Source organism: Microcystis sp. M015S2 (genome assembly GCF_020245945.1).
GTDB lineage: Bacteria > Cyanobacteriota > Cyanobacteriia > Cyanobacteriales > Microcystaceae > Microcystis.
Map to the genome: position 1 here is coordinate 1 of NZ_JADBTX010000050.1, position 115,343 is coordinate 115,343.

A 115,343-nucleotide genomic window follows, 5' to 3' on the forward strand; every position below is an offset into this window, starting at 1 on the left:
CTTTCAAGACTCGGTTAACAATTTGTAATATTCCTTGTTGACACCCTTACTGACAAAGAAAAAACTGAAATCAAGTCAGGATAAGGGTTGGAGTGCTTACTGCAAAAATTGTTAAGAAAGATCCCTATAAGGGATAGCCTTGATAAGGGGGGTGTCTGATAATTTTTAACGCCTACCTACTTAAATTAATCTTGAATATTTAATTAATCTCTGAAAGATTAATAAGGTACGGTTCTAAACTCCACGCAATTATTACTAGGATTATAGAGAGTGTAAACTGCTTTATTTAATTCTTTACCAACGCTACCAACCCCAACTAAACGCTTATCTTGAATCGTCAAAGTTTGACTTGGTTGCCGTTTATCTAAAGTAGTAACAGTGCTGGTTAAATTAGCGGACTGTAAAGAATAATCAAAAACTTTTCCCGCACGACCACAAAATAGATTATTAACTCCCACCCGTTGCAGTCGATCTAAAATTTGCCATGGGGGAGTATCGGGGGTTAATTCTTCACTAACACTGACACTACTGCCATGAATTAATAAACAATCCAACTCGACAAAACCAAAATCGAGATTTCGTAACCATTGCACCGTTTCTAAAGAAACTGCATCCCAGAGTTGTTTAGTGCTATCAATTCCATGTTTATCGATTAATTCCGTCGGTTCTCCTGTGGCTCCTAAACTGTGTAAAATTAAACATTGTTCTTCCCACCATCCCCGACAAACCTGCGGATATAAGTTATTTTTAGTGGGATAACGTATTTGTTCTACTAGCATTTCACTATCGGGATTAACACCGATAAAATCTCCTAAAATATATAAATTTTCTACAGTAACTGACCGTTGCTGAATATCTTCCAAGACCGCTTGATAGGCTGGTAAATTGCCTTGAATACCGCTTAAAATTGCCCACATAATTTCTTGATTTATCACAAATTAACGTTCGCAAACATGAGTCGGATCATCGGCTTTTTCCGCATATTCTAGACCCTTAGCCAATCGCCAAGCGAAAATAGGAGGTAAACCCGATGCTAAAATAGCCTGACAGGTTTCCTGATAGTTATAGGCCACTTCTCGCAGTTGTACCGCTGCCGTTTCTCGATCGTAAATCACATAGGTGGCATTTGGACGACCGTGACGCGGTTCTCCCACCGATCCCACGTTGATGATACGTTTAACCGGTGTGGTAAATTGCCGCGACTGTTCCCCATCGGGTTGATAAACTTTTATTTGCAAGCTTCCCGCGTCGAGAGTGCGAATGTAGGGGATGTGGGTATGTCCACAGAATAAAACCTCTGTATCTACCGATAAAACCCGTTCTAAAGCCGTAAAAGCGTCCATTTCGGCTAAAAGATACTCATGGTTACTTTGGGGACTACCATGGACAAAACAGAGGTGATCTAGCTTAAAAATTTCGGGCAGTTTTGACAAATAATTACGGTTTTCTGGGGTGATTATTTGATTTGTCCACTCATGAGCTAATCTACCCCGTTTTTCTGCTAAAAGCGACGGATAACTGCACTCACAGGCATTTAATCCCTCAACGATATCCTCATCCCAACACCCTTGTACTGTAGTAATCCCCAGTTGACGGATTTTTTCCACCACTTGGTTAGGATGGGGTCCATACCCAACTAAATCCCCTAAACAGTAGATTTCTTGACAACCCTGTTGGTCTAAATCTTGCAAAACAGCATTAAAAGCGGGCATATTGCCATGAATACAGGATAAAACGGCTATTTTCATCAGATTAACTCCATTTCTGGCTCTAAAGATTCTTGAAATTGTTGTTGATAATAAAAAAGTGCCTCATCGGACAGACAACAATCACTAAGGGTATCGGCAATTATCGGTTTATCGAGATTGCGACCGACGATTTCAATCCCACTAAAGCGATTCGGTCTCCCATCGAGATTTAAGGGGACATTTAAGCTTTGAAAGTCTTTTTCTGGCCATTCATCCATAAATTCCCCATAAATACACTGACCATCGATGATATCGAAGATACTTTTAACCCGCAGCACTTCCCCATAGGCACCTTGGGTTAATTCTGTCCAAAAGGTGGTTAAACTGGAAAAATCGAGGACTTCTCCCGTTAAAACGGCTCTATAAATCTGTATTTCTCGTTTTTTTAACCATTGATCGCCTTTTATTGTTGTTTTGACGGGACTGAAGACAATTTCATCGACGGGCACTTGTCCTTCGGGGATTTCTTCTTCTGGAGACGTAATCGCTACCCGATGACAATTGAGGGGTTTTAGAAAGCTTTCGAGGGATTGCGTGTCTAAATGCCATGGTACTTCCATGTAGATCGTGTTTTCCATGGATAAACTGCTCAAAAGGTCTTCTTCTTCCCTAGAAATAGAGGACAACTGGGGAAAGTCACTCTGTAAAGTGAGGTGATCAATGGGAAAAGTTTCCGTCTGGGGACTAAAATATAGACCTGGCTGCTTGCTTTGGGCGATTTGTTGGCGAATCCAATGGGTTTTTCCCGCAGCTATACCCCCCGTCACCACGATAATCATTTTGCTCCTTCTTTATTGTGGTAATGATAATCATTCTAGCATAAGTTAGATTGGGGCAAGTAATCTTCCTTAACCAATCCTCTCGACTTAGTAAGGTTATTTTGGGAAAAATTGGCGGTTTCTTGGGATATTAATCATGGTTATGGCTCTTTTCTCTAGGATACCATTGGCTTTGTCCATCGGGTAAATCAACTAAGGTAATTCCCCTCGTTTTTAATTGTGATCGCCGCTTCCGTAAAGTGCAAGGGTTTGCGATAATGAACTTGGAGAACAAAGAGACGTAAAACCATGGGATCGAGGGTTCGTTAAATTTTAAAGTTTTTATCCATAAATCATTAGAGTTCTTGCATAATTAATTTTTGAGAGTTCAAAAACGGCAAAAAATGGCATAAAATGTGTAAATAGACCATTTAATTGATTATTATTCATTCTTAATTCTCCTGACTACTGACTACTGACTCCTAACCCTAAAAACGATTTTTGATTTCTGCAAGAGGTCTATTCATAGTTTGTACTTTTGAATTTTTTGAGAACTAGCCAAGCATTCGTTTAGTTGTGTCAAGATTTCCTCTTTATTTAAATTTCTGCCGATAAAAACTAACTGATTCTGAGGAGATGTATCCCATTCTACCGCTTGCAGATCGTAACGAAGACCGCTCAATTGAAAAATATGTTTTAAATCGCTTTGTTGAAACCAGAGAATCCCTTTAGCTCGAAAAACATTTACTGGAATTTTTTCCGTGAGAAAAGGCTCAAATTTATCTAGATTAAATGGTTTATCGCTAACAAAGGAGACAAAATTAAAGTCTTCAGGAGATTGGTTATCACTGGAGCTTTGGCGATTTTTTTGAAAGTCTCTAAACTGGTCTTTATACAATTCTTCTTTAGTTAAACCCAGATCCAACAATAAACCCAAAGGAACCTTACCATAACTACTTTTTAGTAGTCTTATACCCTGTTTTTCTCGACGAATAAACTTTTCTAGATTATCTAATTTTTTGCCACTGACTCGATCTATTTTATTGAGAATTACCACGTCACCATAACGAATTTGACTAAGGGCAATATTACTATCAAAATGATCCGCAGTAAAGGTTTCAGAATCAACGAGGGTAATAATAGAATCTAAGCGAGTCAGATATTTTAATTCCGTGGCTAGGAAAGTGAGTATAATTGGCAAAGGATCGGCTAATCCTGTGGTTTCAATAATTAGATAGTCCACGGGTATTTCTTTTTCTAAGACCTGATAGACTGTCTCAATTAAACTATCATTAATCGTACAACAAATACAGCCATTACTTAATTCTACCATATCTTCATCGATGGAAACAAGCAATTGAGAATCAATATTAATATCCCCAAACTCATTGACTAATACGGCCACTTTTAACCCTTCTTTATTGTCGAGAATATGATTTAGCAGGGTGGTTTTTCCACTACCCAAAAAACCAGTAATAATCGTGATAGGCATTCCCGATTTAGGCAAGCAAGGGAGGGAATCGGAGAGAGGAATTATCAAAGAACTCATGGCAGCTAACCCACTTTTAAGTTAATTAATTGGCAGAAAATAGGCTTTTCTCAACCCTGTTAAATTCGCCGTGAAGGTATCGATCTCCACTAATTGATCATTAAAAATAAATACAGAGATTTGCTGGTTTACACAAAAGTTTCAGAGATTAGTTTTAGATAGGATCGCTGTTTGCATTTTTTCTAATAAATCTGCCAGCTTCATCGAACCTAAATCACCCCCTTGTCGAGTACGAATGCTTAGAGTTTCACTGCTAACTTCTCGTTTTCCAATCACAGCTAAGACAGGGATTTTTTCTAGTTCTCCTGTACGAATTTGTTTACCTAAACGCTCACCACTTTTATCGATTTCCACTCGATAACCAGCTTGTTTTAACCGCATTGCTACCTCTAAAGCATAATCCTGTTGTTCATCACTAACGGGTAATAAACGGACTTGAATAGGTGCTAACCAGAGAGGAAAATCCCCCGCATAATTCTCGATTAAAATACCAAAAAATCTTTCCAAAGAGCCAAAAATAGCTCGATGAATCATAATCGGTCTTTCGCGACTACCATCCCTAGCTACATATTGCATATCAAAGCGTTCTGGCAAGTTAAAATCGACCTGAATCGTGGAACATTGCCACATTCTACCGATCGCATCTTGAATTTTTATATCAATTTTGGGACCATAAAAAGCCCCACCTCCCTGATCCTCAATATAATCCCACTTTTTAGCATTTAAGGCCTCAATTAGAGCCGCCGTTGCCAATTCCCAAACACTATCACTACCCACGGATTTACTGGGACGAGTCGATAAATTTATCTGATAATTAGTAAAGCCAAAATCGGAGAGAATTTTCTCGGTTAAGTTCAAAACTCCTAGAATCTCTGCGGCAATTTGTTCGGGTAAACAGAAAATATGAGCATCATCTTGGGTAAAACCTCTTACCCGCATTAATCCATGTAAAACCCCCGATCGCTCGTAACGATAAACTGTTCCTAATTCCGCCCATCTTAGGGGAAATTCTCGATAGGAATGCAGGTCATTTTGATAGGTTAAAACATGAAAAGGACAATTCATCGGCTTAATTTGATAGCTTTGCTGTTCTAACTCGATCGCCTCAAACATATTGTCGCGATAAAAGTCCCAATGTCCAGAAGTTTTCCACAGATCTAAATTAGCCACATGGGGAGTATAAAGAAATTGATAACCCGCTTCTAAATGAGCTTGGCGCCAATAATCTTCGATTAAATAACGCATTGTTGCACCCCGGGGATGCCAAAAAACTAAGCCGCCACCGGCATCTTCTTGGATGCTAAATAATTTTAATTGTTGTCCCAATTTGCGATGATCTCGTCGCTGCGCTTCTTCTTTTTGTTGGAGATAATTTTGTAATTCTGCGGGGGTTTGCCAAGCTGTGCCGTAAATTCGCTGTAATTGCGGCTGTTTTTCATCTCCTTGCCAATAAGCACCCGCTACACTCTCCAAGACGAAAGCATCTGGGTTAATTTCCCCCGTCGAGTTGAGATGGGGTCCCGCGCACAGATCCCACCAAAATTCTTCTGGGGGAGAAACAACCCCATCAATTAACGAGGGTTCTCGATCGCTCCGTCCTGCGTCCGGACTACCGATAAAATAACGGGTAATGGTTTCTTCTGGGGGAATTCTCTCTAAAATTAACTTTTTGTAGGGTTGATTAAGGCGTTCAATTTCTGCCGTAATTTCGCTTCTTTCCACCACTTCTCGGATAATTGGCAGGTTTTTCCCGATAATTCGCCCCATTTCTGCCGCTATTTTCTCCAAATCTTCGGGGGTAAAGGGTGTTAGGCGATCGAAATCGTAGTAGAATCCCGTTTCTGTCCAGGGACCAATAGCGACTTTGGTTTCAGGAAAGAGAGTTTGTACGGCCATTGCTAAGATATGGGCGCAAGTATGGCGTATTTTTACGATTTTTTGCGAATCTTCTTCGATAACGGGGCTTTCTGTCAGAGGATGCCTAATTTGATTGACCATTGCTAGTTAAAATGATAATGATTATCATCTTAGCAGAGGAGGGCTGATGTCTGAGAGAAAAATGCACTCAAATCCTCTAGCGGCAAGCTCAACGCTGAGGTGTTTATCCCAGTCGTTCTATGGTAGAAAGCGATTTAAGCGCAGAACAATCCTTAGTGGCAGCTTTGCGACGACAGGCTGCCCAAGATGATTTTCTGACACGGCAATGGTATTACACTAGGCTACGGGATGCTTATCAGCAGTTACGAATTGCCTATGAACAAGCATCTAATCCTGATTAAGAGGGATATGCGAGTATTTTAACCAATTTAGACATCGGGTTAGTGCAAAGTTCATGAGGTAAAAAATTGATAACCGCCGCTTATTTAGATACCTGTATCTTTGATATATTTTTTAAACACAGGAGATAGATTAAACAAGATTTCTGATTCTTTAATCTCAGTCAATAAATATCTTTTTTGTAAAGATTGTAACCCTTTAATAAAGTCATCTCCCGATAAATCTAAACTTGATTTTAATTCATTTCTTGAACAATCTTTTTCTAGGTTACTTAAGGCTTGAATAATTTGTTTTTCAATTGGTGATAATCTCTTAATTATTGCAGTTAAAATTCCCTTTATTTTTGCTGTAATAAGAATATTTTCCTCTTGTAAAAATTCACTCACACAACCATGATAAACATCTTTAATTAAAACAGCAATATCTTTTAAATAGGATAAATTTCTTTCGTACATTTGAACTAGCTTTAAGCAACTTTCCTCATCTTCTAAACCTAAATTATTGAGGATTGCCCGATTATTTAAACCTTGTAATTCAAGTAAATCTAATTTTTCATCTGAATAATACATTTCTGAACATCGCTCTTGACTAATTAAAATTAAACTACTTTGATGTTCAATTTCGTTAGAAATTATTGAGAATAATTTTTGATAATCTCTATATTTAATTTGATATTGCCCTGCTAATTCACCCTCTCTAAATAACTCCTGTACGTTGTCAAAAATAATCAAACACTTTTTCTGTTGTAATAATTTTAAAAATAAAGTCAATTCATCGTGATTATTTAAGATAAAATCTCTATTAATTTTGGTAAAAATGTCAGTAATAATTGTGTCTAAACAATTGGCTATTTTTAGATTTTGCCAAATAATTACTTCAAATTTTTCTAAATTTAATTCCACAAAATGTCTAACTAAGGTAGTTTTCCCAATTCCACTTAATCCTAATACAGAAATTAAAGGCTTGTTTTCGGTTAATATTTTCTGTGCTAAGATTTCTAATTCTGAAAAGCGATCGCAGAAATTACGGTTTATCTTTGGAGCTAAACTTAAATCATGATAGAATGTTTCTGACGAAAATTTCTCTTTATTTTCAATCGGCTTAATGGTGTCAGGTTGAGGAGACGTTACACAATAATTAATATTTTTGTGTAACGTAAAAAAAAGTTGAGAATTAACTGCTTTTTCGATAGTCCAACGGAAATTAGATTTATTAAGCTCTTTTTCTTCTAATCCTAATTGCTTAGATAAAACCTTAAATATTTTGTTTCTACTCACATCGCCAATATGTTTCTCATCATAACCATAACTATCCGCAATTTCTTTATAGGTTTTGCCGTTTAATAACTCTTCAATAATGTGTCGCTGAATATCACTAAGACTTTGCCCATCTTCCTCTATCAATAAATCTTCGATAAAGCGCAACAAGTGTAAACTATCCTTCATGGTGTGAAAGTGAATAAATTGTTACCTATATTATAAGTCAGTTATCGTAAAACAAGATCAAGTCATTTCTGGTATTGTCTTAACATTTCTTTACAAAACATCAGGTGAAATCTGGTGGTGGTTGAAAAAAATCTTTGCGATGATGGCAGTTAACAATCTAAAAATCGAAAATACTAAATTATGAACTTTCAACCTAATTATCATGGACAGAACAAAGAAGTCCAAGATGTTTTAAATGAAACTAACGATCTCATAAGCGAGGCAAACACACTACTTAATTATCAACCAATTCCAACACAGACATCTTCAACTGATAGTGACAACCTTGTTAGCTCAGATTATACATTACAAAGAGAGATTAACAGGTTAAATCATAACATTGAAATAGAAAAAATAGAAGAATTAGCAGAGTTGGGTAGTCCTTATACTTACTATGAAAGTTCTTTTGATGACTATGATGATTACGGTGACTGCTAATAAAAAATAAAGCACAATTAATTAAGGAGGTTACAACTAATTATGAAAAATATCTTCAATTTGTCAAAAATTATTCCTTTTATCTGCATATCCCCATACATCATTACATCAATTATTGTTTCAATTCCACCAGCAAATTCTCAAAGTGCCGCTATAGGTCGCCAAGTATCAAAATCCTTAGCTCGCATCTGGGCAGAAAACTTCGCCGCTGGTGCTGGAAGACAGACGGGAATTATTGTTGTAGCAGCAACAGGGGCAGTACTATCAGGACAACAAGCCCAAAGATTTGTCAACTCAGGACAAACATATGTAAGGTACGGTACAGTCTACTATTATGGACGACCATACAGAGTTTGTCAACACTTTCAAGGAAATACTCCAGTATCTTATGTTTATTACTGTTAGCTTGTCGGTTGGGTTGCATACCGTAATCCAAATTCAACTTGATGATTATTCTCTATCTTGATTCGTTGGGTTTCATGTATTCAAACCAACCTACATTTTACGGCTCTCCTAGACTAAACAAACATATAAATTGATTCGAGGAAAAATGAAAAAGTTTTTATTAACAACGTCCGTAATTTTATCGGGAATATTTCCTGTATTTAATTCTAACACTCCTGTGTTAGCACAACCAGTAGATCCAGTATATATTAGTCCAACCACTGGTGGTGACTCAAAGTGTAACTATTATTTAGTGCGTGATAAATATGGAAATATTTGGGAGTGTAGAAGATGTAGCTATGGTGGGCCTTATTGCTTCAAGAAAGAGTAGTTTAAAAAATTAACAAATTTTGTTAGCAACTATGATTAAAAATGTCATCATTTTGATTCTATTGGCTTTGGGAGGTGTGTTTTACCATCTCATACGAAAAAATGCTGAAATAGCTAGTCCATTCTACTACTATAACAGTTCATGATTTTAAGGGATTGCTACTAACTAGGATAATTTGAAATAAATTTGGATAAAAAATATGACATGGTATTATTGCGTTGATGGCAAAAATATAATTGGTCCTATCCCTAAAGAGCAATTGATTGATCTTATAAACAGAGGTTTGCTAAATAGCCAAACTATTGTTTGGCAAGAAGGGATGCCTCAATGGCTATCTGCATCTACGGTTAACGAACTATTTCCAAAGGATTCTATTCCAGCTTTACCCAATAATTTTCCTCAAATTCCGCCTTTACCCAATAATAACAATCCGATTATTCCCAATATGCCGCATTTGCCTAACTATGATTATTCCCCATATAATAATCCATCTGGAACTAGAGCATCTGTACCCAAGGAAATTAAAGGTTGGAATTGGGGAGCTTTTTTGATATGTTTTTTTTGGTCTATTGGTAATAACGTTTGGATAGGATTACTATCTGCTACTCCTTTTGTAGGTTTATTTGTTGCAATTTATATGGGAATTAACGGTAATGAATTGGCATGGAAAAATAAAAGATGGGAAAGTGTTGAACATTTTAAATCAACTCAGAAAAATTGGACAATTGCTGGTGTTATCTTTACTATTATTTCATTTTTCTTAGGAATACTTATTGCTGCTGCTGGAGGCTAATAGGAGCGATCGCTTTTTGAATTAAGGAAAAATAATTACAGCAAAAACATATTAGTTATTCAAGCAAGTATATGCAATTAAAATTCTTAAAATACTTTTTTTGGGGACTAACTTTTCCTCTCGTTAGTCTTTTTTTCCTATTGATTAGGTCTCAAGCTGCTTATTCATTTAGTGGAGGACAAGTTAAGACATTTATAGAGGAGGTGTTAAAATTGTTCGGACCACAACTTCTTCAAGGCTTTTTCGAGCAAAATCCGATTATTCTGTTTATTTTGTTGGTATTATTTGTAATCCCTTTAATTGTATATTCTCTTATCCTCTTTTTTAAAAAATAGATATGGCGATCATTTTTTCATTAGGTGCGATCGCCCTTAACTTAGATTAAAGTTTGTTAGACATCTCCAAGAGCGATAACCTAGTTACAGCCCATCTTTTTATCTTGTACTAATTAAATAGTTCGACCCTAAAGTGTATGTCTTTCGTTGCTAATTCAATTTCATGGAAAAACTATGAGGCAATTAAAATGATTTTTATTTAGACGAATATCTTCACAATAAAAGCTTACAGGCTTTAAATTATATTAGGTCGATGTCTAATGGAAAACACTATGGGGTAGAAGTGAGGGGAAGAATATTTGATAATCTTTCTCCTAAAGGGATGACACGAGATGATTGGCTGAAAGATTTTCATTGTCAAAGTGAGGAATTTATGATTACTGAAAGGAGAGAATGGTAAACATGGAAGTTAAAGTCGGATTGTTTGATATTTTAGCCAAGATTAAAGCTAGACCCGGACTGTATATTGGTCGTCCTTCCCTGTCGGATTTGTTTATGTTTTTAGCAGGCTATAAAACTGCTAGGCGGGAGTTAGGAATTGAACCGACGGTAGAAGAGATGAGATTTTATCAAGAGTTTCATCAGTTTGTTGAAAAGAAATACAATCTTCATACATCTAATGCTTGGGCTAAAATTATCCTGCTCTATTGTCCAGATGAAAAGCAAGGATTTGAGCGTTTTTTTCAGTTACTAGGGGAGTTTCAACAACTGGGCAGTCAGGAAATTCCTGCCGATGGGATTGAGAATAAAGAGGTTATTATGAGTCGTGTTAGCTAGTGCGGCGATTCTTGGGTTTAGGCTCCTCTGTCTCCGCTTCTGGACGATCAGCTTTTTCCTCTTGCCGATGAGTTTCTAATTCGGCTGGATATTATCTTCGTCGAGATCGGCAAAAATATCTTCAATATCACGGGCACTATGAAGAACCCTGATAACTTCAATGCCTTCTTCGATGGGGCGGTAAAAAATGACATAAGAGCCTACAGGAAAACTTCTTAAGTTGAGCATCAATTCATCACGATTTCTGCCCATATAAGGCGTGTTAGCGAGGTTTTTGATTTTCTCGTCTAACTTGCGTAAAAACGCATCCGCACGCTGTCTATTATCATTGGCAATGTAAAACCAAATTCCTTTAAGGTCTAATTTGGCTTGAGGGCTTCTGAGAATGAGGCTCATAAAGTATCCCCGGCCTCAGCACGACATTCTCCTATAATTTCTTCCATATCAAGGGGGGTCACCTCACCACTTTCTACACCTTGGCGAATATCGTCACGGAGACGTTCTAACTTGACTTGCCGTAGGAGATCTCGTTCTTCGAGTAAGCGCAACCCTTCCCGAATGACCTCACTGACAGAGTGATACCGTCCGCTTTTAACTTTATTTTGAACCCATTGTTCCAGTTCAGGGGTAAGAGAGACATTCATCGTGGTTACTTTCTTATTATAATTGCCTTACTTTTTTAATATAACGTCAGTTCGGCTTAAGGGGATTTCGTCAGGACTCGGACGAGAGATTGACACTCCCATCGCTAAAAGCGAGGGATTCTTGGTTCATAGAGTTTCCTTAATCTGGCAGGACGTATCCAACCAAACCAGAGGGAATCTCTCCCCAAGCGTGAGTTCCGGTATGCCCTACCGTACTTAGTCCCTTTTGCAAAATGTTAATAGCGGCGTTAATATCTCTATCTTCTACATAGCCACAATGGGGACAAACATGGGTTCTAGTAGATAGAGATTTAGCTACTTTTTGACCACAATTAGAACAATTTTGACTCGTGTTATGGGGGGCTACTGCTACCGTAGCCTTACCATATTTAAACCCAAAATATTCTAACCATTGTCGAAAAGTTGACCAAGCAACATCATTGATAGATTTAGCTAGTCTAGAGTTTTTTACCATGCCTTGAATATTTAAGTTTTCGTAAGCGATGAAATCGTTAGATTTAATGACGCGCAATGCCTCTTTTTCGACAAAGCCTTTACGTTGCCTACTTACTCTTAAATGCTTTTTAGCATATCTCTTTCTAGCTTTTTGGTAGTTGTTTGATTGGGGTTGACCTTTTCTAAACTTTTTAGATTTCTTCCGATTTAGACGATTTAATCTTTTTTCTGCCTTACGATAGTATTGCGGTATCTCTACCGTTTCCCCATCACTGTTAGCGTAGAAAACTTTTAAACCTACATCCAATCCCACACATCTTTTTGTTGGTTCTAGGGGTTTAGCATATTCCCAAATATCAACGCTAAGACAGAATTGGACATAATAACCATCCGCTCGTTTAACAATCCTAACTCGTTTAATTTGGTCTAGAGGGTAAAAGTTTAGGTCTCTGGTTCCTTTCAGTTTAACCGTGCCAATGTTTTTTTTATCTGTGAAAGTTATTTTCTTTCTATCCTCCGATAGTTTCCAACCACAGTTTTTATATTCCACAGAACGATTATTTCTCTGAAACTTAGGATAACCTTTTTTACCTTTTATTTTTTTCTTACAATTGTCATAGAAACGAGCAATAGACGACCAAGCTCGTTCGGCCGATGCTTGTCTAGCAGTAGAATTTAGAGTATCGACAAACTTGAACTGAATGGCCGCGAACTGCACAATATTTATTGAGAGAATATTTATCGATTTTGTCTTCTCTCTTGGCGTCCATCCAAAGTCGTAAAGCCTTATTACGGATGAATTGTACTGTACGAATAGCTTCATCAATGGCAGAACACTGACTTGGTTTGACCACGGCTTTCATTTCTAAGACAATCATTGTTTATCGACCTCAAACAACTTATTTTATCTTAACCTGTAGAGCATCGGATTGTCAAGATTTTGTAAACACCGAAGCTCTTACATTGAGCCTTTACATTGAGCCTGTCGAAATGTGTCGAAATGTCGTGCTTCGTGTCACTGAGCTTGTCGAAGTGCTGTTTTATACTGGTCGGGGTTTCATCCCGTCGCGCTCAAGCGAGGGTCTTCACCCCGACATTCAAGATAAAATACCCGCCGGTGCAACTCGCCTCCCTGTCGGTTGTGGTAAGCTGTACTGAATTTAAACTGCGTCAGAGTCTCTGAGCGCCCATTTATAGGGATTGCCGTCTCTGGAGGTTCCTTTCTCTCCCCTCCCCAGTTCTGAAAAGATACTTAATAGAGCCGTAGATTAATAACATTGTCGTTAAAGTTATGGCCATAATTAGGGGGAGGATTTTGGCTAACCAGAAAGCCACGAAGATTATGCCGATTCCGTCAGCGAGTAAGATGGGTAAACGTGGCCCTATGCCATGGTCAATAATTTTTTCTGTGGTTGGCTGCAGTTGAATTTTGGCTAAACATTGAAACCAAATTTGACTGACTAAAACTATTAAAGCTCCCCATCCTATCCAGAGGGCAGCCACATAAAAGCCCGACAATTCTAAAACAATTGTACTAATTGTAACCATAAAAAAGCGATCAAGGCGAGTATCGCTGGTTTTTTGCTGAAATTGGGCAATTTCTGCCAAGTCCACCGCTGCCATGCGTGCCTGTTCTATACACATCACCAGGGTACCTAGGGCAAGAATAGCAGCGGATAGGTTTTCCGGTGAGAATATTTGGGAGATTATGCCTAAACTAGCTGGAAAAAACAGTAAAAAAAAGATCGTTCGTCTCATCTATTCGGGGTGGGGTCAGATTAAGATAAGAAATGCTCTTGACTTGATCATTTCTGTAATGTCTTGTTTGCCTCCTTTTCAAAATGCTCTCCTTCTCACCCAAGCTTTAACCCATCGTTCCTATGTTAATGAACAGTCCCAATTGACGGAAAATAACGAGCGCCTAGAATTTTTGGGCGATGCGATTTTGGCTTTTTTGGTGGGCGAACTTTTGTATCAAAAATATCCCGCCATGAACGAGGCAGAATTAACCCGTTTGCGGTCAAATTTGGTCAAAGAAGAACAATTAGCGCAATTAGGCATCGAAATCGGACTGGGGGAGTTAATGCGTTTGGGTAAGGGGGCAATTAAAGATCGGGGGCGATCGAATCCTACCCTATTAGCGGACACTTTTGAAGCGATAATTGGGGCTTATTATCTAGATTCGGGGTTAAATGCGGTTAAAAACTATCTGCACGGGCTTTTTATCCCTGTAGCCTCTCATTTAGTCTCTCAACAATCGGAATCGCCATCTTTTATCGATGTCAAAAATCTCTTTCAACAGTGGGCGCTGGCCAATTTCGCCTCTAATCCAGAATATGCGATCATCGATGTGACAGGACCCCCCCACGCTAGGGAATTTACTGCCGAAGTGCGGGTTAATAACCTTCTCTATGGTACAGGTAAAGGCAAACGGAAACAGGATGCCACCAAAGCGGCTGCGGAAGATGCCTTAAAGCGCTGTCAATGGCAATAATAAATAAGGCCAAACCTACTTATCTTAGGGGCCACCAATTAACTTTATCTCTGGTGGCACTGTAAACTTCTTTTAAACCCTCGGCATCCAGTACCCGAATTAAATCCCCCGTCGATTCTGAGGCAATTAATCCCACGTTTTGCAATCCTTTTAATACCTGTTCGACGGTGCGTTGATTGAGTTGACAAGCGCGAGCAATCACATCGACGGATAGATCAAAAGTATAGATATTTTCGGCATCTGGTTGACTGCCTAATTCTCTTTCTTGATAGATTAAGGCTCTCAGTAAAGTGGCTACAGCTTGGGGTGGATAGCTACTGCAATTAAGCAAATGATACTCGAATTTTTGCTGTAATTCAAATAAAAAACAGTACCGTTGACGAAAACTTTCGTTATCGTTGTAAATCTTTTCTAGCGCCGATAAGGGAATTTTCAGGACGTGGGTAGTTTTATAGGATTCCACCAAACAGGGAAAGGCGCGACTGGCTAAACCATAACTAAAGGGTAAACTCCTCATGCCAAAACAGCCACCGGGGTAGGTAATGGCAATAATCCGGTCGAGGGGGGTGCTGCGGACGACGATTACACCCTCATTCAAAATCACATACAAAACATCTAGAAATTCATCGGGGAGAAAAGCCGTATAGACGGGACGATTGGAAAATAGCGTCTCTAGCTTGAGATTGTCGGCATCGAGATACTGACTTAACCAAGCCTCCTCTAGTCCGCGAAAGAGAAAACTCTGGTTAATCAGTTGTTGTAGGAGGGTTGTTTTTTTGGCTTTGACGCTCTTGCCCATAGTCTCAAACCTAGATGTAGCACTGATTCCATCTTCTCACAGTTTCCCTTGTTATCACCTTATTTCCAATTTGTTTTATAAATGTATTGAAATTTTGTTTCCCATGCTGTAGGATTAAACTACACCTGAAAACAGATACAACCTCAGAGTAAAGCTTAGGAGCGCCGCCGATGCAGTCATCCCAGTCTTGTTTATCCCTACTCATGGCAACTGTCCTGACGGGAGGAATGCTGGCATCTTGTACCCCATCCCCCACCAATAGCGGCAATGACAGCCAAAAACCCGTGACTGTGACACTTGTTTCCTATGCTGTCACCCAAAGTGCCTACGAAAAAATCATTCCCAAATTTGTCGAGGAATGGCAACAAAAAACGGGGCAAAAAGTCACTTTTGAACAGAGTTATGGCGGTTCCGGTTCCCAAACTCGTGCCGTTATCGATGGTTTAGAAGCGGATGTGGTAGCGTTGGCTTTAGCTTTGGATACCAAGAAAATTGAGCAAGCGGGATTAATTCAACCCGGTTGGGAAAAAGAAGCACCCAATGACTCTATTGTTCATAAATCTGTAGTGGCTTTTGTCCCTCGCGATGCCAATATTAAAATTAATAAATGGTCAGATTTAGCCAAGGATAATATTAAAGTTATTACCGCTAATCCCAAGACTTCCGGCGGAGCGCGCTGGAATTTTCTCGCTCTTTGGGGTTCGGTGACACAAGCGGGAGGCAGTGAGCAAGCGGCGCAAACTTTTGTCGAAAAAGTGTTTAAAAATGCGCCAGTTTTACCTAGAGATGCTCGCGAATCTAGTGATGTATTTTTTAAACAAGGCCAGGGAAATGTGCTGATTAATTACGAAAATGAGATGATTCTCGCTAACCAAAAAGGCGAGAATTTAGCTTATACTGTTCCCACCGATTACAATATTTCTATTGATAATCCCGTGGCGGTTGTTGATGCCAATGTGGATAAAAAAGGTACGAGAAAAGTGGCCGAGGCCTTTGTGCAGTTTTTATTTACTCCCGCAGCCCAAAGAGAATTTGCTCAGGTGGGGTTTCGTCCCGTTGAACCGACGATAGTTAAAGAGTTTGAGAGTAAATTTCCTCAGATAAAAAATCTCTTTACCGTGCAGGATTTAGGCGGTTGGGATAAGGTACAAAAACAATTCTTTGAAGATGGAGCCTTGTTCGATAAAATTCTGACTAAAGCTGGTAAATCTTAAGGAGAAAAACCATGGATAATCAACCTCAATGGCAGACTATTAATCATCCCCAAAGTGACTTACATCTCGATCAATCTGGACTTGATCGCCCCACTTCCCGACGGATAAAAATTCGGGTTCCCAAACAATATATTAACGAGCCAATTATAGCACGTTTAGGGTCTTTTCCAGGTCTAAAAGTGAATATATTTTCCGCTTTGTTAGCTGCCAATAATAATCAAGATGGCTGGTTTGATCTACAACTACAAGGCAACTCTCAAGGTATAGAAAATGCCCTTTCCTATCTGGCAGATTTAGATGTAGAAGTTTGGTATGATTCAGCACAAGTTCTTGAAGAAGCGGACAATTGGTAATCTCTAGCAATAATAAACAATGGCTAACCCACAATTATCTTTATCTCCCAGTCAACCCCTGAAAAAAGTTTCTATTCCTTGGGTAATTACCATTAGTTATCTAGTGGTTTTGTTGGTTTTACCAGCAGCGGCACTATTTGCTAAATCCCTAACCCTTGGTTTTGCTGAATTTTGGCGTGTTGCCACTTTACCGATTTCTTTATCCGCTTACCAAGTCACTTTTTTGACTTCCTTAATTGCTGGATTAATTGACGGAGTTTTCGGCACTATTATCGCTTGGGTATTAGTGCGTTATCGATTCCCAGGTAAAAAAATTGTCGATGCTTGTGTAGATTTGCCCTTTGCTTTACCCACTTCTGTTGCTGGTTTAGTCCTCGCCACAGTTTACAGTGATAACGGTTGGCTCGGTCAATTTTTTGCCCCCTTTGGCATTAAGATATCCTTTACCATTTTAGGGGTTTTTGTGGCGATGTTATTTATCGCTTTACCCTTCATTGTCCGCACCTTACAGCCGGTTTTACAGGAAATGGAAAAAGAGGTAGAAGAAGCGGCTTTATCCCTCGGTGCTTCCTCTTGGCAAATCTTTTGGCGAGTGATTTTTCCCACAATACTACCCGCTATTTTAACAGGAGTTGCCCTCGGTTTTGCCAGAGCGATCGGTGAATATGGTTCTGTAGTTATTATCTCCTCTAATATCCCCTTTAAGGATTTAATTGCCCCAGTTTTAATCTTTCAAAGACTAGAGGAATATGATTACACGGGGGCGACAGTAATCGGCATGGTTTTATTGCTGGTTTCTCTGTTCATGTTAGTAGTAATTAATTTCCTGCAGCAATGGGGGCAAAAATACAGAGTTAAGTAAAGGGTAAAAAACATTAGAGTATAACCGGAGACAGATCAAAATGCTGAGTCTAAAAAAATCAACTAAACCGAAAGAGCGGGATTACAAACCCCTACTAATTATCATCGCTCTTGTCTATCTGGCACTATTATTATTTATTCCCGCAGCGGCAGTATTTTACTATGCTTTTCGCAATGGATTCCAAGCTTTTTTAGAAGCGGCGGGAACTTCTGACTTTATCGAAGCGGTAAGATTAACAGTAATTATTGCCCTAATTACTGTACCTTTAAACACAATTTTTGGACTTTGTGCCGCTTGGGTAATTGCTCGCAATCAATTTCGTGGTAAAACTTTATTAATTAGTTTAATTGACTTACCTTTTGCCGTTTCTCCCGTGGTAGCGGGTTTAATGATTGTACTGCTCTATGGGCGCAATGGTTGGTTAGGTTCTTTTCTAGAACTTTTCAGTATAAAAATACTTTTTGCTTTACCCGGAATGGTATTAGCAACTATATTTGTTACTATGCCTTTTGTGGCTAGAGAAGTTATCCCAGTCTTAGAAGAAATTGGCTTAGAACAAGAGGAAGCGGGGCGCACTTTAGGCGCAAATGATTGGCAGATTTTCTGGCGCGTCACTTTACCCAATATTCGTTGGGGATTGATGTACGGAGTGCTGTTAACTAATGCCCGGGCGATGGGAGAATTTGGGGCGGTTTCTGTGGTTTCTGGCAGTATTTTAGGGAGAACTGCTACCCTGCCAATTTTCGTAGAACAGGCTTATAAAAATTATCTCACTCCTGCCGCTTTTAGTGCGGCGGCTATTCTAGCTTTACTAGCGGGAGTTACTTTAATTATCAAAGAAATTCTCGAACGTAAAACCGCCCACAAAATTCACACTACTTAACTACAATTAACCTAAATGAGTATTACTATCCAGCAAGTTTCTAAACGTTTCGGCAATTTTCAAGCCTTAGATAATATCAGTTTAACCATTCCTGAAGGTAAATTAGTCGCCCTCCTCGGACCATCGGGATCGGGAAAATCCACCTTATTACGTTCAATTGCGGGATTAGAAAGTCCCGACAGTGGCGCAATTATCATTAACGGGCAAGATACCACCCATCTGGATCCTAGACGGAGAAATATCGGCTTTGTTTTCCAACATTATGCCCTATTTAAACATTTAACTGTTCGTCAAAATATTGCTTTTGGTCTAGAAATTCGCCAGCAAAAATCGCCAGTAATTAAGAAAAAAGTTGAGGAATTATTAGAATTAATTCAATTACAAGGATTAGGCGATCGCTATCCCGCCCAATTATCGGGAGGACAACGGCAGCGAGTAGCTTTAGCCCGCGCTTTAGCCATTCAACCGAATGTATTATTATTAGATGAACCCTTTGGAGCTTTAGATGCAAAAGTTAGAAAAGAATTAAGGGTATGGCTGAGAAATTTACACGAAGAAGTTCACGTTACCAGTGTTTTTGTTACCCACGATCAAGAGGAAGCAATGGAAGTGGCCGATACGATTGTTGTGATGAATCATGGTAAAATTGAACAGGTGGGTTCTCCCGCCGAAATTTATGATCATCCCGCCACACCTTTTGTGATGCAGTTTATTGGGGAAGTGAATATCTTACCTAATCTAGCAGGATTAGGAAATGGGCATCATCAGGGGCATAATTCCACCGTTTTTATCCGTCCCCACGACCTGGAAATTATGCCCAATCAAGATGGGTTGAATAGTTGGGCAGTGGTAAAAAGAGTTATTCATTTAGGCTGGGAAATACAAGTAGAATTAATGTTAGCCGATGGGGAAATGGTGGTGGCTTACCTCAATCGTGAGGAATACAAGCAATTACAGTTACAACCAGAACAAACGGTACATTTAAAACCGAGAAAAGCGACCTTACTCACTGATTTTGACAATAAAAGTGAGAAAGTTATCGATTATTCAATTTAAAAACTTTAGTTGTGTTACAGCTTTTCTCATCAAGATAAAGTTTAACCAGAGGTTCATCGACTAGGGAAGACAATCTCTCGGCTGGCTGTAATTCTGGCGAAAGCGATTGTCAAGGATTGAGATGGCCCTGTGTTTGTTGTGGGAAAAGGGTTTTATCAGTTATGCAGGGCTGATTTGTAAGTAGCTGGTTGCGGGTTCAAATCCCATTTAACAACTTTTGAGTCAAGGGCTAATTTAGTAGTGTGATTGCTCTAAAATAAGGTCATCGCCTGATCAGTATATAGCAATGACCTTAATCGCTGTCATCGATTATGACATGGGAAATCTGCACTCTGCCTGTAAAGGACTGGAAACCGTGGGTGCAGTGCCGAAAATTACCGATTCTCCCCTAGATCTGGAAAAAGCTGACGCTATTGTGTTACCCGGAGTCGGTTCTTTTGATCCTGCTGTCCGGCAAATTCGCGCTCGTCATCTCGAAAAACCGATCAAAGCGGCGATCGCTAATGGTAAACCCTTTCTCGGTATCTGTCTCGGTTTACAAATTCTCTTTGACTCATCGGAGGAAGGACAAGAGGCGGGTTTAGGGATTATTCCGGGGACAGTGCGCCGTTTTCGCTCGGAACCGGGCATTACCATTCCCCACATGGGTTGGAATCAATTAGACTTCACCCAGCCGGATCATGCTCTTTGGCAGGGATTACCCCCCCATCCTCACGTCTATTTTGTCCATTCCTATTATGTCGATCCCCTTGATAGTCATCTGACTGCCGCTACCGTCACCCACGGCAGTCAAACGGTGACAGCAGCGATCGCTCGTGATCGTTTGGTAGCGGTGCAGTTTCACCCGGAAAAATCCTCGACTAATGGCTTAAAAATTCTGGCTAACTTTGTTGAACAGGTGCAAAAATTAGCTTTAGTCTCCTAAATAAGCCTTTAAAACCCGCTCGTTTTTTTGGATTTCGCTGGGAATGCCATCGGCTAAATTTGTCCCTTCTGCTAATACCCAAACGTAGTGACAAAGGGACATAATCACATCCATATTATGCTCGATAATTAAAAAGGTAATTCCCTGACGATTCCATTCAATAATATGGTCGCTGATTTGACCGATTAAAGTGGGATTAACTCCGGCGGCTGGTTCATCTAATAAAATTAATTTTGGCTCGGTCATTAGCGCTCGGCCAATCTCTAATAATTTCCGCTGTCCTCCCGATAAAGCTCCCGCATAATCCTGCGCTTTCTCTACCAGACCGATCGAATCTAATATGTCCAAAGCTTTGTCACGATTTTCCTGTTCCTGTTGGCGAATTTTTGCCCCCTGAAACCAGACTTTCAGAAAATTTTCTCCCGTTTGTCCAGGACTAGCTAAGAGCATATTTTCTAACACCGTTAATCGGGATAATACCCTGGCGACTTGAAAAGTTCTCACACATCCTTTCAGGGCAATTTGATAGGGAGGCAGCTGATGAATGGGCTGACCATCAAGAAAAACTTCTCCTTTATCCGGGCGAATAAAATTAGATAAAAGGTTAAAAAGTGTAGTTTTGCCGGCTCCATTTGGTCCGATTAACCCGGTGATGCTGCCCTGCGGCACCTCCAAATAAGCATTATTGACGGCGCGAATGCCCCCAAAACTTTTCGATAATCCTTTGGCAGAAAGTAACATATATGAATTATGAATTATGAATTATGAATTATGAAGTGTTTTCAGTAAACAGTGAACTGATAACTGATAACTGATAACTGAAATTATTTTCCCAAAGTTAACTCCTCTTTTTTGCCGAGGATACCCTGGGGGCGCCAGATCATTAAAACCATGAGCAGCAGACCGATAATCATAATCCGTAAAGCCCCTAATTGGCTATCATTAAAAATATCTAATTGGGGTAGAATAAAGCGAGTCAGGGAATCGTAAGCCCAGAAAATTATTGATCCTAGTAAGGTGCCGGCATTGCTACCAGAGCCACCGAGAATGATAATAATCCAAGCGTTAAAAGTCAATAACGGTTCAAAATTAGTCGGGTAAATAGTGGTTAATTGCCAGGCTAAAAAAGCCCCGGCCAAACCAGCGATCGCACCGCCTAACATCAAAGATTGTAACTTATACCAAAAGACATTTTTTCCCAAAGCCCGGGGAATTTCTTCATCTTCCCGAATCGCTTTGAGGATGCGTCCCCAAGGCGATCGCAAAAGTAATTCTAAACCAGTATAAACGAGAGCGAGGAGGACTAAAACTACCACCATCAGCCCCGCTTTGTAATTATAGTCATTCAAGGCAATTACGCCGTTTATATACAGAAAAAGCAGTATTATCGCCCCTAACAACCCCCAAAAGATTAAAGCTCTCTTTTGCGTCGGTTGATAGCTTTTACCGCTAATTTGCCCAGCTTCGCGCCATTGTCGTTGCAGATTGCGCCCCAATTGCCAGAGAGCAAAAATAGCAAGCAGGGTAAACAGGGCAATAATTAATAATTTAACGGAAAAACTGGGATTTATATCCAAAGGTAGGGGATAACGTTGTAGTCCGAAACTGCCTTTCGTTAACCAATCCTCGTTAAGCACCAGCAAACGAATTAACTCAGACACCCCGATGGTGACAATCGCTAGATAATCGGCTCTTAATCTCAGGGTGGAAAAACCGATAGCTAATCCCAACAATGCCCCTAGGATCGCTCCGACAATGGCGGCAAAAATCATCGGTACACCCTGTAAAGTTAATAAAACCGTTGCATAAGCCCCTAAAGTGGCAAAAGCAACGTGACCAAAGTTAATTAAGCCAGTAAATCCCCATTGTAGATTTAAACCGAGGGCAAAAATTGCGTAAATACCCGCCCAAATTGTCAGGGAAACTAAATAATCTGTCATCTTAAGTAAAAAGTAAACAAGGGGTTGGGGGAGTGGGGAGATGGGGAGAAAAAAGCTAAAAACTCACATCTGATCACTGAAAAAACTGGTTACTGCTAGTATAATATCAGTTGCAACCGCCTCTGTAGCTTGATGGACAATTGTGACGAGCGGAGGGTGCTAGGCTATCAATACTGAAAAAACCTTGTCCTGTTAATTTCTATGCCTCTTTTGATTCTAATTGCCGATGATGACCCCGGTATCCGCCTAGCGGTCAAAGACTATTTAGAATTAGCAGGTTATAGTGTGGTGGCTGCGAGCAATGGTTTGGAAGCTTTGAATTTATTGGATACCTATCATCCCCATCTTTTGGTATCGGATATCAAAATGCCGCGTTTAGACGGTTATTCTTTGGTGACTAAGGTGCGGCAACAGCCAGAATTTAGGTTATTACCAGTAATTTTTTTAACCGAAAGAGGGTCAACAGAGGAAAGAATTCGCGGTTATCAAGTGGGTTGTGATATCTATCTTCCTAAACCTTTTGAGATGGAGGAATTAAAAGCGGTTATTCGCAATCTTTTAGAGCGAGCGCAAATGGTGCAAAGTGAACGTCAATATCAGAAATTAAAACCGGAAGAAAGCCCCAAAACTAGGGATGTTTTAACTTCTTCTTTACAGGACGATTTTAAGTTAACTAATCGCGAGCGGGAAGTGTTAGAACATTTAGCCCGGGGACTTTCTAATAGTGAAATTGGGCAAAAACTGCATCTTAGTTCTCGCACGATCGAGAAATATGTTAGTAGTTTACTCAGAAAAACAATTACTAACAATCGGGCCGAATTGGTTCGTTTTTCCCTCGAACATAGATTAATCGATTAGCTGAAAGAAAAAACTTAAATTTTGTTTTTTACTTCCTCCAAAAGACTGCCACAGGAGTCTAAAAGTAGCTCGATTACGCGGTCAAAACCTTCACGACCACCGTAGTAGGGATCGGGAACTTCTTTTTCTGGGTGATAACGGGAATAGTCACACATTAACTTGACCTTTTCTTGATATTTTCCTGTCCAATCTAGGGATAAAATATCTTGATAATTTGATTTATCCATGGCTAGGATTAGATCAAAATTATCGAAATCCTCGCGGGTAAATTGTCTGGCTGTCCCTTGCAGAGGAATACCTCGTTTTTTGGCCGCCGTATTCATGCGAGAATCAGGAGGAGAACCGATATGATAACCGGCAGTCCCCGCAGAATCACAGAGGATTTTATTGCCTAATCCTTCTTGTTCAATCAGATAATTCATGATATTCTCGGCAGCGGGAGAACGACAGATATTGCCTAAACAGACGAAGAGTAGTTTATAGGGCATAAATTCACTGGTAGAATCATCACTAAATTGCCAATTATAGGGCATTTTTAACATCCCGATAAAGATTTATCCTCAAAAAACTCCTCGCTGTCCATTAACCTAATTTTGGCTAATCCCAAGCTTTCTAAATAATCTTGCCACCCTTGAGGAGTATCTTCGATCGCTAATAATCCTAATACCCTAGCTACGTCTGCTACCCAGGGTAGGGTGTGAATTCTATAACCCTGCCAGTTTACTTCTAAGGATAACCAAGCGGGAATCTCTTGGGGGTTAAATTGTTGGCAGGCAAGATAATCAGCCTGAAAGCAGTAAATCCGAGGGGGTTTTTGACTCTCTAACAAGGTTAAACACTCCTTCTAATCTGGACATTAATCTCTTGACTCGTATTTTAGGGGAACCTCAGCATAATTTCTGTTAAATATGAACTTCTCTTGTCAAGAAATAGTTAAAAAACAACTGATAACTAGGCCGAGTTTCCCCAAGGCAATTTACCCTTAATTCTCCCCTAAGCGAGGACGAATAATTAAATAAATTGCCGGACCGACTAGCGGCAATAGGGAAATTACCGGCAACAGGAAAGGATTTTTTAATCCCCGTCGGGTTAGATCATCTTGCAGCAAAATTGGACATAATAGGGTTAAAAGACAGAAATCTAAACTCATAACATGAATAAAACGGCTAGTTTGCCACTGATGCCAAAAATCAGACCAATTGCCGTTAATTAATCCGTAAGCGATTAAAATTGCCGCAGTAATTAGGGCAATTACTCCTAACCAAGGTGAGTCTAAAAGTTTAATGACCAGATTTTTTTTGCCGGTAAAATTGCTGTTGGGTTGACGGAGAGTTAGATAGGGTAAAATAGCGAAAGCACCCACGGCAAAGGAGGCAAAAGTAAAGGGCCAAGCGATGATTTTTTGGTCACGACCATCGATAATTAAAAGGCTAGTGTAGATAAGTGGCCAAACTCCCATCAGGTTAAAAAGAGCGATAATTAACGGGTTAATATTTTGCCATTTGCCAGTGGAAAGATCGATAATTAAATTTATTGTATCTGGTTGATCGGGTGGTGCTAGTAAAAAAGCGTATAATCCGAAGCCTAACCAAAGTAAACCGAGAATAATTTTTGTTAACATGGGAGTAGATAATTAGATTAATTGAGTAATGGGGTTTCAGCATATATTTTACTAGAAAAGTGATCAAAAGATCAAGCAAGATTACCTGATCAATGATCACTAAGTAGGTAGGCGTTAAAAATTATCAGATGCCCCCTTATTAAGGGGATATCCCCCCGCCTATCGGCACCCCCCTTATCAAGGGGGGCAGGGGGGATCGAACCTAAAATCCATTTTTAATTTAATTATAACCAGCTACTTAATTTTTAGGGAAGACGACGAGGATTCATGGTTTCTCCTGGGGTAATTTCTGCACTTTTGGAGTGGAGTAAGCGAGTTTGTTCGAGGATAGTTTCTAAGTCTTCATCCGAGAATTCTTGTACATAGTTTAATTTGACTTCTTCTAGGAAGATAATTAATAACATCTCGATTCTTTCTAGACTGTGACGGGATTGTAATTCCCCGGCGAGAGATTGCCCGAAACGTTGGACTAATTGCTGCAATAAACGCTCAAAAACTTCGTCTTCCTGGGTAATCTTGTCAGCTATATTAACAAAGGATTGATACAATTGACTAGATAGACGATTACTCAAGTCAGTTTTTAACCCTTTCATGCCGGGTAATCGCAATAAGCTCTGATACGCAGGAGTTTGACTGAGAATTTTCTCGATATTGTATTTAATTAAAGCTTCTGCTTCCGGTTTAACTTGCGGTAAAACCTTATCAACGGTACTATTAACTACTAACCGAAAAATTTCGATAACTTCATTAGTATCATTGAGATTATTATATCCACCACTAAGGGATTGATCGAGAAATTTCTCCACTTGTCCCCGTCGGATATATTCCTGTATTTGATTAATAATTCTCAGGAATATTATCTCAGTAATATCTTTAGAAATTAGCGCAACTAAACCTTTAACTGCCTGTTCTTTAATCAACTTTAAGTTAATAATTTTAACTTGGTCTAGGCGAATAACGGTAGGAATAAATCGCAACCATCTCCAGATAGGAACAAACAGAAAAATATCATACCATCGCCATAACATAGCCTCGCGCCAACGTAGGCCTTTATGAGTGCGAGCAATCCACCAAGTTCTCAGCATAAATTCCCAGAAAAAGATGGTACCAAAGAAAAAATCGATCACCTCAAAGTTATCTATCGGTCTCCCATCTTCTCCTAGAGGACGAAAATAATTAGTTTCTATTAAAGGTTGAATTTCTTGATTGAAAAATTTCAACTCTTTTTCCCAGCCATTTTGACTGAGATAATCCCAAGTCCAAAACTTCTGAAAGGCTGCTTTTGCGGAAACATTTTCTGTTTTAAAAACCCGCAAGCGCATTTTATTTTTAATCTTTTCTAAAGTCCCAGTTTTCTCGGCCGAGGCAAAGGGATTATTATCGATCATATCGACACTTTTTTGGCGTAAATTTGCTAAAATTTTCTCAATCTCTTGGCGATATTCTTGCAGATTAAACTCTGGGTTAAAGACCTTTTGATTAATTATTTCATTAAGTTTATCAACCGTAGCTAAATATTCGCTGGTACTGCGATAGGGTTTAATCCCTTTCACCACATCATACTTAGCAATTCCTTTAACAAAGGGAATTTCTAGGGGTTTATCGGGAGGTATTTGTAATTCTTGAAAGGAAATCGGACCGAGTTTTATTGGTTCATTAAATCTTAATAAAGTTATTTGCAAGCGTCCCTGTAACCAAAAATCTCGCAGGGGAATATAAGTTAAATCGAAAATAACCAGAATATAATTACATAACACCAATAGGGCCATGCAAGTCTCAAAGAGATTGCGCGGGGAAAAACGACGGTTTCTGCTCACGGGGTTTTTAGTCAAAGTCATTAGCCTAGAAAGCACACTTTGACTATGGTAAACCGAAAACGCCTAATTTTTTTACCTGAAAGCGATATAAGTAGTTAAAAAAGGAGCGGTTAAACTTAGTTCTGCCTCAGCAATTAATAGATGTAGTCTTCTATTCTGTGATAGCATCCTAGCAGATTCAGTTAAGTAGTTAGCTACAGCTTCTTTGGCAAGAACATTTTTATTATAAGTCGGTAAGTCGCAGATTAGCATAAAATTACCCTGAATTGATTTTTATCTGTCAATAAGCCTAGAGCCTCGTAGGGTGTTTTTCCTTGCGTCAACCCAACCTATAATAATTGCTGCTCTCGTAGGGTGTGTTAATAAAGTATTGACAATGTAAATACATCCTGCCTATACTACAAGTATGGATGTCTATTTTGTCCTCAGTGGCATTACTTTTGTTTGGAATGACGAGAAATCTAGGATTAACCCGATCAACCATGACGGTATTACGTTTCAGCAAGCAGCAGAAGTCTTCTTCGATCCACTGCTGGTTGTTGTTGATGCAAGTCGCAATGATGAGGCACGAGATGCGATCATTGGGTTAGATAGACGGTGGAATCTCCTGTACGTCGTTTATATTGAGCGTGAAAACGACATCATTCGGATCATTTCGGCTCGCAAAGCCACACGCAAGGAACGTGAGTATTATGAAAGTTGAGGCATTAAAAAAACGACTGGAGAAAAATCGCCCTATGACTACAATCACGATTCGTATTCCCGAAGATGTGATTGAAGATTTAAAGCGGGTTGCACCGTTGCTTGGTTTCTCTGGTTATCAACCTTTGATCCGTGCTTACATTGGACAAGGGCTGCGTGCGGATTTGGAGCGTCTAGAGGGAGATACAATTTCTGCTCTCGTTGCTAGTTTGAAGCGTCATGGTGTAAGTGATGAACTGCTGCAAGAAGCGTTGAGTGAAATTACTCCGCGTTAGTCTAGGTTTTCAGTTGTAGTGCCTGTATTATACTCAATAAATGACCAAAGATTATTGTCAGGAGTGACTTTAAAAATGCGACCAGATTTGCAAGAACTAGAAATCACGCTAGGAGAGTTAAAAAGATTAACTGGATTTAATTGGCAGAGATATCAAAAATCAAAAAGAGTATATCTGTTGCGTCCAATAAGGACAATATTGTTTTTGCAAATGTATTTATTGGGTATGCTAGGTTCATTTTTTGGAATTGGTGCTTTCGCGGCACTAATCGAGTTTTTTTATTCTCCTTATTCTCCTGCTCGTGGTGATAGACTTTCGGCTGGTATTTTCTGCGCTTTATTCTCTATGTTCTTTTTTTGGCTACTGGGAAGGATTGGCAACGAATATAACAAAACAAATGTTTTTGGTAAAGAAATCAATCAGTATTATCAACTTATCTTAAACATTAATACTTTAGATGAATTAGAAGCAGTGGGTAATCCCGTTAAATTAAATGAAAGAGAGAAAGTTTTAGAAGCATTAAGAATTAATCGGGAAAATCTGGTTCGAGCTTTACAAACAGAACGAATTTTGAGAGAAAATCCCCAATTTAGACCAGAACAATTTAATATTGATTTAAGTGGTTTGAGATCCTTACAAGCAAGCGAAAAAGCCACAGAATACGGTAGATTTTTAGATGAAGCCTTACAAATTGGTGTTAGCGTACAAACAGAGATGAGAAAACTAGAAAATAAACGTTTGGGTTTATAGTCGGCTCTCCATATTGTATATCTTGTCGGCTGCATTGAGGGTTAAAATTGGTTCTTTCTAATTGTTGCTAGAAATGGGTTATGATGTTTATATGTTTAGGGGCTAAAGGAGAAAAATCATGGTACATTGGTCACTAACCCTATCAGCAAAAATAGATCAACGGTTACGGCGTTATTGAAGATATTCTCATCATAACCCCCCGTCAAGCCTTAGATATTCTTCAACAGGTTATCCCTACCTAGGATGAAAATAATTATAAATTTCCTTAGCTAATTGTTCCCCAATTCCTGTCACCTGTTGCAATTGTTCTAGGGAAGCTTCGCGAATATAATCCAGAGAATGAAAATGAGCTAATAACTCTTTTTGTCGCTTAAAACCTAAACCCGGTATTTCATCCAGACGGGAACGGCGACTTTTTTGCATCCTTTGTTGTCGGTGAAAGCTAACAGCAAAGCGGTGCGCTTCATCCCTGACTCGACGCAATAATTGCACTCCGGGTTGTTCCTTATCCGTCTCTAAAGGAGAGGATTCCCCCGGTAAAAAAATCTCCTCTCTCTGTTTAGCTAAACTAACAACTTTTACCTGTTCTAATAAATTCATCTCCCCTAAAACTGCCACCACTGCTGATAATTGTCCTTTTCCCCCATCAATCATGACCAAATCGGGAAAATCATCACTTTCGGCAATATTATCGGGATTTTCGGCATAAAGACGGAAACGCCGGCGAATTACTTCTGCTAAACTGGCAAAATCATCGGAATGGCCGATTTTAACCTCGGGATTTTTGATTTTATAGTGACGATAATGTTGATTAGCGGCCACCCCATCGATAAACACCACTCCCGACGCGACTGCATTAGAACCCTGAATATGAGAAATATCATAACCCTCGATGCGGTGCGGCAGTGCCGGTAAATCGAGAATTACCGCTAAATCTTGCAAAGACTGTAAATCCCGGTCGGCGCTTCTTTTCGTCTTTTCTAACTCATAAAGAGCGTTTTTCTCGACCATAGCTAATAAATCCGCTTTACTTTGCCGTTGGGGGACAGTTAACTCGACTTTGCGACCTTTTTTTTCCCTTAACCACCCCGCTAACACCTCACCTTCCGGTAATTCGCAGGGTAACAGGATTTCGCTGGGAATTTCCACCCCTTCCACCGATAAATAATGTTCTTCTAGGACTTTTTGCAGGATTTCTCCCTCGTTTGCTGACTGACTATCGGCAAAAAATCCCAAACGTCCCACCAAACGACCAGAACGCACTTGGAATAATTGTATGCAACAATGCTGCTCGTCCTTAGCTAAAGCGATCGCGTCCCGGGATACGGTATCATCAGGTAAAGAGACTTTTTGATCGGTATTAAGAGCCTGTAATCCGCGAATTTGATCCCTAATCGTGGCCGCTTGTTCAAAATCTAGGTTTTCCGACGCTGCGAGCATCTTTGTCGCTAATTTCTCTAATAATTCCCCCGTCCTTCCCTGAAAAATCATCGCCACTTTCTGCAAGGTTTCTCGATAATCTTGGGGACTAATTAATTTTTGACAAACCCCCGGACAACGACCGATATCATAATTTAAACAGGGACGGTCTTTAAACAGAGGTTGGGGACGTTGACGCAGGGGAAAAGTGCGTTTAATTAGGTGTAAAGTGTGGCGCAGCAGCCTAGTATCGACGTAGGGACCATAATAACGGTCTTTTTGGTTATTTATCCTACGTTTGCGGGTGATAAAAATGCGCGGGTAGGTTTCCGACCAAGTAATACAAATGTATGGATATTTTTTATCGTCCTTGAGGAGAGTATTAAAATGGGGCTGATGTTGTTTAATTAGATTAGCTTCCAGGGCCAAGGATTCTGCTTCCGTGTCGGTGACGATAAATTCAATTTCCGTCACCTGTCGCACCATCAAAGCAATGCGGGGACTGAGGGGTTGACTGGGACGAAAATAGGAACGGACTCTAGACCGGAGTTTTTTGGATTTACCAATGTAGAGAATTTCGCCATTTTGGTCGCGCAGGAAGTACACCCCCGGTTCGAGGGGAATTTCCCGAAGACGATTTTCTAGGCGATCGAGGTCTTGGATTAGGGTAGAGTTAAGATTATTCCCGAACATTCTTTTATATTAGACAAAAAATTACGCCAGTGGGTATTAGCTGACGTTTGGCAAGATATTCGGGGCAAATCTTCACAAAAATTAATAGGCTTCCGATTCGATTTGCTTAATCGGGACGAAACATTCCCCGGGGAGAAGAATCGGTTTATTGTTAAAAATCAATTGGCCGCGATGATTGTCGCGGTTAATAGCGACACCGAAAGGACGTTTACTAACTCTGCTATTGAGGGTACAGTAGATGCGATAAATGCGTCTGGCCGCCCGTAAGACAGTAGGATCTAACAAAATTGGGATTTCCATATCGACACGTTGTTGTTCTGTTTTCTCAGATAGGGCCACCATATCACTCGTCTCCCCACGATTAAATTGACGTATTTATTAAATCAATGGTATATGACGATTTCGGAATTTGTCACTTTTGTTAGGATTCTAAAACTTTCAGGATGGCCCGGCCCATAGCTTGGCATCCCACTAAGGTCATACCTTCCGAGAAGATATCTCCGGTACGATAACCGAGGTCTAAGACTTTTTCTACGGCTTTTTCCAGTGCTGCTGCCGCTAAAGGCTGATTTAGCCCATATTTTAACATCATAGCAGCGCTGAGAATCTGGGCGATCGGATTGGCTTTATCTTGGCCGGCGATATCCGGGGCCGAACCGTGGACGGGTTCAAAAACTCCCACCCCAGCAGTCCCCAAACTAGCGGAGGGTAACATTCCGATACTACCGGTTAACATGGCCGCTTCATCGGAGAGAATATCACCGAATAAATTGCCCGTGACGATAGTATCAAATTGTTTGGGGGCCCGGACTAACTGCATGGCTGCGTTATCGACGTAGAGATGGGAAAGTTCCACATCGGGATAATTAGCAGCCATTTTCGTCATCCGGTCGCGCCAGAGTTGGGAAACATCAAGAACATTAGCTTTATCGACGGAACAGAGTTTCTTGCCGCGTTTTTGGGCAATTTCAAAGGCTACCTTAGCGATGCGGTCCACCTCCGACTCCAAGTAAACCATGGTATTTACACCGCATTTTTCTCCCGTTTCCGTCTCAAAAATCCCCTTCGGTTGACCGAAGTAGACACCCCCGGTCAATTCCCGGACGACCATGATATCCACTCCCTCGATAATCTCCCGTTTGAGAGTAGAAGCGTCGATTAATTGCGGAAAAATGGTGGCAGGACGCAAATTAGCAAAAAGACCTAAGCCAGCTCTTAAGCCTAATAATCCCGTTTCTGGCCTTTGCTGCCGGGGTAAATTATCCCATTTATAACCCCCGATAGCGGCCAAGAGAACAGCATCACTATTTTTACAGGCGCTCAGGGTTGCTTCGGGGAGGGGATTGCCGGTTTCATCAATGGCTGCCCCTCCAATTAAAGCGGTTTGGAAGTCAAACTGGAGGTCAAATTTTTTAGCGATGACTTTCAGTATCTCTACGGTGACAGCGAGGATTTCCGGCCCGATGCCATCGCCGGGTAGTAGGGTAATGCGATACTGTTGCGTCATAGTTCTAGAACGGTAAAATAGGTCGGACTCTTGATTATAACATAGTTAGGGTTGGCTGAATAAATCTAAAAACCTTGTTGGATAAGGCTTTTAGAATTGTTTCCCAGCAAAAAGTGCCAGGGATTGGAGTGATTGGGGGGAAAATTCAGGTACTTTTTCCCTGAAAATCGGTAAAATCCTACAGCCTACACCTAGGAAAAACTTTTTGCCGCAAACCCTAATTAAAGGGGTAGTTAATCCCTGATAACTACACTAATTCTACATGGGAATCATCCCCGATCATAAAGCGTAAAGCTTTTGGACGTTGGGGAGCGATTTCTAATTTTGCCCGTCGTCCGATAACACTATCAACTATGCGCTGATGAATGCCAATAATCGTGGCATCTTTGAGAATAACACTGTGTTCTATGTCGGCATCGATTAATTTTACTCCATTAGCCACACTGCTATAGGGACCGATAAAACAATTCTCAATGTGACAATTTTCTCCGATAATGACAGGGCCGCGAATGGTACTATTAATAATTTTACTACCCTGACCAATTTGTACCCGTCCGATCACCTGACTATTAGCATCAATTTCTCCCCGCAAAGCGATTTCTAGACTGGTATCAAGGATAATCCGATTGGCTTCTAATAAATCATCTTTTTTACCCGTATCTAACCACCAACCCAGTAGTTTATTGGCTTCTACTGCTTTATTTTGATTGATTAATTCTTGGATAGCGTCGGTAATTTCTAACTCACCCCGGCCCGAAGGTTGAATAGATGCGATCGCTTGATGAATGGTGGGGGCAAAAAAATAAATCCCCACCAAAGCTAAATTTGAGGGGGGGTCTTTGGGTTTTTCGACTAGGTATAAAACCTTGCCGGTTTCATCTACTTTTGCCACCCCAAAAGCACTAGGATTAGACACTTTTCGCAGGAGAATTAAAGCATCAAGGGACTGTTTGTGGAAAGAGTCTAAAAAGGGCGATAAATCATCCTCAATTAGGTTATCACCCAAGTACATAATAAAGGGGGAATCTCCTAGGAAAGATTGGGCAGTTTTAACCGCGTGAGCTAATCCCGCCGGTTGGTCTTGACGAATATAAGTTATCTTAGCTCCAAACTGTTCACCACTGCCCGTGGTCTGACGAATTTCTTCCCCAGTTTCGGGACTGATAATAATGCCAATATCGGTAATTCCTGCGGCCACAATTGACTCGATTCCATACCATAAAATCGGTTTATTGGCAACGGGAACTAACTGTTTTGCCCCGGTATAAGTTAGGGGACGTAACCTCGTACCTTTACCACCGGATAAAATTAGTGCTTTCATAGTTTTAAAGATTAAATAGTTGGTTGAGCATAGCTTTGAGAGAATCCCGCCAATAGGGAGGAATATAACCCAATTCTTGCGAGATTTTTTGACCGGAAAGAACCGAGTAGGCCGGACGCACCGCCGGGGTAGGATATTCAGCAGAAGTAATCGGAATTACTCTCTGAATTTTTAGGGGAATACCGCTTATTTTTGCCTCCTCAAAAATTGCTTTAGTTAAATCAAACCAACTGGCGACACCGCTATTAGTAAAATTATAGATTCCTGCGGGATTATCGGCATTAATTAAAAGCTGAGTAATTGCCGCGGCGATATCTTTTGCCCAAGTGGGACTTCCCACCTGATCAACAACTACTTTTAACTCCTCTCTTTCCTTGCCTAATCTCAGCATGGTTTTAACAAAATTACTTTTGCCATAACTGCCGTAAACCCAAGCAGTCCGCAGGATAATTGCCTGAGAATTAACAGTTTTAATCTCCTCTTCTCCCCTTAACTTTGATTGTCCATAAACCCCTAAAGGATTAGTTAGATCGGTTTCTAGATAGGGGGTATTTTTTCGACCATCAAACACATAATCGGTGGAAATATGGAGAAATTTAGCTTTAATTTTTTCGGCAGATTCCGCCATGATTTTTGGGGCTGTAGCATTGATAGAATAGGCTAAATCTGGCTCGGTTTCGGCTTTATCCACTGCCGTATAAGCGGCGGCATTAACCAGATAATCGGGGTGAATTTCCCTAATTAACTGGCCGATTTTTTCCGAGTTGGTTAAATCTAGTTCTTCTCGACTGATACTAATAACTTCACCTAACTGCGGTAAAGTTACTTGTAACTCTTGTCCTACTTGACCTTTAGCACCAATTAATAAAACTTTTTTCATCGTCTTTAGGGGAAAACTTCCACGGATTTAAAGGGTTGTCCAGCTTGGTCTTTAGGGGAGAGAATCGGCGGAGTCTCTAGGGGCCAATCAATCCCTAAATCGGCATCATTCCATAAAATAGTTTTTTCGTATTGGGGATAATAATAATTAGTGGTTTTGTAGAGAAATTCTGCTCGGTCGGAGAGGACTAGAAAGCCATGGGCAAAACCTTCAGGAACCCAGAAAATACGTTTATTTTCCGCACTTAAAATACAGCCTACCCATTGCCCAAAAGTGGGGGAACTTTGACGCGCATCCACTGCCACATCAAAAACACTACCGCTCACTACTCGCACCAGTTTACCCTGGGGATTGGGGATTTGATAGTGCAATCCTCGCAGGACATTTTTTAAGGACATAGAGTGATTATCCTGGACAAAAGTGGTATTAACCCCAGTTTTTTCTCGAAAATCTTTCTGATTAAAACTCTCCAAGAAAAAACCTCGATCGTCTCCGTAAACTTGCGGTTCAATAATTAAAACATCAGGAATTTCCGTCGGAATAACTTTCATAAAATCGGAGACAAGATAACTTTTGCGGGTAGTCTAGCACAAAAGGGTATTTTTTTCTAAAGTTTTTTATTAATCTTTCCTCGGTAACTGAATAATGATAAGATGAGCCTAACTTAGTTAGAGCATAAACGACGTGGTACAAGTCTCTACACACACCGCTACTCAATCTATCCCCGTGGAGGGAGAAGCCTTAAAAAACTGGTTACAGACTAGGGCTAATCAGATTATCGCCGGCGATCGACTCAGTAAGCAAGAGGCCCTAGCTTTAACTGCGATCGAAGGTCAGGAAAATATTTTCAGCTTATGTGAGGCTGCCGATCTCATTCGTCAGGCCTGTTGTGGCAATACGGTGGATTTATGTAGCATTATCAACATAAAATCGGGAAGTTGTTCGGAAAATTGCAGTTTTTGTTCCCAATCCGCCCACCATCCCGGTCAAGATTCGCCTATCTACGGTTTAAAAAGTCGCGAGGAAATCGTCAGCCATGCGAAAGCGGCAGCCGAAGCGGGGGCCAAACGCTTCTGTTTAGTTAGTCAAGGTCGGGGATTAAAGTACAATAGCCCTAAATCGCAGGAATTCGAGGAAATACTGGCCACAGTTCAAGAAATCATCGAAACGGCCAAGATTAAACCCTGTTGCGCCCTGGGAGAGTTAACCCTCCCCCAAGCCCAGGCCTTAAAAGAAGCCGGAGTTACCCGTTATAATCACAATCTGGAGGCTTCCGAGAATTTTTATCCTAACGTCGTCTCCACCCACAGTTGGCAGGATCGGGTAGAAACGGTAAAAAACCTGAAAGCGGCGGGAATTCAGGCTTGTACGGGCGGAATTATCGGTATGGGGGAAAGTTGGACCGATCGTATCGATTTAGCTTTTTCCCTGGCGGAATTAGAAGTGGAATCCGTGCCGATTAACCTATTAAACCCCAGAAGTGGCACCCCTTTAGGTCATTTACCCAAACTGGATCCCTTGACTGCCCTAAAAGCGATCGCTATTTTCCGGTTTATTTTACCCCAACAAATCCTCCGTTATGCCGGGGGACGAGAGGCGGTGATGGGAGAATTGCAAAATCTGGGGCTAAAATCGGGAATTAATGCTATGCTGATTGGGCATTATTTGACCACTCTAGGACAACCCCCCCAACAGGATCAGGCGATGTTGGCTGATCTTAGTTTAATAGGAGGAGAGGCCCCCATCCCCGGTGAATACCAACCCCAACAGGCAACCTAAATCACGTCGAGGACGAGAATCTCCGCCGCGGCGCGCTTCCGTATCGGTTCCCAATGAGTTACTCTGGGCTTTGATTGGTTTGTTGCTGACAATTTTTAGTACATTTGTGCCAGTAAGCCTAGCTAGTTGGTCGGCTGCGGGTCTATCTTCGCAAAAATTGGGCATAACTTACCAAATTGGGGCAGTATTGTTAACGGGCTGTCTAGGGGGCAAAAATGCCGGGCTTCTCGCCCAGGTGGCCTATATTTTTCTCGGTTTAACTTGGTTGCCCGTGTTTGCCCAGGGTGGGGGAATGGGTTATCTGAAAGAAGCCAGTTTTGGCTATATTTTAGGCTTTATGCCGGGGGCATGGCTGTGTGGTTGGCTGGCTTTTCGCTGGCGGGCCAAGATAGAAACTCTGGCTTTAAGTGCTTTTGCTGGTTTGTTAGTGATTCATCTGTGCGGTTTATTATATATGCTGGGATTGTCGATTTTTCAGCCCCAAGCCGGTCAAATCACCTTTCCCGATAGTTTGCCCACCCTATTTATGAATTATTCAGTCTGGCCATTTTTAGGGCAGTTAGTAGTAATTTGTGTGGTGGCAATTATTGCCTTTTTCTTCCGTAAATTATTATTTTATTGATGCCACAGCCAATGTTAAAAAAGAATCGCTGGTTTTGGATAGTGGCGGTGCTTGGTCTAATTTTAGACCAATTAACTAAGTATATAACCGTGCAGAGTTTTGAGCAAATTGGTGATACTTTCCCGATTATTCCGGGGGTTTTTCATTTTACCTATGTGATTAATACTGGGGCGGCTTTTAGTGCTTTTCGGGGCGGTGTTGGTTGGCTAAAATGGCTATCCTTATTAGTTAGTTTGGGATTAATGGCTTTTGCTTACTTTGGACCGCATTTAAATCGTTGGGAACAATTAGCCTACGGTTTTATTTTAGCAGGGGCTTTCGGCAATGGCATTGATCGCTTTTTGTTTGGTTATGTGGTGGATTTTCTCGATTTTCGATTGATTAATTTTCCTGTTTTTAATCTGGCCGACGTTTTTATTAATATCGGGATTATTTGCCTATTAATTTCTACCTTTCCCCACAAGTCAAGGGTCCCGTAGGGGCGAAGCATTCGAGCGATAACCTATCGCTGAAACCGTAGATTTCCTATCCGAATGCTTCGCCCTTACTTTTTCTGTTCAAAAAAAATGGGGATTTAGTATTATATTCCTGGAGTCCTGATCATTTAAATATTTTGTAAATCTAGATAATTCCTGTTGAGTACCAATCATAATAAATCTGTTGAGTATAAGCTACATATCAGCAGAGGCACTCATGCAAAAGGCAACCCCCCCAACCCCCCGACATCGGGGGGGGTTGGGGAGAATAGATAATCAGTTTTTAATAACTGGATTTAGTATTACATATTCGTGTGCTTGTTCAAGCAAATAATAAACGTCCTTTAGGTTCAGGAATTTCTCGGCCTAATTCCTGTGCTGTTTCAATCCATTGTTGAATAATGATTTCAGCATTTTGCACAGCTTCTTGATAAGTTTCTCCATCAGCCATACATCCTGCCAGTTCTGGAACTTCAACGATAAATAGTTGATCCTCATTACTCCAGTAAATAATCAGTTCATAACGAATTTTCATCTTGATATCCTAACTTATATTTTAAAATCAGACTACGAATTTGCTTAACTTGATAGACTTTGGCTTTTCCTTGTTTGGGTTGCAGATTTAAAATTTATTCAACTCCTTCTTTAGTAAAAATATGATGACTTCCTCCTATTCGTTGATCAAATCCTAATTTCCTCAGTAGTTGACAAAGTTGCTCGAAGGGAATGTTAGCATCAGAATTACCTAAAAGAATTTTAATCAATAATTTATCCTGTTTACTCATACATCCAATATATATACAAGCAAAATAGTCGGCTCTCTCAACATCATGGTATAAAGTGTTTGTAAATGTGAAATTTTGGGCGTTTACTCTAGCTTTCTCCCTAACTTTAATCCCTAACCTAATCTTAACACGATTAGTTATCCTCGATCGGGTGAGCATTGCCCACCCAAAAAACTATGCTTCTGTTGCAGAATTAGAGCGATCAAATTTACTAACTAACTGAGGATTTTCTGACCAAGCATCGATAATACTCATATTACCATTGAGAAAATTCTGTTTAATAGCGCGACGTTGAATTTTGCCGCTGGCAGTTTTGAGAATTGTTCCCGATTTAGCCAGGACAATCGCATGGGTCATAATTTCGTGTTCTTCGGCGATTTCCTGACGGATATCAGCAATTAATTTGGCCGTATCTAATTCGCCGCTGCGACGTTCCAATTCCTGGACAATAACTAACTGTTCCTCACCGTTATCTTCAATGGAAAAAGCTGCGCCATAATCGGGACGAAAAACCTCATTAAGATGCTGTACTGACCATTCTAAATCTTGGGGATAATGATTACTGCCACGGACAATAATTAAATCCTTAATCCGTCCCGTGATATGTAATTCCCCATCGAGAAGAAAACCTAAATCTCCTGTGCGTAAAAACGGTCCTTCTCCTGTATCAGCAAGATAAGCTTGAAAAGTTTCTTTAGTTGCGTCTTCCCGTTGCCAATATCCAGCGGCCATACTGGGGTCACTGGCCCAAATTTCGCCCACTTCATCGGCTGCACAAAGGGTGAAAGTATCGGGATTAACCATAGCTATACGGGTATCACAGACGCGACGACCACAACTGGGGACGGATCTAACTCCAGTGGTTCGATCGGAACCTACAGGGACAATTTTACCGCGTTCGTAGGCGGTTGCATCCAAAGTGGTGATAATTGGGGTGGTTCCCTTGGGTTTATTGGAAATCAAGAGGGTATATTCAGCTAATCCGTAGGCAGGGGCGAAAGTTGACCAAGAAAAGCCGTAATCTGCAAAAGTATCGACAAATTTGGCCATTACCTTCGGATTAATCGGTTCGGCGGCATTTCCCGCGGCCTGCCAACTACTAAGGTCTAATTCCGCTAAATCGGCAGCTTTAATCCTGCGAGTACAAAGATCATAGGCGAAGTTGGGGGCTTGACTATGAGTAACTTTGTACTTAGTAATATTTTTTAACCACTGCATCGGACGCTTAATAAAAGCAAAGGGAGACATGAGATAGCAGGGTGTCCCGTTGTAGAGGGGGACGGTGATACCTTCGACTAACCCGTAATCGTGAAAATAGGGCATCCAAGTGAGGGTAACGCTATCCGGTTCGTAACCACAAGCTTTTTGCAAGTAACCGCAATGGTGCATCAGATTAAAATGACTTAGCATCACCCCCTTGGGGATATTAGTCGAACCGGAGGTATATTGCAGATAAGCAAGCGCCGATTTATCCACCTGGGGATCTTGCCATTGGTCCGCTAGGGAAATATCAATACTTTCGGTAGTAATCCACTTCATTTGGTCGAATTCTGGGAATTCTTCTTTAACACCTTCAATAAGAGTCAAAATACTTTCGGTAACTAGGGCAAAGGTGGCATTAGCATCCTTGACAATTGCCCGTAAACGGGGCAAAGTGCGCTTAAGTCGTCCCGATTCCGGTGGGGGGACGGGAATGGCAATCACTCCCGCGTAGAGACAACCACAAAAAGCGGCCACTACTTCTAAACTTTGAGGATAGAGTAACAGGGCCCGTTCTCCTTGGGCCTGGTATTTTTGCAAATAGGCGGCGATTGCTCTTGCTTGGCGATCGAGTTCACTGTAGGTTAAAGGTGGGGTTTCTTTTTTACCATCGATAAGAAAAGTGTAAGCATGGCCCTCTGGTTGTGTCGTGGCGCGGTAACGTAAGAGTTCTACTAGGGTTGCGGGTTGAATTAGGGTTTCAGTCATCGTTGTTATCGGGCTTATTGGCGCTATTGTATAGAAGTTTTAACATATTTGCCCATGGCGCTAGGATAAAGTGCCGAAGGCGATCGGTCAAGGGTGTAGGATTAAGTTAGGGGCAGAAATCCCCCAGCACCATCTCTAAAGTAGTGGGAAAAAGCTACAATTAATTAACTCTAAAATACCGGGAAAAAGTCATGACAGCCCTAGACATTATCCCAGAAGTTACCTGTGCCCCCACAGATTTATGGAGTGATGAACCACCCGTGGAAAGTGATCTACACCTGCAACAGATCATCATTCTCCTTAGTTGTCTAGAATTATTATGGCGCGAGAGGAGTGACTACTACGCTTCGGGAAATCTAACCATCTACTACAACGAAGAACAACTAAAAAAGCGCGATTTCTGGGGTCCCGATTTTTTTGTGGTTTTAGATACCGAAAAACGTCCCCGCAAAAGTTGGGTAGTCTGGGGAGAACAGGGTAAATATCCGGATGTAATTGTCGAGATTCTCTCCGATTCTACGGCCAATATTGACCGCAATAACAAGAAAATTCTCTATCAGAATATCTTTCGCACTCCTAATTATTTTTGGTTCGATCCTAATAGTTTAGAATTGCAGGGATTTAGACTAATTGAGGGACAATATCAAGCCATTTCTCCCAATGAACAGGGTTATCTATGGAGTGAACAGTTAGGATTATATTTAGGGATATTTGACCGTAAACTGCGTTATTTTACCGTCGATGGTCAATTAGTCCCCACTCCTCAAGAAGCGGAATTACAGCAACGACAGGCAAAAGAAGAGGCTATTTTAGAAAAAGAACAGGCTCTTTTAGAGAAAGAAAGGGAACGTCAGGCTAAGGAAAAATTAGCACAAAAACTACGAGAATTAGGCATCGATCCCGATACAATTTAACTGAAGTGGCAAAAGTCCTAAGTAGTCAGATGTTAAAATCACACACCCCCCTTATTAAGGGGGGATCAAGGGGGGATCAAGGGGGGATTTATAACCAGCTACTTAGAGAAAGTAAACCTAAATGAGAAGTCATGTAAAAAGTTATGAGTGATATTGAACTTCGGCAGTCAGTTTATGACCTTCTTTCATCCCTGAGAGGATTGGATACGCTCAAAAAATTATTCTGGTCTGAGTTAAATTACCAGCGAGAAAATCAAACCCTGTCCCGACGCAATTGGACAGAGAAAGCAGTAGAAGCATTAGCAGAAGATCCAATCTTGTTAGCTTCTGGGGGGGAAGATTTTCGGGTTATTTATGCTCGTCTCAACTCCAATCAACTGCCGCTCAATTTAGAGCGTCTTGTGGTCACTCAACTGCTAAAAGACTATCCCTACGCGCTCTTTATTTTCTCTGATTCTAACCAAGAAAAGTGGCATTTTCTTAATGTTAAATATGATGTTAAACAAGAAAAACGCCAAGTTTTTCGACGCATTAAAGTCAGTCCGGGAGAACAGTTACGAACCGCCACAGAACGCCTAAGTTTACTAGATTTAGATAATATTAGTTCCGAGTCTCCTTTAGCGATTCAGGAACGTCATGATGAAGCTTTTGATGTTGAGAAAGTTACTAAGAAATTTTTTGAACAGTATCGCTCGGTCTTTGAAAAAGTTGAGCAATTAATTACCAAAACTCTCCCTAATGCTGACCAGAGAAGACTATTTACTCAGAAGCTATTTAATCGCCTGATGTTTATTGTTTTTATCCAGAAAAAGGGTTGGCTGAAGTTTAACGAACAAACAGACTATCTAGAAACATTATGGCAGGATTATCGAAATGATAACAGTAAATCGGACAAAAACTTTTATAGAGATCGTCTGACTCATCTGTTTTTTACGGGACTAAATAATCCCCAACAAACGGATATTATTGGTATCAATAACGGTGGTTTTCTTCGGCAAATAATCGGCACAGTTCCCTATCTAAATGGCGGATTATTTGAACAAGATGAAGATGATCGCAATCCTAAGATAATAGTACCCGATCAGGCGATCGATGTTATTTTTCATGAACTTTTTAGTAATTTTAATTTCACGGTGACTGAGAGTACACCCCTTGATGTGGAGGTAGCAGTTGATCCAGAAATGTTGGGAAAAGTGTTTGAAGAATTAGTCACTGGGAGACATGAATCAGGCAGTTATTATACACCTAAACCGATTGTTTCTTTCATGTGTCGGGAAGCATTGAAGGGATATTTAAACAGTAAGTTAAATTCTGAAAACAAAGAAGCGATTGAGCTTTTTGTGGATGAATATAATGCTATTAATTTAAAGAATCCAGAGGCAGTTTTAGCATCATTAAAACAGGTTAAAGTTTGCGATCCTGCCTGTGGAAGTGGAGCTTATTTATTGGGAATGTTGCATGAGTTATTAGATTTGCGTCAGTGTTTATTTGCCACTAAAGGCATTGATTCTAAGACGGTTTATCAGCGCAAATTAGAAATTATTGAAACCAATATCTATGGAGTTGATATCGATCCTTTTGCGGTTAATATTGCTCGCTTAAGGTTATGGCTTTCCCTAGCGGTTGAATATGAGGGAGACAATCCGCCACCGCTACCCAATTTGAAGTTTAAAATCGAAACAGGAGATAGTCTAACTGCTCCTAATCCCCAAGGTTCTGGGATGGTGCGCGAGGAGTTTATCCATCGGTTTCGGGAAGCTAAAGCGAAGTATTTAAGAGCGCATTTAGGCAGTGATAAACAATCTCTTGAGCAGGAGATTAATGAGGTTAAAAAACAGATTGCTTTATTAACTCATGGCAGTGCTTCTGTGATTGCGAGTGATAAGGAAGCTATCTCAAAAGGTTTTGATTGGGTGGTAGAGTTTGCGGAAGTATTAGCAGAAGGAGGTTTTGATATTCAGGTAGCTAATCCTCCCTATGTCAGACAGGAATTAATTAAAGATTTAAAACCAACTTTAAAGAAGGTTTTTCCTGAAGTTTATACGGGAACATCGGATTTATATTGTTTCTTTTATGGGAGAGCGTTACAGTTACTTAAAACTGGGGGAATGTTAGCGTTTATTTCCTCTAATAAGTGGTTTCGAGCAAAGTATGGGGAGAAGTTAAGGGAGCATATTGCTGATACTTGTCAGGTGAGCAGTATTACCGATTTTGGTGAATTGCCAGTATTTGAAAGTGCTGCTGTTTTAGTGATGATTTTTCTTGCACAGAAGCAAGCAAATATGAAAGAAGATACTCAATTTACTCAAGTTCAATCTTTAGAATCACCTTATCCTGATATTAAAACTGTTATTAGTGAACAGGGAACAGTTTTACCTAACAATTCTTTAAATGGTAAAAATTGGCTATTAAGTGATTCTACTACGGCAAGTTTAATCAATAAAATGTCAGCAGCAGGTATTACTTTAGGTGAGTATGTTAATGAAAAAATTTATTATGGTATTAAAACTGGTTTTAATCAAGCTTTTGTGATTGATGGTGCAAAACGAGCAGAATTAATTGCTAAAGATACTAAAAGTGCAGAAATTATTAAACCTTTAGCTGTAGGTGCTGATGTGCGTAAATGGTGTATTAGAAACAAAGATAAATACCTAATCGTTACTACCATTGGAATTGATATTAAAAAATATCCTGCCATTTTTGAACATTTAAACCAGTGGAAGCTCGAACTAGATAAACGCTATGATAAAGGTAAATTTTACTGGGAATTACGCGCTTGTGCTTACTATGCAGAATTTGATAAACCTAAGATTGTTTTTCCAGATATCGCAAAAGAGTCACGTTTTTCCTTAGATGAAAAAGGTCTTTATATTAACGATACAACCTTTATGATTCCAGTTTATGATCTTTATCTTCTGGGGGTACTTAATTCATTAACGGTATTAAAATATTATCATCAATTAAGCCCTCAGATTTTGGGGGGACATTTAAGATTTAAACGCCAATATATCGAAAAAATCCCCATCCCCCTCGCCTCTGAATCTGAAAAAGAACCCATCATCAAATTAGTACAAAAATGCTTAGATGCCAAAGGGGTTAACTGTGAAGAATGGGAGAAAGAGATAGATGAGAGAGTAGCTGCGTTGTATGGATTGTAGGGGGTTAGATACCCGAATTATTAAAGAAGTCGGGTTTCTGAAATCATCACAGCGAATCTGTTAAAATAGAGGTAAATAACCCAGTCGTCAGATGAGAGAGTAGCGGCATTGTATGGATTGTGAACCTTAAGATTGTTACAAGATGCTAAAATTAGGAAAACCTGCTAAAATCAGGATATGCCAGCTAGGGATATCACAGAGAGGAGATCGTAGAATGGCAATCAACTACAGTGAATTAGTTAAATCCCTCATTGAAGAACAAGCTAAAATTCAGCAGTCTAGTGAAATTTCCCTAGAAATAATCTTTGACGATCTGAGAAAACATTATTTATTAGTACAAGTTGGTTGGCATAATAATCATTGGATTTATGGATGTCTTTTACATTTAGATATTATTAACAACAAAGTTTATATTCAACAGAACAACACAGAAATTTCAGTAGCTGAAAAGTTAGTTAAACTAGGAATTACTCAAACAGATATTGTCATCGGATTTCACTCTCCATTTAAACGAAAATTCACAGAATATGCCATTAATTAGGAGTAAAAATAATATGGAAAAACAACTTATCAAGCATTACAATTACCGATTGAATTAATTCAGAAAACTCTCTCTATTCTAGATCGTGAAACTGCCGTCTTAGTTGAGCAAGCTTTATCCTAAACTACCATGAAAATACAAGGAATTATCAAAGGCAATACTATCGAGCTATTAGAGGATTTATCTCTTCCTAATGGCGTAAAAATTTCTCGGTCAATCCCCGATAATTTAATTCAAAAAAAATTATTGTGGGAAGACTTAGAAACTCTTATTGGAGTATGGAAAAATCAACCAGAACTCGATGATATATTTTCTGAAATTGACCGAGAGCGCCATAGATCATAGTTCAATCAAGGCAGCAGAGACAATGATTAAGGAGGTAGTATAATGTGAAATTAACCAATCCTAAAAATACCATCATTGATGATAACAAATTGACCAGTTATGCCCTGAATCTAAATCATTCAGATGGACAGCATAAAGCTAGGGTTTTTAAATCCGTCTTAAACTTAGATATTAATAACGTTCAATTTCTTAAAAATGCACTCCTAGAAGCAGTTAAAACCTATGATGCTATTCCTGACAAAATCAATCAATATGGACAAAAGTATGTTATTGATTTTCCCCTGACTCATCAAAACAAAACCGCCATTATTCACAGTGTTTGGATCATCAGAAATGACGAAAACTTTCCCCGCTTAGTGACTTGTTATGTACTTTAAGGAGATAATCAAATGAAACTCTTAGATGTAGTTGCCTTATTAGAAGACTTACCCCAATTAGGATTATATTGCGGACAAGTCGGAACAATTGTAGAAGTTTATGAACCGACAGTTTTTGAAGTGGAATTTAGCGACACATCAGGACGTGCTTATGCTATCGAAACCTTACAAGAAAATCAACTAATGTTATTACATCATTCTCCCTTAGAACCTAAAAATTTAGCTGTAAATATAGGGTAAATTTTCTTAAAAAACATTATTGATATAACAATTCTCTTATGGATATCGAACTATGCCTACCCACGACATCATCGACAATCGCCAGCAAAAATTAGTCGATAACATCAACCAAATTCTCCACTCTTCAGAAGCCGCTCATTTTGCCGTCGGTTACTTTTTCCTCTCCGGCTTTACTGCGATCGCACCTCGTCTCGCCACCATCCAACAAATGCGCCTCCTAATTGGCAACACCAGCAACCGGGAAACCATCGAACAATTAGCAGAAGGCTACCGCCGCTTAGAACTAATTAAAAACCATCTGGAAGCACAAGAATACCCCAAACGGACAGAACGCAAGCAGATGGCAACAGAAACCGCCGACAATATTCGTTCCAGCGTCGAACTAATGGACCAAACAGATGAAGCAGAAACCTTAGTAAAAAATCTGGTTCAAATGATTGAAGAAAAACGCCTTCAGGTGCGAGTTTATACTAAAGGGCGACTCCATGCTAAAGCCTATATCTTCGACTACGGGACAATTTATAACCAGCAGGGACAACCTTTGGAACGTCAAGAAAAAGGCCTTGCTATCGTTGGTTCTTCTAACCTTACTTTATCAGGAATTTCCCACAATACCGAACTTAATGTTATCGTTCACGGTAATGAAAATCATGCCAGTTTAACAGAATGGTTCAATCAACTTTGGCAGGAAGCAACAGAATTTGATGAAACACTGATACAGTCTTTAAAACAGTCTTGGGCGATGATGCCAGTACGTCCCTACGACATCTATATGAAAACTCTCTATATGCTCGTGCGCGATCGATTGACAGAAGAAACTGCCAGCGAAATGATGATAGATAACGAAATTACCGAGAAACTAGCAGACTTTCAAAAAGTAGCAGTTAACCAAGCTGTTAAACTCATCCGCGAGTATGGAGGTTGTTTCGTTTCCGATGTGGTAGGACTAGGAAAAAGCTTTATTGGTGCTGCCATTGTCAAACGCTTTGAACAAGTAGAAAAAGCCCGCCCCTTAATTATTTGTCCAGCACCACTGGTGGAAATGTGGGAACGCTACAACGAAATTTATCAACTTAACGCCCGCGTTTTATCGATGGGATTGCTGCGGGAAGATGAAACCAGTGGCATCAGAGTTTTATTAGAAGATTTTAAATACAAAGATCGAGATTTTATCTTAATTGATGAAAGTCATAACCTGCGGAATGCCGCAACCCAAAGATATAAAATCGTCGAAGCCTTTTTAGCAGCTGGGAGACAATGCTGTTTTTTAACAGCAACTCCTCGCAATAAAAGTGCTTGGGATATTTACCATCAGATTAGGCTCTTTCATCAAGATGATAAAACAGATTTACCCATAGATCCGCCCGATCTAAAAGAGTATTTTCGATTAGTAGAGAAAGGAGAAAAACAGTTACCTGACTTGTTATCTAACATCTTGATCCGGCGCACTCGCAACCACATTTTACGCTGGTACGGCTTTGATGCCAAGACTCATAAACCCGTAGATGCAGACAATTTCAAGGATTATTTAAACGGAAATCAACGCGCTTACGTTATTGTGGGCGGTAAGCATCAGTTTTTTCCCAAAAGAGAACTACAAACCATTGAATATAGTATTGAAGATACCTATCAAGGACTTTACCAAGAACTGCGCCAATATTTAGGGAAATCTCGCCAACAGCAACCAGCTAACCCTCGTAAAAATGAACTTTGCTATGCTCGTTATGTTTTGGGAAATTATGTATTACCAAATAAGCGCAAACAAGAACCATTACTCAGTTTACAAACTGGGGGAGCAAATTTAAGAGGACTGATGCGAGTCCTGTTATTCAAACGCTTTGAATCTAGCGTTTATGCCTTCCAACAAACTGTTAAGAAATTACTGCAAGTCCATCAACGCTTTCGAGAAGCTTTACGCCAAGGAATTATCCCCGCCGGGGAAGAAGCTCAGGCAATTCTCTATGAACCAAACAATGGGGAAGAACAAGACATTATCGATGCCTTGAGTCAGGCATCTGGGAAGTATGATCTAGCTGATTTTGATGCCCCAAGATTGCAGAAACACCTCGAACATGACATCCAATTGCTAGAGAAAATTTTGCACTTAGTTGAGCCAATTACCCCAGACAAAGATGCGAAATTACAAACCCTTAAAAGCTGGTTGAATAAACCTCCGCTGCAAGATAGCAAGTGCCTCATTTTTACTCAGTATGCTGATACCGCCTCTTACTTATATCAAAACCTCAATCCTAACGGCGATCGAGACGATCTAGAAGTCATCTACAGTGGCGATAAAAATAAGGCGCGGGTAGTGGGAAGATTTGCCCCTAAAGCCAACAAATACTATAAATTTCAACAGGGAGAGTCGGAAATCAAAACTTTAATTGCTACCGATGTTTTAGCCGAAGGTTTAAACCTACAAGATGGCAACCTGATTATTAATTATGACCTGCATTGGAATCCCGTCCGACTTATTCAAAGGTTTGGTCGGATTGATCGGATTGGCAGCGAGAATGATGTGGTTTACGGCTTTAATTTTCTCCCAGAGACTGGATTGGAGCGGAATCTAGGATTACGGCAAAAACTCAAAAACCGCATTCAAGAAATTCACGAAACCATCGGGGAGGATGCGGCAATTCTCGACCCAACGGAACAGCTTAACGAAGAGGCTATGTATGCGATTTATGAAAAAAGTGGTAGTCATCAATTAAGTTTGTTTGAAGATGAGGGAGAATTTCTCGACCTCAATGAAGCGGAAGAAATTCTCAGACAAATCCAGCGAGAAAATCCGGCTGAATACGAACGGATAGCTAACCTGCCTCACGGCATCCGAACGGCTCGCTTTTCTCTCAATAAGGGCATAATTGTCTTCTGTGAAGCTTCTTATCCTAACCGCAAAGATTGGAAGGGCTACCAGCAATTATATTGGCTCGATGAACGGGGAGAGATCATATCAAAAGATACTGCCCGCATTTTAGGAATGCTCAAAACCAACCCAGAAGAAGCAGCACTGCCGCTGCCCAAAAATTACAACCAAGCAGTGATGCAAGTCAAGGTTAAATTTGCCCAAGAAGTCCAACACCGCCAATCGGAACGGGAGTACAGCCGTTCTCTGACTCAAGCACAGCGCTACATCTTGCGAGAATTGGGACTGCTGTTTAAAACCACTCAGGATGAAGAAATCCGTAAGCAGGTTAACCTATTAGAACAGGCCTTTCGCCAACCGATTACCACTGTACTGAAGCGCGAGTTAAACCTGATTAAGCGCCGTAGCCTGACAGGAGAAGCTTTGTTTAGCGAACTGAAGAAATTATACAGCCAACATGAGATGCGGGACTGGTTAGATCGCCGCCGCTTGCAAGGTGAGGAGCAACCAATTCCCATCATTATTTGCAGTCAGGCTTTAGTTTAGAAACGGCGATCGGTCAAGGTATAGGATTAAGTTAGGGGCAAAAATCCCCCCCGCCTTATCTGTGCAATTGTGGTAAAAAGCTATAATTAATCAATCCTAAAATACCGGGAAAAGTCATGACAGCCCTAGACATTATCCCAGATGTCACCTATCCCCCCACAGATTTGAAGCTGAGTTACAGCAACGACAGGCAAAAGAACAGGCTCTTTTAGAAAAAGAACAGGCTCTTTTAGAGAAAGAAAGGGAACGACAAGCTAAGGAAAAATTAGCCCAAAAATTGCGAGAATTAGGCATCGATCCCGATACAATTTAGGGGAAATATTATTTTCTAGTAACTATGGTGACAGCAGCGCCCCTAGTGGGTGTAATTATGGGCAGTGATTCCGACTTACCCACCATGAAAGAAGCGATCGCAGTTTTAGAGGTTTTTCAGATTAGCCACGAAGTCGCCATCGTCTCGGCCCATCGTACCCCCGAAAAAATGTTTGAATACGGCAAAAACGCTCATTTAAGGGGAATAAAAGTGATTATCGCTGGAGCTGGCGGCGCTGCCCATTTACCCGGGATGGTGGCATCTTTAACCCCCTTACCCGTGATTGGGGTTCCCGTAGTCACGCGCACTTTACAAGGGTTAGACTCTCTCTATTCAATTGTACAGATGCCCGCAGGCATTCCCGTGGCCACGGTGGCGATCGGTAATGCCAAAAATGCCGGACTTTTAGCGGTTCAAATTCTCGCCACCGGTAATGCTGAGCTTTTAGAGCAAGTTATCGCCTATCGTCAATCCCTCAGCGATTCCGTCCTCGAAAAACAAAGCAATCTTCAACGACTAGGCTATCAAGACTATCTAGAGCAGAGTTCACCTAAGTAGGGTAGATTGAGAAAAGATTAAGTAACAAATTATGAAGTAATTATGCGTTGGATCACCGCTTGTGTATTGAGTCTATTGCTCTTTTTTGCCCTACCCATAGCGGCTTATGCCGATAGCCCGACTATTAGCGAAGAACAGATTAGAGAAGGGGAAGTTATCGCCGAAAAAGCCCTAGAAGCCACAGAAAAAGGGGATTACGCCCAGGCCGAAAGCTATTGGACCGAATTAGTCGCCAAATTCCCCACTAATCCCGCCGTCTGGAGTAATCGCGGCAATGCCAGAGTCAGTCTCAATAAATTAGAGGATGCGATCGCTGATTTTAACCAAGCGATCGCCATTGCCCCCGATGCTCCCGATCCCTACCTCAATCGCGGCACCGCTTTAGAGGGAGAAGGCAAATATCAAGAAGCGATCGCCGATTATAATAAAGTTTTAGAACTAGATCCCAATGATGCCTTTGCCTATAACAATCGCGGCAACGCTGAGGGCGGTTTAGGGGACTGGGAAGCCGCCGTCAAAGACTATCGCCAAGCCACTCAACTGGCCCCGAATTTTGCCTGGGCGCAAGCTAATCTGGCTCTGGCCCTGTACGAATTGGGCAGATATCCGGAAGCAGTCCAAAAAATGCGGAATATTGCCCGCAAATACCCCATGTTCCCCGATGTCAGAGCCGCCTTAAGCGCCGTTTTATGGACCCAAGGACAACAGGGAGAAGCGGAAAGCAATTGGGTAGCCGCCGTCGGCATGGATACCCGCTATCAAGACCTTGATTGGGTAAAAAGCGTGCGTCGTTGGCCGCCAAATATGGTTCTAGCCTTAGATAAGTTTCTTAACTTAAAGTAAAGAATTACTAAATAGTAACTTTTCTAGCAGTAGCGGGGCTGAGAGTCCAATTATCCTGAAATCAGCGACTAAGATACAATTGAGGACTGATAGTTCCATTCTCCTCGATCGAATAACCAGGCTCTGGAAAGGAAAAGGAATAGCTAGAGCGGGCCGATGGCCCAATGCTATAATCCAATTACAGGGATAGATTGGACTCTATCAGTATCCGCCGCTACTAATACCTTAAATCTTAGCCAGAATGCCAGATTTACACTTGCTTAATTCTCATCCACAGGCCCTAGAAACTGCCTTCATCACCACTGCCGACCGGTCTTTTGCCTACCCTCTATCCCTCGACCTCGCTACAATTAATCAACGTTTTGACTCCGCTAACGCCGCGGAAATCGTCGCTTGGGCAGCGGCCACCTTTGGGGAAGGTTTGGTGATGAGTACCAGTTTCGGCATTCAGGCCGCGGTGATGTTGCACCTCGTCACCGCAATTATCCCCGATATTCCCGTCATTTGGATCGATACCGGCTATCTTCCCCCGGAAACCTATCAATTTGCCGAAGACTTAAGCCAACGCCTCCATTTAAACCTGAAAGTTTATCAATCTCCCCTCAGTCCCGCCCGCATGGAAGCAATCCACGGTAAATTGTGGTCAAATAACGATCTCGACTCCCTCAATCTCTACGACAAAATCCGCAAGGTGGAGCCGATGCAACGGGCCCTGAAGGAATTAAAGGCCACCGCTTGGTTAGCGGGTTTACGTCGCGACCAAACCGACCACCGCAAAACTCTCCAATGGGTCAATCAACAGGGCGAACGTTACAAAATATTACCGATCCTTGACTGGAATGCCAAAACCATCTACGACTATCTGACTAAATACGATCTTCCCTACCATCCCTATTTTGATCTAGGTTATGTCTCCGTCGGCGATTGGCACTCCAGTCGGCCCTTAACCGCCGATGATAGCAACGAACGAGACACCCGTTTCAAGGGTTTAAAACAAGAATGCGGTCTTCATTTACCCTTAACCCCCGGAGAAGCACAAAGTCTCGACGCAAGCTCCCTATAACTGCTGGGGTGGAAAATTTGCCGGTGCGATCGGTTCCTAGACGTTAGACAATGGTTAATGATTATTAATCCCCCATTAACCATGGCTATTTTAGAAAGTTTTCTCGAAGTCGGCTCTCTCAAGTGGTTTTATCGACAGGTTAACCCCGCTCAACAACCGGATACAACCCCCGTGATCCTACTCCATGGTTTACCCGCCCATGGCTATATTTGGCGAGAATTATTGACCAGTTTAGAAGAATATAACATTAATGCCATTGCCCCCGATTGGATCGGCTCCGGTTTATCCGCTAAACCCGATGCCAGAGAATTCGCCTACACACCTAGCGCTTTTTGTCAAGCTTTGGCCGATTTTATTCAAGCTCTCCAATTGCCGAAAATCTCCCTCATTGTCCAGGGTTTTTTAGCCTCCGTCGGTTTACAATACGCCCTAGAAAATCCCGATAAAATTGAGCGTTTGATCATCTTAAATACTCCCCTCTCCAGTGATGTCAAATTACCCTGGATAATGAAACAATGGGGGCTACCTTTCCTCGGAGATATGGCAACTCAAGACCCCTTATTAGTCGATCGTACTTTAGAAACTGGTAGCGGTTTTGTGATTAGTGATGCAGATCTGGCTATTTTCCGTCAACCTTATCTAAAAACTTCGGCAGTGGGTCGCGCTTTACTGGCCACGATTCGCAATTTAAACCTATCGAAAACTATGGCAGAAATTGAGACAGGTTTAGAGAACTTTGAAAAACCTATCCTTTTTGTCTGGGGAATGGCCGATCCTTGGTTATCTTCTGTCACCGTTGAAAAATTAGCTACTAAATCAGGAGTGGAATTAATCCCCCTCGCGGAAGCAAAACACTATCCCCAAGAACATTGGTCAAAAGAAATTAGTCCCCAGATTATTAATTTTCTCGGACGCAAAACCTAAACCTCGATACTTTCTGGGAATTGATAGCAAAATCTCCCTAGAAAGTATTGATCAAGTTATCCTTAGTATATCACTGTAGTTCTGCACTGGCCAAAGCATCTGGAAAGACTAGCTTTAGGAAGGATAAATATAACAAATAATCCCCCAGATATTAATAATTTAACCGATTGGGAGCGAGTTAAATCGATGGGTGATCTAGAAATCGAGGCTAATGCTTTGTCATACTAAATCTGGTTATTAAAGACTGATTATTTATTCCCCTTTTTGCATGAGTGGATGAGGAGAAAACGGGTTTCTCGGAGAAACCCGTTTTCTGTGCGTTATACCAAATCCCTTTTTAATAGTGTGATTAACTCTCAAGTTATGAATTGTTTCTCCCCACACCCCACACCCCACACCCCACACCCCACTATCCTATACTTTTTAAACAGGATTTAGTATTACTCAACGGATTTAGTATAAGCTGCACTGCATTTAAACTGCCTACTGAGGAATTTTAGTACAAGGGCCAGAAATCTCAACCCCAGAAACCTCTCCTCCCCACTCTCCTATACTTTTAAAGTGGAAGAAAGTTTTAGCTTAATTAATCTGGCTACAGGCCTGTTTTTGTCGTTTCTAAATACCCCTGATAACTTGACCGGAACTGTTCGATCGATAGCTTCTTTGTCCAATATTCTACCAGAGCATGACCCCAGGCCCAAGCTTCCTTGTCGGCAGTGCTAGAATTTTCTAATAGTATTGGCCAAAGTGCCAATAAATCAAAACTTTTATTCTCTGGATTCAAGAGAGAATAAAGCTCGTAGGCCATCTGTAATTTACCGATCGCTACTGGTAATTGTTCCACAGGAATTTGTTCAGCTAAAAGATAGGCTAAAGTCGGTCTTCCCGTGGCTAAAGTGGAGATAAAACCTAGAATAGGACTTTTTAATAGGGCCGTTAAACCTTGTCCCGTGGCCATCTGTAAAGTATAGCGATCGATTATTTTCGCCGCTGCCAGGGTTCGAGTTTCCAAATCCGCTAAAAAACGGGCTAAACGCAACTGTTTTGCGGGCGAAATTGCCCCCAGTAAAGCGATTGATAACTCCTCATCCCCCCAAGCTTCTCTATCCGGCTGTTGACTGACCATCGGCAAAATGCGATCGCAGAGATCCTCGAATAATTCCGCCCGATACTGCAAGCATTCGCGGATATTGACTTCTTTGGGACTTTCTCCCGTCAGCCAATTATAGGGGGGTTGCCACTCTCGCAGCGGACGCAGGCGATCGACTTGAGAAACACAGACTATAACTGGTAAATTGTCAATAGTTTGTTGCAAATCTTTAAGAAAAGCCTCATCCATGGCCAGGGCGGGATCGAGGGCGGGGGTGACAAGAATTAATAAATCGGCGTTTTTGGCATAATTTAGAACCTTTTGCCGATCATCAGCCCGATTTGCCTGTTCATAGCCCGGAGTATCCCAGAGGATTAACTCGTCCCCTTCTGGGGTTTGCCAATGGTAGGATTGGATGGCATCGGTACTGGGCAATAGATCCACTTGGGCTAAATCGGCCCGAAAGAGAGTATTAATTAAACTGCTTTTGCCGGCCCCGGTGCGTCCAACCAGCAGAATATTAACCGGTTGGCGATCGATTTCCGTGATCGGTTCAGCTTGGGCGAGAATTTCCTTGAGAGTAGTGGTGGCGATTTTGGTCTTGGTGGGGAGAGTGGGGGCGAGATTGCCGCCACTGTAGAGTAACACCGCTTGGCGAGAGAGATTTCTCAGGGCATTTTCCCGCAAAACTTGCCCTAAATTGACTAATAATTGCTGATCCGCTCGATCGCTGTACTTTTGACTAGCCACTTTAGCCACAGCCGCAGCGGGATTGATCACCCATTGCGCCCAATTCCAGACTTGCCAAAGTTTCTGGGCCGAGGGTTGCAATTTTTGATAAACTTCGTAGGCCTGATAGGCTTGGCCGATGGTGATTTGATTCAGGGCTGGGGAGAGATTCTGCATCCAGCGATCGCTATCATCCACAGTTCCCCGAATTAAACCGTAGGCCTGGGGAATGTAAATATTTAATAAGGGGTACTTGACATCGGGGTAATATATATGAGCGATGGCACTGACCAAATCCTGACAGCGTTGCCAAAAAGTCGCCCAATCTTCCCAAACCGGGCGATCATTGCGGGCCTCGACGATAATCCTCTCGATAATTTCCTCGACATTGCCCCCGGAATCACCCTCAGGAGGGGTTAATTCTGCCTTAATTTCCCCGATGGCGGCTTCAATTTCCCCGACTGCTGGGCGCGTCCATTTGACCAACAGGAAGCGCCAAGGGACAAAAATCAGGGTAAAAACTGCCCAAATCCAATTCAAACCCCATTGATTGATCTGGACACTGGCGGCCACGATCAGAAAGATGACCACAGCGGCGATCGGAACTGCTAAAATCAACCCTTGCCAAGTTTTTAACCGTAACATTGCTCGATCTGGTTTTTTTCCATTCTACCGATCTCTGATTCTCGGTTAGGGGGGCAGAAATTAAGCTCTCTTGGGTTTGGTGGGTAAAATGTATTCTAAGATACAGTACCGCCGGCGAAGGACTAGGACGAACCACAAAGACACAAAGGACACAAAGATTGATCGCTCCTATATAAGTTAAACCGATCACACAAAGAATAAGAGAGCAGAAATTAGACAGTGGCATCAATTTGGGCGAGGATTGCTGTGGACAACTGACAAAGTTGTTGATGACAAGGACCATTACTAGCCATGATCCCCCCCCATTGCCGCACATCGCCGCGATTATAGCGCACTGGTTGACCGTCAAAATAGGAGAATTTGCCGCCCGCTTCCGTTAAAACCAACTCTGGAGCAGCAAAATCCCAGTCTTTAGCCGCCGATTTCCCCGATAGGGAGATATAAACATCGGATTTTTGTTCGAGGATCGTGGCAATTTTACAGCCCACACTAGCCACATAATTTTTACCGAAGAAGGGTATTTGGCTTAATAAATTATCAAAACGTTGGTCGCGATGGGTACGACTAACCACCAGATAGAGCTCGGTAATTTTATCTTTATTGGCAACTTTTACCTGTGTAATATTTCCGTCGCTAGTTTCTAGAAAAGTGCCTTTTCCTTTTTGGGCAAAATAGAGTTTTTCTTGATCCGGTAGGGCAACCACGGCGATGATCGGTCTTCCCTGATAACATAAAGCGATATGTAGGGCATATTCTCCCGTTTTGTTGATAAAATCGCGGGTTCCGTCCAAAGGATCGATAATCCATACCCAATCTTTCGGGATAGCTTCATTACCCTGATGGGTTTCCTCGCTCAGATAACCAAAGTCGATATCAGAAAAATTTGTTTGTAATTCCCCTAAAATATAGTTATTTGCCGCTAAATCCGCCGCCGTCACCGGTCCGCCTTTTTTCTTCTTGTTGACGGCTAAATCCTGTTCACCGCGGTGGTAGGATTGGAGAATTTTAGCACCACCCCAACCGACGGCACGAGTCACAGCTAAAATGCGATCGAGCGTTTCGGTATCTTGACAGGTTAAATTAATCATAAAATAGCCTCAGTTTTTCAGACTTATTATCTACTAAGTAGTCGTGCAAAATAAATTTCCTAGTGAAGATAGGCAAGAGGCAATAGGCAAGAGGCAAAAGCTTTATCGAAATGTGTAATTAATTTTGCTTAGGTACTTAAATTGAAAGACTGGCTTCTTAGCTTATCATCCCTTGCTTCCTAGCTCCTGACTGGCTTAATTTTGCCCTTGCCAAAAATAATCGGCGGGTTTTTTGGTTTCTGCTGGTGATGATTGAGGAGCGTCTCCCAAGAAAACCGAGCGCTGGCTGACGCGATCGCCTAATCTTCTTTGGACTCGACTGGGAATGCCGTAACCGTAGGCAATATGACCTTTTCCTGCTAGGACGATGATCTGATATTCTGGATAAGCTTGCCAGAATTTAGCGATCGCATCGGCCATGGTTTCATCCCAGAGGACCTGTGCCAGAAAAAAGCGATCAAATCCCTGGCTTTTGCCCCCCGTGTGTTGCTGATAAACGGCTAAGATCTGTTGACGATACTCCTCGTTATCCTGGTTTATTTCGCTTTTAGGGGGAATGTAGGTCATTTCTGAGGTGGAGAGGCTTTCTAAGCCCTCCTGTGCCACTTTTCTAGTGATTTCCGTGGGTGTATTGAGGGCGATCAATGGTAGTTTTTTCGCCTTGGCCAAGCGCAGGATCGGGGCGTAAAATTCCCAATCAAATCCCCAACGTTGGTCGTATTCACTTTTTTCTCTCAACTGATTTTCGCTAATTTTGCCGGCTAAATACTGATCCAAATAGATTTGGTAAGGACGTTGAAACATCTCAAAAGCGATCGCTATTTGGGGATTATTAGCCTGTAAATACTCGATAATAGCTAATTGGGCCTGATGATCGCCTTGGCTATCGTGCCTTTCTCCCAGATAAATAATCTCGGCTGTTTTTAAATCTGCCAGAATTTGTTTTTGGCTATTAGTAAAACTCCAGGCCCGGGGCAGCAAAATAAACAGTAAGCAGAGGGCAAGGAAAACAGGAAAAAAGCGTCGAGAGAATTTCATCTTTATTAAAGGCCTTTTAAAAAACTGATCTTAACCGAAGCCAAGACAAAAAGGGTGAGCAATGCCCACCCGAAAAAATTTTCAGAGAACCTTTCTGGTTTAGTAGGTTTCTACGTGCCAGCGATGTTCTTTTTTCAGTTGTTTCTGATAGACAGACCAATCAGCGCCATTTTTAGCGGCGGCACCACTGATAGCATCGTCGATACCATCTTCCATCCCTTTCAGTCCGCACATATAAGCGTGGGTTTTGGGACTTTGGAGTAGATTCCAGATTTCGTCAGCGTGTTCGGCTACCCGGTGTTGAATATACATTCTACCGCCCTGGGGATTTTGCTGTTCCCGGCTGATGGCATAGGTGAGACGGAAGTTATCGGGGAATTCCGCCGCGATTTTCTCTAATTCTTCTTGGTAGAGAATATTGGCCGTTTTGGGAACTCCGAAAATCAACCAAGCTAGACCTTTGAATTTATAATCTTCGTGTTGTTCCTTGAACATCCGCCAGAGGAAAGCTCGGAAGGGAGCGATTCCCGTCCCAGTGGCCATCATAATGATAGTGGCATCTTCATCACCCGGTAGCAGCATTTCCTTACCCACAGGGCCGGTAATAGCCACATCGGCACCCACCTCTACATTACAGAGATGGGTGGAACAAACTCCATAAACCGTTTCCTTGGTTTCTGGGTGTTGGTATTCTAACTGACGCACGCAGAGGGATACGGTTTTATCGTCTAATTTATCACCATGACGGGTGGAGGCGATCGAATAGAGTCTCAATTTATGAGGTTTGCCATTAGCATCGGTCCCCGGGGGGATAATACCGATACTTTGCCCTTCTAAATAGCGTAAATCGCCCCCAGAAAGGTCAAAGGTGACGTGTTGTACGATGCCGATACCTCCCTCATCAACGAGAGGATAATTCTCGATACATTTGCCGATAAAGGGTTGATTCGGACGGTAGATGTTGACGGGGATATCTGTTTTTTCTTTCGCTTGGGTCATGGCCTTTTTCTTGGTCTGTTCGGTGACGGGCGATGATTGAGCGATTGGCTGTGGTGTGGAGGCACTAGAAACAGTTGCTACGGGGGCAATCCCATTTAAGGGTTTGATGCTGACGATACGACCACCTAAACGGGTAATCCGACGCATTTCTTGATTCATGCGACTGTAGGGAACCGTGAAAAACACGCTTCCACTCTGACGGATTGAATAATCCAAGCTGTCAGTATTGTCGTTTTGATTGAGACCCGCCACTTCGTAAACAAATAAACGGTTTCCCGCTAGTGTACTCGGACTGTACATTAAATATAACTCCCAACTCAAGTCACGATAATCGTTCCATAGTTTAGCCTACCATCGGTACACTACACCTAGGCCTAATTGAGAGTTATCTTAAAAAAACCACAGACATCGCTTTTATCTTTTTCATCAGGATAGGTCAACTCTCTGGTTAAAATCTGTTACATTTGCAGCATTTTTACTTTTTATTAAGATTTCTGCTACTTTTCCCCATTTATGCTAAAAATCCCCCTGGTTGGCCTGATGAGGACAAGAGCGGGGGACAGATATTAGCAATAATTATTTTTTCAACTACTCGGCCGCGGCTGCGTTTAAGGGTTTAATGCTGACGATGCGAGCGCCTAAACGGGTAATCCGACGCATTTCTTGATTCATGCGGCTATAGGGAACGGTTAAAAAGACACTGCCACTCTTACGGATAGAATAATCTAGGTTATCGGTATTGTCATTTTGACTCAAACCGACGACTTCATAGACAAAAAGGCGATTTTCTTTGGCACTAGAGAGACTTTGCATCGAAATGGCTCCTACATTGATGTTATAGTTCTCTAGTTTAGCCTAGCGGGGAGACTAGCAATCTAGTTAGGGTTTGCGGCAAAAAGTTTCTCGTGAGGCCAGGGTGTGGGGTGTAGGGTGTAGGGTGTAGGGTTGTACCCATTTTCATCTGGTAAATTACCTAATTTTCAGGGAAAAAGTCCCTGAATTTTCCCCCCGATCCCTCCAATGGCTGGCACTTTTTGATTTTCCAAAAGTCTAAACGTCTTACCCAACAAGGTTTTTAGATTTATTCAGCCAACCCTAGTTAATGGCCGATTTACGGCCGTTTATTGTACCATGACACTCGATCGCAATTGTCCACAGGCCGCATCGGTCGCTAAACCTCTGGAATAACGGACAGTAACGGCGACTTTTTCCTGTTCTAAAATAGTTTTAAAAGCCTTAATTCTTTTTTCATCAGGCCGTTGATAATCCACCTCTTGAATGGGATTAAGTGATCGCTGTTAATTGTTTGAAGATCAGCCTGCTGATAAGTCGCAACGCTACCTCCTTGATCTAGTGTAGTCGATTGATGTCGTACTACTTATCATCCTTGATGATGTCTCGCAGATCTGTACTGACCTGGAAGGAAAATAGAAATGTCCCTTTAGGGGTTTGTATAGTAGTAAATCTCCAAAAAAGAGAAATTTGTTCATGTCGAGTTCTTAGCAAGAAACTTTTTATATTATACGTATCTTGAACGCTAGTATATTCTTGCAGAACCGTATAGTCTTTACAGAAACCGTACTCCTGATTGAATACCTTCAAAACACTTTTTACCATAGAAATTTGTTGATTAATTTTATCTAAGGCATCTTTTCGATCTTTTTCACTTGAATCTGAATGTAGTGATATAAATTTGATCGCACTATCCCTCCAAAAATCGACCGCCCCATCAATATTACCCGCTTTGTAAAGCTGCAAAAAATCACGAACAGGCACAGGAAGTTGTGCCATCTCCTCATCATCAATTACCATCAAGGTGGGTGTGGTTGATTCTTGGCCGACAAGTAGCGGTCGACTATAAGCTACCCCAGAAAAACAATTAAAAACCGCTAAAGTTCCTAAAGCTGCAATTGCTAATATTTTACTTTTCATGATCCTTACCCCCGAACTCGAAAAAATCACCAACAGTCGAGTTACTGCGGTTGACAAGTACTAAAATCTACTTCTCTGAAAAAATTCCGCAACGGGATAACCAAAACCGCTAGTTAAAGAAGCAGACTTAACAGTTACTTGCCCCCACCGTTGAGGTGTTACTCGATAACCATCCCGATCTTGATTAAATTTTACAATTATTAACAAACAACACAACCAACACTCCTCTGTTACTCTAATTATAACAGAGAAAACTGATGATAGAGTAGTGAACAAATCAAGTTTATTTGACCATGATGCTCGCTCGCAATTGTCCACAGGCCGCATCGGTCGCTAAACCTCTGGAATAACGGACAGTAACGGCGACTTTTTCCTGTTCTAAAATAGTTTTAAAAGCCTTAATTCTTTTTTCATCAGGCCGTTGATAATCCACCTCTTGAATAGGATTATAGGGGATGAGATTGACGTGGGATTGAAAACCTTTCACCAGTTTGGCTAATTCCCCTGCGTGTTCGGGTAAATCATTCACTCCCGCTAAAAGAATGTATTCAAATGTCACCCTTCGTCCCGTGATTTGAACATATTCCTGACAGTCTTGGATCAGATTAGTTAGGGGATAATGGTCGGCACTGGGGATTAATTTAGCTCGAACTTGTTGATTAGAAGCATGAAGACTAACAGCAAAAGTTACTTGCAAATTATGTGCCGCTAGTTGCTTGATTTTATGGGGTAATCCCACCGTCGAAATAGTTAAACAACGCTGACCGATACCCATATCTTTATTAAGGCAATGAATCGCTGTCACCACTTCGGGAATATTTAATAAAGGTTCCCCCATCCCCATAAACACCACATGACTAACTCGCTGTTGAAAATCCTCCTGTACTGTTAACACTTGGTCAACGATTTCATGTGCTTTTAAATTACGAGTAAAACCCCCTTTTCCCGTGGCACAAAAATCACAGGCCATCGGGCAGCCCACTTGCGAAGAAACACAGACTGTCAATCTTTTTTCACTGGGAATTCCCACCGCTTCGATAATTAAACCATCCGCCAGTTTTAGCAGATATTTACGGGTGCGATCGGGTGCTACACTGCGATAATTTATGAGGGAACGACCGATAGGATAGTCTGCCATCTTGCTGCGCCACTCTTGGGGAAATACGGAAATATCCGCCAAAGAATGCACCCCTTTTTCGTATAGCCATTGGTGTAATTGTTTCCCCCGATAAGCGGGTTGTCCCTGGTCTTTTACCCAGTCCGTCAGTTCCTCTAAAGATTTCGCTAGTAAAGTCATAATTATTATCTTTGATCACCTTATCATTCTAAACGATCGATCATCCCTAGTAGCAAAACCGTAACAAAATTGTATTGATTAATTGACATTTTTTCCCTTTGCTCCTTCTCTAGTCTTTGTTCGTCAATTAAATACTTAAGTAGTCGTGTAAAATTAATTTCTTGGTTAGGATAGGCAAAAGGCAAAAGCTTTATCGAAATGTGTAGTTAATTTTGCTTAGGTACTTAAAACTATAACTTAAACTGAGCCTGACGACAAAAATAAATCTAGTCTTAAGCTTGATCTTTTTTACCTTTCATTTAACTTAACTGTTCAAGGGGAACTGTCAGCGCCATAATGATCGATGGACTTCGATCGAGAACAGAAATTTTATGAGTTGCCAGCAAAAAAAGTCAATATGGGGAAATAAGGAGCTATTCAGTTGTAAAAGCAATATTTAAGCGAAAATTTATGAAAATCGCTATTTTATCGCAAGACGCTTCTCTTTATTCCACCAAGCGACTGAAAGAAGCGGGAGAAGCTCAAGGCCATGAGGTACGAGTGATCAATTATTTGCGCTGTTACATGAACATCACCTCCCATAAACCCACGGTTGTCTATAACGGTAAACCCTTGGAGAGTTTCGACGCAATTATTCCCCGTATTGCCGCCTCAAAAACCTTCTATGGAACCGCAGTCGTCCGACAATTCGAGGTGATGAATGTTTTTACTGCCAACGACTCGCAAGCAATTTCTCGGTCGCGGGATAAATTGCGTTGTCTGCAAATCCTCGCTCGGGAAGGGATAGGTTTACCGGTGACGGGAATTGCTCACGCAACTCAAGATATCGATGGTTTAATCGAAACCGTCGGCGGCACCCCTCTGGTGATTAAATTATTAGAGGGAACTCAAGGTATTGGGGTAGTCTTAGCGGAAACAGACCAAGCAGCCAAGTCAGTTATTGAAGCTTTTCGGCAACTAGAGGCTAATATTCTAGTACAAGAGTATATTAAAGAGGCCAGTGGGGCAGATCTGCGCTGTTTTGTCATCGATGGAAAAGTGGTAGCCTCGATGAAGCGACAGGGGGCCGAAGGGGATTTTCGTTCTAATCTTCACCGCGGTGGCAAAGCAGAAAAGATAAAATTAACCCCAGAGGAACGCAGTACGGCTATACGGGCCACTAAAGCCATGGGTTTACGGGTTGCGGGTGTGGACCTATTGCGGTCTAATCACGGGCCTGTGGTTATCGAGGTGAATTCCTCTCCCGGTTTGGAAGGAATAGAAGCAGCCACCGGTGTGGATGTGGCTAAAAAAATTATCGATTTTGTCGCTAAAAATGCCACCCTAGTCCTCAATCGCGATCGATATCAATATTAGCTGGAGAGACCGATGGGAATTCAGGAGTCAGGGGTCAGATGTGATTTATCAGTCGGCAAATACACGGACGCTATCGGGAATAATCGATAGTTTTACCTTTGTACCGATGTCTAATTGGGTGTTAATCGTTGTTCTAGCGTGGATTTGGCTGCCGGTGGCCGTTAGCAGACAATAACGGTATTCCCGCCCCAAAAATTGGCGATCGCAAATAACCAGCTCTCCCGTCTCATCCGGTTTAATTTTGACATCTTCCTCTCTCAGCATCAATTCCCCTTTGTCCAAATCTTGACCATCGGCAATTTCCCAGACTCCTATCTCGGTTTGCCATTGTTCCCCCTTCCGTCTAGCGGGGAGAAAGTTAGCTTGGGTGACAAACTCGGCCACGAATCGCGAGGCCGGATGACTATAAATTGCTTCGGGATTGTTAATTTGTTCTAATTTTCCTTGACAAATGACCGCAATTGTGTCACTGATCACCATTGCTTCCTCCCGGTCGTGGGTGACAAAAATGGCCGAGATGCCGGTCGCTTTGAGGATATGACGGATCTCGTGCCGTAACCGTTGCCGTACCTGCACATCGAGATTACTTAAAGGTTCATCTAAGAGGATTAAAGAGGGTTTTGGGGCTAAAGCGCGGGCGAGGGCGACTCGTTGCTGTTGTCCTCCCGATAGCTGATGGGGATAACGTTTTTCTAGTCCTTGCAGTCCGACTAAATCCAAAGTTTCCGCCACCCTGGCGTTAATAGCTTTGCTCGATAATTTCTCCCCAGAATTTTTTAACCCAAAGGCGATATTGTCAGCGATGGTTAAATGGGGAAAAAGAGCGTAATCCTGAAAAACCATGCCCGTATTGCGTTTTTCCGGGGGAATAAAGGTTTTTTCGTCGGCAACTATTCGCCCTCCCAATTCAATCACTCCTTGAGATGGTTTTTCAAATCCCGCAATCATCCGCAGTAGAGTGGTTTTACCGCAGCCCGACGGACCCAATAATCCGAGAATTTCGCCCTCTGTTAAACTAAAACTGATATTATCGACAGCTAGAGTAGGAGAAGCGGGAAAACGCTTGTTAACCTCGGATAAACGCAGAATGACAGACTTTTTCATGGTGAGAAAGACAATCGCCCAGTCAGTGGCAGGGCTATTTACTTAAGAATTATTCCTAATTAGTTCACTATTATTGTTTATAACATCTCACTGGACTAATTAGGAAACTTTCTCAAAAATTTCATGCTCACACCTGAAGATATTATTCTCGTTCCCCGGGGGGCCGAGCATAGCTCAATCCGTCGAGGATTAAGGACAATCGGCGATTTAGCCCCGCAAATTATCCCGATTAACCTTGGCGCTCCAGAATTCCTCGACAGTTCCCCAGTCTCTAAGCTATCTCTAGAATTTCTTAATAAGCTCACAGGAAAAATTGTGCTGATGGGATTAGCGGGCAGTCTCAGCGATCGCTATCGAGTCGGAGATGGGGTAATCTATCAAGGTTGTGGCCTAGAAAAGGGGAATTATTGGCAGTGCGAACCAGAAATAACCGCAGAAATCGCCCAATTAACCGGATATAGTCTTGTTAAAGGTTTAACCAGCGATCGCCTGATTAGCCGATCCGAGGAAAAACGACGTTTAGGACAAGGGGGCTATGAAGTGGTCGATATGGAAGGAGCAAGGATTTTAGCGGCTTTACGGGGGCAAAAAGTGGCAATTGTGCGCGTGATTAGCGACGAGGTGACGCAGGATTTACCCGATTTAGCCCCGGCAATTGATAATCAAGGTCAGCTGCGACCATTGCCCCTAGCTCGACAAATGTTAATCCGTCCTGTCCCGGCCTTCCATTTGATTCAAGGTTCCCTAAAAGGTTTATCCGTACTAACTCAGGTGGCGCGAAGGTTGTGCGGCAGTAATTTTTAAAATTTGCTTGCAGATTATTTTTTTTCTGTGCTATAGTGGTTAAGCTAAAATCAAGCGGATGTGGTGGAACTGGTAGACACGCACGTTTGAGGGGCGTGTGGCTTACGCCTTGCGAGTTCGAGTCTCGCCATCCGCATAAACTTTTATCTGCCCTCTGACAAGAATTGCCCTTGTCACCCATCGTCAGGGATGGATATTTGGCCATCAAAATTTCCCAACTCACCCTTTCAGGTGGCTTAGGTTTGACTAAGTTTAGTTAAGCGGTTGCGAGGGGCGATTTAGCCAAAGCACTAGGTCGTTTAAGGTTGTAAAATCCAACAAAGCCTCAGCCAAGGACTCTAATTGCTCGATTTCTAGAGCCTGAATCTGGGCAGTTAACACCTCATCCACCGCACCAAAACGACGTTGCAACAGGCGCAAAATCAGGGCGGATTCTCCTTCAAGTCGTCCTTCCAGTCGTCCTTCCAGTCGTCCTTCTTCCTTGGCTTCACGATATACCCTTGTATCTGCCAATTGTAGTCCTAGCATCGCGTCAACCTCCTGCCGACTCAAGTTAGTAAATTTATAGACCATAGCGATTTAGCCAAAGCACTAGGTCGTTTAAGGTTGTAAAATCCAACAAAGCCTCAGCCAAGGACTCTAATTGCTCGATTTCTAAAGCCTGAATTCGGGCAGCCAACACCTCATCCACTGCACCAAAGCGACGTTGCAACAGACGCAAAATCAGGGCAGATTCCCCTTCCAGTCGTCCTTCCAGTCGTCCTTCCAGTTGTCCTTCCAGTCGTCCTTCCAGTCGTCCTTCCAGTCGTCCTTCCAGTCGTCCTTCTTCCTTGGCTTCACGATATACCCTTGTATCTGCCAATTGTAGTCCTAGCATTGCTTCCACCTCCTGCCGACTCAAGTTAGTAAATTTATAGACCATAATTGTGGCAATCATTTCTATTATGGCGCGACTGGCTTCTGTATCTGCAATTTGCTCTTGGGTTCGTGCCAGTAAATAGCGGGCTTTTTCTGGTGCTTGGGTTTCTTCCACAGTGGTGAGTACCATCAAGGCAACCCCTAGGGGTAACTGCTGAATTTCCCCTAATTCTTTCAGATAAATTCGATGCACCTGAGGACAATTGAGGAGCGCTCGGTAGGGATGGGTGTTACTTTGTTCTAGGCTACGGGTGGGATAGATGACAACAATTTGCCAATCGGTAAATCGTTCTCGCTGACGGTAAAAATACAAAAATGATTCGCCGAAAACCCGTTCATAGAGTCGTTCGTCTTTTTGAAATTGCACTTCGCAAAAATAGATCACCCCGTTACTATCATTATCAGGTGGCAGGAATACGCCATCGATCTCGAATTTGGGTTCTTTGACGGCTACGGAGTCAAAGCGGTATTCGGTGGCATTAGCAGGTGGGTTTTCGAGTAAATCGAAGAGAAGGGAGGGGGATTGTTGAAAAAGCCGGTAAAATATCGAGTCTCGTTTCATTGTGATCGGGATTGCACCATAGCTCTTTCCCGATCTTCCCATGAAACCCCCCAAAAAAAGAGAGAGGAAACCTGTGTCTCCTCTCCCTGAGACATTATTTTCCAGCTTTGGGGACAGCACCCCTGATTTATTCTCCCCTTTGCCTCTTGCCTGAGTGCCTCTCCTAACCAAGAAATTAATCAGGTTGATGACATTAAAGAAAGCCTTGAGCCTAGTCTTGAGCAAGTGCTTTGAGAAATCGCACAAAAACAACGAAATATAAAACCGTAATTTTCTGTTAGAATTGGCAGTAATTAAACACCACGCTTGCAGGAGCTATGGTTAACCTCACCTATAACAAAAATCGCCCTCTTCCCAGTGCCGAAGAATTGCCCTCTTCCGATGAAACTCCAGTGGACAATCAGTTACAGAATGATATTCCCAATCTGCTGCTAAGTTTATTAGCCTTAATTTGGTCTGGTCGAGATGATTGGTATTTTGGGGTAGATATGGCTGTCTATTATAATCCAGACGAACCAGCTTTTGTCCCCGATGGTTTCTTAGCGGTTGGAGTCAACCATGATACAGGAGAAAGAGGTCGGTTAAGCTATGTTTTGTGGGGAGAAAAGTATATATTGCCGATTTGGTTTTTAGAGGTAATTTCCGAGAAGTATAATAGTGAGTATGAGGAAAAATTTCTAAATTATCAAAGCCTGGGGATTCTGTATTATGCAATATACAATCCTTTCAGTGGCAGAAGGGGAAGATTTAAAAACCGACAAAGATTAGAGGTATATAAATTAATCTCAGGCAAATATCAACTTCTAGAAAGTGAGAATAATCGAGTTTGGTTGCCTGAAATTGGCTTGGCTCTGGGTTACGAAAAAGGAGAACATATTGCTTGGTATCGGGAATGGTTATACTGGTATGACCAGTCGGGAAATCGCTATCTAACGGCTGAGGAAAGAGCGATGAACGCAGAGGCGATCGCTGCTCAAGAACGGCAAATTGCCAATCAAGAACGCTTGGCTAAACAAGAGGCTGAACAAAAAGCCCTCCGGCTGGCTGAAAGGCTCAGAGCGCTTGGAATAAACCCCGATGAAATGTAGGCTCTGACTTCTCCAAGGTATCAAAACCCCCCCCCAAAAAAAAGAGAGAGGAAACCTGCGTCTCCTCTCCCTTGTAACATTATTTTCTCGCTTTGCTAACAGCACTCCCTAGCATTAAGCCGCCCAGGGTGATAAAACCAAGAAGGCTAGAGGGTTCGGGGACACTGACTGCTGGAGCCGGAACTGTCAGCACGGAGGAGATGCTATACAGAGGAAGAGGGGCGTTTTTACCAAAGGTTACTTTGTCGTCAACCCACAATGAAGTTGAATTTGACTGACCATTGGTTATGGAACTAAATGGATTAGCCCCTCCCAAAGAAAATTGACCCGGGGGAAATAATGGGTTGAATTCAGGGAGTCCCGAGTTGTTGGTTCCCGTCCAAACACGATCATTAAGAACGGTGTCAGATTGAGTGCGATTGATAGGGGTTTGGATGCTGCCATCCCAGAGATCGGCATTATTATTGGCGACTCGGTTGCCATCTATGAGATAGATCGGAACACCCGTACTCGATGGATTAGTACCCGTATTATCACGAGCAGCGACTGTTGGAGTAGAACCGATCGCCTTCCAAGTGATAGTACCCAGGTTAAATCCTGCATTTGTTAATTCCGTAGCAAGAGCGCTTCCTGTGACCTGGTTGGTAACAAAGGTATTGTAGTCGTTGATGTTGGAGCTTGTTGCATCCCGTGTGCCAGAAGTGACAAACACCAAGCGAAACTGGTCGCCCGGATTCAAGCCGGGGGGTACGACCACCAAAGCAGCCTGTGCCGCACCAGCCGTTGCCAGAGTCGCCAGGGCAACTCCAGAGACAAAGCAGAGTTGTTTTATTTTCATGAAAAGAAAAGGGTTAATAGTAGATGATTTGATCGCCTGACATTTCGATTTGGGTTAAGCGATCGGGCAACCCAAAACAATGACAAGCAAACAGAACATTACAGAGCCTACACACTCCCCCCCCCGCGTTGTATTAAAAATTACAATTTAATAAATCTTTACATTCTTTTCCTCCAGGGCTTACGCCCCTTGTATATTGGAGAAGTGGTAGAGTGTAAGCCTTTTCTTCGAGAGGATTTGCCCCTCACCGGAACCCCAAGAGAGCCATCTGATCACTGATAAACTGTTGACTATCTAAATTACTCGTTAAGACTGCATTAGAGGTAAATATTTCATGAGCCAAACCATCACACCTTCTTCCTTAAAAGCTAGTTTAGCCCCCAATCCCACTAGAGCAGCAACGGTGGACGATGGGGGAAATGTGCTAGGGGAATTTCTGCAAGAAACTCTGGCCATGACTAAACGTCTATTTATCCAATTACAACGTCGTCCTTCAACCCTAATCGCGGGGGTAATTCAGCCCTTTATGTGGCTGATTTTATTCGGGGCATTGTTTTATAATGCTCCCCAGGGTCTATTCGGCAACGATCTCAGTTATGCTAAATTTCTCGCCCCCGGGGTGATTGTCTTTACCGCTTTTTCCGGGGCCTTAAATGCCGGTTTGCCGGTAATGTTCGATCGAGAATTTGGCTTTCTTAACCGTCTTTTGGTAGCACCTTTAACCACTCGTTACTCGATCGTGGCCGCTTCTACCATCTATATTATCGCCCTCAGTTTCATCCAAACCGCCTCGATCGTGGCCGCTAGTGCCTTTTTAGGAGCAGGATTGCCCAGTTTAGCTGGATTAGGTGCGATCGCTTTGATTGTTTTCCTAATCGTTTTGGGGATGACAGCCTTAAGTCTCAGTTTAACCTTTGCTCTCCCCGGACATATCGAATTAATCGCCGTCATTTTCGTCACCAATTTACCGCTTTTATTTGCCAGTACCGCCCTCGCACCCTTAAACTTTATGGCAGATTGGTTAAAAGTAATCGCTAGTCTCAACCCTCTCACCTATGCGATCGAACCGATCCGTTATATTTATTTCAATCAGCACTGGTCTTTTGATAGCATAGTCTTACAAACCCCTTGGCTTGACCTCAATTTCTTGACAGTTTTAGCCCTGCTCTTCGCTTTTGATCTGCTAATCCTTTTAGCAATTCAGCCCTTACTTCGTCGTCGTTTTGCTTAAATCAGTTATCAGTCATCAGTTATCAGTTATCAGTTATTAGTTATTAGTTTACTGATAACTGAAAAGCTGGTAACTTTCTCACAACCAAAAACTAGACAAGTAAGTAGTTATAATTAAATTGAAGATAGATTTTGCCTCTGATCCCCCCTGCCCCCCTTGATAAGGGGGGTGCCTGACAACTTTTAACACCTACCCACTTAATTTTCTGAGGAGTTAGATTATGAATACTCAAAAAATGTTGCTCAAATCGTCTTTATTCCTAGCTACTATTTTATTAGTCGGGGCTGATTTTGGTCCGCAAGTGTTAGCTCAAAGCTTGAACCCCAGTCAGCCGGATTATCAAAAAAATGAACGTAGTTCCGATGGCAGGGATGATCTCGGTGGTTTTAATCCTTTAGACTTGATTCATAATAGTAATTTTCGCCGTAGCCGGGACGGATCGGAATTTCAGGAAGATACCCTCAATAATATCAACGAAGCGGCTGAGGAGTTTAAACGCAAGCAAAGAGAACAACTAGAAAATCTGCAAAATCCTGCCCCAGAAACCAAATAAAACCTTTTTGCTAGTATATATGATCGCTAAGTGCAGATGATCTGAGAAAGACCGATAACTGAAGAGCATTGGGGGGTTTATTTTACACGAATTTATATTAAACTTAGGATTGGTTTATTGAATTATCGTCTTATTAAAACTGTGGAAGTAATGGAAATCGGGCAAAAAGTCAAGGTCTGTCGCTTAAGAGACCGCGTTAACTCGGATGTAGCGGGTAAATTGGGTAAAGTGGGTGTCATCAAAAACTTTAAGATGACCGATGGCAGCGGTGTTGGTGCTGTTGTCCAGTTCGATGATAAGACCGCTACTTGGTTTTTTGAGGATGAACTCAAACTCATCTAAATACAACGCTTAGGAATTAACTATGTCCTTAATTTTGACCTTTTTGGGCAAGGGGGGCAGCGGTCGCAGTACAATAGCGATCGCTTCGGCGAAGAAAATGGCTGGTCTGGGGTCAAAAGTTCTCTTGATCGGTCAAGATTCCGGTCCTGCTTGGGGATTACTCCTCAAGGCCTCCCCTAGCTCCTCCATTACGGAAATTGCCCCCAATCTCTCGGTTATCCAGCTTAGTAGTACACAATTACTAGAAAAAAGTTGGGAAGAAGTCAAGGAACTGGAAAAGCAGTATTTGCGTTCTCCCACCTTGAAAAACGTTTATGGTCAAGAGTTGGGTATTTTACCCGGAATGGATCAAGCTCTAGCTTTAAATTTCCTGCGGGAACAGGATAAAAGCGGAAATTACGATGTCATCATCTACGACGGCAGCGGAGATATCAACAGTCTGAGAATGTTGGCGATTCCAGAGGTAGGTGGCTGGTATTTACGGCGTTTTCGGCAGGTTTTCAGCGATTCTGAGATCGGTCGCACCCTTTCTCCCTTTTTCCAACCGATTGCCGCTGCCGTGCTGAATTTCTCCTTTAATCCCGACGGTTTAGGGAAGAAGGCCGATAATAACATTTTAGACGAGGGACGTTCCGCTTTAGCCGATCCTCGGCGAGTTTTAGCCTATCTAGTCACCAATGATGAGCCAATTGCGATCGCAGATGCCAAATATCTTTGGGGTGCGGCGCAGCAAATCGGTTTAAATGTGGGGGGAGTGATTTTTAATCGCTGTCAGAGTGCTACGGAGGATTTTGCCCCGCTGCCGGCGGCGATTTTACCCGACCGTCAAGGAGAAGATTGGCAGGAGTTAATCGCCGAGTTACCCAATTTTCTCACGGTGCAGCCGCCCAAACCGTTAATAATCGATCCGGCAGCTGGTCAGGTCAAGGTTTATTTACCCGGATTCGAGAAAAAACAGGTAAAACTGACGCAATCGGGTCCAGAATTAACCATCGAAGCCGGGGATCAACGGCGTAATATTGATGTACCACCGCCTCTGACCGGACGAGGGGTAAAAGGGGCAAAATTCCAAGACGGTTACTTAATTATTTCTTTTTAAGGGATTATGTCAAACACCGAGATAGAAAACAAGGATAATCGAGCGGCCAAAACTCGCCAATTATTGGGCATGAAAGGGGCCTCATCGGCAGAAACCTCCCTCTGGAAAATCCGCTTACAATTGATGAAGCCGATCACTTGGATTCCCTTGATTTGGGGGGTTGTCTGTGGGGCTGCTTCATCGGGGAATTATACTTGGTCTTTAGAAGATGTCTTAAAAGCGGCCACCTGTATGTTACTTTCCGGTCCGTTGATGACTGGTTATACCCAAACTTTAAATGATTTTTACGATCGAGAAATCGATGCAATTAATGAACCCTATCGTCCGATTCCTTCGGGGGCAATTTCTATTCCGCAAGTGGTCGGCCAGATTTTGGTTTTATTAGCAGCTGGGTTAGGAATATCTTATCTTCTTGATCGCTGGGCCGGTCATGATTTCCCGATCATGCTCTGTTTGACCCTATTTGGTTCTTTTATTGCCTATATTTATTCAGCACCACCTTTAAAATTAAAACAAAATGGTTGGCTAGGAAATTATGCCCTCGGTGCTAGTTATATAGCATTACCTTGGTGGGCAGGTCACGCCCTTTTTGGTCAGTTAAATGGGACAATTATGATCCTAACCCTCATCTATAGTCTAGCGGGGTTAGGCATTGCTGTAGTTAACGACTTTAAAAGTGTGGAAGGTGACGAAAAATTAGGCTTAAAATCCTTGCCAGTTATGTTTGGAATTACAACCTCGGCTTGGATTTGCGTGATTATGATCGATGTTTTTCAAGCAGGAATTGCGGGTTATCTGATTAGTATTCATCAGAATCTTTATGCCGCTATTTTACTGTTATTAATTATCCCTCAGATCACTTTCCAAGATATGTATTTTCTGCGGGATCCGCTCAAAAATGATGTCAAATATCAAGCCAGCGCCCAGCCTTTTCTAGTGTTAGGAATGTTGGTGACAGGTTTGGCTTTAGGTCAGGGGATACTCTGAAGATTGTAATTAATAAAAACAGGAAATATCCAGTTTATAGGACATAATCGCCTTGAATTGGGCTTCGGTTTACGGTAACTTGATCCGTCAAGAGGGGTGAAAATAGATTTTCGGTTCGATCCCCCCTTAATCCCCCCTTGATAAGGGGGGTGCCGATCCCGCCTTGATAAGGAGGGTATCTGACAATTTTTAATACCTACCTACTTAGCTCGATTCCTAGTCTTTTCGTTACAATCAAGAGGGAATCGATGCCGGGGAGAAGAATTTACCTTTTTTTCTTCCTTCCGATTCGCCATTCTTGACGAACTAATCAAGAATAGTTTCTGTTTAACAAGATTGATTGAGACAAGTATCTCGAACCTAGTCACCATGAGTAATACCAGTAATTTTCGCCAAGCTTTACGCGAGGCTAAAAGCCAAGCACTTATCGGCCCCAATGTTATCCCCAAGGCCCTGCCCTATCTCGGTGGCGGTCTAATTTTGACTGCGGTGGGAACCTATGGCGGTTTAGGTGTGATCCAATCCTATCCCCAGATTTTCTTCCCGACTTTCTTTGTCGCTCTGATTGCTGAGATTATTTTATTTTTTGTCGCGCGTAGTAGTGCGGAAAGCGGCAATAAAAGCACTGCTCTGCCCCTCCTGACTCTCTATAGCCTTCTTTCTGGCTATACTCTCAGTGGAATCGTCTATGTGGCCTTAGGTACTTCTGGTGTCGGTTTGCGAGGAGTGGCAATTGCTGCCCTCGGTTGCGGCATCGCTTTTGTCTTGGGACGGAATATCGGCTCGAATCTGTCGGAAAAAGATGGTTTGGCGCTGACTCAAACCGTGAGCATCGGTATTCTCGCTCTCTTTATTGTTCTCATTGGTCAGCTAATTTTCTCTATCTTTGGTGGCGGTACTCCCACCTGGTTAGAAATCGCTATTTCTGGCATCGGGGTTTTCCTGTTTGCAGGCTCCGCAGTGGTGGACTTTTACATCTTGCCCCGTACCTACAGAGATGAACAGTATCTCAGTGCTGCTTTATCGATGTATTTGACTTATATCAACCTATTTATCTTTATTCTGCGCCTTTTAATCGCTCTTAACGGTCGAGATTAGGGCAAATAGAGAGGAGTTAGAAATTAGTTACAACCTAACTTCTAACTCCGCTAGAATAGTAAAGAAATGTAAACCGCCTGTAAAGATCATGACTGAACCACAACCGACTCAAACCCCCAAATTAGAAGATCCCAAATTTGGTTTTAATGACTATGCCGAGCGCCTCAACGGTAGGGCTGCTATGATTGGTTTTGTGATCACCCTGTTGATCGAGTATCTCACTGGCCAAGGTCTGCTATCTTGGTTAGGGTTACAGTAGTTTTTTAAACTTTTTAAGGCATTCTAGGGGAAATACAGCCTTGAGTGTTAGCTAACGCATACAGGCTTGATGATTTTCCCCGTAGAATCCTTGTAGAACCGAATCACCTCGCTGTTGCGGTGTGCCGTGGGAGCGATTGGGAGCTTCAAAATCGCCCACTTCCGAGGCCGCTTCCGCCAGAAGTTTTCCCGCTATTATATAATCCTGTTTGGATAAACTTCTTGCTTCGGTAAATAACCAGGAAAGGGTATCTCCCGCTAGACAATCGGCCTGTAATTCAATGCCGATGCTCATTCCACCTTCATCGATGCCACCGATACCCCGATTCCACTGAACAGCGTGAGCAGCCTCGTGAGCGACGGCGTAAAGGGGAAATAGGGGATTATCACTAATGCGAGTAACTTGCTGGAGATTGACGTAAACTGTATTATCTACAGTGCAGAAAGCCGCTAGGGAAATTACGCCGCAGGGAGTGGTTATCGGGCCATCGCTTAACAAATACTTGAAATTGATCTGGTGTAATTGAGCCGTATATTCAATTACCGCTTCTAAGGCATCCGTAATATCGTCTGCTTGCGCTCTCTGGGCTAGAGGAGATAAAATCAAGAGGGAACTACAAGAAACAGCAGATATCAGGGATAATAACCGTTTACGGCCAGAGTTAGGTTTCATGATACTAACAAAGTCGGGAGTGAGGGGGAAGTTTAATTAATCTGAATTAGCCTAGTGCTATGATCACAATTCTAAAAGCTATATCTAAGACTTACAGAGAAAATACAGAATTTACGCAGCTTTTGATCGAAGTTTACAGAATTTCTCGTCAAGGCTGAGGAAATTAATTTGGCAGGACTACTTAGGGTCTGCTGAAAAAGTTTTTCGTGGGTGTGGGGTGTGGGGTGTGGGGTGTAGGGTGTGGGGTGTGGGAATTATGAATTATGAATTATGAATTGGAAATTGGGGAGTTTTTTGCTGTGAACTGATAACTGATAACTGATTAAAGTACCATTTCTCTGGTGGCCTCTGCATCTATGGGTTTAATCAGATACAATCGCAATAGATCCCCGACGATACCTAACTGTAAGGGTAACTTACGGACTGTTTTTAGCCATTGAGGAGCGCTACTTTCATCGATCGCTTTTAATTGTAAATTACGTTCGGCACAACGGTTTAAACGGGGAAAAAATTGGGGATGGTCCACATTTAAAATGGTGGGAAAAGCGCGAGCGGAGGTATTATTAGTCTGACGAATTACCTCTTGATCAAAAGCGATCGCATCTATTCCCAAAGCATCATAAAAGTCTGAGCGTTCGCGTACAGTTAAACTATGGGTAGCAAAGACGGAAAGCAGAAAAAAACGACTCCATAATCTCGATCGCCAATTATTCCACAATTGTGGTTTAGCTCGCAGTAAGGTTTTAAAGATATCTCCGTGGCGATTTTCGTCCTGACACCAACTCTCGAAGTAATTAAAGAGAGGATTAAATTTATACTGGGGATGTTCTTCTAAATGACGATAAATGAGGATATAACGCCAATAACCGATTTTTTCGGAGAGATAGACCGTATATAACACCCATTCCAGGGGGAAAAAGGTGTAGGTACGGGTTTTGGTAATTTTGGCTAAATCGAGGGAAATATTAAAGTCAGCCATGGCTTTATTGAGAAATCCTGCATGACGCGCCTCATCTCTAGCCATAAGATGAAATATCTCTCCTAACAAGGGATTACGGCTTTTGAGTTGTCGTGACAGTTCCTTAAATAACAAAAAGCCAGAAAATTCGGAGATACAGGAGCGTTCTAGGTAATCTATAAAGGCATTTCTCGTTTTTTCATCGAGATTGTCTTGATAGTTCTCAAATTCTTGCTGACGTTCAAAGTGATGCCGGTTATAATCGGTCCGCATCTCCTCTAACATCGCTTTGATTTCGGTTTCTTGCTCAGAAAGGTCAAAATTAGCGGCAGCCTCAAAATCGGTGGTATAAAAACGAGGGGTGAGGATAGTTTCGCGCAGAACAGCTTTTTTCTGGGAGGGAGGTTCGACGGTAGTGACCATGATGGAAATTACTTGACTACATAGCTATATAGGATTTTAAACATAAATAGGTAAGCCAATGATAATTATTAAGTTTTATCAATATTTTGGGCAGTAGTGAGTAGGGGATAAAGACAAGTTGGCGAGCCGATTAGGGAAATAGGGAGTAGAATAGAAAGGTTGTGAGTCTATAACTATCGTTAAAATACTATGGCTTGTCCCAAGAAGAAAACCTCAAATGCCAAGCGCGACCAACGGAGAGCGCACTGGAGAAAGCAAGCGGCTCGGGAAGCGCAAAAAGCCTTATCTTTGGGTAAATCTGTTCTTTCTGGTCGTTCTAACAGCTTTGTCTATCCCACTAAAGAGGAAGAAGAAGGGGGAGACGAGGAATAATATTCCTATCGGTCTTCAGTTACCCGAAAAATTAGGACGGTTTAATGACTTGATGGTGGGGAGTGAGGTATAGAAAACCTTTTCGCTCCCTAATATTTTAAGATTTGTTTAGGGTTTTCGTTGTGAGTCTCAACTAATGTTAGGCAAATTTTTTAAAAAACCAGAATCTCCCGATCAAGACCGAGTTCCTCCGGGCCAATATCTCGCTAGTGGTTTTCCTGTGCTTACCTACGGAGATACTCCCCAAATCAAGACCGAGGAATGGTTATTCAAGGTTTGGGGAAAGGTGGCCACGACTAAAATTTTTAACTGGTCGGATTTTATGGCCCTACCGCAGTGGGAATTTACTAAGGATTTTCACTGTGTCACCCGTTGGTCAAAATTAGATGTGACTTGGACGGGAATTAAGGTATCGGATTTTATCACCTTAATTGACCTGTTGCCGGAGGCTACCCACGTCATGCAACACTGTTATGGTGGTTATACCACTAACCTCACCCTAGAGGAATTCCTGCACGAGGATAATTTTTTCGCTTTTCAACTGTTTGGTCAACCTTTACCCCCCGACCACGGTGGTCCGCTGCGTTTAGTTGTCCCCCATCTCTACGCTTGGAAAAGTTCTAAATGGATTAATGGCTTAGAATTTCTCGATCGAGAGCAATTGGGTTTCTGGGAACTTAATGGCTACCATCGACGAGGTGATCCCTGGTTAGAGGAACGTTATGGCGGTTTTTGACGATTTTTGTCTTAAAATAGGGTAATATCAGCAAACGGAAGTTCCCTCCCACAAAAGATCATTTGGGTTTCCTTTTTTTGTACCCATGTAATTGAAGTTTTCTTAAGGTTTATAGGGATAGAAAGAGTCCCTTATAGAAATTCCCCGGAAGACTGGTTGTAGTCATTGATCACTGATAACTGAAATAATGGCTCTCTTAGGTTTGGTGGGTAAAATGTATTCTAAGATACAGTATTGGGGCAGTGAGTGTAATGAACCACTCCAGACACAGAGGACACAAAGACCGATCGCTACTATATAAGTTAAAATTATCACACAAAGAATAAGAGAGCCAAATAACCGACTAATGAAAAAGATGATATTGACTTTACTAGCTTGGCTTTTAGTTGCTAACATGAATAGCCAAGGAGTTTTAGCGGTGACGATCGATTTTCAATGGTTGGGAAATCAGGGTTATACAGCTAAAGGTTCTTTTAGTTATGATGAAAAAACGGCCCCGACTATCTTTTCGGAAAAAGGTTCGGGAAAAATGCAAGTTTTAGAAGATTTTCAGGTATCTTTTTATGATAACAGTGGTCAAGAGATCGCTAAATACGATAATGTCAGCGAGGGAATTTCCTCAGCTAATTATTTTCAGTTTAATTTTAATACAAAAACCGGTCAAGTTTTTGGCTCGATCGATCTGGGGGGTGAAGGGATGGGGGAAATCTATCTTCAAGGGGTGGTTAACGATAATTTGGCACTCTTGCGGGTGGAGTCGGTAGATCTGGTCATGGATGAGGATGATTCACCAGAAATTATCACTCAGTTTTGACTAAATCGATCGGGAAAATAGGGATTATCCTAGCCTAATTTTTCTGCTAATTCTAACCAGCGATCGGTTAAAGTATCAATTTTTTGACTCAATTGAGCTAATTCTTCGGTTAGAGCGGTTATTTTGGTAAAATCTTCTAGGGGTTCTCCATAAAGTACTTGTTCAATTTCAGCTTTTTTTGCTTCTAAAATTGGTATTTGTTTTTCGATGTCTTCGTATTCTTTTTTATCTTTAAAAGAGATTTTTTTATTGACGGGTGAGGGAGAAGCTTTAACAGTTTTTGGGGTGACTTTTTTTTCTTTTGGTTCCTCCTCCTCTTTTTTCTGATCGAGATAAAGGGAATAATTACCCGGATATTGACGGATATTACCCCCGGTTTCAAAGGAAAAAATAGTATCAACTACTCGATCGAGAAAATAGCGATCATGGGAAACAACAATCACACAACCGTTAAAGTCCTCTAAATATTCTTCTAAAATTGCTAAAGTCTGCACATCGAGATCATTGGTGGGTTCATCTAAGATTAAAACATTAGGCGCACTCATCAAAACTCGTAGTAAAAATAAGCGTCTTCTTTCCCCTCCAGAAAGTTTATAAATTGGTGCATACTGTTGATCGGGAGGAAAGAGAAATTTTTCTAACATCTGGGAAGCGGTAATCACGCTGCCGTCTAGGATTTTGACTAATTCGGCCACACTTTTCAGATATTCGATTACTCTTTGATTTTCGTTGATATTGAGATCATCGGATTGTTGATCGAAGTAACCAATATGAATAGTGGAACCGATGTCAACTGTGCCTGAATCGGGGAGAATTTTCCCGGTAATAATATCCATGAGAGTAGATTTTCCTACCCCGTTACTGCCAATAATACCGATGCGATCTTCGGGGGTAAAAATATAGGTAAAATCTTTAATTAAAGTGCGATCTCCGTAAGCTTTCGAGATTTTTTCTACTTCAATAACTTTTTTGCCGATGCGTCTTCCTGCGGTGGCAATATCGACTTTTCCCTCCACCTGTTTAAATTCCTTATTACCCATTGCTTGAATGCGATCAATCCGCGCTTTTTGTTTGGTACTGCGTGCTTTTGGTCCCCGGGATAACCATTCTAATTCCCGTCGTAAAACTCCCGCGTGTTTGCGTTGACTACTGGCGATCGATTCTTCCGCTAAGGCTTTTTTTTCTAGATAATAGGCATAATTACCGGAATAAGTAGATAAATCTCCCCGATCGATTTCAATGATGCGATTAGTCACTCGATCGAGAAAATAGCGATCGTGAGTAATTAATAATAATCCTCCCCGAAAACGGGACAAATAACTCTGTAACCACTCCACGGAAAGCGCGTCTAAATGGTTTGTGGGTTCATCCATCAATAAACAGTCAGGATCGGCTAAAAGTGCGGTAGCGATGGCGATTCTTTTGCGATATCCCCCCGATAAATCTCCCACGCGAGCATTAAAATTATCGATACCCAGTTTACTTAAAATAACTTTAGCGTTGGTTTCTAAATCCCAGGCGGCAAGTTTATCAATTTGTTGCGAAACCCTTGACAAACGTTCCATAATAGTATCCAGATTTTCTGGCTCATGGACAAGGCGATCGGACAATTCCTCGTATTCCTTAATTAAAGTCATACTTTCGCCACTATCGGCGAAAACCTGCTCTAAAACCGTTTTATCATTGTCTAGATCGGGTTGCTGGGGTAAATAGACGATTTTCATCCCCGAATTGATTTGAATTTCGCCACCATCGATCGCTTCTAATCCGGCGATCATTTTCAATAGGGTCGATTTTCCCGATCCATTCGTACCGATCAGGCCGACTTTATCGCGATCATCGAGGCTAAAACTGGCATCTTTGAGAATTTCCTTGATACCGAAGTCTTTTTTGAGCGATCGAACCGTCAGCAGTGTCATGATTTCTGGGAATAATCCTTCTTTTCTAGTGTAGTGTCTGGACTAATGCAAAGGATAGATTAAGCAGGTTCTGCTGAAAAAGTTTTTCCTGGGGAAAAAAAACCTGTCCCTAATGCCGACGATAACGAGAAAAGGGACAGATTGGCTCAATGGAATGAGATTATTTTCAAGGGCCAGACGGCATCAGGAATTACATCATACCCATGCCACCCATGCCACCCATGCCGCCCATGCCGCCCATGCCGCCCATGCCGCCCATGCCGCCCATATCGGGGGCTGCGGCTTCTTTAACGGGTTTTTCGACCACGAGGGCTTCGGTCGTTAGGACCATGCCGGCGATGGAAGCGGCGTTTTGAACGGCTGACCGTACTACTTTAGCCGGATCGATAATTCCAGCGGCGATTAAGTCTTCGTACTTGCCGGTGAGGACATTGTAACCGACGCTAAAAGCGGTCTCGCGCACACCTTCCACGATCACATCCCCTTCCACACCGGCGTTATTAGCTAACTGACGCAGGGGGGCTTCTAGGGCTTTAGCGACGATATCGGCGGCGACTTTTTCCTCATCGTTAGTGAGAGAAGCTTTGAAAGCCTTCACCTTAGAAGCCAGATGAATCAAGGTTGTACCACCGCCCGGGACGATACCTTCTTCCACGGCGGCTTTGGTGGCATTGAGGGCATCTTCGATGCGGAGTTTGCGATCCTTGAGTTCGGTTTCTGTGGCCGCCCCGACCTTAATCACGGCCACACCGCCGGCTAATTTAGCGATGCGTTCCTGTAATTTTTCCTTATCGAATTCGGAATCGGTTTCTTCTAACTGTTTTTTCAGTTGGGCGAGACGTTTCTGCACATCGGCCTTATTGCGGCTGTCCCCGGAGGCGACAATAATTGTATTGTCTTTTTCCAGGGTAATTTTTGCCGCTTGCCCTAGCAGATCGAGGCTAACCGTGTCAAGACTTAAGCCCACTTCTTCGGAAATCAGACGACCGCCGGTGAGGATGGCGATATCTTGTAAAACCGCCTTGCGACGTTCCCCAAAACTGGGGGCTTTGATAGCGACGACATTTAAGACTCCCCGGGCCTTGTTGACCACTAGAGTGGCTAAAGCTTCGCCGTCCACATCTTCAGCGATAATTAATAGGGGACGACCTTGACGGGCAACGGCTTCGAGGACGGGGACTAATTCTGCGATCGCACTGATTTTTTTATCGGTAATCAGGATCAGGGGGTTGTCGTACTCGACGATCTGTCTTTCTTGATCGGTGATGAAATAGGGAGAGATATAACCGCGATCGATCTGCATCCCTTCCACTACTTCTAATTCCGTGGTTAGGGATTTCGATTCTTCCACGGTGATTACGCCATCGGTGGTGACTTTTTCCATGGCGGCGGCGATCATTTTTCCCACTTCTTCGTCGTTGCCGGAAGAAACGGTAGCCACTTGAGCGATCGCATCTCCAGCGATCGGTTTAGCGACGGCGGCGATTTCTTCCACCAGATAGGCGATGGTTTTGTCTAGTCCGCGTCTTAAGGCGACGGGATTGGCCCCGGCGGTAACGTTTTTCAGACCTTCTTTAATTAAAGCCTGGGCGATGATGGTGGCGGTAGTGGTGCCATCTCCCGCTAAATCTTTGGTTTTTGAGGCTACTTCTTGAATTAATCTCGCTCCGGTGTTTTCGAGGGGATCGGACAATTCGATTTCTTTGGCGACGGTGATGCCGTCATTAACGATCTGGGGGGCGCCGTATTTCTTTTCTAACAAGACATTGCGTCCTTTCGGACCGAGGGTGATTTTTACCGCATCGGCCAAGGCGTTGACACCTCTTTCTAGGGCGCGACGGGATTCATCTTTAAAGGCAATGATTTTGGACATGGTATCGCTGTTGTGATAGGACTCCTTATAGTTAATTTAGCACTCTTAGGGCTTGAGTGCTAATCCCGGTGTGCGGTTATTGAGGAGATAACGATGTTGAGGAGATAACGGTGTTATGTCCCTACGGCAGACTGAATTGAGTTAAAAAAATAAAAATTTATCAAGATTTATAAATAATTGCAGAAAATCAATGATAACTATTGTAGCATCGGGGAGATAATCGAATTTGAGCCCATTTTCGCCTTTTTTTAGGAGAAGACAATCATGATTAATCTTAATCCTGCTATCGAACAAAAAATTAATGAATTTATTCTGAAAGTTAAATTAGCTCACCAAAAAGAAGCCACAGATATCATTCAAGAAACGAAGAATTTAAAAGATGAACTTATTCAAAAACTAGGTGGATTAACTTTTTCAGACCCTTTACCTAGCAGAGAAGAATTAGAAAAACAAATAATAGCTCATATAGATCAGCTTGTAGAGACAATCAACCTTTTATCTACTGGCAAAAGTTCAGAAACTCCTCTTGATACTTTCAGCCAAGAAACTGATAGTTTAGTTACAACAATTACGATTGTATTCGATGCTAATGCTAACGATGCAAACTTGCCAAAACTCAAGGAAAAGCTAACTGCTTGGCAAACAAAAGTTAAAGATACTTTGGTTAAATTTTCCACCACTGTGGAATTACAAAAGAAAAATGAGTCTTTGATTGCTGAACTGAAGGATAACTTAGACAAATATAGTTCAATTCCTGAAGTAGATGAACCCTTTGAAAAGTTAGTCAAGGAATTTAAAGATAATTTTGCACAACTACAAGAAGCAAGTGTTTTATTTCAAACTTTAGACGATTTAATCAATGAAATTAAAGCTAGAGATGAGGTGATCAAACTAAATCAAAGAATTGATATTTTACTGGGAAAAACCAAAGAACAAGTAGCGGGATTTCCTCCAGAATTAGACCGGGAAGTACAGGGAGAATTAGCCAAATTAATTAAAATACTAGGGATAGCGCAGGTAGAACTCATGAACATTTCAAAACCTTGTGATATCATGCAAGTAAAGTCGGTGGTAGATGCCGGGGAAATTGCGATTAAATCTTTAACAGGTCAACCTAATATTATTTTGGCACAAAAATTACGCTATGCCGCCAGAACGGGATTAAGAAAAATCCCAAAAGGTTCTAAGGTTAGTGGTTTAGCAAACTTCAGAGATAATCTTTTCCATTCTTTCAAAATACCTACAAAAGTTTTAATTGGATTAGTGTTCGCTTTACCTGTAAATTGGTTTATTATGAACTTCTCTCCGGTGAAAGAGTTACTCTCCTTACCTCCAATCATAAAATCTAGTAACCAAAATACTCAGGGAGAAGGTAACCAAAATGCTCAGGGAGAAAGTAGCCAAAATACTCAGGGAGAAGGTAACCAAAATGCTCAGGGAGAAGGTAACCAAAATACTCAGGGAGAAGGTAACCAAAATACTCAGGGAGAAAGTAGCCAAAATGCTCAGGGAGAAAGTAGCTCAAATACCGAGGACAGAGTAATAACAATTATACGTTTGATGTGGATAACAGGCACTTTAGGGGGAGGAGTTAGTCTTCTAACTCGTTTGCAAGATTTTGATAATCCCAAAAATCAAAAATATGACGATGACCTCTTGCCATTGTTAATTGGTTTAACCAAACCCATTTTAGGGGGAAGTTTCGCTTTCTTTATTCTGCTAATTCTTAACTCTAACATTTTTCCCATAGATATTCGGCGTAGCACTGAAGATAAGGGGAATGACACCTATTTATATGGACTTTTGGCAATGGCTTTTGTGGCTGGATTTAGCGAACGTCTTATTCCCGATTTAATTAGTCAAGTAGAGAAAAAAGTAATTGTAGAGGCTAGTTCCACTGGACAGGGACTACCTCCAGCGATTTTGATCGCTCCGCCTCGCCAAAATTTAGCATTAAATGGAATCCAAGAATTTAGCATTAATCCCGTTGGTAACTACACCATCACAATCTCACCGCCAGAAAGCGGTAAAATTGATAAAAATACGACTGATGCCAAATTTACCTACACTGCACCTGCACAAGGAAATCCTGGGGATAAAATTACTATTACTGCTACTTCTGATTCCGGACAAACTGCCAAGGCTACTGTCACTTTAACTGCATAAAAAAAGACCAAGAGAGCCTTCTAGTTTGACAAAAAAAGTATAACTCCCATTTACCCCGATTTCGGGTTAATCGGAATGGCCAATGCTTGAACTTGAATTTTTTTCAACTCGGAAACTAATCGAATCGCCTGCTGTTCGTAGAGAGGAGCGCCCAGAGTCGCCGGCAAATTTTCCATGAGATCGCTGGCGGTTTTCAGGGGACAATTAGAAAAACGACTGATCACGGTGGGTGCTTCTGCGGCAATATTGCGGTTAAAGGCTTTTTCCACCCGCACGCGCCAAGTTTTGGGAGTGCGACGACCCTGTTCCACCCGTCGCAGTCCGTTGATGGTGGCCAGCACCACAATGCGATCGCCGATGCGTAAATTGAGATAATCTTCGGGCATTAATTTCGGGGCTTGCCGTTCTCGTTGGTGTAGGATCGGCACGACTCGATAACCGTAGGCAATATCCCCGATCGAGCTACCATTGAGAGTATCTCCGGCTTCGATCTCGTATTCTGTCACCAGAATCGTTTTTTGCGCCCAACGGAACAGATAGATGATATTTTCTCCGAAAGCGGCCCCCGTAAAGGCTTCTGCCGCTACGGTGTTGGTTCCCAAAATGTGAGAGCGGGGCAGAATTTGACTTAATTGTTGACTAAGGTTGTCGTCGGTGGTGCGGATGACTAAGTAGCTTTGGGGGTTGAGTTTGCGGGTGGTTAGGGCCACTTCTAAATTGAGGATTTCGTCATCAGTAACAATCGCTATACTTTTAGCCCTATCTAAATTGACATTTTTTAAAGATTCTTCGATATTTCCCGTCATCAGGGGCATTTTTGGCAGGATAGTCGCATCAAAATCCCTATTTAAGCTGACCCCGACGATCGCCTGTTGCATTTCTAGTAATAAATTAGCCACTTCTTTGCCGACTCGACCTAAGCCCACAATAACGATATGATTCTGTTGGGGAACTGGGGGACGGTTAGGGATAAATTGAAATTTTGATGATAATAAAGTTTCCGTCAAAAGGGCATAGAGAACCCCGATAAAAGCGGTTCCAGCTAAGGTTAAAAAGAGACTAAATAGCTGCATCCACCAGGGAATTGCATTTAAATCTTCGGGGTTAGAGCCACCGAAAACATCGCCGTAACCACCTAATAAAAGGATCGCTGTTCCTGAAAGAGAGGAAATAAAGGAAGCTCTCGGGGCGTAGAGATGGAAAAGAAAAGTCCCGATCATTACCAGCAGGATAATGATAAATATTGACAGGAAAGCCACCCGGTGAATTTGCTGCTGAAAACTCAATTGCCAGAATTGTTGGATTTCTTTGCGTAATTTTTGCCAAAAATCCCGCAACTTCTGGGGAGAATTTGACGGTTTCTGGCGGGTAGAATCGATGTTTTGATAGGTAGTCTCGATGGTGGTAATGGTATCACCGGCCCCGATAGTGGTGGAGGGAGACCATTGATAAAATCCAGCCCTTAAAGGTTCATCGGGGGCTGTGTGTGCTAACAGACGACGGGTGGGGGTATTTAAATCACCTAAAAAGCGATCGAGTAAACCATCTTCGGGGCTAATTTGTCTCTGGATAATCCGCAATTTCTGACCGTCAAGATGCAAAAAACCGAGGGTTTCTGTGCCTAATGTGGCTAAAGCAAAGGCATTGGCGGGTAGTTGGGTGGGTTCATAGGCGATAAAATTGCCTAAACGTTCCTTAAGTAGCTGATTGAGATTATCTTTAGAAGAACGCACCACTAAGCGGGTAAGGGGATTTAATTGCCGAATAATTAGGGCAGTAGTGGCATTAATTCGCTCATCACTGGTGACAATTAAAGCAGCCCGACAGCGATCGATTCCCGCTCTTGCTAAAATGTTTTTTTGACGACAATCACCGATAATTATTTCCTCTAATAAATCGGGAAAATCATTAATTTCCCAACTGGGAGGCTGTATTAGTTCGATACCGACAACGCTAACCCCAAACTCTTTTAAAGACTTGACGCAGTGTTGTCCGAGACTACCCAATCCACAAACTAAAAAGCGATCGGCTAACTTGACATTCCCAGGGACAAAGCTGAGAGATTCTTGGTTCATAGATTCTGCTTGTCTTAAAAAATAGAATGCTTTTTCAGACTTCTGATCCCCCCTGCCCCCCTTAATAAAGGGGGTGCCGATCCCGCCTTAATCTACCCTTAATTTCCTTTTAACCAAGAGGGGTGTCTGACAATTTTTAACACCTAACTAATTATAACATACCAGCATTTTTATTGCGTACCCGTTGATACATTTCTTCCATTACTTCGATAAAGGAGGTATCCTTATCCCAAAATGCAGGATAATCACCAGCTTTTTTAATGACAATTGCGGGAATAGTTGCGGATTTAACTAACTGAGTATTTTCGGGTAAACGGTGATGAGAGTGCCAAAATTCTTTGAGATCAATTGTTTCTGATGCTGGTATAGTTTCGGGTTTAGTGTGATAGGAAGTAACGGGGTTAAGAGGAATTTTTTCCTCTTGGATGGAGGAGGAAAGCAGCTTACCGAGGGGAGTTTTTGCTAACTCTTGCAGTAATTTTTGACGAGAGATACCGCGTAATTCAAATAAGAGGAAAGGATCCTGATCTAATTGGGAAGCAACGAGGTAATAAACTCCAGCAATATGTTTACAAGGATTTTCCCAATCGGGACAGGAACAATTGGTGATAAAATCCTTTTGACTGTGGGGTAATAAGTGGAGATTCAGATCGCTAAATGCTTCATCAATATTATCGGGAACTTCTTTGAGCAGCAGTTTAGAGATCATACTCGCTCTTGAACCAAGATTATATAAAGCTTGTGACCACTCTGCTTTAGTAATTGGTTTAATCTCGATACTCACGCTATACAAAGGTTCTTTGTAAACTCCAAAGTAGGGATTAATGGAACCTCGCACCTGAGCAGTAATTAAATTACCATCAATGTGATAATTTTTAACTTTATCGTTTTTTGCGTAGGAACGTCCTCGACTCAAACGCGCTGAGTCGGTAAATTCTTCTAATGCTTCTATAAAGCGTTGTCCCCACCAAGTTTTACTAAATTTATTCATAGATTTACCTCGATTAAATAATTGTCTGTTTATTCAATGCGATTAACTGACGAAAACTTTCGTTATCTAATTCCGTTAACCAGGATTCATCATTACTAACAATAGCATTTGCTACCTTTTTCTTTTCCTCGATCATTTCATCAATTCTTTCCTCTAAGGTTCCCAAAGTGACAAATTTATGCACGAAAACATTTTTTTGTTGACCAATTCTAAAAGCGCGATCAGTTGCTTGATTTTCTACCGCAGGATTCCACCAACGATCAAAATGAAAAACATGATTTGCTTTGGTTAAAGTAATCCCCACTCCCCCAGCTTTTAAGGATAAAATAAATACGGAAGGTTCTGTTTCGGGATGTTGAAATTCTTCGATCATTTGTTCTCGTTTTGGTGGAGAAGTCCCCCCGTGAAGATAATAAGTATTATAGCGAAAAGTTTGTTTGAGGTACTTTTGTAAGGAGTCCCCGATTTCAGTAAATTGAGTGAAAATTAGCAGACTATCTCCCTCTAAAATTACTTCTTCTAGCATTTCTCCCAAACGCTCTAACTTATGCGATCGCTCAGGGGTAAAAGCGCTGTTATCCTGTAAAAATTGACGCGGGTGATTACAAATTTGTTTCAAGCGCATCAGGGTAGATAAAATTAATCCTTTGCGTTTTATTCCCTCCGCTTCTTCTAATTGTTTTTCCACTTCTTTGATAACAACTTCGTAGAGAGAAGCTTGTTCTTTAGTTAAATTACAATACTGTTTGTTTTCCACTTTGTCAGGCAAATCTTTAATTATCTGCTTATCGGTTTTTACCCGACGCAGAATAAAAGGTTCCACTAATTTTTTGAGAACCGTGGACTGGAGACGATCATTTTGTTTTTGGATTGGCACTTCAAAAGCTTTACGAAATTGAGTTTCTTTACCTAAATAACCAGGGTTAAGGAAGTTAAAAATTGACCATAAATCAAGCAGTCTATTTTCTACTGGAGTTCCCGTTAATGCGAGACGATGTTGTGCAGATAAACTCAAGATTGCTTTAGTTTGTGCCGCTTTAGGATTTTTGATATTTTGTGCTTCATCAATTACTAAACGTTGCCAAGATTGCGAGTTAAATAATTTCAAATCCTTGCGAACTAAGGTAAAAGAAGTAATGACGATATCCTGTTGACTAGCTACTGTCTGAAATTCGCTCTCATCTTGATAGCGCTTACTACCATGATGAATTAAAACCCGAAGATGGGGGGCAAATTTTTCAATTTCTTTTGCCCAATTTCCCACCACAGAAGTGGGTGCAACTAGCAGAGTTGGTAAAACCTTATTATCTCCCTCTCTTTCCCCAATCAATCTAGCAATTACCTGTAGGGTTTTTCCTAATCCCATATCGTCAGCAAGACAACCATTTAACCCCAATTGTTCTAGGTATTGAATCCAGGCAACCCCCCGCTTTTGGTACTCCCGCAGCGTTCCTTGTAATTGGGGAGGATTTTCGTTCGGTTCTAGTTGACTAGGATTTTGTAATTTCTCTAGCATAGAACCCAAAAATTCATCGGTTTCAACAATAATCTCCTCTGGGGATTCGGCAGCTTTTTTCATTAATTCAATCAGATTTATCTCAGGATTTTCCTGCTGATATTTCTGCCAAAAATCTAGCATTTGCTGCATTTTATTTTGTTCTAATTCTACCCATTGACCTCGAAATTTAACTAGGGGTGTTTTGGTGTTAATTAATTGTTGCCATTCCTCTTGGGTAATAGTTTCTTCACCGATGGCTAATTCATATTGATATTCAATGATGTTTTCAAGGCTAAAAATTCCTTTACTAACGGGGGTAGATTTGCCTGATTTAGAAGTAGCTTTTAGCCGAACTTTGGCGCGTTGACGACCTTGGGGAGTCCACCAAGCGGGAATAATCACTTTATATCCCGCATCTTCTAAAATCCAAGCAGTTTCTTTTAAGAAAGTAAAAGCTTCTGTAAGGTTGAGAGAAAATCCCGTCGGTTTATCCGTTTCTAATCCTTGCCAAATGGGGGGATAAATACGGGCAGCATAACCCAAACTTAGTAAAATATTTTTGTCTAAATCTTGACCAAAATGCGCTCTTATGCTTGTTCTAGTTTCTGGTACTGCATACCAATATTCGTCTAATTCTAATCGCAGGGAGGGGTCTTGTTTAGAGATGAGGATAAAAGTAATTTGCCACTGTTCAATATTATCTTCTGGTGCTTCTGTTAGTTTAAAACCGAGGGTAAAACTAGATATATTTTGGTCTCCTAGTAATTGCTGTCTCCAAGTTTGCCACTGTTGATATTTTTCTAAGGCAGCGGCAGTTTGCAGAAATCCAGCAGCTTTAGTCACAGAGAAGCAATCACCTATAATTGTTTCGCTAATTTTTTTCTCAAAACTGGCAGGAATTGCCGTATTAGTGACAATTTCATTGAGGAGACATTCGGAGAAGTGCCGGAGTAGGGTTTTGGGATCGTATAATTGTGGTGAAGCATGGGTATTTTCAGCACCAGCAAGACAAATGCGGGGAAGATATTCGAGATAGCGATCGAGATTGGTTTCGTAGGTTGCCGATATAATTTCCCAAAGAGGATAGATGGCAAAGTTAGCATTTTTCTTGTTATCTGTGGCTAATTCTCGATATTTAAAAGCAGGAATATAGTTATCTTTGAGAATTATTTCTTTAAAAGCTTGACTGTAGTGATACCAAAAAAGTAAATCTGCACCTAACTGAATCTCTGAGGAGTTGTAAAGACAGATAAAGTGCAGATCATTGAGCAGTTTAAGTACAGGATTAAGGGGATAACAATCAATTTGCCAAGATTGCCATTGGCTATTTTCTGGGGGTTCTTTTTCTAGATAACGCAGTAATTCTAAGGAGGGTAAAGGTTGATTATCCTGGCTAGGTAAAAGAAAGTAGCGGGGGACAAATTGCCGACTAAGAGGATTATAATTCGATTGAACTATTCCTAACTCTCCGGTAAGGAAGCTAGTTAATTCTTCTTTGCTTAACTGAAAAGGATGATAATTATCAGCAGTGGTGCGACTCTTTTTCGGGGTGCTAGTTTCTCCCCAAAGATAAAAGCTACCCTTCTGAATAAATTCGTCCGTTGATTGGGGAATCCAAGTACCGTGAAGAATTTTCATGGTTTTTAATGAGTACAAAATAACTTAAATGAGGTCGATACTTAGCCTCTAGAAAAATTGTAGCGATTATGGGAGAATTCTCCACACTTTTTTGTCCCTTTGCGAACCCAAAAGTCCTCTGGATAAGAGAAAAAGGTTAATAGAGCTTCTAGGATAAAAAACCATTGAGAAGACGTGATCAACGGTTTTTTTGAGCTTAAAGCTTATCCCTACATGGGTTTAAAGCTATTTTTGTTCTAGACTAAGAGGGATGGCTAATTATATCAATTCTCCAAAATCTGGCTACAAGAGTTCGATCCCCCCACCTTCGTCTCCCTTAAAATGGGGAACTTAAATTCGATAATTCGATCTGTAGTTTTTATGGGTGAGAATTGGTATTAATTAACTTTTACCCAAATACTGCGGAAATATTTTTCGGGATTATTTTTATCGATAATATCTTTACAGGGAGTATTACCAACTCGCTCGATTGTACCATCATCGCTTAAAATCTGAAAGCGATCTGGGAAATGGGGATAAAACAACAAAGCTTCTGGACGAAACCCGTCAGGGAATTGCAGTGATTCTATCTTTTCTGGTGCATCTTCTTTTTTTCCTGACCAAGTATAGAAAACAAATTGATCGCCTCCATGAAATTCTCCAGCAATAATTAAATATACTTCTAAAGCCGGCCAAAATTCAATGCTACGAATTCCTAATCCTCCCAAATCTAACAAGATAGGATCACCAAATTCAGCCCGAGCATTGGTGGAATTAATAACTAAACTTTGAGGATTTTTTAGAGTTAATAAAAGAGCTTTATCGTTTGGTATAGGATTACGAAAACCGATTAAGATATTTCCGTCTGGAGTTGCCGTTAAACCTTCAATATTTAATCCACCTTTAGCTTTGGGAGCTTTGGTTTCTGCTGTTTTGAAATCAAATATTTTAGCCAATTGAGAGTCTTCGATAATATCGCGCAAGACTAACTGAGTATAAGACTCACCCACTTGAACTATACTAGAGCCGTCATCGGTAATTTTACTAGCAAAAAATTGATGACGAGGGAGTTTTCGTTCAGCATTTTTATTGCGGCCATGGGAAGTAATCCAATAGATTATGTCATTTAGCACAGTTACCCCCTCCAAGTCGATTTCTTTATTTTTAGGATTGTTTTTAAGCCAACTATTAATGTCAATTGTTTCCAGTGCTTTTCCCGACTCTTGAGAGGAATAAATCCAGAGAATATTACCTAATTCTGTATCCGCCTCATCATTACCAATAACAAATTTATTTTCTCCTAAAGCAGTGGATGCAGAAGCATCACAAATTCCTTGATGTTTGATTTCTTGGATAATAGAAAAGTTGAGAGGTTGCATGATTGTATTCTCCTTGTTAATGAGAAAAGTGAGGAAAATTATAGGCAATAAAAGACAAAAAGACAAGAAATCACTAGAAATAATCTGAGCAAGGATTGGTTTAAATAACTAATTTCTCCTACTTTCAAAAGTTTGTCGAGTGTCATAATTAGAGTACCAAGACTTTCTAAGATTATATCAAATAACAACTGTTTTCGCTATCTTTTTTGAATGTACTATTGCACTCTATATCTTTATATACATAGACTTGAGCTACTTTTTTCTTGGATTGTTTTCATTAGATTTAATTTATTGCTTGTTGAGATGAGGTACTCTTGCAGCAGTAAAGGGATTGGAGGAGATTCAGCTAATCTAAGTATAGGTGGTTAAAATGCGTCTTAGCTTATCCATGTCTTGATTCAGCAACGCCAAGTAGGCAATGACTGGTAGAAAAGTTTACAAGCATCCCTTGTGAACTTGCTTTAAAAAGGATAAGTTACCCTAGTATAATGGATAACTTATAGTTAATTTTAATATTGAACTATTACAAAAAGCAGTGACATAAACTAAAGTTTAATAATTCTGCCAAGGATTTCGATGGTTCTACCCAAAAGGTTTAGAAAACCAACCGTATCATCAAGTTTTTTTATTTCTTTATTGATAGCATCTATTCCTTCATGTAGTTCAATTTCATTAGCTTTTAGTTCATTAACTAAAATATTAGCAATATTGATACGAGTTTTATTAACAAGTCTTTTCCACTCTGTACGAAACTGCTTAAATTGCCTTTTTTGGTCATCATCAGGAAACTTACCCAGAATACCAGAAATGGTCAATTGATTTTGAATTGCACTAATTTCATCGAGAAATTTTTGTCTATCAGTATTTGTGGTCATTGTCTTTTAATCCTGTGGTCGTCTTGTTTTGGTTGATTGATCTTTTTAAATCTTCCGATACGTTGATGAGAGATTCGATCTCAGATAATAAAGCATTGGCACGTCCGATGGTAAATCTATCTTCCAAGAGCAATTTAAAAGACTCCTTAAAAGATTCTGTTGCTTTAGTTGCGTCATCTAACCCTTGAACTGAAAGAGTCATCGTTCTAATTTGTCTGCGTCTAATTATCCAATCATCGGGTTTTTCAATTGGTTGTTCAGCAGCAAATGCGGGTAAAACAGAGCGCTCATCTTTCAGGTTTTGAATATCCTTTAAATCAGTTTTAATCTGACTGGTAAGCAGTTTCAGTAAAGCCTCCTGTATAGCAATTTCTCGATAAATTGCTTCCTTCCTTGCCTCTAGTTCTTTCCTTAGTTCACCCTTGATTTTTTGACTGAGGATAATCTCAGGAATCGAAGGTACAGGAATCGAACCAACTCTAGGGTTAGCCTGAATACTGTTACTGATACTATTTAACTGTTTAAAAATATTATCAGTCGCTTTTCTCGCTTCTTGAGGAGCATTAGAAGTGGCTAAATCTTCTAAGGCAAAAAAGTATTCTTTTAATAGACGGTTGTGTTGACGCATTTCGGCAATTAAAGTGAGCCACTCATCATCTTCTTTGGTAGTCTCAGCATAGTTACTACTGTCTCTATCTTGATCCTGTAAATCATTAGCAATCAAATTTTCTGAATTAGCATCCACAAAATAATTACCAGAAATAACTAACAGGCTATCAAGAGCGGTGGCGTATTCCTGACCAGATTTGGCAAACTTCTGATATTCTTCAAGGGAAGCTCCACAGGCAACTACAATAGTTCCTATGATGGTTATAATTGATGTTCTTATCACTGCGCTAGTTTTCAATGAAGAGCCTCCTTAATGAATTAAAAGAATAATCTTGATCTTGTATTTGCTGCTAAGGATAAACAGGATTACGCCTATACCAATCAACCTAGGTTAAACTTTTTGGAGAAATATTTTGCATAAATTTTTCCAAGTTTTGACGCTCATTTATGTTAGTCCCTCCAACACCCGATGATTCCTCCCATTGACCTAACGTCAAGGCAAAAGGTTTTGAGATCAAAGATTGGTTAGTTAGGGAAATAATTGGGGAACACTTTAACTCATTCAATAATAACTATAGATAGGCAAAAAATACTTAAATGTAACAAAAAAATACATAAGTGGGGAGGTGTAATTAAATATCAGACTTATCGAGGTTGAATTGAGCCACGAACCCCACAACTGGCATAGGTGATCAACTGGACTAAACTATATTACAAATCATTAAGCCGATTGACAGCCTTTCTGCTCAAGATCAAGTCTAACCTAATTTGTTATCGACGACCGACTCCCTAAAACCAGAGAGTTCTTGCCTCACCACTAAGATAACTGTTATCAAAACGCGGATATCACTGCCAATAGAGTTCGGTTTTACCGTTATGGGATGAGCATTAACGGGGGTACTATTCTAGGTAAGGAATTTATATCTAGTCAGTGATGAAGACGATGTTAAAGGGGTCTTTACCGAAATTAAGCGATATTTTCCCGCCGACTGACCATCAGGACCGGGAAACTTTCACCCCCAATGCTTTTTATCCTAATTTATCGGAATGGCTCAAGCGCTCGCAACTGAAAGCGGAAAGTGAATGGTTCGCAGCGATCGCCGCTTTGGAAAATATCTTATTACAAAACCAAAATAATGCTGCCGCCGGTCGGGGTTTAATTCTCTCCGGTCCGACGGCTTTAGTCAGAGAAAGCAAGGCTTTAACGGGTTTTGAATTTGGTGTTTTCACCGTTAAAGCTTTAAAACATTTACAATGGCCGGGTTTGCAATTGCCTTCTCAGGAAAAATCCGCCGCCGATGTTTCCCCAACAGAGATCCATGAATTACCCCTCTTGCCAACGGATCCGATTGCTAATGAAAGATTTTGTCTGGTTTTTAGCGAAAGTTTCGCTCTTTTGCTGGTTTTAGGCGAGGATCAGTGGGGTTTGTCCTCTTTTCAATTTTCCTTTGATCCCGTCCTCACTCAGCAAGCTTGGCAGCAGTTGCGGCAACGATTAGTTAATCTGCGTTATCCACAAATCGGGACTTTAGAGGCAATTATCGAGGCTAATGGCAGTCCCTCGCCGGATTACCGTCTAGTTAGCCAATTTAGTCGTCAATTACTGCAAAATTTACCCAACCAGCCTAATTTAGACCTGAAAAAAACGAAATCGCCTATCAATGCCGAAATCACTCCGCCAAAGGAAGATAATTCTCATTTAGAATCGGGTTGTGATTTGGAATTATTGCGAGCTTTAACCCACGAAATTCGCACCCCTTTAACCACCATTCGCACCATTACCCGATTATTATTAAAACGGGCAAAAGTAACGGAAGATGTGCAGAAATATCTAGAAACAATCGATTTAGAATGTAGTGAACAAATTCAGCGCATGGAATTAATTTTCCGAGCCGCAGAATTGGGTATTAATCCTCTGGGGGATAAACCGATTCAATTAATTCCAATTGCTCTAGAAAAAGTCTTTCAAGATAGTATTCCCCGGTGGCAAAAACAAGCTAAACGGCGCAATGTCAATTTAGAAGTTAATGTACCGAAAAAATTGCCTTCGGTAATTAGTGACCCGAATTTATTGGATCAAATGTTAAATGGAGTCGTGGAAAAATGTACTCGCAGTATGGCTAGTGGTGGCCTGTTGCAGGTACATATATCAACGGCAGGAAATCAATTAAAAATGCAGTTCCAAACTCGGGTACAATCGCCGAATCTTACTCTCAAAGCTTTAGGAAAAGTCTTAATGTTTCAACCAGAAACGGGTAGTTTAAGTCTGAATATGAAGGTGACTAAAAACCTTTTTCAAGCTTTGGGAGGTAAATTTATTGTGCGTCAAAAACCTGAAGAAGGTGAGATTTTAACCATTTTCTTGCCCCTCGGACGCATTAAATAAGTTGGGATTATTCTGAATTTTTCATCTTGGAAAATAGGCAAAATTGCCAAGAGGATGCTATAATAGGGCAACAAATATTATTGATAGTTGCCATGGAAAAAACTGTTTTAATTTTAGGTGGCACCGGTCGCATTGGTCAAAGTGTCGCCCTAGATATTATTAATCATACTTCAGCTAAAATTATTATCACAGGACGCAAGGAAAAAGCCATTAAATTACTGCCAAGAATGCAGTTTTTGGCTTTAGATTTAGAAGAAATAGACAAGCTTAGACAGGCAATTAAAAATAGTGATTTAGTCATTCATTGTGCCGGTCCCTTTCATTATCGCGATGGCAGGGTAGTAAAAATTTGCATCGAAGAAAAAGTCAATTATATTGATGTTAGTGATCATCGTTCTTTTTATCAAAAGTTAATCCCTTATCGAGAATTAGCGATAAAAGCGGGAATAACTGCCGTGGTTAATACGGGAATTTTTCCTGGTATTTCTAATAGTATAGTGCGGGAGGGAGTGGAACAATTAGATAGGGTAGAAACGATCCGTTTAAATTATGCCGTAGCCGGTTCAGGAGGTGCGGGATTAACTGTGATGCGGACAACTTTTCTCGGTTTAAAAAAGCCTTTTTTAGCTTGGATTGAGGGACAATGGCAAGAGATTAAACCCTATACTGCTAGAGAAGTAATTGACTTTCCCGCTCCTTTGGGTAAAACTGGTGTTTATTGGTTTGATATGCCAGAAACCTATACTTTTGCTGAATCTTTTCAAGTGCAAAATGTGATCACAAAATTTGGTTCTATTCCCGATTTTTATAATCATTTAACTTGGATTACTGCCCATATTTTTCCCGATGCTTGGGTAGAAAGTTCTCGAGGAATCGAGTTTTTTTCCCAAGTTAGTTATCGCATGACAGAAGTAACCGATAAATTTTCGGGAATTGGGGTAGCAATGTTAGCAAAAGTCGCCGGATGGCAAGGGCAGCAAAAAGCAGTTTATCAAGCAACTATGCTTCACGAGAATACTGCCCAAGCAGCTGGCTGGGGAACTGGGAGCGTGGCAGAATTAATCTTAGCGGCAAAACTCCAAAAAGCCGGGATTTATCCCGTGGAACAGGTGTTATCCACAGAACTATTCCATGCTACGATGAAAAAAAGAGGTATTAAACTCGATCGCTCCTGTGCAATTGTGGCTTAGAAGATGAAAAAAATCTGGCGTTACCTAGGGCTGTTTTGTTTAGTTTTGTTACTGACTTTGTCCCCCATTTTCATGATAGCAGCCCAGAATAATCCTGCTAAACCAGGACAGGAAACACCCCTGGAAACTTTGGGAGAAGTTTTTCCCGTAATGCTTGATAATCAAGAACTTTTTACTATTCGGCAAGGAATAGGTTCTTTTTCAGCGCAAGAAAGAGCGCAATCGATTACAGCCAGAATTGAAAAAATTGCCGATGACGATGCCCTTTCTCCTGAGGATTTAAGCATAAAAATCGATCCTGAAGACAAAAACCCTTCGATTATTTTGGCAGATACGGTTATTGCTACTATTACTTCTAAAGATGCCAAATTACACGCGGTAAGTCAAGAAGTATTGGCCGAACGAGCTTTAGCAAAGATTAAAGTGGCCATTGTCCGTTATCGTCAAGAACGTCAACCAGATAACCTCTTAAAAGATGCAGTTTTGACAGTAAGTGCTACCCTGTCCACGGTCTTAATTTTCTGGACGATGATTTTTATATCTTCGCGGGTTTTTCCCCAGATTCAGAGATTAATCACCTCCCTAGTTCCTGGGGTCGTATTCCAAAATTTTGAGATTATTAGTTCCCAGACAATAGGATTTTTTTCCCTAAGAGTTTTGCAATTTATCCGAACTCTAATTATTTTAACTATTCTCTATTTTTATTTAACTTTTGTCCTTCGTCTTTTTCCCTGGACTAGAAAATTTGGTGATGGTTTTCTGCAATACTTTTTTAGTGCTTTGGAAGTTTTTTCCCAAGAGATAGCAAAATATTTACCCAATATTTTTATTATACTGCTAATTGTTTTTATAACTCACTATCTGTTGAGAGCAATTAAACCATTTTTCACTGCGTTGGAAAGAGGAACTTTAGTAATTAATGGTTTCTATCCCGATTGGGCAAACCCAACCTATAATTTACTGTCACTGCTGATAATTGCCTTAGCTATAGTCATCGCTTTTCCCTATCTACCCGGATTTAATTCTCCTGCTTTTCAGGGGGTGTCGGTATTTTTAGGGGTGCTATTTTCCTTGGGTTCCACCTCTGCTATCGCTAACGTGGTGGGAGGAATTATCCTCATCTATACCCGCTCTTTTCAACTAGGAGATAAAATTTCTATTGGTGATGTTATTGGAGATGTGATTGAAAAAGGATTATTAGTCACCCGTATTCGCACACCGGCTAATAGAATTATCACGATTCCTAATTCATCGCTGTTAAACACCAATGTGATTAACTTTAGTGTCTCTCAAAGGGAATTCAAACAGCCTTTAATTTTGCAAACCACAGTCACTCTCGGTTATGATTTACCTTGGCGTAAGGTTCACGCAACCCTGAAAGAAGCAGCCTTAGCAACCAAATTTATTGTCTCAGAACCTGCTCCTTTTGTCTTGCAAACCAGTCTCGATGATTTTTATGTCAGCTATCAGCTCAATGCCTACACCGATCATCCTAGCAAAATGGTGTATATTTATTCTGAATTACATCAAAATATTCAGGATAAATGTAACGAAGTCGGTATCGAAATTATGTCTCCTCACTACAAGGCTCTCCGGGATGGCAATCACAGCACTATTCCTGAAAATTATCTGCCGGAAGATTATCAAAGTCCTGCTTTTGGTATTCAGTCAAATCCTCAGAAGTAATAATTTTTCTAATAGCTTTAATCGCATTTGTCAAGCCCTTTTGAGTTATTGTTGATAATTCTTCACCAAATTCACAATTAATAGCAGGAATAAATATTCCCCAGGCCCTGGGGGTTTGTTGATAAATTGCTTGAGTTAATGCTAATAAAGAAGCGGGACTTTCTGCATGACCTAAATTATTCCATTCCGTAACTGCTGCTAAATTTTCTATCTGGATATCGGTTTGATTAGATAATACTGCATCAACAAAAATAACTAGGGAAGCATCAGCTATATCGGCTGCTAACTCAGGAGTCAATTGATGGGTAGCGATGACTTGCACATGAGGCCAATTCTCCTCGGCAATAATTTCGGCTATTCTCACTCCCACTCCGTCATCATTTCTTAAAGTATTACCGTAACCGATGAGCAGTATTTTAAAATTATTCATGGTTAGATAGAGGAAACAGGAGTGGGAGGATTTACTTGCTTGCCATGAAAGAGGCTGTCAGCGGGAAAAATTAGTTTAAATACTATAGCGGTGTGCAGTCGTATGAAGTACAGTGTCACGAGCTATAAACCATGCTAGGCAAGGCTTGGTCTGTATCTCACTCAAGCGCTTACCGCTATATAAAAATCTTCGAGATGTTGTTTTAGTTGACGAATTGCCATACTACTATTGCGATTGTCGGCAATTTCCCCACAGAAAGAAACTAGATTTTGTAGGTTAAAGTTAGGAAAATATTGACTTTGATGGCGAGGGATATACTCTTGATTCTCTAGCCGATAAATATAGAGATTTTTCTGACGATACAACCAAATTTCAGGTACTTGATAAGGCAGATAATCATCCACATTCGAGTAACTGGTGACATCAATTTCTAATACTAAATCGGGAGGAGGATCATTTGCCCAGTCAATTCTGGCTTTCCCTGCTATAGCCGGCCAATGGTCAATATAAAAACTATAATCTGGTTGAATACCACTTGTTTCTGGTAATTCCATGGTTACGCGAGTAAAAGCCTCGTACTCACGGCCCAGATAATCCAATAAGGTGATGATAATATTAGCAATTAAATGGGCATCACGTCCATGCTTAGGAAGTGGAGACATAAGCAAGACTTCTCCATTGTGATATTTGATTTTAGGCCGAGAATTGTCGCCCCTTTGCCGAGACAAAGTTTGATAATCTAGCCAGGTGGCAGGTAATCTCACTAAGGACACCGCCGGTAGCTCGATTTTATCTGTTGAAACTAAGGCAAACATGGCGCAAGGTTCCAGGTAAATGATCGGAAACGCTGTAAAATAAGTATAGGATATCTGGGATGCTCTCGATACAAAGCTTGACCTAATCGATAAATTAACTGAGTCTGGTAAGAAAACTTAAGCCTTGATAGTAGTTTCTTGATGAGAAAAAATTATGCTAAGGAAGGGTGATGAAGACTATCTCTTTTCTCTCACCCAGAAATCATCTCTAGGCGAACCAGAAAATGCTGATATTCAATTAAGTCTAGAATTTAGTCTAGCTATGGGGAAAATTGCCTATTTAAGCGACTTTTTTCCCTAAAATGACCACATCAGCCAGAAAATCGTCTAAAGCGGCAATTTGGGGTAAATAACCCCATCGTTGAAAGCCGAATTTTTCAAAGAGACGAATACTGGCTTGATTGTGGGCAAAAATAATACAGATAAGATTAGATATACCCAATTTTGGACAGCAATTCAGGGCATATTCTACTAATAATTTACCGATTCCACGACCTTGATAATCGGGGGAAATATATAAACTAACCTCTGCCGTTTTTTGGTAAGCGACACGACCATAAAACATCTGTAAACTCAGCCAACCCACCACCCGACCTTCGAGCGCTATTACCCAGATGGGATACTGTTCAGGATCGTGCTTTTTAAACCATTCTCGCCGACTTTCGAGGGAAATAGGCTTTAAATCTGCGGTTGCCTTGCGAGTGGGAACAGCAGCATTATAGATATCGATAATTGTTGGTAGATCTGTTTCTTTAGCCTCGCGAATAATCATGGAAGGTCAAGTAAAAAGTAACAAAAGACTATTTCTTATTTCCTAAAGCGTTTCTGCTCAAGATCAAGTGTAACCTAATAGGGCATCTTTTCCTGTCTCCCATCTCCCCAAACCGAAAATCTCATACCTCACCATTAAGATAAGTGCTGTAGCTAGCTATAGGTTTTCTCCTAGTAATTAAGTATAACCCGATTTTGCCGCTTTATCCAGCCATCTTACTTTAAAATTGAGTTTGATAGCGGACGGTAAACTCATTCAAATTGTAATCGTAGGAAAAGCGGATAAAAGACTGGGAATTAACTCGATAGACGGTTTCCAAATTGGGAAGAATATTAAAATCCGTTGCTCCGATCACATTACTAACCGCATTCTCCACATCATACACGACTCCTTGCGCTAAAAGGGGAATCGCCAACTGAACCACTCCAAATTGAATTAATTGTTCTGTATTTTTTCCCTGTAAACCATTAAAAACCGACAGCAATTGTTCCCCCAAAAGTCGAACGATTTCCCCTTGGCTGCGGGGAGGAGTGCTGGTTAATTTAACTAGAGGAGTATTAATCAATCCCTCATCTTCACCTCTAGCAAAAGCCACTGCTTGTAGACAATTAGCAGCTTTTTGTAATTCTGTATCTGTATAGTTTTCCTCCAGGGGAAAAGGTGGACTATCGGGACGAATTTGGCACACTTCATTGATATTACGTCCTAAATTTGGTAGCAAGCGGTTTAATTCCCCTTCAACGCTGAGGGTGACATCAATCCTTTGAATGCGATTGAGGCTATCATCGGGAATTTCATTACTAGGAAAATCCCCCCCCGGACGGGAGATAGCAAAATCGCGAGATTGAGAAAATTCGCTGAGAATTGTTCGCAGTTGAATATCAACAAAGGGATTAAAAAGTCCCAACCCGCGACTAGAATCGAAAACAATAACATTTTGATTGCGTCGGTTAAGAAGAAAACGAGTATCGATGTAACTAACCCGTCCTCGCTCGAGATTAATCACTCCATTGGTTTGTAATTTCTCCAGTGGAGTGAGCGGACCGTTCAAGGTTAAAGCACCACTAAAATCAAATTGATACAAAGGTTCTTGTTCGATTGATAATCCCGCTAAAGACACTTGGAAATTATTTAAAACCGGAGTAATATTTGTCGCCTGAGGAATGTTGAGAGGCTGCAGCCAGCGACTCACCGGTTTATCCGTTTCTTGATTAATTTCTGCGGTGCGAGGAAGAAAAACTTTACCCCGAGAAAGACGCACATTACCCCCGATAATTGGTTGCTGAATTGTTCCCGTTACCATGGCATTCCCAGCAATTAATCCCCGATAAAGGCCATTAATTGCTATATCTCCCTCTTGAATATTAACTGTTAAGGGATTAGGATTATTTTTGATGGCTTGAAAGAAAGGTAAAACTCCCACCACAGAAATTTGTCTATCAGCGATCGAGCCTTGTAATTCCTCTACTGTTAAGCTTTCAGGGGTTAGACCAATGCGGCCATTTACGGTTAAAATCTCTGGAAAAGCAACACTGCGGATAGCGGCATTATTGAGAGTAACTATACCATTTGCTTCTAAATCTTTGATTTTTAAACCCTCTTTTATATCTAATCTTCCCGTCGCTGAAAGAACTACCTCTCCCTCACCGTTAACCCATTCGATGGCGTTTTGACTGATAGCTTCAATTAATTTGATTGCATCGGTTCCCAATTTTGCTTGGATTTTTAATTGATCATTACCCGGTAAGGGAGGATAGGGAATGCTGGCATAGAGTTGGATTGATTCGGAGGAGGTTGTCCGCAAATCAAAACGATACTGATTATAGGTAAATAAACCAATTATATCTTGATTAATATTTTGGGCATTAATTGCACCATCAATAAAGGCAAAGTTACCCTGAATACGAGGATTTAATAAGGTTCCTGTAATTTGTCCTTGAGTTTTTAGACTACCGGATACATCCAAGGGAAACTGCACAAAATTTCTCAAGAGATCGAGAGAAAGATTTTCCACGGCAAAAGTTCCCTCTACTTTTTTTAGGGAAAAATCACCCGCTAAAAATACGGAAGAATCTCGTGATTTTAATCTAATCGGTTCTATCCTGAGCAACTGACGATTTAAGTTAAGATTAATTGTTACTTCATCAATCGGAATTAATTGGGTATCGGTGGTGACAATTCCCAGAGGGTTAACAATATTTACTGTCGGTCTTTGGGGTCGCCATTCCCATCTATTGCCCTGAAATTGTACGCTAAGATCGGGATTTTTTAAAGTCCCATTTAAGGCTATATTTGCTTGATAACGACCACGAAAATCTAGTTCAGACGGTATCCCAACTACCCCCCTTTCCCCTGCTAATTGCTGGATTATTTCTTCAATTTTTGCCCGCAAATTTACCTGTTCTGCTAGGGAAGCTTCGGGATTACCTACTCCTAGGGGACTAAGTTGAATAGCTGGGTTATTCTCAGAGGAGAAAAAGTTGATTAAACTGGTTAAATCATAGATACTAGCAACTGATAATAAATCTTGAATATAACCTTGATCTACCCTGAGTTTAGCTTCTATTGCTTGGGTTTGCCAATTAAATAAACCTTGCAGATTATATTCACTTGCACCCGCTTGTAAACTACCTTCTTGCAGTTGAACTATAGAATCCCGATAAACCAAATTTGCCGTTAATTTTTCCCCGATTAAGTTACCTAAACTAGGTCGATTAATCTCTAGTTGTCCCTGTCCCTGTAAGTTCAATAAATTGATGTCTAGATTAGCATTCACTTGTCCAGCAATAATCCCCGGAATATTGTAGGCTGCCGTGGGAGATATTTTCAGGATTTCTAGGGGAAAATCGGCAATCTGAACATTTAAATTTTCTCCGCTTCGTTTAGCTGTTGCTAGAAAAGGAGTTTTATTTCCAAAAGCTTGGCGAATATTTATCCCTAAAGGAAGATAGGGCAGCAGACAATTATTTTGTTGACAAGGATCGAAAGTCAGGTCAATAATGTCCTGATTTCCCCGCAGATTTAAACTAATATTTTGACCGATTCCTGCTTGCATACTTCCTTTTAAGATAGGTTCAAAGAGTCGCTCATTAATGCTAAAGTTAGCTAAATTTATATCTCCTTTGATTTGTATATTTCCCACTTTTTGCCAAGCAGTTAAGAGATTTTTTCCTGTGATTTGTCCTTGAAATTCTCCGAACCCTGTCAGTGTCGATTCTCTGGGTTTCAAACGAGGCTCGATCGGTAAAAGCGATATAATCTGATCTAAGGGTATAGTAGAAAAGTCAGTTTTTGCCTGTAGATTTAAGTTAACCTCAGCGATATCGGGTTGACTGATAAGATTAGCTAAAAGAATATTTCCTCGTACATCAAAGCTATTTTCTCCCCACTGTGCCGAGAGATTATTAACCTGAATTGGTGTTACTCCCTGCCAAATTTCTTTAATGTTTCCCGCTAAATTGGCCCTAAAATCTAAGTTAGGAATCGAGATTGATTTTATTCCTGGCAATTGCCCTAGTACGGCAGCGGGATCAAGATTAGTGGCAATAATATCACTTTGCCAGAAATTATTATTCAGTTGTCCCTTAGCTTTAATTTCTCCTTTAGCTACATTAATACGAGAGTTAAAAACTGCTTTGATACTGCTTAAGTTGAGTCGTTTTTCTAGCAGGGAGTCGAAAATAGTTTGGGCATTTCCTGTTGCTTGAAACCTGGTTTGGGAAATATTCAACGGTATGGGAATATTAGTCTGAAAATTCTCTAAGCTACTGAGAATATTAAAAATCCCGTTGTTTAACTGAATATCAGTATTAATCGGATTATTATCCACTAACAACCGAGTATTTACCCTAGCATTGACGGTGGACAAATTAGGGATTTTTCCCGCTAGTAAATTATTGATTGCACTGGTGAAATTGACTTGGGTTTTCCCTAGACTAACAGGAATATTTATATTGGGTAAAAACGGATTTAAGTTAATGCCAGCCGTATTAACTATACCGCTTAAAATACCTTGTTCCAGTTGGGCGGTAGTTTTTAGGGATCGATTATTAACAAATAACTGTATATCTCCCTCTCCGCGCCAAGTTTGTAAATCCGTTAAAGTACCGCTAATCAGAGAATTTATCCTGCCAGCAAAGCTGATTTTTGCCCTGCCTAAACTGACGGGAACTGTTAAATTTTCCACTAGAGGATTAAGACTAATCCCACTGGTATTAACTGTTCCTGTCAGGAAACCTTGATTCAGTTTGGCTGTGGCAATTAAAGGATTATTATCTACTAATAATTGCATATTACCTTGACCTTGCCAACTGCTGAAAATATTATTTTTATTATTTAGTAATTCCCCTAAATAACCTTGTAAATTAATCTGCGATTGCATTAATTTAACCTGGGTTGGTAAGTTAGGCAATAGGGAATTAATCGGCAATCCCGCTAAGACAGCTTTAGCCTGAAGATTTCCCTGCAATACTTGACTATTGACTAAAATTGTGCCTTGTTTACTGCTAATTTCTAAGTTAGCAACTCCGTTTAAAGTGTTAATATTAAGTTGGTCAATTTTGCCACTAACTTGAATATTAGCTGTCTCTAAATTTAAGGGTTCTAATGTTTCTAGGTAGGGGCAAATGCTATCTAAATATTGACAAACAAGAGGCACAAAAGGAGTCAATAAAAAGTTATTACCCGTAATTTTTGCCTGGACTAATTTGCTAGTAAAATCACCATTACCATTAACCTGTAGTTTGCCGCCATTTGTTTTAATGACCGTATCGGTTAAATTTATTTTGTTGCCCCCTAAAAATACTTTACCCTCCCCAGCAACATTGATTAATCCTGACTGATTAACCGTGGGTATTTGCCAATTAATTAATAATTGGGGCAGTCCCAAACTCCCCCTAGCTTTAATATTAGTTTGCAGATCATTTATATTAATTTTAGCGGGAATTGTCGCCAATTGAGATAAAATTTTTCTCGTGGGAAAATGCGCTTGTAAATTCAAATTAATCGGCATTTTTGTCCCGTCAAGAGGTTGATTTTTTTGCAGGGATTGCAGAATATTTAACTGCAATTTTCCTTCTCCTTTAATTTCTCCACCTGCAACGGGTTTAATTTGAATTTTATCTAAATTAAGACTATTGAGATTTGTTTGAAAATTACTGGTTATTGATTGAATGGGAATTTGCTCAAAAATAATCGGTTTGCTACTGCTAACGGTTCCTTTAATTAGAGGTTGATCTAATTTTCCCGTCACTTGAAAAGTAGATCGTGCTTCTCCCCGTAAATCTAGAGGTGATTGCAGATAAATAATTCTTAAAAGCTGTTGTAAATCCACCGATTCTAGAGCGACCTTGAGATGATAACCGGTTTGCCAATTTACTTCTCCTCTTACCTCAGTTTTAATCTTGCCAATACTTGCGCTCGCCTGTTCAACTAATACTTTATCTCCCTGTAAATTTAACTTAGTTGTTAGCTTAATTGGATACTGGAAAGGTTGGAATTTTCCCGCTACTTCCGTCACCTGAAAATTGCCATTACCTTGACTTTGATTTAGCTTTGCCCAACTGGGAATATTGAGAGCAATATTAGCATTTACTTGTCCTTGATTTAATTGAAAATTGCGATTAGGAATTAAAGTTAATAGTTCACCTAAGTTTAAACGGTCGATCTGAAGATTAGTTAGGCTTTCACCCGTTTTTAACGCCGTTTCTCCTGCAATTTTTACTTGACTTTTGAGGATTTCTGCGCTAAAATCGTAGGTGAGAGGCTGCCTTTGATTATCGATGAATCTTCCCTGACCATCGGCCTTAATTTCTATCGGTTTTTTCAGGGCATAGGGTTGGATAGTAATATCTCCCTTCTCCACCTGAAAACCCAGATTTAACCTGATGGGTGCTTCCCGATCTAAGTTACTAGCTATTTTTTCTAAATTATCGAGCCATTGACCATTTTTATCCTGATCGAGATAAATACTGGGATTAATTAACTTGACATCAACCGGCAGCGGCAGACCTAAAAGTAAGGGCAGCGGATTTAATCCTAATTCGATCGCATCAATGGATAAACTATCAGCAGAATTGGCCGTAGCTGGAATTTCCGATTTACCGATACGAATGCGATTAAAATAAAAGCCCTCTATCTTACCTACCCTGACAGGTCTGTGCAGCATTTCACTGAAGATATTGTCTAAAATTGGGGTGAGACGTTCATAAACTAAATAACGAGTCGTAAAATAGCCAAGGGAGGTAATTCCTAGGAGAGTAATTCCCCCGACTATTAAAGTAGAAGGCCGGCGGACAAATCGACCGATACTCAGAAAAAGATTAGGACGAGGAGAAGGATCGCCAGGGGAGTTACTCATAATTGTTTACCTCACACACACCAAAGAAAGGGCAATGGCTCACCAGAGCTAATGAACTATGATAATTCACCGCAGCACTGATAGCCCTCAATCGATTAATTGCAATTTTTTAGGCAATTATTGGGCTTAAATCCTGTGAGGAAGTCAAGGGCTGCGGCCAATTAAAAGCCTCTCTCCCCATCTTAGCCTAAGACTCGAATGGCTGGCTAAAATTTTCAACAATTCGCCAAAATCTCCCCAGTTTCAACAGCTAACCGAGCTAATATTGGTCAACCCAACAGTTCCATCAGAATATTGCTCAGATCAATAGGTTCGGAAATTGAAGATTGAGAGAAAAGTTGTGCAGACAGACAACAATCCGGCGCAGTCTGGAACAAGGACCGGAAGCATTCAGTCTTAGAATATTGGGATTAGCACGTCTATTATTTTTACTGCAAAAATCGTCTTATAGATAAAGATCATGAAAGCCAGATTATCGATCGCCCTAACCGCCCTAATGACCTTGGGCATAACTGCCACACCAGCGGCCAACTTTGACGAACAGGACATCGAGCAGACCCAGGTAGTAGCGATCGCTCGTCCCTACGGAGGTAATAAATTTGACCTGCTAGTCTTGGAACAAATCCAGGGAAAACAGAAGTGTTGGAGCGAAAGCGGCTCAAATCCCGTCATGATCGACCCTCTACTCCTCAACTTTGACTTTACTGGCATTTGTCGCCGCGCCACCGATAGTAATGGTTATTCTATCCGTCTCGATGGCCGGGATTTTGGGCTAGATTACATCCTGCGCATTGTGGAACGCAATGGCGAATTATACTTAGTGGGAACTCCCCGGGATGCTCGCAGACCGGAATTAGTGGTGGGAAGAACCCGAGGAATGCAAACAGGATTTATGAAAATTATCCTCGAACCGGGTTGGAGATTTAGCCGTCGTACTTTCCAAGGCAAAAGTTTAGGCCACTTCTACTTTAGCGGCAAAGAAGCGGAAGTTCTCGCAGCCACCGGCAGACCTCCCCTCAGCGAAACCACTCCTCCCCCCAGTGCTGAGGCCAGTTTCCGGGATATTAGCGGCGATATCTATAAAACTGAGATCGAAAAAGCGATCGCGCTTGGGGTAGTGGCCGGTTTTAAAGAAGATAACACCTTCCGCCCCGAAAATCCCGTCACCAGGGAACAATTCGTCTCGATGATTATTGAAGGGATGGGAACTGTTACCAAAATTAACCTAGAAGAGATTCCCCCCGGCAGCGGCAGTTTTAACGACGTAGAAGCGACGCGCTGGAGTGCCAAAAAAATCCAATGGGCCCGGGCCAATGGTATTGTTGCCGGCAAAGCTAACGGCGAATTCCGTCCCACCGACCCCATCACCAGGGCCGAATTGATGGCGATTCTGAAACAGGCCGCCACCTACCTGAAAACTCAGCAAAAACAAGCCCCCGATTTAGCCCAAACTAAAACCCCCGTCAATTTTTCCGATACTTCCGGTCATTGGGCTGCCAGTTTAATTACCCAGATGTCGGGATTTTGCGGTGTGGCCTCTCCCTTGAACGAACAGGGTAGTTCTTTTGTACCAAATGACCCCGCCCGTCGTAACTACGCAGCAGCCGCCATCGTCCGTACCCTCGATTGTGTTAAAACCGCCAAAAAATAAGTAGGGTTTGCGGCAAAAAGTTTTTCCTAGGAGTAGGTTGTGGGGTTTCACCCATTTTTGGGTGGTCAATTACCTAATTTTCAGGGAAAAAGTCCCCCCATTTTCCCCCCGCTCACTCCCAGGCCCGGCACTATTTGATCTCAAAAAGGCCTAAAGATATTATCCAATTACCGATGACTGATTACTGATTACTGATTACTGATCACTGATCACTGATTGTGGTTATTAATTTTTACTTTAGGTATGCCGTCGAGTATTCTCGCTAGACTGGAAAATAATGCACCTCGGCTAGACAAAATCCTATGGTAAAGCTGCTCGAAAATCCTCTCCGAGTGGGATTGCGACAAGAAAGAACCCCAGAACCCCTAATTTTAGTCATTTTTGGGGCATCGGGAGACTTAACCCAAAGAAAACTGGTTCCTGCCCTCTATCAACTGAAACGGGAAAGACGACTGCCGGCCGAATTAACCATCGTCGGTACAGCGCGCCGAGAGTGGAGTCATGATTATTTTCGCCAACAGATGCGACAAGGCATCGAAGAATTTTCCGACGGGATTGGTAGTGAGGAATATTGGCAAGACTTCGCCCAAGGGTTGTACTATTTCCCCGGCAACATGGACGACCCAGAAAGTTACGCCAAAATGAAAGTCTTTCTGGAAGAATTAGACGGAATCCGGGGAACCCGCGGCAATCGAGTCTTTTATCTAGCGGTTTCTCCTAATTTCTTTCCCCCCGGCCTTAAAAACCTCGGGGCGGCGGGAATGCTGAAAGACCCGATTAAACACCGCTTAGTGATCGAAAAACCCTTTGGCAAAGACCTCAGTTCTGCCCAAGTTCTCAATCGAGTCGTACAAGAGGTTTGTCAGGAGAACCAAGTTTATCGCATTGACCACTATTTAGGCAAGGAAACCGTCCAAAACTTATTGGTGTTCCGATTTGCTAACGCTATCTTTGAACCCCTCTGGAATCGTCAATTTATTGATCACGTCCAGATTACCGTGGCCGAAACCGTGGGAGTGGAGGAGCGGGCCGGATATTACGAAAAATCGGGAGCTTTGCGCGATATGGTGCAAAATCACCTGATGCAGTTATTCTGCTTGACGGCGATGGAAGCACCCAACGCTATTAACGCTGATAGTGTCCGCGGCGAAAAAGTCAAAGTCCTGCAAGCGACTCACCTGGCCGATATTAATAACCTAGAAAAATCCGCCATCCGCGGCCAGTATAAAGCCGGTTGGATGAAAGGAAAACCCATTCCGGGCTATCGGCAAGAACCGGGGGTTAATCCCGAATCGACCACCCCCACCTACGTGGCCATGAAATTAATCGTCGATAACTGGCGTTGGCAGGGTGTCCCTTTCTATCTGCGTACCGGTAAACGTCTGCCGAAAAAAGTTTCCGAGATTGCCATCCAATTCCGCCATGTGCCGTTATTAATCTTCCAATCGGCAGCCCAACAAACTAATGCGAATGTACTGAGTATGCGGATTCAGCCTAACGAAGGTATTGCCCTCCGTTTTGAGGCGAAAATGCCGGGGTCAGAATTACGCACACGCACGGTAGAAATGGACTTTAGCTATGGTTCCTCCTTCGGTGTCACCAGCGCCGATGCCTATAATCGCCTACTTTTAGACGCTATGCTGGGAGATCAAACCCTATTTACCCGTTCTGACGAGGTGGAAGAAGCATGGCGCATCGTTACTCCCGCTCTCGCCGCTTGGGACGCTCCCGCCGATCCCGCCTCCGTACCCCAATACGAAGCGGGTACCTGGGAACCCACAGAAGCGGAATTTCTCCTTAACCGCGATGGCCGTCGTTGGCGACGACTCTAAAACAGTGAACAGTAATCAGTAATCAGTAAACAGTAAACTAAAAACTCACATCTGATAACTGATAACTGATAACTGATAACTGATAACTGGTAACTGATAACTGATAACTGACATGACCACCCAAAGCCCCCCCATTGTCTCCCTGCAAGCACCGAAAGATGTTTCCATCGATGTGATCGAGCAGGAACTGCGCGATATCTGGCAATCCTATAATAATAATGAGGATGGGATGGCCGCCACCCGGGCCACCACCTTTAGCTTTATTGTCTATGAACCCGATGCGGTACAGGAATTGTTAACCCTTCTCGGCTATTACACCGGCCCGATTGATGGTATTGCCGGTCCGCGGACCCACGCCGCCATCAAAGTCGCCCAGAAGGACCTAGAACTAGAAGTAACTGGGCTTTCTAGCGATGAATTTGTCGCCCGGTTAAGGGCGGCCTGGGAAGCGGAAAAAAACGCCGAGGATGGGGCTAATCATCGTCAATACGCCGCCGATTTGGATGCGATTGGGGTCGCTGATGCGATTGCTGCTTCCAATCCCTGTCGCATTATTACCCTCTGTCCCACCGCCGAGGCCGATGAAGGGGTAAAAGCCTCTGTTTCTGCCTATTGTCCCGTTAACAAACGTAGTCAGAACACTTTAGTTTGCTGTGAATACGTCACTTTAAGCGGTACAGCGGAAGCTTTGGAACGAATTGGCGGCATTATTTCCGAGTTAACTATTCCCAGTTTGCCCAAATTTCTCTGGTGGAAAGCCAGTCCCGATGCGGAATATGGACTATTTAAGCGTCTGGCCAGTCAATGTGATACGATTATCGTCGATTCCAGCACTTTTCGGGAACCGGAAACGGAACTGCTGCAAGTGGGGGATTTATTAGCCACAGATGTACCATTAGCTGACCTGAACTGGAGTCGTCTCGCTCCTTGGCAAGAACTAACCGCCGAGGCTTTTGATCCGCCGGAGCGCCGGGATGCTATTCTGGAAGTCGATCGCATTACTATTGATTATGAAAAGGGCAATCCTTGCCAAGCTTTTATGTTCCTCGGTTGGATGGCCAGCCGGTTACAATGGCGACCGGTGGGATATAGTCACCGGTCGGGAGATTACGCTATTCATCGGATTAGCTTCCTCGGTCAGGACCAGCGTTTAATTGAGGCGGAATTAGCCGGTATTCCCGTGGCCGATTGGGGTGAGATACAAGGGGATCTGATTAGTATTAAACTCAGTTCTACTAATCTTCAGGCTGATTGTTGCACGGTAATTTGTTCGGGAACTACCGGCTGTATGCGGATGGAAGCTTCGGGAGGGGCCCAATCTTGCCGGGTTGAACAAGTGTCCCATCTGGAAGACCAAAAAACAGAAACTCTCCTAGGTAAACAGTTACAGCGTTGGGGCCAGGACGTGCTTTATCAAGAAAGCATGAAAGTCACCGGTGCTATCCTCAAATTATCCCAACCAGATTAACAAATTAACAACAATAATCCCACCCACTTTGGAGAGACCTTGTTAACAAGGTCTCTCGATATTTATACAGCAGTCAGCACCTGATTAAAACCGATAATTATAAGTAGGTAGGCGTTAAAAATTATCAGACACCCCCCTTATCAAGGGGGGCAGGGGGGATCGAACCTAAAATCCATTTTTAATTTAATTATAACCAGCTACTTACCTTTTCAGAAAACAGGTTATTATAAAGACAGAGCTTTGCTTTCAAGGGGGCAATATGGTCGCAACCACTGAGAAACGCTACACAGTCGCAGAATACTTTCAACTAGAGGAAACCGCCACCGACAGACACGAGTATCGAGATGGAGAAATTATTATTATGACTGGGGGAACTCCTAACCATAATCGCATTGCCTTGAATTTCTGTAGAAAATTTCCCTTAACTATCCAGAATCAAGCCTATGATATATTTATCAACGATCTACGCTTGGCCATACCCGCCTATAATATGTACACCTATCCCGATATTATGATCGTTAAGGGGGAACCAATTCTTGAAAGAGGACGCACCGATACGATTACCAATCCACAGGTGATTATCGAGGTTTTATCAAAATCTACTCAAGACTATAATCGGGGTGATAAGTTTAAGTTTTATCGCTCTCTTGATAGTTTTGAAGAATATATTTTAATCGATCAATATGGTTATTATATAGAACAGTTTCATAAAAGAGCCGATCATTGGGAATTTCGGGATTATCACGATCAAGAAGCGATTTTAACTTTGTTTTCTCTAGATTTTCAAATATCCCTGACAGATTTATATCAGCGGGTGGATTTTACCGCAATTGAAATATCCTAATGATACTAAATCCGTTGAGTATAGGCTACATATCAGGACAGGCAATAGGTAATAGAGGCTATAGATAATCAGTCTTTAATAACCAGATTTGGTATTATAGTTCATAATTCATAATTCATAATTCATAATTCATAATTCATAAAAAAAGGCAGGCCAGGACCCACCTTATTTCAACCTTAGATATTAGCGATAATTATGCCTCATCGAGAGCCGCAATACCGGGTAAAACCTTACCTTCGAGTAATTCCAAACTAGCGCCACCACCGGTGGAAATATGGCTCATCTGCTCGGCTAAACCGACTTTTTCTACAGCCGCAACTGAATCGCCGCCGCCGATAATTGTCGTCACACCCTTGGGCGTTAAATCTGCAAGAGTGCGGGCGATCGCTTCCGTGCCGACAGCAAACTGATCAACTTCAAACACCCCCATCGGACCATTCCAGATTACCGTCTTACAATCTGCTAAAGCATCCTGAAAAACTTTCACCGATTCCGGTCCAATATCTAAACCCATCCAGCCGTCAGGGATAGCATCAATGCTAACAATTTGGGTATCGGGTGCGGGTTTGTCATTTTTGGGGAAGTAGCTGGCAACGACAACATCGGAGGGGAGGAGAAATTCTATTCCCTTCTCCTTCGCTTTGATTTCTAAGGACTTTGCTAACTCTAGCTTATCTTCTTCTACCAAAGACCCCCCCACATTCAAGCCGCGGGCCTTGTAGAAAGTAAAGATCATACCGCCACCGATGAGCAGTTTATCGCACTTTTCTAATAGAGTGTCAATCACGCCAATTTTACTAGAAACCTTAGAACCGCCGATAATCGCCGCTAGGGGACGTTGGGGAGTTTCAATAGCTGCTTGTAGGTAGTTTAACTCTTTTTCAATCAAATAACCCGCCACCGAGGGGCTGAGATAGTGGGTAACGCCTTCCGTGGAAGCGTGGGCGCGGTGGGCGGTACCAAAAGCATCATTAACGTATAAATCGGCATTAGCGGCTAATTGCTTGGCAAAATCGGGATCATTTGCCTCCTCTTCACCGTGGAAACGCAGATTTTCTAAAAGGGCCACTTGACCGTTAGACATTTGGCTAATCGCTGCCGTAACTCCCTCACCAATACAATCGGGACACATGATCACTTCTTGGCCTAGTAATTCCGAGAGACGTTTAGCCACAGGAGTCAGACGCAAATTTTCTTTAACTTGACCGTCGGGGCGACCCATGTGGCTGCATAAAATAACCTTAGCCCCTTTTTTGATTAAATCCTCAATCGTTGGTAGTGCCGCCCGAATGCGGGTATCATCGCTGATTGCCCCGGTGGCTTTGTCCATGGGAACGTTAAAATCGACCCGGACTAAGACCCGTTTACCCGCTAAATCAGCCTCTGTTAAATTCGCTACTGTTTTTTTTGGCACAGCCCATAACCTCCTAGATTGCTTACCGTACAATAAAGATTAAATCAGGGTATCGCTACTTGCGGCAATTACTTTGACAAAGATTATTTCAGATTTGGGGATCAGTTTTGCAGTTCCAAGACCGATTTGCCCAGAAAAATTTGATTGGAGAGACTTGTTAATTATGTTTGAGACGATTTTATTTCCCATCGACCACAGCCGCGAAAGTCGTGACGCTACCAGTAGTGTGATCGAATTAGTCAAAATCTTTGACAGTCGTTTGGTCCTGTTGTCGGTGGTGGAAACGACACCCACCGGAGAAATTGCCGCCGACGATAAGATGAGTTCGATCGAAGCGGTGGATAGATTGTTACAATCGGCGCGAGCGATTTTCGCCCAAGCTAACATCAATGCGGAAATGATTGAAAGGGAGGGAATGCCTTCTTTTGTCATCTGTGATGTGGCCGATGAAATTAATGCTCACCTGATCGTTATGGGTTGTCGCGGTTTAGGATTAACCGGCGAAGGTGTGTCCGAAAGCGTCACCACCAAAGTTATTAACCTTGCCCCCTGTCCGGTGTTGATTATCCCTTAATCAGTAATCAGTGAGCAGTGAGCAGTGAGCAGTGATCAGATGTGAGTTGTCAGTTCACTGTTTACTGATCACTGAAACAAAGCTCCCCTTCTCCCCCACTCCCTTCTCCCTCACTCCCCACTCCCCCGTCTTCTGAGAGAAATGTAACGAATTGTGAGAGTTTCAGCCGTCAACCCTTGAAAACTCGATCGATGGGGTTGCTTGAAGTAATTCTTAGGCCTAAAGTGTAATCTTAAAGTTTTATGATCAATTTTCCCGTTGATCGGAAAAAGGAGAACTCAAACACAATGGCTGAAACTGGATACAAACAGGTGGTGACACCCTACAATGATGATCCGTTCATTGGTCATCTAGCTACCCCCATTTCCGCTTCTGGTTTTACCAAAGCTTTTATTGGTAACTTACCTGCCTATCGTCCCGGTCTAGCCCCGATTCTGCGCGGTCTAGAAGTGGGTATGGCCCACGGTTATTTCCTCGGTGGTCCCTGGGTTGTCCTGGGCCCCCTGAGAGACTCGGAATATGCTAATCTTGGCGGCTTAATCCCCGCTTTAGCCATGGTTCTCTTGGCTACGGGTTGTTTAGCTAGTTATGGTCTTGTCTCTTTCCAAGGTAAGGCAGCTACTGGTGATCCGCTGAAATCGGCCGAGGGTTGGAGTCAATTCGCCGCCGGTTTCTTTATTGGTGGTATGGGTGGCGCTTTTGTGGCCTATTTCCTCCTAGAAAATCTTGGTGTCGTTGATGGCATCATGCGCGGGGTTTTTAATCAATAATTAACCCTTTTTCTACCTGATTATCATTTCCTTATTTTTTTACTAGGAGCATTTGACATGACTGGTGACTACGCAGCTTCTTATCTGCCTTGGATTTTAATCCCGATCGTCTGTTGGTTAATGCCAGCCGTGGTTATGGGGTTGTTATTTATCTATATCGAAAGTGAATCCTAATTTAACCTCAGTTCGGGATAAGCTAAAACCCTGATGCTACCGTAGCCTGAAACTCCTATTCTTTCGTGGAAGCTATGGCAAAATTCCCTTAAACCGAACTCAGGTTAATTTAGTCTAGGATTCCTGCAATTAAGGACTTGAAAATTAGCTATTTAATAGTTAGTTTTCAAGTCCTATTTTCTGAGGAAAAAAGAAAATGAAAATTGGTAAAACCCTACACCCCA

Annotated in this window: 107 protein-coding genes, 1 tRNA gene and 4 pseudogenes; 57 read left to right on the forward strand and 55 right to left on the reverse strand. The window is 41.6% G+C overall.

What is annotated here, in order from left to right:
- Nucleotides 1-218 precede the first annotated feature (218 nt).
- From IM473_RS10195 to thrS, 5 genes are all read right to left on the reverse strand, one after another.
- Nucleotides 219-917, reverse strand: coding sequence for a metallophosphoesterase family protein (locus IM473_RS10195; protein WP_002797982.1), 699 nt, complete (start codon nt 915-917; stop codon nt 219-221).
- A gap of 21 nt (nt 918-938) precedes the next feature.
- A complete protein-coding gene (locus IM473_RS10200; protein ID WP_002742233.1) occupies nt 939-1,748 on the reverse strand; it encodes a metallophosphoesterase family protein in 810 nt (269 codons plus the stop codon).
- On the reverse strand, nt 1,748-2,527 hold the full coding sequence (locus IM473_RS10205; RefSeq protein ID WP_287657656.1) for a hypothetical protein: 780 nt from the start codon (nt 2,525-2,527) through the stop codon (nt 1,748-1,750). Before IM473_RS10205 ends, IM473_RS10200 begins: the two co-directional genes overlap by 1 nt.
- A 502-nt stretch (nt 2,528-3,029) precedes the next feature.
- Entirely contained in the window at nt 3,030-4,055 is a 1,026-nt protein-coding gene (locus IM473_RS10210) for a CobW family GTP-binding protein (protein ID WP_287657658.1), read from the reverse strand.
- 141 nt (nt 4,056-4,196) lie between these two features.
- Nucleotides 4,197-6,053, reverse strand: coding sequence for a threonine--tRNA ligase (gene thrS, locus IM473_RS10215; RefSeq protein ID WP_287657659.1), 1,857 nt, complete (start codon nt 6,051-6,053; stop codon nt 4,197-4,199).
- A 119-nt stretch (nt 6,054-6,172) separates the two neighbouring features.
- Between thrS and IM473_RS10220 the strand changes: the two genes are divergently transcribed.
- Nucleotides 6,173-6,334 carry a hypothetical protein gene (locus tag IM473_RS10220; protein WP_287657661.1) on the forward strand — a complete coding sequence of 54 codons (162 nt, stop codon included), beginning with the start codon at nt 6,173-6,175 and terminating at the stop codon, nt 6,332-6,334.
- Between the two features lie 84 nt (nt 6,335-6,418).
- Here IM473_RS10220 and IM473_RS10225 read toward each other — a convergent pair whose 3' ends face one another.
- The gene (locus tag IM473_RS10225; RefSeq protein WP_287657662.1) at nt 6,419-7,777 is read right to left on the reverse strand and encodes a helix-turn-helix domain-containing protein; all 1,359 of its coding nucleotides are present in this window, start codon (nt 7,775-7,777) and stop codon (nt 6,419-6,421) included.
- A 180-nt stretch (nt 7,778-7,957) separates the two neighbouring features.
- Here IM473_RS10225 and IM473_RS10230 point away from each other — a divergent pair, with 180 nt between their 5' ends.
- The 5 genes from IM473_RS10230 to IM473_RS10250 all read left to right on the forward strand — a co-directional run bounded on the left by IM473_RS10230 (nt 7,958) and on the right by IM473_RS10250 (nt 10,934).
- A complete protein-coding gene (locus IM473_RS10230) occupies nt 7,958-8,254 on the forward strand; it encodes a hypothetical protein (RefSeq protein WP_287657664.1) in 297 nt (98 codons plus the stop codon).
- A gap of 42 nt (nt 8,255-8,296) precedes the next feature.
- Nucleotides 8,297-8,659, forward strand: a complete 363-nt coding sequence (locus IM473_RS10235) for a hypothetical protein (protein WP_287657665.1) — start codon at nt 8,297-8,299, stop codon at nt 8,657-8,659.
- Nucleotides 8,660-9,228: 569 nt separating this feature from the next.
- Nucleotides 9,229-9,822, forward strand: a complete 594-nt coding sequence (locus IM473_RS10240; protein ID WP_287657667.1) for a DUF4339 domain-containing protein — start codon at nt 9,229-9,231, stop codon at nt 9,820-9,822.
- 588 nt (nt 9,823-10,410) lie between these two features.
- Nucleotides 10,411-10,557: a papain fold toxin domain-containing protein gene (locus IM473_RS10245; RefSeq protein WP_353738135.1), complete on the forward strand. Its 147-nt coding sequence runs from the start codon at nt 10,411-10,413 to the stop codon at nt 10,555-10,557.
- Nucleotides 10,558-10,559: 2 nt separating this feature from the next.
- Complete coding sequence (locus IM473_RS10250; protein ID WP_287657669.1) at nt 10,560-10,934, forward strand: hypothetical protein; 375 nt, start codon at nt 10,560-10,562, stop codon at nt 10,932-10,934.
- Nucleotides 10,935-11,009: 75 nt separating this feature from the next.
- Here the strand turns inward: IM473_RS10250 and IM473_RS10255 are convergent, their stop codons facing one another.
- From IM473_RS10255 to IM473_RS10270, 4 genes and pseudogenes are all read right to left on the reverse strand, one after another.
- Entirely contained in the window at nt 11,010-11,330 is a 321-nt protein-coding gene (locus tag IM473_RS10255; protein WP_287657670.1) for a type II toxin-antitoxin system RelE/ParE family toxin, read from the reverse strand.
- Complete coding sequence (locus tag IM473_RS10260) at nt 11,327-11,578, reverse strand: type II toxin-antitoxin system ParD family antitoxin (protein ID WP_024969425.1); 252 nt, start codon at nt 11,576-11,578, stop codon at nt 11,327-11,329. Before IM473_RS10260 ends, IM473_RS10255 begins: the two co-directional genes overlap by 4 nt.
- A 139-nt stretch (nt 11,579-11,717) precedes the next feature.
- Nucleotides 11,718-12,912, reverse strand: a pseudogene (locus IM473_RS10265) (RNA-guided endonuclease InsQ/TnpB family protein).
- A gap of 313 nt (nt 12,913-13,225) precedes the next feature.
- Nucleotides 13,226-13,792 carry a hypothetical protein gene (locus IM473_RS10270; protein WP_287657673.1) on the reverse strand — a complete coding sequence of 189 codons (567 nt, stop codon included), beginning with the start codon at nt 13,790-13,792 and terminating at the stop codon, nt 13,226-13,228.
- A gap of 58 nt (nt 13,793-13,850) precedes the next feature.
- Between IM473_RS10270 and rnc the strand changes: the two genes are divergently transcribed.
- Entirely contained in the window at nt 13,851-14,528 is a 678-nt protein-coding gene (gene rnc / locus IM473_RS10275) for a ribonuclease III (protein WP_287657675.1), read from the forward strand.
- A 19-nt stretch (nt 14,529-14,547) separates the two neighbouring features.
- On the opposite strand, the gene IM473_RS10280 is transcribed toward rnc, so the two are convergent.
- Complete coding sequence (locus tag IM473_RS10280) at nt 14,548-15,327, reverse strand: Crp/Fnr family transcriptional regulator (protein WP_002794831.1); 780 nt, start codon at nt 15,325-15,327, stop codon at nt 14,548-14,550.
- A gap of 170 nt (nt 15,328-15,497) precedes the next feature.
- Here IM473_RS10280 and IM473_RS10285 point away from each other — a divergent pair, with 170 nt between their 5' ends.
- The 6 genes from IM473_RS10285 to hisH all read left to right on the forward strand — a co-directional run bounded on the left by IM473_RS10285 (nt 15,498) and on the right by hisH (nt 20,620).
- Nucleotides 15,498-16,541: a sulfate ABC transporter substrate-binding protein gene (locus IM473_RS10285; protein WP_287657676.1), complete on the forward strand. Its 1,044-nt coding sequence runs from the start codon at nt 15,498-15,500 to the stop codon at nt 16,539-16,541.
- 11 nt (nt 16,542-16,552) lie between these two features.
- Entirely contained in the window at nt 16,553-16,894 is a 342-nt protein-coding gene (locus IM473_RS10290; RefSeq protein WP_002802587.1) for an NIL domain-containing protein, read from the forward strand.
- A gap of 19 nt (nt 16,895-16,913) precedes the next feature.
- Nucleotides 16,914-17,756: a sulfate ABC transporter permease subunit CysT gene (cysT, locus tag IM473_RS10295; RefSeq protein ID WP_193959091.1), complete on the forward strand. Its 843-nt coding sequence runs from the start codon at nt 16,914-16,916 to the stop codon at nt 17,754-17,756.
- 40 nt (nt 17,757-17,796) lie between these two features.
- Nucleotides 17,797-18,639, forward strand: coding sequence for a sulfate ABC transporter permease subunit CysW (gene cysW / locus IM473_RS10300; RefSeq protein ID WP_002802588.1), 843 nt, complete (start codon nt 17,797-17,799; stop codon nt 18,637-18,639).
- 15 nt (nt 18,640-18,654) lie between these two features.
- The gene (locus tag IM473_RS10305; protein ID WP_287657677.1) at nt 18,655-19,695 is read left to right on the forward strand and encodes a sulfate/molybdate ABC transporter ATP-binding protein; all 1,041 of its coding nucleotides are present in this window, start codon (nt 18,655-18,657) and stop codon (nt 19,693-19,695) included.
- A 286-nt stretch (nt 19,696-19,981) separates the two neighbouring features.
- The gene (gene hisH / locus IM473_RS10310) at nt 19,982-20,620 is read left to right on the forward strand and encodes an imidazole glycerol phosphate synthase subunit HisH (protein WP_287657678.1); all 639 of its coding nucleotides are present in this window, start codon (nt 19,982-19,984) and stop codon (nt 20,618-20,620) included.
- Here the strand turns inward: hisH and IM473_RS10315 are convergent.
- Together IM473_RS10315 and IM473_RS10320 are read right to left on the reverse strand one after the other, a co-directional pair.
- Nucleotides 20,609-21,361, reverse strand: a complete 753-nt coding sequence (locus IM473_RS10315) for an ABC transporter ATP-binding protein (protein ID WP_287657680.1) — start codon at nt 21,359-21,361, stop codon at nt 20,609-20,611. The two genes, hisH and IM473_RS10315, sit on opposite strands and share 12 nt — an antisense overlap.
- Nucleotides 21,362-21,444: 83 nt before the next feature.
- Complete coding sequence (locus IM473_RS10320) at nt 21,445-22,560, reverse strand: branched-chain amino acid ABC transporter permease (protein WP_287657681.1); 1,116 nt, start codon at nt 22,558-22,560, stop codon at nt 21,445-21,447.
- Between the two features lie 201 nt (nt 22,561-22,761).
- Here IM473_RS10320 and IM473_RS10325 point away from each other — a divergent pair, with 201 nt between their 5' ends.
- Complete coding sequence (locus IM473_RS10325; RefSeq protein ID WP_130756602.1) at nt 22,762-23,418, forward strand: response regulator transcription factor; 657 nt, start codon at nt 22,762-22,764, stop codon at nt 23,416-23,418.
- A 14-nt stretch (nt 23,419-23,432) separates the two neighbouring features.
- On the opposite strand, the gene IM473_RS10330 is transcribed toward IM473_RS10325, so the two are convergent.
- The 4 genes from IM473_RS10330 to IM473_RS10345 all read right to left on the reverse strand — a co-directional run bounded on the left by IM473_RS10330 (nt 23,433) and on the right by IM473_RS10345 (nt 26,877).
- Entirely contained in the window at nt 23,433-23,951 is a 519-nt protein-coding gene (locus tag IM473_RS10330; RefSeq protein WP_287657683.1) for a low molecular weight protein-tyrosine-phosphatase, read from the reverse strand.
- A 2-nt stretch (nt 23,952-23,953) separates the two neighbouring features.
- Entirely contained in the window at nt 23,954-24,247 is a 294-nt protein-coding gene (locus tag IM473_RS10335; RefSeq protein ID WP_045361517.1) for a hypothetical protein, read from the reverse strand.
- A 153-nt stretch (nt 24,248-24,400) separates the two neighbouring features.
- On the reverse strand, nt 24,401-25,039 hold the full coding sequence (locus tag IM473_RS10340; protein WP_287657684.1) for a DUF2834 domain-containing protein: 639 nt from the start codon (nt 25,037-25,039) through the stop codon (nt 24,401-24,403).
- A 245-nt stretch (nt 25,040-25,284) separates the two neighbouring features.
- Nucleotides 25,285-26,877: a hypothetical protein gene (locus tag IM473_RS10345; RefSeq protein ID WP_287657686.1), complete on the reverse strand. Its 1,593-nt coding sequence runs from the start codon at nt 26,875-26,877 to the stop codon at nt 25,285-25,287.
- 385 nt (nt 26,878-27,262) lie between these two features.
- Between IM473_RS10345 and IM473_RS10350 the strand changes: the two genes are divergently transcribed.
- From IM473_RS10350 to IM473_RS10360, 3 genes are all read left to right on the forward strand, one after another.
- The gene (locus IM473_RS10350; protein WP_002784536.1) at nt 27,263-27,559 is read left to right on the forward strand and encodes a BrnT family toxin; all 297 of its coding nucleotides are present in this window, start codon (nt 27,263-27,265) and stop codon (nt 27,557-27,559) included.
- Entirely contained in the window at nt 27,549-27,833 is a 285-nt protein-coding gene (locus tag IM473_RS10355; RefSeq protein WP_149989904.1) for a hypothetical protein, read from the forward strand. The genes IM473_RS10350 and IM473_RS10355 overlap by 11 nt, the downstream gene beginning before the upstream one ends.
- Nucleotides 27,834-27,896: 63 nt before the next feature.
- The gene (locus IM473_RS10360) at nt 27,897-28,583 is read left to right on the forward strand and encodes a hypothetical protein (protein ID WP_287690433.1); all 687 of its coding nucleotides are present in this window, start codon (nt 27,897-27,899) and stop codon (nt 28,581-28,583) included.
- 234 nt (nt 28,584-28,817) lie between these two features.
- Here IM473_RS10360 and uvrC read toward each other — a convergent pair whose 3' ends face one another.
- The 6 genes from uvrC to rfbC all read right to left on the reverse strand — a co-directional run bounded on the left by uvrC (nt 28,818) and on the right by rfbC (nt 34,954).
- Nucleotides 28,818-30,695 (reverse strand): excinuclease ABC subunit UvrC, encoded by a 1,878-nt coding sequence (gene uvrC / locus IM473_RS10365; protein WP_287657688.1) that lies wholly within the window; start codon nt 30,693-30,695, stop codon nt 28,818-28,820.
- Between the two features lie 81 nt (nt 30,696-30,776).
- Complete coding sequence (locus tag IM473_RS10370; protein ID WP_002734814.1) at nt 30,777-31,037, reverse strand: hypothetical protein; 261 nt, start codon at nt 31,035-31,037, stop codon at nt 30,777-30,779.
- Between the two features lie 79 nt (nt 31,038-31,116).
- Complete coding sequence (leuB, locus tag IM473_RS10375; RefSeq protein WP_287657690.1) at nt 31,117-32,202, reverse strand: 3-isopropylmalate dehydrogenase; 1,086 nt, start codon at nt 32,200-32,202, stop codon at nt 31,117-31,119.
- Nucleotides 32,203-32,449: 247 nt separating this feature from the next.
- Nucleotides 32,450-33,523 (reverse strand): glucose-1-phosphate thymidylyltransferase, encoded by a 1,074-nt coding sequence (locus IM473_RS10380; protein ID WP_287657692.1) that lies wholly within the window; start codon nt 33,521-33,523, stop codon nt 32,450-32,452.
- 4 nt (nt 33,524-33,527) lie between these two features.
- Complete coding sequence (gene rfbD, locus IM473_RS10385) at nt 33,528-34,403, reverse strand: dTDP-4-dehydrorhamnose reductase (RefSeq protein ID WP_287657694.1); 876 nt, start codon at nt 34,401-34,403, stop codon at nt 33,528-33,530.
- A 5-nt stretch (nt 34,404-34,408) separates the two neighbouring features.
- A complete protein-coding gene (gene rfbC, locus IM473_RS10390; RefSeq protein ID WP_287657696.1) occupies nt 34,409-34,954 on the reverse strand; it encodes a dTDP-4-dehydrorhamnose 3,5-epimerase in 546 nt (181 codons plus the stop codon).
- 133 nt (nt 34,955-35,087) lie between these two features.
- On the opposite strand from rfbC, the gene bioB reads away from it, so the two are divergent.
- Genes bioB through lspA form a run of 3 tightly spaced genes read left to right on the forward strand, consistent with a single transcriptional unit; the run spans nt 35,088 to nt 37,283 of the window.
- Nucleotides 35,088-36,182: a biotin synthase BioB gene (bioB, locus tag IM473_RS10395; RefSeq protein WP_287657698.1), complete on the forward strand. Its 1,095-nt coding sequence runs from the start codon at nt 35,088-35,090 to the stop codon at nt 36,180-36,182.
- Nucleotides 36,154-36,804 (forward strand): biotin transporter BioY, encoded by a 651-nt coding sequence (locus IM473_RS10400; protein ID WP_287657699.1) that lies wholly within the window; start codon nt 36,154-36,156, stop codon nt 36,802-36,804. Before bioB ends, IM473_RS10400 begins: the two co-directional genes overlap by 29 nt.
- Before the next feature lie 11 nt (nt 36,805-36,815).
- Nucleotides 36,816-37,283, forward strand: coding sequence for a signal peptidase II (lspA, locus tag IM473_RS10405; RefSeq protein WP_287657788.1), 468 nt, complete (start codon nt 36,816-36,818; stop codon nt 37,281-37,283).
- Nucleotides 37,284-37,602: 319 nt separating this feature from the next.
- Here lspA and IM473_RS10410 read toward each other — a convergent pair whose 3' ends face one another.
- The 3 genes from IM473_RS10410 to IM473_RS10420 form a co-directional block, all read right to left on the reverse strand.
- On the reverse strand, nt 37,603-37,815 hold the full coding sequence (locus IM473_RS10410) for a type II toxin-antitoxin system HicB family antitoxin (protein ID WP_002776225.1): 213 nt from the start codon (nt 37,813-37,815) through the stop codon (nt 37,603-37,605).
- Nucleotides 37,816-37,909: 94 nt separating this feature from the next.
- On the reverse strand, nt 37,910-38,065 hold the full coding sequence (locus IM473_RS10415; protein WP_108937859.1) for a type II toxin-antitoxin system HicA family toxin: 156 nt from the start codon (nt 38,063-38,065) through the stop codon (nt 37,910-37,912).
- Nucleotides 38,066-38,239: 174 nt separating this feature from the next.
- Complete coding sequence (locus tag IM473_RS10420; RefSeq protein WP_287657700.1) at nt 38,240-40,033, reverse strand: fatty acyl-AMP ligase; 1,794 nt, start codon at nt 40,031-40,033, stop codon at nt 38,240-38,242.
- A gap of 191 nt (nt 40,034-40,224) precedes the next feature.
- On the opposite strand from IM473_RS10420, the gene IM473_RS10425 reads away from it, so the two are divergent.
- From IM473_RS10425 to IM473_RS10475, 11 genes are all read left to right on the forward strand, one after another.
- Nucleotides 40,225-40,947, forward strand: coding sequence for a Uma2 family endonuclease (locus tag IM473_RS10425; RefSeq protein ID WP_287690435.1), 723 nt, complete (start codon nt 40,225-40,227; stop codon nt 40,945-40,947).
- Nucleotides 40,948-41,090: 143 nt separating this feature from the next.
- Entirely contained in the window at nt 41,091-44,105 is a 3,015-nt protein-coding gene (locus IM473_RS10430; protein ID WP_287657703.1) for an Eco57I restriction-modification methylase domain-containing protein, read from the forward strand.
- A gap of 214 nt (nt 44,106-44,319) precedes the next feature.
- Entirely contained in the window at nt 44,320-44,646 is a 327-nt protein-coding gene (locus IM473_RS10435; RefSeq protein ID WP_287657704.1) for a XisI protein, read from the forward strand.
- Between the two features lie 129 nt (nt 44,647-44,775).
- The gene (locus tag IM473_RS10440) at nt 44,776-44,991 is read left to right on the forward strand and encodes a hypothetical protein (RefSeq protein ID WP_072923986.1); all 216 of its coding nucleotides are present in this window, start codon (nt 44,776-44,778) and stop codon (nt 44,989-44,991) included.
- Nucleotides 44,992-45,035: 44 nt separating this feature from the next.
- Nucleotides 45,036-45,368, forward strand: coding sequence for a DUF6883 domain-containing protein (locus tag IM473_RS10445; RefSeq protein WP_287657705.1), 333 nt, complete (start codon nt 45,036-45,038; stop codon nt 45,366-45,368).
- 12 nt (nt 45,369-45,380) lie between these two features.
- On the forward strand, nt 45,381-45,608 hold the full coding sequence (locus tag IM473_RS10450; protein ID WP_002790332.1) for a DUF4926 domain-containing protein: 228 nt from the start codon (nt 45,381-45,383) through the stop codon (nt 45,606-45,608).
- Between the two features lie 52 nt (nt 45,609-45,660).
- Nucleotides 45,661-49,020, forward strand: a complete 3,360-nt coding sequence (locus IM473_RS10455) for a helicase-related protein (protein WP_287657706.1) — start codon at nt 45,661-45,663, stop codon at nt 49,018-49,020.
- A 337-nt stretch (nt 49,021-49,357) separates the two neighbouring features.
- The gene (gene purE, locus IM473_RS10460; RefSeq protein WP_287657708.1) at nt 49,358-49,891 is read left to right on the forward strand and encodes a 5-(carboxyamino)imidazole ribonucleotide mutase; all 534 of its coding nucleotides are present in this window, start codon (nt 49,358-49,360) and stop codon (nt 49,889-49,891) included.
- Nucleotides 49,892-49,933: 42 nt separating this feature from the next.
- Nucleotides 49,934-50,734, forward strand: a complete 801-nt coding sequence (locus IM473_RS10465; RefSeq protein WP_002732506.1) for a tetratricopeptide repeat protein — start codon at nt 49,934-49,936, stop codon at nt 50,732-50,734.
- A gap of 241 nt (nt 50,735-50,975) precedes the next feature.
- Entirely contained in the window at nt 50,976-51,797 is an 822-nt protein-coding gene (cysH, locus tag IM473_RS10470) for a phosphoadenosine phosphosulfate reductase (RefSeq protein WP_287657709.1), read from the forward strand.
- Nucleotides 51,798-51,854: 57 nt separating this feature from the next.
- Nucleotides 51,855-52,721 carry an alpha/beta fold hydrolase gene (locus tag IM473_RS10475; RefSeq protein WP_287657710.1) on the forward strand — a complete coding sequence of 289 codons (867 nt, stop codon included), beginning with the start codon at nt 51,855-51,857 and terminating at the stop codon, nt 52,719-52,721.
- Nucleotides 52,722-53,313: 592 nt separating this feature from the next.
- Here IM473_RS10475 and IM473_RS10480 read toward each other — a convergent pair.
- The 9 genes and pseudogenes from IM473_RS10480 to IM473_RS10520 form a co-directional block, all read right to left on the reverse strand.
- Nucleotides 53,314-55,185 (reverse strand): GTPase family protein, encoded by a 1,872-nt coding sequence (locus tag IM473_RS10480; RefSeq protein WP_287657711.1) that lies wholly within the window; start codon nt 55,183-55,185, stop codon nt 53,314-53,316.
- 212 nt (nt 55,186-55,397) lie between these two features.
- A complete protein-coding gene (locus tag IM473_RS10485) occupies nt 55,398-56,273 on the reverse strand; it encodes a 3'(2'),5'-bisphosphate nucleotidase CysQ family protein (RefSeq protein ID WP_287657713.1) in 876 nt (291 codons plus the stop codon).
- A 195-nt stretch (nt 56,274-56,468) separates the two neighbouring features.
- Nucleotides 56,469-57,311, reverse strand: coding sequence for a ChaN family lipoprotein (locus IM473_RS10490; protein ID WP_287657714.1), 843 nt, complete (start codon nt 57,309-57,311; stop codon nt 56,469-56,471).
- 99 nt (nt 57,312-57,410) lie between these two features.
- The gene (gene cpcD/petH / locus IM473_RS10495; RefSeq protein WP_287657716.1) at nt 57,411-58,610 is read right to left on the reverse strand and encodes a bifunctional rod-capping linker CpcD/ferredoxin--NADP reductase PetH; all 1,200 of its coding nucleotides are present in this window, start codon (nt 58,608-58,610) and stop codon (nt 57,411-57,413) included.
- Nucleotides 58,611-58,898: 288 nt separating this feature from the next.
- On the reverse strand, nt 58,899-59,123 hold the full coding sequence (gene cpcD / locus IM473_RS10500) for a rod-capping linker protein CpcD (RefSeq protein ID WP_002732223.1): 225 nt from the start codon (nt 59,121-59,123) through the stop codon (nt 58,899-58,901).
- Between the two features lie 308 nt (nt 59,124-59,431).
- Nucleotides 59,432-59,596 (reverse strand): annotated as a pseudogene (locus IM473_RS10505) (dual-specificity RNA methyltransferase RlmN); the annotation flags it as partial.
- An 88-nt stretch (nt 59,597-59,684) separates the two neighbouring features.
- Nucleotides 59,685-60,242, reverse strand: a complete 558-nt coding sequence (locus IM473_RS10510; protein ID WP_287657718.1) for a hypothetical protein — start codon at nt 60,240-60,242, stop codon at nt 59,685-59,687.
- 283 nt (nt 60,243-60,525) lie between these two features.
- On the reverse strand, nt 60,526-61,539 hold the full coding sequence (rlmN, locus tag IM473_RS10515; protein WP_287657720.1) for a dual-specificity RNA methyltransferase RlmN: 1,014 nt from the start codon (nt 61,537-61,539) through the stop codon (nt 60,526-60,528).
- 23 nt (nt 61,540-61,562) lie between these two features.
- Nucleotides 61,563-61,724 carry a hypothetical protein gene (locus tag IM473_RS10520; RefSeq protein ID WP_287657721.1) on the reverse strand — a complete coding sequence of 54 codons (162 nt, stop codon included), beginning with the start codon at nt 61,722-61,724 and terminating at the stop codon, nt 61,563-61,565.
- Nucleotides 61,725-61,989: 265 nt separating this feature from the next.
- Here IM473_RS10520 and rimK point away from each other — a divergent pair, with 265 nt between their 5' ends.
- Nucleotides 61,990-62,895: a 30S ribosomal protein S6--L-glutamate ligase gene (gene rimK / locus IM473_RS10525; protein WP_002776181.1), complete on the forward strand. Its 906-nt coding sequence runs from the start codon at nt 61,990-61,992 to the stop codon at nt 62,893-62,895.
- Between the two features lie 48 nt (nt 62,896-62,943).
- Here the strand turns inward: rimK and IM473_RS10530 are convergent, their stop codons facing one another.
- Nucleotides 62,944-63,999: an ABC transporter ATP-binding protein gene (locus IM473_RS10530; protein WP_287657723.1), complete on the reverse strand. Its 1,056-nt coding sequence runs from the start codon at nt 63,997-63,999 to the stop codon at nt 62,944-62,946.
- Nucleotides 64,000-64,122: 123 nt separating this feature from the next.
- On the opposite strand from IM473_RS10530, the gene IM473_RS10535 reads away from it, so the two are divergent.
- Both IM473_RS10535 and IM473_RS10540 read left to right on the forward strand, forming a co-directional pair.
- The gene (locus IM473_RS10535; protein WP_287657724.1) at nt 64,123-64,803 is read left to right on the forward strand and encodes a nucleoside phosphorylase-I family protein; all 681 of its coding nucleotides are present in this window, start codon (nt 64,123-64,125) and stop codon (nt 64,801-64,803) included.
- A 54-nt stretch (nt 64,804-64,857) separates the two neighbouring features.
- Nucleotides 64,858-64,939 (forward strand) — tRNA-Leu (locus IM473_RS10540).
- A gap of 116 nt (nt 64,940-65,055) precedes the next feature.
- Here the strand turns inward: IM473_RS10540 and IM473_RS10545 are convergent.
- Both IM473_RS10545 and IM473_RS10550 read right to left on the reverse strand, forming a co-directional pair.
- Nucleotides 65,056-65,376: pseudogene (locus IM473_RS10545) on the reverse strand (DUF4351 domain-containing protein); the annotation flags it as partial.
- Nucleotides 65,366-66,283, reverse strand: coding sequence for an Rpn family recombination-promoting nuclease/putative transposase (locus tag IM473_RS10550; protein ID WP_287657726.1), 918 nt, complete (start codon nt 66,281-66,283; stop codon nt 65,366-65,368). The pseudogene IM473_RS10545 and the gene IM473_RS10550, both read right to left, overlap by 11 nt.
- Before the next feature lie 317 nt (nt 66,284-66,600).
- Between IM473_RS10550 and IM473_RS10555 the strand changes: the two genes are divergently transcribed.
- Entirely contained in the window at nt 66,601-67,371 is a 771-nt protein-coding gene (locus IM473_RS10555; RefSeq protein WP_287657727.1) for a Uma2 family endonuclease, read from the forward strand.
- A gap of 79 nt (nt 67,372-67,450) precedes the next feature.
- Here the strand turns inward: IM473_RS10555 and IM473_RS10560 are convergent, their stop codons facing one another.
- Nucleotides 67,451-68,209 (reverse strand): PEP-CTERM sorting domain-containing protein, encoded by a 759-nt coding sequence (locus IM473_RS10560; protein ID WP_287657729.1) that lies wholly within the window; start codon nt 68,207-68,209, stop codon nt 67,451-67,453.
- Between the two features lie 334 nt (nt 68,210-68,543).
- Between IM473_RS10560 and IM473_RS10565 the strand changes: the two genes are divergently transcribed.
- From IM473_RS10565 to IM473_RS10595, 7 genes are all read left to right on the forward strand, one after another.
- Entirely contained in the window at nt 68,544-69,440 is an 897-nt protein-coding gene (locus IM473_RS10565; RefSeq protein ID WP_287657730.1) for an ABC transporter permease, read from the forward strand.
- Between the two features lie 220 nt (nt 69,441-69,660).
- Nucleotides 69,661-69,993: a hypothetical protein gene (locus IM473_RS10570; RefSeq protein WP_287657731.1), complete on the forward strand. Its 333-nt coding sequence runs from the start codon at nt 69,661-69,663 to the stop codon at nt 69,991-69,993.
- A 150-nt stretch (nt 69,994-70,143) separates the two neighbouring features.
- Nucleotides 70,144-70,335 (forward strand): cytochrome b6f subunit PetP, encoded by a 192-nt coding sequence (petP, locus tag IM473_RS10575; protein WP_002742483.1) that lies wholly within the window; start codon nt 70,144-70,146, stop codon nt 70,333-70,335.
- A 22-nt stretch (nt 70,336-70,357) separates the two neighbouring features.
- The gene (locus IM473_RS10580) at nt 70,358-71,434 is read left to right on the forward strand and encodes a Get3/ArsA fold putative tail anchor-mediating ATPase NosAFP (RefSeq protein ID WP_287657732.1); all 1,077 of its coding nucleotides are present in this window, start codon (nt 70,358-70,360) and stop codon (nt 71,432-71,434) included.
- A gap of 6 nt (nt 71,435-71,440) precedes the next feature.
- Nucleotides 71,441-72,421, forward strand: a complete 981-nt coding sequence (gene chlG / locus IM473_RS10585; protein ID WP_287657733.1) for a chlorophyll synthase ChlG — start codon at nt 71,441-71,443, stop codon at nt 72,419-72,421.
- A 369-nt stretch (nt 72,422-72,790) separates the two neighbouring features.
- Complete coding sequence (locus IM473_RS10590) at nt 72,791-73,519, forward strand: Bax inhibitor-1/YccA family protein (RefSeq protein ID WP_103111925.1); 729 nt, start codon at nt 72,791-72,793, stop codon at nt 73,517-73,519.
- 88 nt (nt 73,520-73,607) lie between these two features.
- Nucleotides 73,608-73,778 (forward strand): CAB/ELIP/HLIP family chlorophyll-binding protein, encoded by a 171-nt coding sequence (locus tag IM473_RS10595; RefSeq protein WP_002742489.1) that lies wholly within the window; start codon nt 73,608-73,610, stop codon nt 73,776-73,778.
- A gap of 51 nt (nt 73,779-73,829) precedes the next feature.
- Here IM473_RS10595 and IM473_RS10600 read toward each other — a convergent pair whose 3' ends face one another.
- Both IM473_RS10600 and acsF read right to left on the reverse strand, forming a co-directional pair.
- Nucleotides 73,830-74,450, reverse strand: coding sequence for a neutral zinc metallopeptidase (locus IM473_RS10600; protein ID WP_287657734.1), 621 nt, complete (start codon nt 74,448-74,450; stop codon nt 73,830-73,832).
- 322 nt (nt 74,451-74,772) lie between these two features.
- Nucleotides 74,773-75,831: a magnesium-protoporphyrin IX monomethyl ester (oxidative) cyclase gene (gene acsF, locus IM473_RS10605; protein WP_287657736.1), complete on the reverse strand. Its 1,059-nt coding sequence runs from the start codon at nt 75,829-75,831 to the stop codon at nt 74,773-74,775.
- 189 nt (nt 75,832-76,020) lie between these two features.
- Between acsF and rpmF the strand changes: the two genes are divergently transcribed.
- Together rpmF and IM473_RS10615 are read left to right on the forward strand one after the other, a co-directional pair.
- Nucleotides 76,021-76,203: a 50S ribosomal protein L32 gene (gene rpmF / locus IM473_RS10610; protein WP_002737202.1), complete on the forward strand. Its 183-nt coding sequence runs from the start codon at nt 76,021-76,023 to the stop codon at nt 76,201-76,203.
- Nucleotides 76,204-76,339: 136 nt separating this feature from the next.
- Nucleotides 76,340-76,939, forward strand: coding sequence for a sulfite oxidase-like oxidoreductase (locus IM473_RS10615; protein WP_002737593.1), 600 nt, complete (start codon nt 76,340-76,342; stop codon nt 76,937-76,939).
- Between the two features lie 262 nt (nt 76,940-77,201).
- Here IM473_RS10615 and IM473_RS22555 read toward each other — a convergent pair.
- A pseudogene (locus IM473_RS22555) lies at nt 77,202-77,270 on the reverse strand (type II toxin-antitoxin system VapB family antitoxin); the annotation flags it as partial.
- A gap of 15 nt (nt 77,271-77,285) precedes the next feature.
- Between IM473_RS22555 and IM473_RS10620 the strand changes: the two are divergent.
- Entirely contained in the window at nt 77,286-77,753 is a 468-nt protein-coding gene (locus IM473_RS10620) for a hypothetical protein (protein ID WP_287657738.1), read from the forward strand.
- Nucleotides 77,754-77,782: 29 nt separating this feature from the next.
- Here the strand turns inward: IM473_RS10620 and IM473_RS10625 are convergent, their stop codons facing one another.
- A complete protein-coding gene (locus IM473_RS10625) occupies nt 77,783-79,672 on the reverse strand; it encodes an ABC-F family ATP-binding cassette domain-containing protein (protein WP_287657740.1) in 1,890 nt (629 codons plus the stop codon).
- A 190-nt stretch (nt 79,673-79,862) separates the two neighbouring features.
- Nucleotides 79,863-81,545 (reverse strand): chaperonin GroEL, encoded by a 1,683-nt coding sequence (gene groL, locus IM473_RS10630; protein ID WP_287657741.1) that lies wholly within the window; start codon nt 81,543-81,545, stop codon nt 79,863-79,865.
- A 264-nt stretch (nt 81,546-81,809) separates the two neighbouring features.
- Here groL and IM473_RS10635 point away from each other — a divergent pair, with 264 nt between their 5' ends.
- Nucleotides 81,810-83,711 (forward strand): hypothetical protein, encoded by a 1,902-nt coding sequence (locus tag IM473_RS10635; RefSeq protein ID WP_287657743.1) that lies wholly within the window; start codon nt 81,810-81,812, stop codon nt 83,709-83,711.
- A 50-nt stretch (nt 83,712-83,761) separates the two neighbouring features.
- Here the strand turns inward: IM473_RS10635 and IM473_RS10640 are convergent, their stop codons facing one another.
- The 6 genes from IM473_RS10640 to IM473_RS10665 form a co-directional block, all read right to left on the reverse strand.
- The gene (locus tag IM473_RS10640) at nt 83,762-85,786 is read right to left on the reverse strand and encodes a potassium channel family protein (RefSeq protein ID WP_287657745.1); all 2,025 of its coding nucleotides are present in this window, start codon (nt 85,784-85,786) and stop codon (nt 83,762-83,764) included.
- A 151-nt stretch (nt 85,787-85,937) separates the two neighbouring features.
- The gene (locus tag IM473_RS10645; protein WP_287657747.1) at nt 85,938-86,777 is read right to left on the reverse strand and encodes an SWIM zinc finger family protein; all 840 of its coding nucleotides are present in this window, start codon (nt 86,775-86,777) and stop codon (nt 85,938-85,940) included.
- Between the two features lie 13 nt (nt 86,778-86,790).
- Complete coding sequence (locus IM473_RS10650) at nt 86,791-89,913, reverse strand: DEAD/DEAH box helicase (protein ID WP_287657749.1); 3,123 nt, start codon at nt 89,911-89,913, stop codon at nt 86,791-86,793.
- Nucleotides 89,914-90,290: 377 nt separating this feature from the next.
- Entirely contained in the window at nt 90,291-91,271 is a 981-nt protein-coding gene (locus IM473_RS10655; RefSeq protein WP_287657751.1) for a DUF3616 domain-containing protein, read from the reverse strand.
- A 545-nt stretch (nt 91,272-91,816) separates the two neighbouring features.
- On the reverse strand, nt 91,817-92,146 hold the full coding sequence (locus tag IM473_RS10660; protein WP_287657753.1) for a hypothetical protein: 330 nt from the start codon (nt 92,144-92,146) through the stop codon (nt 91,817-91,819).
- Nucleotides 92,130-93,038 (reverse strand): hypothetical protein, encoded by a 909-nt coding sequence (locus IM473_RS10665; protein WP_287690439.1) that lies wholly within the window; start codon nt 93,036-93,038, stop codon nt 92,130-92,132. The genes IM473_RS10660 and IM473_RS10665 overlap by 17 nt, the downstream gene beginning before the upstream one ends.
- A 660-nt stretch (nt 93,039-93,698) precedes the next feature.
- Between IM473_RS10665 and IM473_RS10670 the strand changes: the two genes are divergently transcribed.
- The 3 genes from IM473_RS10670 (at nt 93,699) to IM473_RS10680 (ending at nt 98,017) form a co-directional block, all read left to right on the forward strand.
- Nucleotides 93,699-95,141 carry a sensor histidine kinase gene (locus IM473_RS10670; protein ID WP_287690441.1) on the forward strand — a complete coding sequence of 481 codons (1,443 nt, stop codon included), beginning with the start codon at nt 93,699-93,701 and terminating at the stop codon, nt 95,139-95,141.
- 92 nt (nt 95,142-95,233) lie between these two features.
- Nucleotides 95,234-96,331 carry a saccharopine dehydrogenase family protein gene (locus IM473_RS10675; RefSeq protein ID WP_287657757.1) on the forward strand — a complete coding sequence of 366 codons (1,098 nt, stop codon included), beginning with the start codon at nt 95,234-95,236 and terminating at the stop codon, nt 96,329-96,331.
- A gap of 3 nt (nt 96,332-96,334) precedes the next feature.
- Nucleotides 96,335-98,017, forward strand: a complete 1,683-nt coding sequence (locus IM473_RS10680) for a mechanosensitive ion channel family protein (protein ID WP_287657758.1) — start codon at nt 96,335-96,337, stop codon at nt 98,015-98,017.
- Here IM473_RS10680 and IM473_RS10685 read toward each other — a convergent pair.
- Together IM473_RS10685 and IM473_RS10690 are read right to left on the reverse strand one after the other, a co-directional pair.
- Complete coding sequence (locus tag IM473_RS10685; protein WP_287657759.1) at nt 97,944-98,447, reverse strand: hydrogenase maturation protease; 504 nt, start codon at nt 98,445-98,447, stop codon at nt 97,944-97,946. The two genes, IM473_RS10680 and IM473_RS10685, sit on opposite strands and share 74 nt — an antisense overlap.
- 161 nt (nt 98,448-98,608) lie before the next feature.
- Nucleotides 98,609-99,262 (reverse strand): Uma2 family endonuclease, encoded by a 654-nt coding sequence (locus IM473_RS10690; protein ID WP_287657760.1) that lies wholly within the window; start codon nt 99,260-99,262, stop codon nt 98,609-98,611.
- 154 nt (nt 99,263-99,416) lie between these two features.
- Here IM473_RS10690 and IM473_RS10695 point away from each other — a divergent pair, with 154 nt between their 5' ends.
- Nucleotides 99,417-99,563 carry a hypothetical protein gene (locus IM473_RS10695; protein ID WP_287657762.1) on the forward strand — a complete coding sequence of 49 codons (147 nt, stop codon included), beginning with the start codon at nt 99,417-99,419 and terminating at the stop codon, nt 99,561-99,563.
- Here the strand turns inward: IM473_RS10695 and IM473_RS10700 are convergent.
- Nucleotides 99,543-100,034 carry a GNAT family N-acetyltransferase gene (locus tag IM473_RS10700; RefSeq protein WP_287657764.1) on the reverse strand — a complete coding sequence of 164 codons (492 nt, stop codon included), beginning with the start codon at nt 100,032-100,034 and terminating at the stop codon, nt 99,543-99,545. The genes IM473_RS10695 and IM473_RS10700 overlap by 21 nt on opposite strands.
- 220 nt (nt 100,035-100,254) lie before the next feature.
- Nucleotides 100,255-106,392, reverse strand: coding sequence for a translocation/assembly module TamB domain-containing protein (locus IM473_RS10705; protein WP_287657766.1), 6,138 nt, complete (start codon nt 106,390-106,392; stop codon nt 100,255-100,257).
- 460 nt (nt 106,393-106,852) lie between these two features.
- Between IM473_RS10705 and IM473_RS10710 the strand changes: the two genes are divergently transcribed.
- The 4 genes from IM473_RS10710 to IM473_RS10725 all read left to right on the forward strand — a co-directional run bounded on the left by IM473_RS10710 (nt 106,853) and on the right by IM473_RS10725 (nt 112,187).
- Nucleotides 106,853-108,043 (forward strand): DUF3747 domain-containing protein, encoded by a 1,191-nt coding sequence (locus IM473_RS10710; protein ID WP_287657768.1) that lies wholly within the window; start codon nt 106,853-106,855, stop codon nt 108,041-108,043.
- Nucleotides 108,044-108,345: 302 nt separating this feature from the next.
- The gene (gene zwf / locus IM473_RS10715; protein WP_287170295.1) at nt 108,346-109,875 is read left to right on the forward strand and encodes a glucose-6-phosphate dehydrogenase; all 1,530 of its coding nucleotides are present in this window, start codon (nt 108,346-108,348) and stop codon (nt 109,873-109,875) included.
- A 112-nt stretch (nt 109,876-109,987) separates the two neighbouring features.
- Entirely contained in the window at nt 109,988-111,343 is a 1,356-nt protein-coding gene (opcA, locus tag IM473_RS10720; protein WP_287657770.1) for a glucose-6-phosphate dehydrogenase assembly protein OpcA, read from the forward strand.
- Nucleotides 111,344-111,602: 259 nt separating this feature from the next.
- A complete protein-coding gene (locus IM473_RS10725; RefSeq protein ID WP_287657772.1) occupies nt 111,603-112,187 on the forward strand; it encodes a Uma2 family endonuclease in 585 nt (194 codons plus the stop codon).
- 193 nt (nt 112,188-112,380) lie between these two features.
- Here IM473_RS10725 and IM473_RS10730 read toward each other — a convergent pair whose 3' ends face one another.
- Complete coding sequence (locus tag IM473_RS10730; RefSeq protein ID WP_287657774.1) at nt 112,381-113,601, reverse strand: phosphoglycerate kinase; 1,221 nt, start codon at nt 113,599-113,601, stop codon at nt 112,381-112,383.
- Between the two features lie 163 nt (nt 113,602-113,764).
- Here IM473_RS10730 and IM473_RS10735 point away from each other — a divergent pair, with 163 nt between their 5' ends.
- From IM473_RS10735 to IM473_RS10745, 3 genes are all read left to right on the forward strand, one after another.
- Entirely contained in the window at nt 113,765-114,175 is a 411-nt protein-coding gene (locus IM473_RS10735; protein WP_287657775.1) for a universal stress protein, read from the forward strand.
- Between the two features lie 287 nt (nt 114,176-114,462).
- The gene (locus tag IM473_RS10740; RefSeq protein WP_045361306.1) at nt 114,463-114,945 is read left to right on the forward strand and encodes a photosystem I reaction center protein subunit XI; all 483 of its coding nucleotides are present in this window, start codon (nt 114,463-114,465) and stop codon (nt 114,943-114,945) included.
- A gap of 57 nt (nt 114,946-115,002) precedes the next feature.
- Nucleotides 115,003-115,119 (forward strand): photosystem I reaction center subunit VIII, encoded by a 117-nt coding sequence (locus IM473_RS10745; protein WP_004162778.1) that lies wholly within the window; start codon nt 115,003-115,005, stop codon nt 115,117-115,119.
- Nucleotides 115,120-115,343: the final 224 nt, after the last annotated feature.

Excerpts from the sequence above, each read along its gene's own strand:
- IM473_RS10235 (WP_287657665.1), top strand. The coding sequence starts at position 8,297 with ATGAAAAATATCTTCAATTTGTCAAAAATTATTCCTTTTATCTGCATA.
- IM473_RS10565 (WP_287657730.1), top strand. The coding sequence starts at position 68,544 with ATGAGCCAAACCATCACACCTTCTTCCTTAAAAGCTAGTTTAGCCCCC.
- IM473_RS10620 (WP_287657738.1), top strand. The coding sequence starts at position 77,286 with ATGAAAAAGATGATATTGACTTTACTAGCTTGGCTTTTAGTTGCTAAC.
- IM473_RS10240 (WP_287657667.1), top strand. The coding sequence starts at position 9,229 with ATGACATGGTATTATTGCGTTGATGGCAAAAATATAATTGGTCCTATC.
- IM473_RS10535 (WP_287657724.1), top strand. The coding sequence starts at position 64,123 with ATGCTCACACCTGAAGATATTATTCTCGTTCCCCGGGGGGCCGAGCAT.
- IM473_RS10735 (WP_287657775.1), top strand. The coding sequence starts at position 113,765 with ATGTTTGAGACGATTTTATTTCCCATCGACCACAGCCGCGAAAGTCGT.
- rnc (WP_287657675.1), top strand. The coding sequence starts at position 13,851 with ATGTCTTGTTTGCCTCCTTTTCAAAATGCTCTCCTTCTCACCCAAGCT.
- IM473_RS10285 (WP_287657676.1), top strand. The coding sequence starts at position 15,498 with ATGCAGTCATCCCAGTCTTGTTTATCCCTACTCATGGCAACTGTCCTG.
- IM473_RS10320 (WP_287657681.1), bottom strand. The coding sequence starts at position 22,560 with ATGACAGATTATTTAGTTTCCCTGACAATTTGGGCGGGTATTTACGCA.
- IM473_RS10410 (WP_002776225.1), bottom strand. The coding sequence starts at position 37,815 with ATGAAAATTCGTTATGAACTGATTATTTACTGGAGTAATGAGGATCAA.
- IM473_RS10345 (WP_287657686.1), bottom strand. The coding sequence starts at position 26,877 with ATGACTTTGACTAAAAACCCCGTGAGCAGAAACCGTCGTTTTTCCCCG.
- IM473_RS10670 (WP_287690441.1), top strand. The coding sequence starts at position 93,699 with ATGTTAAAGGGGTCTTTACCGAAATTAAGCGATATTTTCCCGCCGACT.
- IM473_RS10530 (WP_287657723.1), bottom strand. The coding sequence starts at position 63,999 with ATGAAAAAGTCTGTCATTCTGCGTTTATCCGAGGTTAACAAGCGTTTT.
- IM473_RS10550 (WP_287657726.1), bottom strand. The coding sequence starts at position 66,283 with ATGAAACGAGACTCGATATTTTACCGGCTTTTTCAACAATCCCCCTCC.
- petP (WP_002742483.1), top strand. The coding sequence starts at position 70,144 with ATGGAAATCGGGCAAAAAGTCAAGGTCTGTCGCTTAAGAGACCGCGTT.
- thrS (WP_287657659.1), bottom strand. The coding sequence starts at position 6,053 with ATGGTCAATCAAATTAGGCATCCTCTGACAGAAAGCCCCGTTATCGAA.
- IM473_RS10420 (WP_287657700.1), bottom strand. The coding sequence starts at position 40,033 with ATGACTGAAACCCTAATTCAACCCGCAACCCTAGTAGAACTCTTACGT.
- IM473_RS10225 (WP_287657662.1), bottom strand. The coding sequence starts at position 7,777 with ATGAAGGATAGTTTACACTTGTTGCGCTTTATCGAAGATTTATTGATA.
- IM473_RS10710 (WP_287657768.1), top strand. The coding sequence starts at position 106,853 with ATGAAAGCCAGATTATCGATCGCCCTAACCGCCCTAATGACCTTGGGC.
- IM473_RS10570 (WP_287657731.1), top strand. The coding sequence starts at position 69,661 with ATGAATACTCAAAAAATGTTGCTCAAATCGTCTTTATTCCTAGCTACT.
- IM473_RS10435 (WP_287657704.1), top strand. The coding sequence starts at position 44,320 with ATGGCAATCAACTACAGTGAATTAGTTAAATCCCTCATTGAAGAACAA.
- IM473_RS10245 (WP_353738135.1), top strand. The coding sequence starts at position 10,411 with ATGTCTAATGGAAAACACTATGGGGTAGAAGTGAGGGGAAGAATATTT.
- groL (WP_287657741.1), bottom strand. The coding sequence starts at position 81,545 with ATGTCCAAAATCATTGCCTTTAAAGATGAATCCCGTCGCGCCCTAGAA.
- IM473_RS10350 (WP_002784536.1), top strand. The coding sequence starts at position 27,263 with ATGGATGTCTATTTTGTCCTCAGTGGCATTACTTTTGTTTGGAATGAC.
- IM473_RS10325 (WP_130756602.1), top strand. The coding sequence starts at position 22,762 with ATGCCTCTTTTGATTCTAATTGCCGATGATGACCCCGGTATCCGCCTA.
- IM473_RS10200 (WP_002742233.1), bottom strand. The coding sequence starts at position 1,748 with ATGAAAATAGCCGTTTTATCCTGTATTCATGGCAATATGCCCGCTTTT.
- IM473_RS10305 (WP_287657677.1), top strand. The coding sequence starts at position 18,655 with ATGAGTATTACTATCCAGCAAGTTTCTAAACGTTTCGGCAATTTTCAA.
- IM473_RS10745 (WP_004162778.1), top strand. The coding sequence starts at position 115,003 with ATGACTGGTGACTACGCAGCTTCTTATCTGCCTTGGATTTTAATCCCG.
- IM473_RS10640 (WP_287657745.1), bottom strand. The coding sequence starts at position 85,786 with ATGAACCAAGAATCTCTCAGCTTTGTCCCTGGGAATGTCAAGTTAGCC.
- IM473_RS10725 (WP_287657772.1), top strand. The coding sequence starts at position 111,603 with ATGGTCGCAACCACTGAGAAACGCTACACAGTCGCAGAATACTTTCAA.
- IM473_RS10645 (WP_287657747.1), bottom strand. The coding sequence starts at position 86,777 with ATGAATAAATTTAGTAAAACTTGGTGGGGACAACGCTTTATAGAAGCA.
- IM473_RS10490 (WP_287657714.1), bottom strand. The coding sequence starts at position 57,311 with ATGAAATTCTCTCGACGCTTTTTTCCTGTTTTCCTTGCCCTCTGCTTA.
- IM473_RS10705 (WP_287657766.1), bottom strand. The coding sequence starts at position 106,392 with ATGAGTAACTCCCCTGGCGATCCTTCTCCTCGTCCTAATCTTTTTCTG.
- hisH (WP_287657678.1), top strand. The coding sequence starts at position 19,982 with ATGACCTTAATCGCTGTCATCGATTATGACATGGGAAATCTGCACTCT.
- IM473_RS10370 (WP_002734814.1), bottom strand. The coding sequence starts at position 31,037 with ATGGTGGCCCTATCTGAGAAAACAGAACAACAACGTGTCGATATGGAA.
- IM473_RS10230 (WP_287657664.1), top strand. The coding sequence starts at position 7,958 with ATGAACTTTCAACCTAATTATCATGGACAGAACAAAGAAGTCCAAGAT.
- IM473_RS10660 (WP_287657753.1), bottom strand. The coding sequence starts at position 92,146 with ATGACCACAAATACTGATAGACAAAAATTTCTCGATGAAATTAGTGCA.
- IM473_RS10595 (WP_002742489.1), top strand. The coding sequence starts at position 73,608 with ATGACTGAACCACAACCGACTCAAACCCCCAAATTAGAAGATCCCAAA.
- IM473_RS10475 (WP_287657710.1), top strand. The coding sequence starts at position 51,855 with ATGATTATTAATCCCCCATTAACCATGGCTATTTTAGAAAGTTTTCTC.
- IM473_RS10220 (WP_287657661.1), top strand. The coding sequence starts at position 6,173 with ATGGTAGAAAGCGATTTAAGCGCAGAACAATCCTTAGTGGCAGCTTTG.
- IM473_RS10450 (WP_002790332.1), top strand. The coding sequence starts at position 45,381 with ATGAAACTCTTAGATGTAGTTGCCTTATTAGAAGACTTACCCCAATTA.
- IM473_RS10600 (WP_287657734.1), bottom strand. The coding sequence starts at position 74,450 with ATGAAACCTAACTCTGGCCGTAAACGGTTATTATCCCTGATATCTGCT.
- IM473_RS10555 (WP_287657727.1), top strand. The coding sequence starts at position 66,601 with ATGGTTAACCTCACCTATAACAAAAATCGCCCTCTTCCCAGTGCCGAA.
- IM473_RS10255 (WP_287657670.1), bottom strand. The coding sequence starts at position 11,330 with ATGAGCCTCATTCTCAGAAGCCCTCAAGCCAAATTAGACCTTAAAGGA.
- IM473_RS10580 (WP_287657732.1), top strand. The coding sequence starts at position 70,358 with ATGTCCTTAATTTTGACCTTTTTGGGCAAGGGGGGCAGCGGTCGCAGT.
- IM473_RS10210 (WP_287657658.1), bottom strand. The coding sequence starts at position 4,055 with ATGAGTTCTTTGATAATTCCTCTCTCCGATTCCCTCCCTTGCTTGCCT.
- rfbC (WP_287657696.1), bottom strand. The coding sequence starts at position 34,954 with ATGAAAGTTATTCCGACGGAAATTCCTGATGTTTTAATTATTGAACCG.
- IM473_RS10430 (WP_287657703.1), top strand. The coding sequence starts at position 41,091 with ATGAGTGATATTGAACTTCGGCAGTCAGTTTATGACCTTCTTTCATCC.
- opcA (WP_287657770.1), top strand. The coding sequence starts at position 109,988 with ATGACCACCCAAAGCCCCCCCATTGTCTCCCTGCAAGCACCGAAAGAT.
- IM473_RS10685 (WP_287657759.1), bottom strand. The coding sequence starts at position 98,447 with ATGAATAATTTTAAAATACTGCTCATCGGTTACGGTAATACTTTAAGA.
- cpcD/petH (WP_287657716.1), bottom strand. The coding sequence starts at position 58,610 with ATGTACAGTCCGAGTACACTAGCGGGAAACCGTTTATTTGTTTACGAA.
- IM473_RS10590 (WP_103111925.1), top strand. The coding sequence starts at position 72,791 with ATGAGTAATACCAGTAATTTTCGCCAAGCTTTACGCGAGGCTAAAAGC.
- IM473_RS10510 (WP_287657718.1), bottom strand. The coding sequence starts at position 60,242 with ATGAAAAGTAAAATATTAGCAATTGCAGCTTTAGGAACTTTAGCGGTT.
- IM473_RS10560 (WP_287657729.1), bottom strand. The coding sequence starts at position 68,209 with ATGAAAATAAAACAACTCTGCTTTGTCTCTGGAGTTGCCCTGGCGACT.
- IM473_RS10355 (WP_149989904.1), top strand. The coding sequence starts at position 27,549 with ATGAAAGTTGAGGCATTAAAAAAACGACTGGAGAAAAATCGCCCTATG.
- cysW (WP_002802588.1), top strand. The coding sequence starts at position 17,797 with ATGCTGAGTCTAAAAAAATCAACTAAACCGAAAGAGCGGGATTACAAA.
- rfbD (WP_287657694.1), bottom strand. The coding sequence starts at position 34,403 with ATGAAAAAAGTTTTATTAATTGGTGCTAAAGGTCAAGTAGGACAAGAG.
- IM473_RS10690 (WP_287657760.1), bottom strand. The coding sequence starts at position 99,262 with ATGTTTGCCTTAGTTTCAACAGATAAAATCGAGCTACCGGCGGTGTCC.
- IM473_RS10415 (WP_108937859.1), bottom strand. The coding sequence starts at position 38,065 with ATGAGTAAACAGGATAAATTATTGATTAAAATTCTTTTAGGTAATTCT.
- cysH (WP_287657709.1), top strand. The coding sequence starts at position 50,976 with ATGCCAGATTTACACTTGCTTAATTCTCATCCACAGGCCCTAGAAACT.
- uvrC (WP_287657688.1), bottom strand. The coding sequence starts at position 30,695 with ATGTTCGGGAATAATCTTAACTCTACCCTAATCCAAGACCTCGATCGC.
- IM473_RS10635 (WP_287657743.1), top strand. The coding sequence starts at position 81,810 with ATGATTAATCTTAATCCTGCTATCGAACAAAAAATTAATGAATTTATT.
- IM473_RS10250 (WP_287657669.1), top strand. The coding sequence starts at position 10,560 with ATGGAAGTTAAAGTCGGATTGTTTGATATTTTAGCCAAGATTAAAGCT.
- acsF (WP_287657736.1), bottom strand. The coding sequence starts at position 75,831 with ATGGTCACTACCGTCGAACCTCCCTCCCAGAAAAAAGCTGTTCTGCGC.
- IM473_RS10740 (WP_045361306.1), top strand. The coding sequence starts at position 114,463 with ATGGCTGAAACTGGATACAAACAGGTGGTGACACCCTACAATGATGAT.
- chlG (WP_287657733.1), top strand. The coding sequence starts at position 71,441 with ATGTCAAACACCGAGATAGAAAACAAGGATAATCGAGCGGCCAAAACT.
- IM473_RS10675 (WP_287657757.1), top strand. The coding sequence starts at position 95,234 with ATGGAAAAAACTGTTTTAATTTTAGGTGGCACCGGTCGCATTGGTCAA.
- IM473_RS10440 (WP_072923986.1), top strand. The coding sequence starts at position 44,776 with ATGAAAATACAAGGAATTATCAAAGGCAATACTATCGAGCTATTAGAG.
- rlmN (WP_287657720.1), bottom strand. The coding sequence starts at position 61,539 with ATGACTTTACTAGCGAAATCTTTAGAGGAACTGACGGACTGGGTAAAA.
- IM473_RS10680 (WP_287657758.1), top strand. The coding sequence starts at position 96,335 with ATGAAAAAAATCTGGCGTTACCTAGGGCTGTTTTGTTTAGTTTTGTTA.
- rimK (WP_002776181.1), top strand. The coding sequence starts at position 61,990 with ATGAAAATCGCTATTTTATCGCAAGACGCTTCTCTTTATTCCACCAAG.
- IM473_RS10465 (WP_002732506.1), top strand. The coding sequence starts at position 49,934 with ATGCGTTGGATCACCGCTTGTGTATTGAGTCTATTGCTCTTTTTTGCC.
- IM473_RS10380 (WP_287657692.1), bottom strand. The coding sequence starts at position 33,523 with ATGAAAGCACTAATTTTATCCGGTGGTAAAGGTACGAGGTTACGTCCC.
- IM473_RS10615 (WP_002737593.1), top strand. The coding sequence starts at position 76,340 with ATGTTAGGCAAATTTTTTAAAAAACCAGAATCTCCCGATCAAGACCGA.
- IM473_RS10195 (WP_002797982.1), bottom strand. The coding sequence starts at position 917 with ATGTGGGCAATTTTAAGCGGTATTCAAGGCAATTTACCAGCCTATCAA.
- IM473_RS10315 (WP_287657680.1), bottom strand. The coding sequence starts at position 21,361 with ATGTTACTTTCTGCCAAAGGATTATCGAAAAGTTTTGGGGGCATTCGC.
- IM473_RS10485 (WP_287657713.1), bottom strand. The coding sequence starts at position 56,273 with ATGATTAATTTAACCTGTCAAGATACCGAAACGCTCGATCGCATTTTA.
- rpmF (WP_002737202.1), top strand. The coding sequence starts at position 76,021 with ATGGCTTGTCCCAAGAAGAAAACCTCAAATGCCAAGCGCGACCAACGG.
- IM473_RS10340 (WP_287657684.1), bottom strand. The coding sequence starts at position 25,039 with ATGTTAACAAAAATTATTCTCGGTTTACTTTGGTTAGGCTTCGGATTA.
- cysT (WP_193959091.1), top strand. The coding sequence starts at position 16,914 with ATGGCTAACCCACAATTATCTTTATCTCCCAGTCAACCCCTGAAAAAA.
- cpcD (WP_002732223.1), bottom strand. The coding sequence starts at position 59,123 with ATGCAAAGTCTCTCTAGTGCCAAAGAAAATCGCCTTTTTGTCTATGAA.
- IM473_RS10700 (WP_287657764.1), bottom strand. The coding sequence starts at position 100,034 with ATGATTATTCGCGAGGCTAAAGAAACAGATCTACCAACAATTATCGAT.
- IM473_RS10330 (WP_287657683.1), bottom strand. The coding sequence starts at position 23,951 with ATGCCCTATAATTGGCAATTTAGTGATGATTCTACCAGTGAATTTATG.
- lspA (WP_287657788.1), top strand. The coding sequence starts at position 36,816 with ATGTTAAAAAAGAATCGCTGGTTTTGGATAGTGGCGGTGCTTGGTCTA.
- IM473_RS10695 (WP_287657762.1), top strand. The coding sequence starts at position 99,417 with ATGCTAAGGAAGGGTGATGAAGACTATCTCTTTTCTCTCACCCAGAAA.
- IM473_RS10205 (WP_287657656.1), bottom strand. The coding sequence starts at position 2,527 with ATGATTATCGTGGTGACGGGGGGTATAGCTGCGGGAAAAACCCATTGG.
- IM473_RS10260 (WP_024969425.1), bottom strand. The coding sequence starts at position 11,578 with ATGAATGTCTCTCTTACCCCTGAACTGGAACAATGGGTTCAAAATAAA.
- IM473_RS10455 (WP_287657706.1), top strand. The coding sequence starts at position 45,661 with ATGCCTACCCACGACATCATCGACAATCGCCAGCAAAAATTAGTCGAT.
- IM473_RS10280 (WP_002794831.1), bottom strand. The coding sequence starts at position 15,327 with ATGGGCAAGAGCGTCAAAGCCAAAAAAACAACCCTCCTACAACAACTG.
- IM473_RS10480 (WP_287657711.1), bottom strand. The coding sequence starts at position 55,185 with ATGTTACGGTTAAAAACTTGGCAAGGGTTGATTTTAGCAGTTCCGATC.
- IM473_RS10425 (WP_287690435.1), top strand. The coding sequence starts at position 40,225 with ATGACAGCCCTAGACATTATCCCAGAAGTTACCTGTGCCCCCACAGAT.
- IM473_RS10290 (WP_002802587.1), top strand. The coding sequence starts at position 16,553 with ATGGATAATCAACCTCAATGGCAGACTATTAATCATCCCCAAAGTGAC.
- IM473_RS10270 (WP_287657673.1), bottom strand. The coding sequence starts at position 13,792 with ATGAGACGAACGATCTTTTTTTTACTGTTTTTTCCAGCTAGTTTAGGC.
- purE (WP_287657708.1), top strand. The coding sequence starts at position 49,358 with ATGGTGACAGCAGCGCCCCTAGTGGGTGTAATTATGGGCAGTGATTCC.
- zwf (WP_287170295.1), top strand. The coding sequence starts at position 108,346 with ATGGTAAAGCTGCTCGAAAATCCTCTCCGAGTGGGATTGCGACAAGAA.
- IM473_RS10625 (WP_287657740.1), bottom strand. The coding sequence starts at position 79,672 with ATGACACTGCTGACGGTTCGATCGCTCAAAAAAGACTTCGGTATCAAG.
- leuB (WP_287657690.1), bottom strand. The coding sequence starts at position 32,202 with ATGACGCAACAGTATCGCATTACCCTACTACCCGGCGATGGCATCGGG.
- IM473_RS10655 (WP_287657751.1), bottom strand. The coding sequence starts at position 91,271 with ATGCAACCTCTCAACTTTTCTATTATCCAAGAAATCAAACATCAAGGA.
- IM473_RS10650 (WP_287657749.1), bottom strand. The coding sequence starts at position 89,913 with ATGAAAATTCTTCACGGTACTTGGATTCCCCAATCAACGGACGAATTT.